Consider the following 110,215-nt stretch of genomic DNA (forward strand, 5'->3'; position numbering starts at 1 on the left):
GAGAGAAACTGTACTCGTAGCATGCAGCCACTCTCCGCATCTGCAGCGGTGAGAGACCGATATCTGAGTCATCGGTCGCCTCCCGCTTTGATCAGCTCTCTTTAGGCGATATTAGTTGGCTTAGCTACCGTCACCATCGCCATCGCCGTCACCGTCTCCGTCTCCGTCACCGTCTCCGTCGCCATCTCCGTCTCCGTCACCGTCGCCATCGCCGTCGCCGTCTCCGTCACCGTCACCGTCTCCATCGCCGTCACCGTCGCCATCGCCGTCTCCATCGCCGTCACCGTCGCCGTCACCGTCGCCGTCTCCATCGCCATCGCCATCGCCATCGCCGTCTCCATCGCCATCGCCGTCACCGTCACCATCTCCGTCGCATGGACCGATGGTATCACCGTGAGCAAGGTGCGCATCTAACGCGTTCTCGTTCACCGTGATGGTAACAGTCGGATTAGTTTCTGAGCCGGTCTGGTGGCAGATGGTTACCCTATTGCCGTCACCGTCACCGTCGCCGTCTCCATCTCCGTCTCCATCGCCGTCTCCGTCACCATCGCCGTCTCCGTCACCATCGCCGTCTCCGTCGCCATCGCCGTCGCCGTCTCCGTCACCGTCACCGTCGCCGTCTCCGTCTCCATCGCCGTCGCCGTCTCCGTCTCCATCGCCGTCTCCGTCACCATCGCCGTCTCCGTCGCCATCGCCGTCGCCGTCTCCGTCACCGTCACCGTCGCCGTCTCCGTCTCCATCGCCGTCGCCGTCTCCGTCACCGTCTCCATCGCCGTCACCGTCGCCGTCTCCGTCACCGTCGCCATCGCCGTCTCCGTCTCCATCGCCGTCACCGTCGCCGTCTCCATCGCCATCGCCATCGCCATCGCCATCGCCGTCTCCGTCTCCATCGCCGTCACCGTCGCCGTCTCCGTCTCCATCGCCGTCACCGTCGCCGTCTCCGTCGCCATCGCCGTCACCATCTCCGTCACCATCGCCGTCTCCGTCACCGGGCTGTTCCGGTTTCTCGGGCTCTTTCGGCTGTTCCGGTTTCTCGGGCTCTTTCGGCTGTTCCGGTTTCTCAGGCTCTTTCGGCTGTTCCGGTTTCTCGGGCTCTTTCGGCTGTTCCGGTTTCTCAGGCTCCCGAGGAGCGTCTGGCTGCTGATCGTCGTCCGGAGCAGGCTGCTGGTCGTCATCTATCTGCTTACCAGCTCCGTCTGCCGCCTGCTGTTGTGCAGTTCGGTCTTTACGATCTTTCGTAACGTCGCGCTTTTCGTCCTCAGTGACCTGCTTCTTGTCGCGCTTTTCGTCCGTAGAGACGGCATCTCCAGTCCCGTCAGCGGTGGCACTGACGCTGACTGCTTCGTCCGCGTCCTCACAATCGATCTCGATCAGCTCTTCACCATCATCCCCGATGGTGAGCACATCTTCGGGGATCTCGAGGGGAACCTCCGTTCCGTCTGCCGTCGCGGTGAGGTTGTACGTCCCATCCGAGAGCTCGATGAACGTGACGTTCTCGGTGGCCGCAACCGTGACGTTCTCGCTGACCGATTCGTCGCGCGTTTCGGTCGTGTCCTCGTCGACCGGCTCGAACGTGTTCTCGTCGACACGCTCGAGCAAGAGGAGTTGTGACTCCGTCCCGTCGACACGCTCAAGCGTCAACTCGACCGGCGCGTCGTTAGGATTCGAAACGTGGAGCTGTCCGCTTCCCAGTTGACACTCGACTGTGATATCGAGTGCCTCGTATTCGGATTGCTGATCGTCGTCCGATGTCGATGGCGCGTGCGTTGTATCGCCACTCGCCATGACGACCCCTGCTGCCCCGAACGTCATCCCGATGACCGTCATCAGAACGACCAATGCAGTTAGTGAGGTCCGTATGCTAGTATCCCAAGTCGACTCCGCACTGTCCGTTGGCTTGTCTCTCATGGTTATTCTGAAACCGCACACGGACTCGATGGTCATTACGTCCTTTGTTATGGATACCCGACGAACGTGCTCGCCCTTTGGTAATTACTATCGCTAGTATTCGGTTTATAAAATATTGATTTATCATCTATCAAAGTGATATTTATTGTTTCGAAACAAACGGCTATCAGGGGAAGAACTGTTACAATCCGACCGCAGTCATCGAAATATCGCCGCGTATGACTGCCCTCCTGAATCAAATATCGATCGGTATGGTACTCATGGTCGAACACCACGGTAACATCTGTCACAGATGGTTACCACCACTGGGACTCGAACTCGAGTTGCCGGCGAACCGACATCGTTCGAAGAGCGGCGCACGCAGTCGCTCGCCGTCAAACCGGTAGCCGACTCGAGGGTCGAGCGGCGAATTCGACGCTTTCCGACCGGTAATGACGAATGTTCGCCAACAGATAACCACTACTCCTGGCGTGTCCAAATAGGAGTGGAAGTGAACGTTTGTCACCCGTGTTCTCGTAACAAGATCACAAAGAAAGGATTCGGCACCTCAACTATCTCCATCGATGCTGTCGCATCAGCTTCGCTCGAGCTCTCATCGTGTCCCATCACCATCTTCGGCCTCCCCCGTTTCGTCAGTGCTGTCTGTTCCGGCGGTCCCACCGGTCGTTTCGTCCTCCGTGTCGGATTCGCCATCCCCGGTTTCGTTGCCGTCAGCGGTTTCGTTACTGCCGACGGTCTCGTTTCCGTTTTCGGTTTCGTTACCGCTTGCGGTCTCGTTGCTGGTATCTTCCTCCACATCACCATCGGTGACAGAACCGCCAGCAGTCTCGTTATCACCGCTCTCGTTGCCGCCTTCGCTGATCGAGTCTGCGTCCGACTCGTTGTCGGTACGGTTGCTCTCTTCGGCTCCGAATCTACCAGCGGAAGTCCCACCGCCGTCACCGCCGTTGGTCCCCAGCGACGACATTTCGCTATCGGAAACCGGTCCCGCACTCGAGTCGGCCTCGAACGCACCCGGGCCGACGGCGGCGACGGTCAGCCCGAACACCGCGAGGAGGAGCACGGTCGTCACGAGAACGTTGCCGGTCGGCGACGATTCGGTCGTGCGTTCCATCAGTCTGTCTCGCAACCGATATCGGCTTCGTTAAGCACGACCATCCCGATCGGCCTTCGAGGCGCACCGATTTCGGACTCGTCGTTCGCGCTCTCGAGAGAGTCCGGAAATGTAGTAACTATCGACTACCCGGCGCTGGCGGCCTCGCTCGGGATCGAACCCACCGACCGAAACGCCTACCCCCTCGAGCCCGTACGGCTGAGCCATGAGCAGCTACGACATCGAGCGCTATCTCAACATCCGCAGCGCCTACGGCGCGTCGTTCGGCCCCGACGGCGAACGGCTCTCCTTTCTGATGGACACGACCGGCACCTCGCAGGTCTGGACCCTCGAGGAGCCACGCGGCTGGCCCGAGCAGCGGACATTCTACGAGGAACGGGTGACCTTCGCCTCGTGGTCGCCCGAGCGCCCGGAGCTGATCTTCGGCATGGACGAGGGCGGCAACGAGCGTGCCCAGCTGTTCCGGCTCGACGCCGAGACCGGCGAGATCGAGAACCTGACCGCGATGCCCGACGCGAAGCACCGCTGGGGCGGCTGGAGTCACGACGGCGAGCGGTTCGCGTTCACCTCGAACCGGCGCGACGAGTCCGTCTTCGATATCTACGTGCAGGGACGCGACGAACGGGGAGCAGACGGACAAGGCCCGTCTGCTCGGGAGACGTCGTCTCCCGCTGACGCGGAGCTCGTCTACGAGGGCGACGGCTGGCTCTCGCTTTCCGGCTGGAGCCCCGACGATTCTCGACTACTGGTCTCGCAGGCCTACTCCAACTTCGATCAGGACCTGTACGTGCTCGACCTCGAGGCCGACGAGCCGGACCTCGAGCATCTCACGCCCCACGAGGGCGACGTCCGCTATCAGAGCGCCAGCTGGGCCCCCCACGGGGAGGGTATCTACCTCGTGACCGACGAGGGCGACGCCGATACGCTCTATCTGGCGTACCTCGATCTCGATGAAGGGGATCTCGAGACCGTCATCGACGGAGACGGGTGGAACGTCGACGGCATCGCGCTGGACGACGACACCGGCCGCTTCGTCTGTTCGCGGAACGTCGAGGGCTACACCGAACTGACCGTCGGCGAGTTCGACGCCGACGAGCCCACCTCCTACGAGACCTTTCCCCGTCCCGACCTGCCGGGCGGGATCTCCGGCGGCGTGAGCTTCGATCCCGACGCCGAGCGGTTCGCGCTGTCGACGACCGGCGATACCGTCAACACGAACGTCTTCGTCGTCGACGTGGAGACCGGCGAGGCCGAACGGTGGACGAGCGCCCCCACGGCGGGTATTCCGCCCGAATCGTTCGACGACTCCGACCTCGTCGACGTCGAGAGCTTCGACGGGCTCGAGGTGCCCGGCTTCCTCACGCTCCCCGACGACCACGAGGCAGGCAACGGCGGAGGCAACGCGGACGACGGTGACGGCGTTCCCGTCATCGTCGACATCCACGGCGGCCCCGAGAGCCAGCGCCGCCCCTCGTTCTCGAGCGTCAAGCAGTACTTTCTCGACCGGGGGTACGCCTACTTCGAGCCCAACGTCCGGGGCTCGTCGGGCTACGGCGCCGACTACGCGGCACTCGACGACGTGGAAAAGCGAATGGATTCGGTCGCCGACATCGAAGCCTGCGTCGAGTGGCTGCGGGACCACCCCGCGATCGATCCCGACCGGATCGCCGCCAAGGGCGGCTCCTACGGCGGCTTCATGGTGCTGGCCGCGCTGACCGAGTACCCCGACCTGTGGGCCGCCGGCATCGACGTCGTCGGCATCGCCAACTTCGTCACCTTCCTCGAGAACACGGGCGATTGGCGGCGCGAGCTCCGTGAGGCCGAATACGGCTCGCTTGCGGACGATCGCGAGTTCCTCGAGGAGATTTCGCCGACGAACAACATCGAGAACATCGAGGCGCCGCTGTTCGTCCTCCACGGCGAGAACGACCCCCGCGTCCCGGTCGGGGAGGCGGAACAGATCGCCGAGCAGGCCGCCGAGCAGGGCGTACCGGTTCGAAAGCTGATCTTCGAGGACGAGGGACACGGGTTCTCGAAGCTCGAGAACCGCATCGAAGCGTACTCGGAAATCGCCGATTTCCTCGACGAACACGTCTGAGCGACGCGTCCTCCAACGGGTCGACCGGAAGATAATTACAAAACATATACATGATAGCGGCGAAGAGAGTCGAACATGTCCGCTATCCAAACGTCCTCCCTCACCAAACGGTACGGTGAGACCGTCCTCGCTGTCGACGACCTCGATCTGACCGTCGAGGACGGCGAGGTGTTCGGCTTCCTCGGCCCCAACGGTGCGGGGAAGTCGACCACGATCAACATGTTGCTCGATTTCGTCCGCCCGACGGACGGCACCGCCACGGTCCTCGGTCTCGACGCGCAGGCCGACACCGACGAGATCCGCCACCGGATCGGCGTCCTCCCCGAAGGAGCCAGCGTCTACGACCGGCTCACCGCCCGCGAACACCTCGAGTGGGTCATCGATACGAAAGGGGCCGACGACGACCCCGACGCCGTCCTCGAGCGCGTCGGCCTCGCCGGCGCCGGCGATCGCCCCGCCGGCGGCTACTCGAAGGGGATGACCCAGCGACTCGGGTTCGGCATGGCGCTGGTCGGCGATCCCGACCTGCTGATTTTGGACGAGCCCTCCTCTGGACTCGACCCCGCCGGGATGCAAGAGATGCGCGAGATCATTCGCGATGAGGCCGAAAGCGGTACCACCGTCTTCTTCTCGAGCCACATCCTCGGGGAGGTCGAGGCGGTCTGCGACCGCATCGGCATCATGAACGAGGGTCGACTGGTCGCGACCGGCACGCTCGACGACCTGCAGGGCGAGCTCGACCTCGGCGCGCCGATTACCCTCGAGGTCGAGCGCGTCCCCGACTCGCTCGGACTGGAAGGACTCGCCGGCGTCCGTTCGGTCACGATCGAGGGGACGGAGATTACCGCCACCTGCGCCGACCCCTCAGTCAAGGTCGACGTGGTTCGCCACGTCGCCGACACGACCGCCGTCCGCGACATCGTTTCGGAAGACGTCTCGCTCGAGCAGTTGTTCAACACGTACACGAACGGCGGGCGGACGGACGAAGAGGCCGAAGCGACGGAGGTGGCGGCATGAGCACGCTCGCCGTCGCGAAGAAGGATTTCCTCGACGTTCGGCGAGCCAAGATCGTCTGGTTCGTCGGTGCGCTGTACGTCGCCTTCATGGCGCTGCTGGTGTACTTCGGGCAGAACGGGCGTCCGGATCCGACCGTTCTGAACGCGCTCTGGAACCTGACCGCCGTCGGTGCGATGTTCATCCCGCTGATCGCGCTCGTGACGGCGTATCTCGCGATCGCCGGCGAACGCGAGTCCGGCGGCATCAAGTACATGCTGTCGATTCCGAACAGCCGTCGTGACGTCGTCCTCGGAAAGTTCCTCACGCGAACGGCGATCGTCAGCGCGTCGATCGCCGTCGCGTTCCTGATCGGCGGCGCACTCACGCTGGCGTGGTATCCCTCGCCCGAGATGGATACCTTCGGAATCATGACGGCGCTGACTGTCCTGTACGCGCTGACCTACGTCGCTGTCGCGATCGGCATCTCTGCCGCGACCGCTTCTCGATCGCGCGCGATGGGCGGATCCATCGCGTTCTTCTTCATTACGAGCGTGCTAAACGTGTTCGGGCCGCTTCAGCTCGCTATCGACTACCTAGTCAACGACCTCGCCGGGCTCGACGTGTCCATGTATCAGATCATGTTCGTCCAGTCGCTCGTCAGTCCGACTGCGGCGTACGTCAACTCCACCGGACTCGCGTTCCCCGACGGATTCAGGACGATCCCGCCGGACCTGCCGTGGTTCCTCCAGGGCGAGGCGATGGTCGTCGTCATGATCGCCTGGCTCGTCGTGCCGCTCGCGCTGGGGATCTGGCAGTTCGAACGCGTCGATCTCGGCTGACGGTTCGTCGAGGATCAGTCGATAACGCCCGTTTTTCGCGCCACGTCTCGAGCCGCGCGCTCGTTCATCCCGTCGCCTAAAATCGTGTACCGATCGCGGATCTCGTGGCAGGTCGTCAACGCCTCGATGACGGTCTCGTCGTCGATTCCGAGTTCGGCGGCGGTCGTCGGCGCGTCGATGCTCGAGAGCGCGTCGCGGATGTCCCGCCAGATGCCGTCTTCGCCCTGGTGGAGGTAGGCCGTCATGATCGAGCCGACGCCGACCTGATGGCCGTGGAGAGCCACGCCGGGGGCCAGTCGGTCGAGTTGGTGCGAGAAGAGGTGTTCGGCCCCGCTGGCCGGCCGCGAGGAGCCGGCGATGCTCATCGCGACGCCCGAGGACATCAGCGCCTTGGTGACGACCCAGGCCGACTCCTCGAGCCCCGGCCGGATGAGATCGGCGTTACCCACGAGGATCTCGGCGGTCATCTCCGAGAGCGCGGCGGCGTACTCCGAATACTCGACGTCTTTGAGCCGCTTGGCGAGCCGCCAGTCCATGACGGCGGTGTAGTTCGAGATGATGTCGGCACAGCCAGCGGTCGTCAGCTCCCACGGTGCCTCGGCGAGGATGCCGGTGTCGGCGACGACCGCCAGCGGCGGCTCCGCGGCGACGCTGTGGCGTGAATCCCCGTCCGGGACCGAGCCTCGATTGCTGACGATCCCGTCGTGGCTCGCCGCCGTGGGAACGGAACAGAAGCCCATGTCGAGGTGGTAGCTGGCCAGTTTCGCGATGTCGATGGCCTTGCCCCCGCCGATGCCGACGAGGTAGGCGGCGTCCTCGGCCTCGGCGATCTCGATGACGCGCTCGACGGCATCGAACGTCGCCTTCTCGACGGTGACGATCGCGGGCTCGATTCCGGCGGCCTCGAAGTCGGCCGCAATCGGATCCGCGGCGACCTCGCGGGGCGTCGGACTCGTGACGAACAGCGGCCGCCCCTGTAGGTGGAGGTCGTCGATCACGTCGAGGACCTCGCTGCGAACGCCGTGGCCGACGACGACGTTCCGCGGGAGGCGGATCCACGTCGACTTATCGAACATACCAGTCCTGACACACCCCCGGGACATGTGTTTTTCCTCGTCGGCGCGGCCGTCGGACCGATCAGCGCTCTTATATAATTTCCAACTACAATGGCCGCATATGATCGCGGTGACCGCGCTCTGGCTCGGACTGCTTGGCGCGGGATATGCTAGCGGCAGACTGTACGGACGGTACAGGCTTCGACGCGCCGGTGACAGCGATGGCCGGTCACGCGGCACGTATCGACTGCTCGCCGTCGTGGGTCTCACGACCTTCGTCGTCCTCGGATTTGCCGGTCTCATCGACGCGACCGAGAGCGCTCTCTCGTCCGTCCATCCGGCGCTGGGAGGCGGGCTCGCCGCGCCGCTCGTCTGGCTCCCGTCGGCGGTCGGAACGATCGTCGCCGTTCTCGTCACGTACCTCGGCGTCTTTCCGTACGCCCGCGAGCGCCGCGACCTCGAGATCGACGCCGCGACGGCGATCGGACGCCTCGCACGGTATCTCGCGGCGATTTCGCTGTTCGTTCTGGGCGTCGTCGGCCTCTATACGGCGCTCCTCGAGGTCTCGAATCCGAATCCGGCGTTGATTCCGGTCGTGTTCCTCGTTCTCACTACCGGTATCTACGGCTGGATGACGTTCCGGATTCGCCTCTCACAGGACGTCGAGCCGCTGACGGCCGAGCAGCGACGCCGACTCGAGGCGGCAGCCGACCGAGCTGACCTGACGGCGACGGTCGCCGGCGCGATTCCGGGCCGCGAAACCGAAGTCGCCGTTGTCTACCTCGACGGTCCGTTCTGGAACCGGCGAGCCTACGCCACCGACTACGCGTTCGACGCGTTCGACGACGACGAGCTGTGGGCAGCGTGTGCACGTGCGAGCGCCGCCGACGAGGGTCGACTGCTGGAACGACAGGCGCTCGTGACGAGTGCGCTCCTCGGCCTTCTCGTCACGTGCTACGTCTGGAGGTCGTTCGCGCTCGCGCTGCTCGCCGTTGCGATAGGCTGGCCACTCGCCGTTCGGTACCTTCAGCGATGCGAGTTCGCCGCCGATCGTCGCGCTGCTCGAGCCGTCGGGGCCGACGCGCTCGAGAGCACCCTCGAGACGGGAGCCGATCTGTCCGACGACCGAGGGCGGCTGCAGGAGCGGCTCGCGTCGACGCCCTCCCGGTCTCGGCGACTCGAGCGGCTCCGCGACGCCTGATCAGAGCGTATCCAGAATGTCCAATACGCGCTCTTCGGCCGCCCGATCCGGCTCCTCCTCGACGCCGCCGCGGTCGTTCTCGAGGTGGTCCGCGACAGTGCGATCCATCGCCTCGGCGAGCGGCGTCGACTCCCAGCCCAGCGCGGCGAGTTTCGCCGTCGAGAGGACGTGGGGGTACGTCCGGTACATGGGGTAGTCGTCGAGCGCGAGGTCGCCAGCGGCGAGTTCGCGGGGACCGGCGTGGACGATCTCGACGGATGTATCGAGCGAGTCGGCGATCAGATCGACCATCTCCTCGAGCGTGACGAGCCGCCGGTCGCCGACGTTGTAGGCCTCGCCGGCCTCGCCGTGCTCGGCGACGACCCGCAGGGCGCTGGCGACGTCCTCGACGTAGACGCGGTGGCGGAGGTTCGTGCCGTCGCCGGGGACCACGACGCGGTCGAAGCGGTTGACGCGGTCGATCCACCAGTCCAGCCGTTCGGTGTAGTCGTGCGGACCGTAGACGATCGGCGGGCGGACGGTCATAGCGCGAACGCCGTCTTCGGCCGCCGCGACGACGGCGCGGTCGCCCTCTGCCTTCCGGTTACCGTAGGTCTCGAACCTGTCGTCGGTCGCTTGCTCGGCTGTACAGGACTCGAGCGGCGTCTCCCCCTCCCGTTTGGGGATCTCCTCGCGGCCGTAGGCCGCCCCGCTGGAGACGTAGACGTACGCCTCGCAGTCGGCGAAGAGACGGGTCGCGGCGCGAACGTCCTTCGGTTGGTAGGCGACGCAGTCGAAAACGGCGTCGGGGTCGACGGTCATCGCGGCCGATTCGAGCGCCGTGTCGTTCGTCCGGTCGCCCTCGACGTGGTCGACGCGGTCGTCGTCCGCGAACGGGTTCTCGCGGTTGCCGCGGGTGAAGATGGTGACGCCGTAGCCGTGCTCGAGCAGGTCGTCGACGAGGTGCCGACCGATAAAGCGCGTGCCGCCGATGACGAGTGCGCTGTCCATAGACGGCCGTCACCGCTCGCGGAGAAAACTGTGGCGGACCCGCGCGAACCGACCCGGGGCTGGACCGGTGTCTCCGACACGTAAGCCCGGTGACGGTCAGGGGAGGGTTCTATTTGCCCGTCGGTGGAAGCGGGTTTCAGTATGACAGAGCAGCTCAACACCGATCGCACAGCCGAGTATCCCCTCGAGTGCGACCACTGCCACTATCCGATCCCCGGCGAGGCCGAAGAGAGCGACGACGGCCGGTACTGTTCGAACGCCTGTCGCGAGGCCGCCGACGACGGCTCGACGATGGCCGAGCCCAGCGCCTACAAGCGGGTCGTGACGGGCGTCGAACCGATCGACTCGCTCGTCCCGAACGGCGTCCCCGCGGACTCGCTCCTGTTGCTCTCGGGCGACGAGGGAACCCGCCGAACCGAACTCGGTACCGAACTCGCCTGGCGCGCCCTCGAGCGGGGCGAACCCGCCGTCGTCGTCTCCTTCGCGAACCCCCCGACCGCGACGCTCGAGCGGTTCTACCAGAACGGCTGGAACGTCCTGCCGGCGCTGGAAAACGACCGGCTACGGATCATCGACTGTTTCACCTACCGGCTCGACGACCGCGACGAGTTCATCGAGCAACGCAACGCGTGGACCGAATTCGTCGGCGAGGCCGCCGAAGACGCGATCGTCGAGGTGCGCGACCCGAGCGACCGCCGTGAGGTGACCCACAGCGTTCAGGGCGCGCTCGACGACCTCGAGATGACCGAAACCGGGCTCGTGACGATCGACTCGCTCGACGAACTCGAATCGCTGCTCCAGCAGCAGATGGTCCACGGCTTCCTGAAGGACCTGCGTGGGATGGTCTGTAAGGCACGGTTCGTCCCGATCATCGCCAGTTCGGCGGCGATGGACGAAGCCGACGCACCCCACGCCGAGTACGCGTTCGATGGGATTATCGATCTGCGGCTAACGGATCGGCTCGCACCCGACGCGCGGCTCAAACAGCTCGCCGTGCGCAAGCTGGTCGGTGCCCAGTTCCTCCCGCAGTGGGTGACCTACGAGTACGAACCCGCGCGCGGACTGTTCGCGTTCGGCCCGAACACGGACGCACGACAGCTTTACGAGTCCGGCAACGGGGCGGTGCAGTCGAACCAGCATTCCCACCGGTGACGGTGCACGCCGGTGGCGCTCGACTCACCGCACGGCCTCACAGACGACTGTTCTCGAGCGGCCACGATCTCGGTCCGCACGGCGGATGCACGCGAAGTCACGCTCGGGTTTTATCCCCGTGTTCGGTTTAGCAGTCGCCGCAGTACCGCGACGGCGGGCGGCCAGCGAACCGATTGGGGCGAGTCATCGATCGACGACCGACCAGCCGACAATCCACCCAGACACACCATGAACGACCGATACGATAGCGATCGACGACGGACGGACGAACGGCACACCGACCGCTCGAGCGATAGCGAACACCGGGGCCAGGAACGGAGCGACCGAAACCGAGATGACGACGAGCGCGGCTGGCTCCACGGCATGTTCAGCCGTGGCGGCAGCGAGGACGCCGGCTCCCGAGGTCCCGACCGACGGGGTCGAGAGCGGACCGAAGGACAGCAAGGGGGAGCCACCGACGACATCGGCTGGGGCCGTTCCACCGGTTCGACCGATCAGAGCAGCCAGCGTGGCCGGACCGAACAGGACCGGGAAGAGTATTCACGGCGCGGACGGTCCTACCGCAGCAGCGAGCACCAGCAGGGACGTGAGCCCGAGCGAGCCGGCGAGTCCGGACAGCGATTCAGTCAGCAGAGCGGGCAATCCGACCAGCAAGGCACGGAGCGCCAGCAACGTCATCAGCAGGGCGGTCGGCAGCGACACGGCGGTAACCAGCAGCATCAGCAGGAGAGACAGCAGCAATACCAGCCGGGCGAACCCGGACAGCGGTTCAGTCAGCAAGGCGGGCGCTCGCAGCAACACGGCACGCAACGCCACCAGCAACAGCAGCAGGGCCGACAGCAGCACAGCGGACATCAGCAGGGCGGTCAGCAGCACAGCGGACATCAGCAGGGCGGTCAGCAGCACAGCGGCTTCGAAACCAACGCTCGAGAACAGAGCAACCTCGAGTACGGTGGCGAAGCCCGGCGCGAAGAGCAATACGGCGGTCAGCACAACCAGCAGGAGCAGTTCGGACGGCAGGGCCAGCGCGGCCAACAGTACCAGCAGGGTCGACAGCAGGACGTGCAGGGCCAACAGCACCGGACCCAACGACAGGGAAGCGACCGCTCCCAGAGCGGCCAGCAGGGCGAATCCCAGCAGCGCACTCGAGCGCACCGGCAGGGGAGCCGGGACAGTCAGCCCGACGCGATGCGCCGGGATCCCAGCGAGCAGTATCAGGGGAGCCAACGAGGTCAGCGAGAAGCCCGACGCGGGAGCAATCAGCAAGACCGGCAGGGAATCCAGTCCGAGAGCAACCGGGAAAGCCACCGAGGGAGTCGACACCAGGGCAGTACCGAGCAACACGGCAGCCAGTACCAGCAGGGTCAACCCGAGTACGGTCGCCACCAGCGCAGCGAGGGGTACCAGTCCAGCACGCAGCGCGACCGAAGCGACCAGTACGGCCAGCAGACGGACCGCGACTACGGCGACACCCAGCAGTTCGACCGACAGCAGGACCGAGGCGATACCGAACGCTCCGGCGGCCGCATGAACCGGGAGCAGTCGAACAGCGGCCTCCAGTACCGTCAGCAGGGACGGCGATCCGAGCAAAGCGACCGGACGGAAAACCGTGAGTCGAACCGCGGGTCGCGCTCGAGCGGGAGCGACCGAAACCAGCAGTTAGACGACGAGGAGATGAGCAATCGCCGGCACATCCACGAGCGAGATCCGACGGCCGACGAGGACCGCGCTCGCTACGAAGACTGGTCGAGCTAACGCCGCCGGTCGCCCGCTGCCGTTGCAACGCGATCCGAAATCACACTCGTTTTTGCCGCCGCTCGCTCGAAACCCGATATGAGCGGCACCTACGTTCTTATCGTCGCCGTCGACCGGCCGACCACCGTCGAGGTGGGCGCGCTGGGCGTCCACGAGTTCGCCGCCGGCGCGTACGCCTACGTCGGCAGCGCGTTCGGCCCCGGCGGCTTCGCTCGGATCGACCGGCATCTGGAACTCGCCGCCGGCGAGCGCGAGACGCGCCACTGGCACGTCGATTACCTGCTCGGCGATCCGGCGGCGAGCCTCGAGACTGCGATCACCTTCGCGGACGCCGACCGGGAGTGCGAATTAGCCGGTCAACTGCCGGGCGAGCCGGTCGCCGAGTTCGGCGCGTCGGACTGCGACTGCGAGGCGCACTTGCTCGACGCGCCCAGCGAGGAGGCCGTCCGCGGAGCAGCGGTCGACGCGGGCGGCCTCGTCAGGAAAGCGGACTGAAAGCCAGCCCCTCGAGTTATGGCGATCGAATGTGAATCGGTAGCCATGAGCGATACCAGCTCCGACGCCGAACGCGACACTCACCCGGAACTCCGCGACGACGCCATGGGGCAGTTCCCCGTACCGGCGTTCGACGACATTCCCGCGGACCTGCAGGACCGAATCGCCGAGGAAACCGAGCAGGCGGGCTTCACGCCGAACGTGTTCTCCGCGTTCGCGTACAAACCGTCGCACTTCCGGGCCTTCTTCGACTACCACGACGCGCTCGTCGAGGACACCGCCTTAGAGCGCGAGGAGATCGAGATGATCGTCGTCGCCGTCTCCGGCGTCAACCACTGCTACTACTGCAACGTCGCCCACGGCGCGCTCGTCCGCATCTACGCCGACGATCCGACGCTGGCCGACCAGTTGATCGCGAACTATCGGACCGCGGATATCGGCGAGGCTCACCGGACGATGCTCGACGTGGCCGTCAAACTCACCGAGCGCCCGGATGCGGTCGAACCCGCCGACCTCGAGCGGCTGCGCGAGGCCGGCTTCAGCGAGGAAGCGATCTGGGACATCGGTGCCGTCACCGCCTACTACAACATGAGCAATCGGATGGCCGCGTTCGCCGAGATGCGACCGAACGACGAGTTCCACACGCTCGGCAGGGAGTAGGCGGAACGAAACCGGGTCAGCCGACCGATCGAGCGTCGCCGTCGCGCCCTCTCCCGGCCGTCTCGCTCGAGCACGCCGGCGAGCGCGTGGGTCACGTTCGCACAGCGACCGAAGACACTTGTCGCTCACGCGAGACGGACGGCCATGGCCGACAGGGAGGACGTCCGCCGAGCGTACGACGAAATCACGGCGACGTATACGAGCGAACGGATCGCGACGCGCGACGAGACGGAGGCGGCGGCTCTCGAGGCGCTCTTCGATTCGCTACCGGCCGGCTGTCGCCTCCTCGACGCCGGCTGTGGGCAGGGAACACCGGCGCTCGAGTACGTCCTCGATCCGTCGAACGGGTGCGATCCGGAGCTGGCTGTGGGACTCGACCTCTCGCGGGGGCAACTCGAAACGGCGACGCAGCTCGTTCCCGACGCGGCGCTGTGTCAGGGTGCGATGAGTCGACTCCCTTTCGCTGCGGACGCGTTCGACGCCGTCACCGCACTGTACTCGCTGATTCACGTTCCGATCGACGACCACCCGACGGCGATCGAGGCGTTCGCACGCGTCCTCCGACCGGGCGGACGGCTCCTCCTCACGGAGGGGTGGACCGAGTGGACCGGTTCGAACCCGGACTGGCTCGAGACCGGCACCGAGATGCGCTGGAGCATGGCCGGCGCGGCGGCCACTCGAGACCAGCTCGAGTCGGCCGGGTTCGAACTGGTCGCAGCGGGGGAGTTCAGTGACGCGCTCGCCGACGAGGAGGACGCCCGGTTCCCCTACTTCCACGCGCGGCTAGCGGAGTGATCGAGTGTCGGAGAACGAGACCACCGGTCGACCGATCGATCCGGTCCGAAGCGAGCACAGAGACGCAGTGCGAGTCAATCGTCGCTCGCCGCGTAACTGGCCGATCCCGCCTCGAGGTCGGCCTCGGGCGCGCCGGGCAGTTCGTTGCGCACGTCGTCGCTGCCCTGCTCGGTGATCGCCTCGTAGTAGGCCTCGGGCATGATCTTCACGAAGGATTCGAGCGCGCGCTCCCAGTTCTCGAGGAGGCGCTGGCCGCGCTCGGAGCCGGTGTAGGCGACGTGGTTCTCGACGAGGCGGCGGAGCATCCGCTCGTCTTTCTCCTCGAGTTCGTCGTGCAGCGAGACCATGCCGGTGTTGGCCTTGGCTTCGAATTCCTCGTCGGGGTCGTAGACGTAGGCGACGCCGCCGGACATGCCGGCCGCGAAGTTCTTGCCGGTCTCGCCGAGGACGGCGACGACGCCACCGGTCATGTACTCACAGCCGTGGTCGCCGACGCCCTCGACGACGGCCTTCGCACCGGAGTTACGAACCGCGAAGCGCTCGCCGGCGACGCCGTTAACGTACAGCTGGCCGTCGGTCGCGCCGTAGAGCGCGACGTTGCCGATCGCGACGTTCTCGGTCGGCTCGTAGGCGGCGGTCTCGGGGGTCCGGACCGTCAGCTTGCCGCCCGAGAGCCCCTTGCCGACGTAGTCGTTGGCGCTGCCGTCGAGATGCATCGAAACGCCGCTGGCGAGGAACGCACCGAAGCTCTGGCCGGCGGTCCCCTCGAGGTCGAGGGTGATCGTGTCCTCGGGGAGGCCGGGCTCACCGTAGCGGCTGGTGATGCGGTTCGAGAGCATCGCGCCGACGGTGCGGTCGACGTTCGTCACCTGCCGCTCGAGACTGACGGGCTCCTGATTCTCGATCGCGTCGGCCGCGGCCTCGATGAGATCGCGGTCGAGCTGGTCCTCGAGTTCGTGGTCCTGCTCGCGGATCTTGCGGCGGACGTCGCTGCCTGGGTCGGCCAGCACTTCCGAGAGGTCGACGTTGCGGGCCTTCGGGTGGTCGACGTCGTCGCGCTGCTCCAGGACGCCGACCTGACCGATCATCTCGTCGACGGTCTCGAAGCCGAGTTCGGCCATGATCTCGCGCAGCTCCTGCGCGATGAACGTCATGTAGTTGATGACGTGTTCGGGCTCGCCGGGGAACCGTTTGCGCAGGTCTTCACGCTGGGTAGCGACGCCGACCGGGCAGGTGTTCTTGTGACACTGCCGGGCCATCACGCAGCCGCCGGTGACCAGCGACGCGGTGCCGAAGATGTACTCCTCGGCCCCGAGCAGGGCGGCGACGGCCACGTCGCGGCCGGTCTTCATGCCGCCGTCGGTCGAGACGCGGATACGGTCGCGCAGGCCGGTCGCACAGAGCATCTGGTTGGCCTCGGCGAGGCCGAGCTCCCACGGGAGGCCGGCGCTCTTGATCGAGGTTCGCGGCGAGGCGCCCGTCCCGCCGGAGTGGCCCGAGATGTGGACCACGTCGGCGTTGGCCTTCGCGACGCCGGCGGCGACCGTGCCGATGCCGGCCTCGGAGACGAGCTTGACGTTGATGTCGGCCGCCTCGTTCGCGGCTTTGAGGTCGAATATCAGCTGTTTGAGGTCCTCGATCGAGTAGATGTCGTGCAGCGGCGGCGGCGAGATGAGGCCGACGCCGGGCGTGGACTTCCGAACGTGGGCGATCATCTCGTTGACCTTCGAGCCGGGGAGGTGGCCGCCTTCGCCGGGCTTCGAGCCCTGGGCCATCTTGATCTGGAGTTCGTCGGCGTTCGAGAGGTAGGTCGACGTGACGCCGAATCGGCCGGACGCGACCTGCTTGACGTTGCACTCACGCTCGGTGTTGAACCGCTCCGGCGGCTCGCCGCCCTCACCGGAGTTGGACTTGCCGCCCAGCCGGTTCATCGCGATCGAGTTGTTCTCGTGGGCCTCCGGCGAGAGCGAGCCGAGGCTCATCGCAGCCGTCGAGAAGCGCTGGACGACGTCCTTGATCGGTTCGACGTCCTCGAGCGGAATCGGATCGCGGTCCGAATCGAACTCGAGCAGTCCGCGCAGGGTCTGGAGGTTCTGTTGCTGGTCGTTGATCAGTTCGGCGAAGTCCTGGTAGCGCTCGTAGTCGTTCGAGCGGACGGCCTGCTGGAGCGCGCCGACCGTTTGCGGGTTCCACTGGTGGTAGATCCCGTCCGAGCGGTGCTCGTACTCGCCGTGGCGATCGAGATCGGGTTCCTCCTCACCGCTGTCGAAGCCCGTCTCGTGGCGCTCGCGAACGTCCTCTTCGATTTCGGCGAGGCCGATCCCTCCCGTGCGGTTCTCCGTGCCCTCGAAGTACTCCGCGACGAGGTCCGAATCGAGGCCGACTGCCTCGAAGATCTGGGCGCCCTGATAGCTCTCGACCGTCGAGATGCCCATCTTGGCCATGATCTTCAGGAGGCCGTCCTCGACCGCGCCGACGTAGGCGTCGATCGCGACCTCCGTATCGGCACCGTCGGGGCCGGCGGTGATGTCCTCGATCGTCTGGTAGGCCAGGTACGGGTTGACCGCGCCAGCGCCGTAGCCGACCAGCGTCGCGAAGTGGTGAACCGTGCGCGGATCGGCGGACTCGACGACGAGGCCGACGTGGTTGCGCAGTCCGTTGCGCACGAGGTGGTGGTGGACGGCCCCCGTCGCCAGCAGGCTCGGGATCGCGACCCGATCCTCGTCGACGCCGCGGTCCGAGAGGACGATGACGTCGTTGCCCGCTTCGATCGCGTCGACGGTGTCCTCGCGGACGCGTTCGATCGCCGCCTCGAGATCGACGCCGAGTTCGTCGCTCTCGGGTTCGTAGGTGATGTCGATCGTCGCCGCGGTGATGTCGTTTGCCGAACAGTCGCGAACCGACTCGAGTTCGGCGTCGGTCAGGATCGGCGAGTCGAGCACGAGCTGGCGGGCGTGCTCGGGCGACTCGTCGAGCAGGTTACGCTGGAAGCCGAGTCGCGACTCCATCGAGGTGACGAGTTCCTCGCGGATGTAGTCAAGCGGCGGGTTAGTGACCTGCGCGAACAGCTGTTTGAAGTAGGAGAACAGCGGCCGGTTGAACTCGGTCAGCACCGACAGCGGCGTGTCGTCGCCCATCGAGCCGACGGGGTCTTTCCCCTTCTGGGTCATCGGCTCGATCATGTTCTCGAGTTCGTCGTGCGTGTAGCCGAAGGCGGCCTGGTAGTCGCGCAGACCGTCGACCGCTTCCTGCGGCGAGCGATCGTTCGTGGTCCGGATGTCGTCCAAGTGGACCTGCTCCTGAGCGACCCACTCGCCGTAACGGTCGTCGGTGAGGTCCTCGAAAACCTCCTCGTCGGGGATGACCCGACCCTCGTTGGGGTCAGCGAGGAACAGCTGGCCGGGCTGGAGGCGGCCGCGCTCCTCGATGTGTTCGGGCTCGGTCTCGAGCGCGCCGGCCTCGCTGGCCATGATCAGGCGGTTGTCGGTGGTTACGTCGTACCGGCAGGGGCGCAGCCCGTTGCGGTCGAGGACGGCACCGACGCGTTCGCCGTCGGTCGCAGCCACGAGCGCGGGGCCGTCCCACGGCTCGACGAGCGAGGCGTGGAAGTCGTACCAGTCCTTGCGGTCGGCGTCCATCGCGTCGTCGCCGCGCCAGGCCTCGGGGACGAGCATTCGGAGCGCGTGTTCGAGGTCCCGGCCGTCCTGCATCAGCAGTTCGAGCGCGTTGTCGACGCTCGCGGTGTCGGACTGGTCGGGGTCGTCGATGATCGGCTTGACCGCTTCGAGATCCTCGAGAACGTCGCTCTCGATGTCGGTCTCGCGGGCGCGCATCCAATTGATGTTGCCCTGAATGGTGTTGAACTCGCCGTTGTGGATGATGTTCCGGTAGGGGTGGGCGAGGTGCCAGGCGCCGAGGGTGTTCGTCGAGAACCGCTCGTGGACCATGACGAACGTCGACTCCATCCGCTCGTCGGTCAGATCGGGGTAGTAGGAGGGGACCTGTACGCCTTTGAGCAGTCCCTTGTAGACGACCGTCTTCGAGTCGAGCGAGCAGACGTAGAACCGCTCTTTGTTCTCGATATCGGCGTCCTCGACGGCGTTCTCGAGTGCCCGCCGGGCGACGTAGAGCCGGCGGTCGAAGTCGTCACCGGAGATATCGTCTTCGGGTGCGACGACGACCTGCCAGACGTCCGGTTCGGAGTCGACGGCCGTCTTCCCGAGGTCCTCGTTGTTCGTCGGCACGTCACGCCACTCGAGGACGTCGAGATCGTAGGTCTCGAAGGTCTCCTCGACGAGCGAGACGAGTTCGTTGCGTGCGGCGGTGTCCTGCGGGAGAAAGAGCGAACCGACGGCGTAGGTGTCCGGCAGATCGGCTTCGAGAACGTCCTGGAAGAACGAGTCGGGCGTCTGGAGCATGATGCCAGCCCCGTCGCCGGTGTCTCTTTCCGCCCCGGTCGTCCCGCGGTGCTCGAGGTTGACGAGTAGTTCGAGTCCGTCGGCGACGATGTCGTGGCCCCCATCCCCATCGAGGTCCATCACGACGCCGACGCCGCAGTTCGACCGTGCGTCCTCGGGGTCGGCGAGCCCCTGGGAACGCTCGGTGGATGACGCTATATGTGGCTGTGACATACACACTCGTAGCGGAAACAACTATAAGAGGCTAACCCATTATGACTAAGCGTATTATAAACACATATAACCGAATATAAGGTATAGGATAAAGCCTTAATCACCGCTGTCGAACCGCTACCGTACACTAGCGAGGGGAAGTTCAGTAGACACGTGAACCGGTACGACTGCCGGCCGAACCCCCCTCCGGAAAGGACGGCTTTCCGGCAGCGGGGAATGTCAGAGGCACGTAGTGTCCACCCACCAGAGTGAACACCACGGAAGAGTAGTCTTCTCTCGTGAACAAGATACCTCGGGTTAAAGGATTAGGTGAGGGAGAGAGTAACATACACTTCGTCTGCCATCGTCGCTCGCAGGGACTTGCGGGTAGGAGAGGGGCCCGAGCAGATGTGCTCCCCACCCTAGACCAACCGGTGATGAAAATTATATAGTATGTTCAATCTGCTTTTCAATAATGGATATTCGGTGCCGTCTCACGTATCGTGCCCGTCGTACGACCGCACTCGTTGTTCTCATCGTCGGGATCCTGAATCTCGTCTTCCCGTACGGTGGATACGTACTCGTCGGCGGTGAAAGCATGGCCCCGGCCGTTCCGGCGGGCTGCAGCCTCGCATCCGCTCACGACTGGGACGGGGAGTCCTCGCTAGAAGGGAAAGTCGTCGCGTACGAACCGCAGGCGATCGACGTAACGGGGCCGAAAGTACGACTCGGTGGGTCGACAGATGCAGACGTCGGCGGTTGGCTCGCACATCGCGTCATCGCCGAGTACGAGTCCTACAACAGTAGTGAAGCCGACCACTATCTGTATCAAGATGGCCTCCTCGCGCGCGAGGATCTTCCACAGCGTACGTTCGTCGCGACAGACATGACTATGGAGGAGGCGAAGGCGCTCGAGGGGAGACACGTCCTCGTCGTCAAAGGCGACAATCGGCGCCAGATCGACAGCGAACTCGTCCCCGCGGAGAACGTTCACGGCGTGGTCAGCACGGAGCGGCACGTGAAACTGCTGGATATGGAGACGTGGCCGTGCAGCGCCGTCGCGTCGTAACCGACGGATCGCAGAGATCGAGTCGCGTCCCCCGCTAGTACGACTTCGCGAAGTACGCGATCTCGTCGGCGGGCTCGCCGCAGACGGTACACTCGTCGTTCTCGGGTTCGGGTACCTCACCCGCGGTCTGCCCGCCCTCGTCGTCCAGAGGCTGCATGACGATCTCCGCGGCGACCTTCTCCTTGATGGCCTCCTCGCAGGCCTCGTCGCCGCACCACGCCGTCTTCACGTACCCGCCGTGCTGGCCGATCGTCCCCATGATCTCCTCGGGGCTGTCGGCCTCGCGGATGTTCGCTTCCAGGTTCTCCTCGGCCGCCTCGTAGAGTTTGTCGTAGATCTCCTCGAGGTGCTCGTCGACGACGTCGACGATCTCGTCGCGGTCCTCGACGGCTTCTTCGTTGTCCGGCCGGTGAACCAGCGTAACCTCCCCGTCTTCGACCTCGTAGGGGCCGATCTCGAGGCGGAGGGGAACGCCGTTGAGTTCGTGTTCGTTGAACTTGAAGCCGGGGTTGCGCTCGTCGCGGTCGTCGAGTTCGACGCGGAAGCCAGCCGTCTCGAGATCGTCGGCGATCTCCTGGGAGTACTCGAGGACGTCGTCCTTGGTGTCCTCCTGCCAGATCGGGACGATGACGACCTGCGTGGGTGCGATCGTCGGCGGGAGCACGAGGCCCTGATCGTCGGAGTGGGTCATGACGAGCGCCCCGAGAGCCCGCCAGGAGAGTCCCCACGAGGTGGTGTATGCCGTCTGTTCGTCCTCGTCTTCGTCGACGAAGGTGATGTCGAACGCCTCGGCGAAGCTCTGGCCGAGGTTGTGACTGGTCGCGCCCTGGACGGACTTGCCGTCCGGCATCAGCGCCTCGACGGTGGTCGTCGTGTCCGCGCCGGGGAACTTGTCGTGTTCGGGCTTTTTACCCCGCAGCACCGGGATCGCCAGCACGTCCTCGTAGACGCGCTCGTACTGGTCGAGTCGGGTCCAGACCTCCTCCCACGCGCCCTCGTTGCTCGCGTGGGCGGTGTGGCCCTCCTGCCACATGAACTCCTTCGTCCGGAAGAACGGCTTCGTCTCCGTGGCCTCCCAGCGGACGACCGAGCACCACTGATTGAGCCGCAGCGGCAAGTCGCGGTGGCTCCGCGTCCAGTCGGCCATAAAGGGCGCGATGATCGACTCGCTCGTGGGACGCACCGCGAGGCGCTCCTCGAGTTCCTCGTGGCCGCCCTGGGTCACCCACGCCACCTCGGGGTCGAACCCCTCGACGATGTCTTTCTCCCGCTCGAGGAAGCTCTCGGGGATGAACATCGGGAAGTAGACGTTGTCGACGCCGGTCTCTTTGAACCAGCCGTCGAGCGCGTCCTGGATGCCCTCCCAGAGCGCGTAGCCGCGGGGCTTCGTGACGATGAACCCGCCCATCGGGGCGTAGTCGGCGAGGCCGGCCTTCTGGACGACCTCGGCGTACCACTCGCCGGGCTTGTGCGATTTCGACTCGGTGATGCCGAGTTCCTGACTCTCGTCGCTCATTGGTTCGACTCTCAGGCAGCGCGGGCTTAAACCATGCGAAGGCCGGACGCCGTTCCGCGACTCGCCACGGATCGGACGGAGACGACACGTTCGAAACGCCTGACGGTCACCCTCCCTTTCGGTCGAGTCGCTCGCCGCGAGTGTACTTCCCGTGGAACGCGAGCATGTCGATCCCCATCGCCGCCAGCGAGAGCCCGCCGACGCCGGTCAGGAGGAGGAAAAAGAGACCGTCAGTCCCGGCGAACCCGAGCGGGAGCGACAGTCCGAGCAGGACGTTTCCGGCACCGCTCCACTGGTACCACGCCCAGCGATCGGTCAGTGGCGTCTCGGTCGCTGCGACGATATCGAATACGCCGGCCAGTCCGAGCAACGTTAGCTGGGCGAGAAACGCCGGTGCGTCGAGAGCGTCGGTACCGAGCAGGGCGACGCCGCCGCCGGTGACGAGGAGGAGGAACACGCCGACGACGGCACTGAGTCGACGGTTGCGGCGTTCGTTCATACGGGCTCCGGCGGCAGTCGAGAGGGATGATTCCGTGTGCGAGGGGACATAGACGCCGGTTCGTACTGTCAGCACTTAGTCATTGGTCGGACGCGTTCGCGCTCCCTGCTGTAGAAATTGTAAACTAAAGAATTGTTTTATCCGGTTCTCACAGCTTTATGCGAGCGACTGCCGTACGATGGATCGGTATGAAAGCAATCGAAGTCGACGCGTACGGCGACAGCGACGAGCTCTCGGTCGTCGACGCGGAGACGCCGGAGCCGGACGCCGGCGAGGTTCGAATCGACATCGAAGCGGCCGGGATCAACTTCGCGGACGTCATGCAGCGACGCGGCCACTACCCCGGTGGCCCCGAACCGCCGTACGTCCCCGGCATGGAGGCCGCAGGCACTGTCGACGCGGTCGGCGAGGGCGTCGACGACCTGAGCGAGGGCGACCGCGTCGTCGGGATGATCACCACCGGCGGCTACGCGGAGTACGTCACCGCCGACGCCCAGTCGCTGTTCCCGGTCCCCGAGGCGATGAGCTTCGCGGAAGCTGCCGGCTTCCCCGTCCAGTTTCTCACCGCCCACGCGTGTCTATTCGAGTGGGGAGGGCTCGAGGAAGGCGAGTCCGTCCTGATCCAGGCCGCCGCGGGCGGGGTCGGCACGGCCGCCGTCCAGCTGGCGTCGAACGCCGGCGCGACGGTCTTCGGCACCGCGAGCACGCGCGAAAAACTCGAGCTCGCGAACTCGCTGGGCTGCGATCACGCGATCAACTACACGAACACGGACTTCCGCGACATCGTCGACGAGGAGACCGACGGCGAGGGCGTCGACCTCGTCCTGGAGAGCGTCGGCGACGACGTCTTCGAGCGCAGCCTCGACGTGATGGCCCACTTCGGACGCATGGTCACCTACGGCGTCGCTAGCGGCGTCCCCGCCGAAGTGAGCAACCAGCGCCTGCTCTTCGAGAACAAGACCGTCAAAGGGTTCCACCTCGGCCAGGCCGCCATGCACGATCCGAGCCGGGTCATGAAAGCGGTCCCCGAACTCACCGACGGGCTCGCGAGCGGTGACCTCGAGATCGTTCTGGGCGAATCCTTCGCACTCGAGGACGCGGCCGAGGCCCACCAGTACCTCGAGGACCGGAAGAGTTCGGGGAAGCTCGTGCTCGAGCCCTAAAACGGTCTGATACGGGTTCCGATGCGAGCGAGGGCGGACTACCGTTGGATTTGTGTGAGTCTACCTCGAGCGACAGCGGGAATCCACGTCTCGTTCCGGATCGACTGACCGACGCGCGGTGGCGCGCGCTGTCGCCCGTCCGAGTGCCAACGAGGGCGGTCGACGACGTTGCGCGAGGGATGAGCGAACGAAGTGAGTGAATCGGCTGGGGAGGACGTGGCGATCCCCCGTTGCCACGATAGCAGGACGCTTCGATTCCCTGCGCCCTCTCTCGAGTCCGTCGGTCGGCAAACAACAGTATCCGCTTTGCACTCATAAAGCGGTCCCGATGAGGGAGAATGGGACTCCATACTACCGCATACGTAGCCCACGTTCCCGAGCCCACTCCCCGTTACTCGCGGCGATCGACCGCGAACGACACGCCCCACTCGAGGTCGTGGTCGACGAATTCGGCCTCGTCCAGCGGCTCACCGCCCTCGAAGCGGAATTCGGCGCTGACCGTTCGACCCTCGAGCACGCCGGGCAGCCACAGGTGGTCGTCGTCCCACATCCGGTCGTACGGCACGTCGTCGGTGGGGACCCACTCCGGGTGGGCCTCCGCCGAGGAGGTGGGTTCACCCTCGAACGAGTGCGTGCGATAGACGTGACAGAAGGTGTGTCCCCCGCCGTCGAGCAGGAAGGTGAGTTCGCCGGCCTTCTCGAGATCGGTGACCTCGAGGCCGACCTCCTCCCGGGTCTCCCGGATCGCACACTCTCGCGGGGTCTCGCCGGGTTCGCACTTGCCGCCGGGGCCGTTGTACCAGCCCTCGCCGAGCCCGCGGCGTTTCTCGATGAGCAGGACGTCGCGGTCGGCGCCGTCGGTGGCGCTGTCGCCGCCGCTCTCGGCGTCCCGGAGCGGGAAACACAGCGTCGTCTCGAGCATAGTCGGGAGTTCGCTCGGAGCGTAAAAAGGGTGTGTCGTCTCGCTCGAGTGCAGCGACCGCCGTTCGGGGCTAGCGTGGCCCGCCCGAACCGACCTCGTCGCGCACGATGGCGTAGAGGAGCCAGACGACGACCGCTCCGAAGAACGAGCCGAGCCCCCACGCGAGGGCGTGGCGACTGTTCCTCCGCTTCGCGTCCCTGTAGATGAAGTACGAGACGACGAGCGGGACGATAATCGAGCAAACGAACAGGAAGAGGAGGAGGACGATTTCGATCCCACCGACGGCAAACTGGAGGACGGCTGTGGACATGGTCTCTCCTATTTCCTCCGCCATGAAAAACATTCTCTACTGTCATTTCTGCCCTCGATCGTTGCGAGGAGGGTCCGCCGGCGATCGAGTCGATCGCGGTCTCCGATCGCCGAGTACCGACGACGAGGCGATCGGTTCAGCCGTCGGCGTGCGAAAAGACGAACTCCCGGACGAGTTTCGCGGCCAGCGCGGCCGCCTGCCCGTCGTCGCGGTCGTTGACCTCGACTACGTCGAGCCCGCTGGCCTGCGGTGCCACTTCGCGAATCACGTCGCGGAGTTCGCGCGGCTCGAGCCCGAACGGCTCCATCGTTCCGGTACCGGGCGCGTAGCCGGGGTCGGCAGCGTCGATGTCGACGCTCAGGTAGACCTCGCGGTCCGCGAGTCGGTCGCCGGGGTCCCAGTCGGCTACCTCCTCGGGCGGGACGACGGTCACGTCGTCCGCGGCAGCGCGTTCCCACTCCGCTTCGCTGCCCGTGCGAACGCCGAGGATGATCGCCTCGTCGACGGAGTCGACGTCCTCGAGAATGCGCCTGGTCACGGCGGCGTGCGAGAGGGGATTGCCGTCGTAGGCATCGTACAGGTCGAGGTGGGCGTCGAGACAGACGAACACCTCGGGTTCCGTCGCGCGGACGCCAGCGAGGGAGACGGTGTGTTCGCCCCCGAGCAACAGGGGGACGCCGTCGTTCCAGACGGCCTCGCGGAGCGTGCTCGTCAGGTACTCGAGATACTCGGAGACGTCGTCCCACGCGCGGACGTCGCCGCGGTCGACGACGCCGAGTTCGGAAAATCGCCGGTCCGTCCGGTGGTCGTAATCGTCGAACGGCTCGGCAAAAGAACGGATCCGTCGGGGGCCGAATCGGGTCCCCGGCTGAAAGGTCGTCGTGGCGTCCAGGGGCGCACCGACGACCACGAAGTTCGCGCCTCCACGGCCGTTACCCGCCGCGTCGGTCCCCTCGCGTTCGTCGGCCGCCCCGGGAAACATTAGACGATCTTTCGCTGGTCTTCCATCTCGAGGTACTCGATGTTCTCGTCGGGAGAGACGTCGACGTCGTCGGGGATACGCATCGTGATGGTCTCGTAGGTCTCTAAGTCCATGACCTGCATGTCGTCGCCGTCGACGGAGACGACCTGTCCGTTTTTGCGCTCGATGATCGGGACCCAGATCTTCGCGTCGACGGGCTGGGAGAGCGATCGCTTCTTTCCGTCGAAGACGCCCTCGGCTTCGACGCGGGCCTTGGCGCTGCCGTGTTTGCCCGGTTTCGCTGTCGAGTAGGCGTTGATCTTGCACGCCGCGTCGTCGATCATGACGTAGCTCCCTTCCTGGAGGTCGCGAACTTCGGTCTGCTGTTTCGCCATATCCCGGCGTAATCAACCGACGTGCATAAACCGTTTGGAATGGCCCCTCGAGCGCGTTCGGTGTGGTAACGGGCCCGATTCGGGCATCGGGGGCGGCGGAGGCTACCGATCGGTTCGAGTCGATGGCCGAATCCCATATATTTTCATGGGTGTGACCGAAACCCGGAACCGTCCGGGTGAAAAACTCACATCCAGGCTGGACCGAACCCACTCACAGCTCCAGTCCAACCCGGACGTCTTCGATTTGCGATACCGTCTCATAGAGGTACTGGCCAACGACGGACGTCGGCAGTTCGGCCACCTGTTCTACCGCCGTTATGTCCTCGAGTCCCACCGAAACCCGACAGCGTCGGCCGGCGGCTCGAGCGGGCTCGCCGGCAGTCCGTCTCCGACGTCGGGGTCGTTGTACGCCCGCGGAGCGACGTCGTTCGGGCCGTCGGGATAGCAAAGCGAGGCGAGCGTCTGTATCTGTCCGCGGCCGACGCCGAGTTCGAACTGACCGCCGCCGTACAGTCGGATGCCGTGCTCCTCGCAGTAGGCGATCGTCTCGGCGAGCGACTCGAGCGAGCCGAACCGCGACGGTTTGACGTTCAGCCACTCGGGTTCCCACGGCAGGGCCTCGAGGTCGTCGAGACCGTGAATCGGCGCGTCCCAGGAGACTCGAGACCGAACGTCGGGATCGTCGAACAGCGGCCCCGTCTCGTCGGTCAGCGCCGGATCCTCGAGGACGGCGCTGGGGAACGACTCGAGGACGAGTTCGTACAGCGCCGGGTCCCCAGGAGCGTCGACGTCGGTTCCCTCGTACTGGCCCTTCAGATCGAGGATGCGGACCGCGTCCGTCCCGACCGTCTCCTCGATGCCAGCGACGAGGCCGACGTCCCACTCGGTCGTCGGATCGAGTTTGAACGCGAGGTCGGGTATCCGCTCGCGAAGCGCCTCGAGCCGGTCGGTCGTCGGTGGCTCGCCGAGACGGGTGCTGGCGACGAAACGAACCGGCTCGAGCGAGCGACCGAGCGCCGTCGCGAGGTCCGTCTCCGCCTGCCGAAGCGCGAGATCCAGCGCGGCGCTCTCTACCCCCCAGCGCCGGTAGTTCCGGAAGACCTCGCGTTCGGGTGCACCACCCGGAAAGAGATCGAGCTCCGCGAGCCGGTCCGAAAACGAGTCGACGGTGTACTCGCCGGTAAGCTCCGGCAGCCCCGTCTCCGCCAGTCGGTCGTGGTCGTCGGCCTCGTAGGTAACGTCCTCGCCGCGTCCGGTGACCGCTCCGTCGCCCGACGGGGCCGGCCCCGAGAGCGCGAGTTCGGTCGTCACGCGGGTGAACTCGCTCGAGGTGTCGCGCTCGAGACGCTCGGTCGAAACCGACTCGATCGTCACCGGAAGATCGGCGATGAGATCGTACTCCATACCGTTCCTTGGGCCCCGGGGCAGAAAGAGGTACGTCGTCGGTCGGGCGGGCTCAGACCGTCTCGGCGCCGGGTCGCGGCGCGCTCGAGGGGATCGACACGACCCTGCTGTGGGGTGCCGGCTCGAGGGGCTCCGTCAGTTCGGTCCGCGGCGTCGTCTCGCCGGGCGACCACGTGAGCGTCTCGCCGTGGCCGAGCCGGTGGATCCGCTCGACGTAGGAGTCGATCGGCGTCGTCCGGTAGAGCAGGTGGGCGGCCTTGGCGCGATCCGGCACCCGACGGTCGGGGGCTCGAGGCGGGCGAGCGCGTTTCGGAACAGGTCGGAAAGCACGGGCTCGCCGCTCGAGTCGAAACAGTAGAAGACCTCGTAGGCCGACGTGATCCCGCGGTGAGCGCGGATCGTCGGCTCGTCCGAACGCTCGGAGAGGCGGACGATCGGCCCCTCGCCGGGCAGCGATTCGTGAAGTTCCCTGGCCGCCTCGAAGTCCGCGCCGTCTTCGATCGCGGCTCGAAGTTCGCGCGTGTGGGTTCCCCAGACGAACCACCGTCGTCCGTCTCGCGAGACACGACGTCGGCGTTCGGATTCGCGAGCAGTACCGTTGCCATTACCGGGCCCCACCGGTCGCGTCGACATTATTATGGGACGGATACTCCGCCCGCTGTGACCGTCAGCCGTCGATGAACGGTATAGCGGAGACGTCTACCGACGACCGCATTCGCTGCGCCGTCACTCCTCACCGCGGCGCTGGCGTAGGTTCTGACGGGTGAACTGCGGCCGCGCGCCGATCGATTTGGGCTTCCGGAACGATCGGTAGAGCTGGATCGTTACGAACACCGAGAAGACCGCCGCGACGATCGAACCGCGGGGGGCCTCGAGCGCGTACAGCACGCCGGTCGAGAACAGCGACATCGTCAATAGCATGCCGTAGACCAGCCGCTTCGCGAGTTTGTCGAAGACCTGTTCCTCGTCCTCGAGACCGATGCGAACGTAGAGATCGTCCCGATCGAGCCGGTCGAACGCGCGCTCGGCCTTGGGCGCGAGTCGGGTCAGAGACTCGCCCGATCGCCGAATCTGCTGTCCGGTTTGGTCGAGATACTGGCGGATGGACTCCTCGCGGTAGCCCTGCTCGGTGAGGTAGTCGGTCGCCGTCGAGATGAAGTCGAAGCCCTCGTCCAGGGTGACGCAGACTCCCTCGACGACGGTCGCCACGCGGAGGACGAGCGCGAGGTTCTTCGGCAATCGGAACGGGAAGGCGTAGATCGAGTCCTCGATCTGGCCGACGATCTGGTTGACCCGGTACTGCTCGACGTCCTCGCCGCGAGCGTCCTGAATGGCGATCTCCATCACCTCGGCCATGACGCCGCGGTCGGCGTCGGGCGACAGCGTTCCGATCTCGATCAACGCGTCGAGGATACCGTCGATGTCCTGATTGGCGACGGCGACGTAGAAATCGACGATCTTGTCCTGGACGAACGGATCGACCCGCCCCGACATGCCGAAGTCGTAGAAGACGATCTTCCCGTCGTCGGTCACCGCGAGGTTCCCCGGGTGCGGATCGGCGTGGAAGACGCCGTCCTCGATGATCATCTGCAGGTACGACCGTTCCAGATTCTCCGCGACCTTCGTCCGGTCGATCCCCTTGCGCTCGAGTTCCTCGAGGTCGTTGATCTTCGTCCCCGCGACGTACTCCATCGTCAGTACGCGCGGCCCGGAGTGGCTCTCGATCACGTCGGGAATGACGAAGCGATCGTCGCCCGCGAAGTTTTCGCGGATCTCGGTGAGCATCTCCGCCTCCCGTTCGTAGTCCATCTCCTCGCGGATCGTCTTCGAGAACTCCTCGGCGAGGTTCTCGAGCGAGAACGCGCGAGCGTCGTCGACGAAATAGAGGAGGATCGGCAGCGACCACTTGATCACCCGCAGGTCGGCCCGGACGAGGTCCTCGATGTTCGGCCGGCGGACCTTCACCGCGACCTCGCGGCCGCCCTCGCCGTCGGCGCGGGCCGGCGTCGCCTCGCCGGCCGTCGGTGGCGTCGCCGCGTCCGCCTCGCCGCGGCCCGTCTCGGCGGCCCCGCGCTCGAGGCGGGCCCGGTAGACCTGCCCGAGGCTCGCGCCGCTGATCGGCTCGTCGTCGAACGACGCGAAGCGCTCGTCGATAGGCCCGAGCTCGTCCTCGAGGACCGCACGCGCCTCGGGCCACGGTGCCGGCGGAACGTTGTCCTGCAGCGCCGAGAGGACGTCGATGTACGCCGGCGGGAGGACGTCGGGGCGAGTCGACAGCAGCTGGCCGAGCTTGATGAACGTCGGCCCGAGCGTCAGCAACGACTCGAGCAGCACCTCGGCGCGGTGCCGATGGGTCTCGGCGTCGACCCGTCGGCGGCGACCGAACAGGAGGAATCGCCGCCGGTCGCGGGCGTAGGCGAGCAACAGCGGGAGGAACTGCCACGCGACGAGAACGAACCGTTTGTACGCGCGGAGTGATGCCAGCCTCGGTCACCCCGTGTTAGTCGTCCTCGTCGACGATGTCGATCGTCGTCTCGCCGCTTGCCCCGCGTTTCGGCAGCGTGAGCTCGAGGACGCCGCGATCGATCGTCGCCTCGGCGTTGGCGTCGGAGGCGTCGTCGGGCAGCGGCAGATCGACGTCGAGAAAGAGCGACCGGTTCTCCTCGAGATACTGATAGTCGCCGGCAGGTGATTTCTCCCGGTGGGCGTCGATGGAGATCCGGCCGTCCTCGATCGCGATATCGAGCGACTCGGTGGAGACCCCGGGCACGTCGAGGACGAGCAGGTAGGCGTCCTCGCTCTCGAGCAGATCGAAGAAGACGTCCTCGGAGAGATCCCCCAACGCGTCGCGGAGCGCTGACATGGATACAGGTTCGAACGCCGATACGAAAAACCCCGCGGTCGCGGCGATCCGTCGGTCGGGCGGTTCGGTCCTCGAGGCCGTCTACTGCACTGTTTGCCCCTCGAGAGGCCGTTCCATTTACATTTATGATGATGTGACAGAATTGCGTCGCATGGATCGTGGTGTTCGTCGCCGGCTCGACGTCCTCATCGCTCTCGTCTCGGCCCTCCTCGGAACCGTCCTCACGCTTATCTACTTCAGCGAACGGACGGGGGTGTTCGTCCTCGTAGTCTCGTTTTTGGTCGCAACGGCGATCGGCGTCTCGGCCCTGTGGTATGCGGAGGGGTGACGCGTTCAAGACGATATTGAGAGCGGTACGCTCGGCAGTGATGAAGAAAAGAAGCGTCTGTTACCGTTTCGGCAGGACTTCGCCGCACCCTCTCCGGCCGAGTTCTCCCCACAGGTGCTTCCACCCGCTCGGATGGTCCGCGAAATAGTCAAATTCGCGCTACGCTCACGTTCGTTTGCTCGTCGACCGGAAGGCGCGTCGTATCTTTCGAGCCGCTCGCCCGCAGGCTCGCGAAGACCCCGCACGGTATCTGTAGCCGTCCCCGCTGGCGTTCGGCCAACCACCAGCGCGCGCCACTGCACGGCGGTTGACCGGTCCCGGAGGAGGACGGCTGTCTCTGTTACAGACCGGTTGTCCAACGAGCCGACCGCTCGAGCCACGGGTCCCCCACGCTTTTGCCGTCCCGCGACCCGAGTCAGGATATGGAAGGAGCCGACCGCGAGCGCACGGAGGCCGGGTTCAAAGTCCGGACGCCGGTCGACGAGGCGCGCCGGATACTGCGGGACGCAGTCGAAGGGAGCGGGGACGCCGACGCGGACTCTGACGTCCCCTGCGGGACCGAAACCGTCGACGTCGACCGGGCCGACGGCCGCGTTCTGGCCGCGCCCGTCGAATCGGCCCGCGACGTGCCCCACTACCGGCGGGCGGCGATGGACGGCTACGCCGTCCGGGCCGCGGACACCTTCGGGGCCAGCGACCGGTCGCCCGAGGTGCTGCGGCTCGCCGAGGGGACCGGCGGGGACGCAAGCGTCGGCCCCGACACCGCCGCTCGAGTCCACACCGGTAGCGCCCTCCCCGAGGGAGCCGACGCCGTCGTCATGATCGAGCAGGTCACCGAACTCGAGGCGGTCGGCGAACTCGAGGTCGCGGACGCGGTCGCGGAGGGGGAGAATGTCGCGCCCGTAGGCGAGGACGTCGAGGACGGCCAGCACCTCTACGACGCGGGTCACCGGCTCCGGCCGTCGGACCTCGGCCTGCTTCGGTCGGCGGGCTACGGCCGCGTCGCGGTCGCCGAGCAGCCCACCGTCGGCGTCGTGCCGACGGGCGAGGAACTCGTCGCTGGCGATCCCGGCCCCGGCGAGGTGATCGAGACCAACGGCCTCACCGTTTCGCGGCTGGCCCAGCGCTGGGGCGCTCGAGCCACCTACCGCGACGTGGTCACCGACGACCCCGAGTCGCTGCGCGTCGCGATCCAGCGAGACCTGACGAAGGACGTGATCGTCACGACCGGCGGCTCGAGCGTCGGCGAGCGCGACCTCATCCCGGAGGTGATCGACGATTTAGGCGAGGTGCTGGTCCACGGCGTCGGGCTCAAACCCGGCCACCCCGTCTGCCTCGGCATCGTTCAGGACACCCCTGTGCTCGCGCTGCCCGGCTACCCGGTCGCCTGTATCGTCAACGCCGTCCAGTTCCTCCGGCCGACCCTGCGCTGGCTCGAGGGGACGACGCCCGACCCCCACCCGACGACGCGGGCGGTCCTCGAGCGCAAGATCCCCAGCGAACCCGGCACGCGGACGTTCGCACGGGTAAAACTCGAGGAACGCGACGACGAGGACCCGGATCGCGACGAGCCGAACTATACGGCGGTCCCGACGCGAGCGAGCGGGTCGGGCGTCCTCTCGAGCGTCGCGCTGGCGGACGGCTGGGTCGTCGTCGACGACGACCGCGAGGGGATTCCGGCGGGCGAGACGGTCAGCGTAAAGAATTGGGAACCGAACGCCTGAGTCCTAGTGGCTTTCTCTACCCTGCCGAGAGTGCAGAACGATCCACAGGCCGACCGCGACCGCGGCGAATGCGACCACTGCAGTCGTGGCCGGCCGATCGGCAGCGGTAGACCAGACGGCCGCAAAGAGCGATTGCTGCCGGCCGTAGTAGACGACTGCGCCGACCGCCGCGTAGAACAGGACCGTTCCGGCGGCCGTGTAGACGCCGAACCGAAGGCGCGTCATGCCGGCCAGCGCCGCCGGGATGGAAACGACCGAGCGAAGCGCCGGCAGGAACCGGCCCCAGAAGACCGAGGACGCGCCCCAGCGGCGGAACCACCGCCGACCGCGGTCGATCGTATCCTCGGAGACGTTGATCCGGTCGCGCAGCCTGCCGAGTCCGCGCGAGCCGGGGCCGCGAAAGGCATAGTACGGGACATAGGCGCCGACAGTCCCGCCAACGGTCGCCGCCCCGACGAAGACGGCAAAGGAGAGGGGATCGCTGATCAGCAACGCGGCCGCGGCCGGAACGACGACCTCGCTCGGGAAGAACGGAAAGAGCATCGATGTCTCGAGGAAGACGAAGAGCAGGAGCGCGAACGGGCCGTAGAGTCGGATGAACCGCAGCGCAGTCGACCCGAGATCGAATCCGACGTTCACGACACCGACCTCTGCCATAGGCGGAGTAGGGAGAGACGACGTATCACTGTTCGGCCGGTACAAGTCGGCGAGGCTCGAGCCGTCTACTGATTTCGAAGCGCCTGCCGGACCGCATCCGCCAGCGCGTTCACGCGTGCGACGTGCTCGTAAGAGCCGTCGCGGACCCCGTTCGTGACGTAGGAGAAGGCGACGTTTTCCTCGGGATCCGCCCAGCCGACGCTGCTGCCTAGCCCGGCGTGGCCGAAGACGTGTTCGGGCGAGAGCGACCCGTAGGGCGCGACCGTCGTGCCGCCCTTCCAGAAGCCGAGCGCGAACCGCCCTTCGCGGCCGATCGTGCCGTCGGCCTCCGTCTCGGCCTGGACCTCCGCCATCCGTTCGACGGTCTCGGGCTCGAGAATGCGCGTCCCCTCGAGTTCGCCGCCGTTGGCGAGGCAGGCGTAAAAGCGAGCCATGTCGCCCGCGGTGCCGATGCCGTTTGCGGCGGGGATCACGGCGCGGTGGACCTCCTCGGAGTTGAACGGGGCCGCGACCTGCGTGTGGTCGCCCAGACCCTCGCCGGGATCGCGACAGCGGTCGAACTCCTCGAACCCGACGAGCGTCGCCACGTCGTCGTCCTCGTCCTCCCGGAGGCCGATGCCGGTGTCGTCCATGCCGAGCGGGTCGAACACGCGCTCTCGCGCGGCCTCCTCGATCGGCGTGCCTGACACCCGCCGGACGAGTTCCCCGACGAGCCAGCCGAACGTGAGCGCGTGGTAGGCGGGCGTCTCCCCCGGCGTGAAGTTCGGTTCCATCTCCTCGAGTTTCTCGACGACGGCGTCCCAGTCGCCCCAGAGGTCGGGCCGATCGTCGATCTCGCCGCGGTTCAGCCCCGACGTGTGGCTGAGCACCTGTCGCACCGTGATCTCGGCCTTCTCGGTCCCCTCGTCGGCGAACCCGGGCCAGTGGTCGACCACCCGATCGTCGTAGTCGAGTTCCCCCTCCTCGACGAGCGAGTGCAGGGTGACGCCGGCGTAGGGTTTCGTGCTCGAGAAGAGGACGTGACGCGTCTCGCGGGTCTCGTCGGGACCGTCCGGCGCTTCGACGCCGCCGGCGAGGTCGATGACGGGCTCGCCGTCGACGTAGACCGCTAGTTGCGCCCCGTGGTGGAGTCCCGCCTCGAGGTGGCGGTCGAAGAGGTCGGCGATTCGCTCCCGATCGGTCTCGGAGATCCGTGACATGGCTCGGTACACTGCGGGCTGGTTCTTAGTCGTTGTCGTACGAGAACATATGACAGGAAAGTGGGCAACCGCGGCGGCGTCCGGGCGACCGACGTTTTTACCCGCGGCGCGCGAAGGGCCGCTATGAACCGCAAGGAGTTTCGCGACCTCGCCTCCCCCGCGGAGGCCCGCGAGGCGATCGACTCGCTGGCCCTCGAGGGCGGCATCGAGCGCGTCTCGCTCGAGGAGGCGCGCGGACGAGTGCTCGTGGCGCGACTCGACGCCGAACTCGACGTGCCGGGGTTCGACCGGGCGACGCTGGACGGCTACGCGCTGCGAGCACGGGACACGTTCGGCGCTGACGAGGCCGATCCCGCCCGGCTCGAGCTGATCGGCGAAGTCCACGCCGGCGAGGAACCGGACGTGGCGCTCGAGGACGGGCAGGCCGTCGAGATATCGACCGGCGCGGTGATGCCCGACGGCGCGGACGCGATGGTTCCGGTGGAGCGGACGGATCGCGTCGAACCACGCTCGACGGAACGAGCGAGTAGCGCGGAACGAAGTTCCGCGAACAGTCGAGCGGCACCGCCGCGAGACGACGGCGACGCCGCGAGCGCGGATTCGGCGGGCGACGAGGTGCTGGTCCGCACGTCGGTCGCGCCCGGAGACAACGTCATGTTCGCCGGCGCGGACGTGGCCGCCGGCGAGCGCGCGCTCGGCCCGGGAACGACGATCACGCCCCGCGACATCGGCCTGCTGTCGGCGCTGGGGATCGACGAGGTGCCGGTCCGAGCCAAACCCCGCGTCGGCATCGTCTCGACGGGCGACGAACTCGTGCGGCCGGGCGAAGACCTCCACAGCGAGCGCGGGGAGATCTACGACGTGAACAGCTACACGATCGCCGCGGGGGTCGAAGACGCGGGCGGCGAAGCCGTACTGTACCCCCACGCCGGCGACGAGCAAGACGAGATGGAGGAGATCCTCCGGACCGCGGCCGACGAGTGCGACCTCGTGCTCTCCTCGGGGTCGACCAGCGCGAGCGCGGTCGACGTCATCTACCGTGTCATCGAGGAACAAGGGGAGTTGCTGCTCCACGGCGTGAGCGTCAAGCCGGGGAAGCCGATGCTGATCGGCCGGCTCGATAGCTCCGCGTACGTCGGACTGCCGGGCTACCCCGTCTCCGCGATGATGGTCTTCCGGACCTTCGTCGCACCGGCGATCCGCGAGGCGGCCGGCCTCTCCGAGCCCGCGTCCGCGACCGTCACCGGACGACTGGCCCGACAGGAGCGCTACGAGGAGGGTCGCCACCGGCTCATGCCCGTCGGTCTGGTGACGAACGGCGACGGCGAGACGCTCGTCTACCCCGTCGACAAGGGCAGCGGCGCGACGACCAGCCTCGCCGACGCCGACGGCGTCGTGGAAGTCGGTCCCGAAACCGACTACCTCGAGGAAGGCGAGCCCGTCACGGCCACCCTGTTCTCGCCGGACGTTCGACCCCCCACGCTGTTCGGCGTCGGCGAGGACGACCCGACGTTCTCGCGGCTCCTCGACGGCCTCGAGAACCCGCGCTATCTCTCGGTCGGCAGCCGGCCCGGCCTGCGGCGGCTCCGCGAGGGCGTTCCGGACGTGGCCGTCGCTGCGGGACCGCTCGAGTACGAGATCGACGCGACAGAACTCGGCGGCTGGGAGCGCGAGTGGGGGCTGGTCGTCCGGCCCGGCAACCCCGACGAGATCGAGGGGCTCGCCGATCTGGTCGATCGCGACCTGCGGTTCGTCAACCGGACGACCGACTCGGGGCTGCGCTCGAGTCTCGGCGCGGCGGTCGCGGATCTCGCCGAGGAGCGGAGCGTCGACCGACACGACGTCGTCGACGCGATCGACGGCTTCGATCTCGGGCTGCGCGCCCACGAGAGCCCCGCGCGGAAGGTCATTGCGGACGACGCCGACGCCGGCCTCGGCCTGCGCGAGACCGCCGACCGACTCGATCTGGGTTTCGTCCCCGTCGGCGACCAGCCGGTTCGGGTGCTGGCGAACCCCGATCGAACGGAGAAAGAGGGGGTTCGGGAACTCGAGGACGCGCTCGAGGAGCAGTAGCGGAAATCGCTACTCGTCGGAAGCGTCGCTCGAGGTCGCTTCTCGCCACGACGAGGCGTCGAAGAACGTCTGCAGTGCCATCAGGACCCCGAGGTACGTGCCGCCGGCGACGACGAGCAGCGGGACGACGATCGAGAGCACCAACCCACCCAGCGGATTCACGCCGAACAGTTGGAGGGGAGAGACCATACGGGCTGCAGAAACTGCCGGAGTAAATGTATTTCTGTGAGCCGGCGACCGAACCGACGGTTCGGTCGCGGACCAGTCCGACAGAGCGGTCCTTTTTGCTCGACCGGTTCCTACGAGCACCCATGCGAATCGTCACGACGCTCCCCTCGGCGACCGAGACCGTCGCCGCGCTGGGTCTCCAGCCGGTCGGCGTCTCCCACGAGTGCGACTATCCGCCGAGCGCCGCCTCGGCTCCCGCCATCACCCGGTCACGGATCGATGCCGCCGAATCGGCCTCGAGCGCCGAGATCGACCGTCAGGTGCAGGAAACCGCCGAGACAGAGAACGGCGTCTACGAGATCGACGTCGAGACGCTCGAGGGCCTCGAGCCGGACGCGATCGTTACCCAGGGGATGTGCGACGTCTGCGCGGTCGACGAGGCCGTCGTGGCCGACGCCGTCGACCGGATCTCGTCCGACCCCGAGATCGTCCCGACCGATCCGCACAGCGTCGGCGACGTGCTCGATGACCTCGAGCGTATCGGTCGGATAGCGGGCCGCGAGGAACGCGCCCGGGCGGTTCGAGCCGACCTCGAGTCACGTATCGACGCCGTCCGGAGCCGGACCGCCGACATCGGGGACGAGGACCGCCCGCGCGTGGCGATCTTCGACTGGACCGACCCCGCCATGATCGCGGGCCACTGGACGGCCGACCTCGTCGACTGGGCCGGCGGCGAATACGGGCTGGCCGATCCCGGCGAGCGCTCGCGGCCGCGCGAGTGGGAGGAAATTCTGGCGTACGACCCCGAGATCGTCGTCGTCGCCCCCTGCGGGTTCGGCCTCGAGCAGATCGCGCGAAACCGAGCCGATCTCACCGAACACGACGGCTGGGCGGACCTGACGGCAGTTCGGGAGGGTCGCGTCTGGGCGCTGGACGGCGACCACTACCTCAACCGGCCCGGCCCGCGGCTGGTGGACACGCTCGAGGCGCTCGCGCCGATCGTCCGGCCGGAGCTGTTCGACCCCGAGGAGACGCTCGCGGACGCGACCGCGTCCTTCGAGGAGATCGCGGTCCCGTTCGACGAACTCGAGGGGGTCGGGCCCGAGAGCGCCGGTTCCGACGCCGATCCCACGTCGCAGGCCGGGGCCGACTCACGAACGTGATCGTCATCCCGACCGCCGTCCGCGAGGCGATCCTCGAGCGCGCTCGGGACGGTCGTCCCGAGGAGGTCTGCGGGATCCTCGGCGGCGAGTACGATCCCGACGGACGGAGCCGCGTGCGGTCGCAGTACCCCGCGGAAAACGTCGCCGACGCGCCGCGGACGCGCTACGAGATCGATCCCGAACAGCAGCTAGCGGTCTTCGAGCGCCTCGAGGACCGCGGCGAGGAGATCGTCGGCTTCTATCACTCCCATCCCCGCGGGCCAGCGCGGCCGAGCGAGACCGACGCCGCGCTGGCGACGTGGCCCGATCGCTCGTACGTGATCGTCTCGCTGGAGCCGCTCGCGGTGGGCTCGTGGCGGTGGCGGACGGACGCCGGCGAGGGCGACGCGCCCGGCGGGCGGTTCGAGCGAGAAGAACTCGTCGCCGAGTGAGTGCCGGTGTTCGAAGCAAGCAGCGGAACCCTCACTCAGCGATCGACGGCGACGGACTGTCAGCCGAAACCTGACGGTACGCGAAAAAGACGCGCCGGGCCAGCCCCCGTCGGCCCGGTACGTCGACGATTCCCGGGAACCGTCACTCGAGGGTTAGCCCTAGTCGAATGTCATTCTTTCGCTGGTTGCGAGTGACAGTCGCGACAGGGAGATAGTAGTGTCCCGCTATCGTTCGTCGTTCGAACGGAGACCGAAGCGAGTCCCCTGCGGTCGGTCTCACTCGGCGTCGGCGCCCTCGAGGTCGTCCGCCTGCGCTCGCGCCTCGGCCGCCTGCTGCCGGAACTCTTCGATCCGCTGGCTCAGCTTCTTCCCCGCAGTGTACTTGAACTCGTCGGGCATCATCCCGTACTCTATCTCGAGGGTGATCATCGTGTCACAGCCCTCGACGATCTCGGGGGCCCAGCTGCCCTGGGCCAGCTTCGACTCGTCCGTGACGACGGCCTCGCCGTCTTCGACGTCGATGAACGCGCTCACGATGTTCCAGATGTTCGGATTGCTCGAGCTGACCTCGTCGAACAGCCCCTCGAGGCGCGAGTTCTTGATCTCCGCCTCGCGCAGTTCCTCGAGGAGGTCCTCGAGGGCGTCGGCGATCTCTTCGTCTCTCGCGGCCTGCTCGCGGAGTTCGGCCGGGTCCTCGGGGTCGTCGTCCCGTCGGCTCGTCATCGCTCACCCTCCCGTTCGTCGGCGGTGGCGTTCATGTACGGACGTATCCGCTTCGAGACCGTAAACGTACGCTTCCTTCCGTGGTGGCGTATAGGATCGGAATAGCGTTCGAGGCGGGTTTGACCGGACGATTGGCGGAACTGAGTGTCCTGCTCACGTGGACACGGGGGATTTCCACGGCCACCCCAACCGATTCGCTCGATCGCTCCGCTCTCTCGCTCATCCCTCGCGCAGAGTTGCGCCGTGCCTCGCGATTCGCTCGTCACGGCACAGCGCGCGCCACCGCAGATCGTTTGTCGGGTACCGTCACGACGCCGCTTCCAGCACGTCCGTCACCCAGATCCGGTTCGGGTCCTCCGTCTCGTCCATCCAGTCGGCCAGTCGAGAGCGCATCTCGCGTCGCACGTCGGCGTACTCGGGATGGTCGATCAGGTTCCGCAGTTCCGCCGGATCAGCCTCGAGGTCGTACAGCTCGTCGATGTCGGGCCCGTTGTAGACGTACTTGTACCGGTCAGTGCGGACCATTCGCTGGCTGTAGAGGCCGAACTCGTCGCCGTGGTACTGGGCGAACGTCGAGTCCCGCCACTCGAGATCCGCGGGCGGGTCGCCGCCGTTCTCGAGGAGCGGGACCAGACTCCGCGAGTCGAAGCTCTCGGGGACTGGAACGTCGGCCATCTCGAGGAACGTCGCCGCCAGATCGTGCAGGTGGACGGGGACGTCGCTGGTCGCACCCGAATCGGTCACGCCCGGCCAGCGGACCTGCAGCGGAATGCGGTAGGTGTCGTCGTACATCAGCGGCCCCTTATTGAACTGCCGGTGGCTCCCGGCGAAGTCGCCGTGGTCCGAGGCGTGGACGACGACCGTCTCCTCGGCCAGGCCGCGTTCCTCGAGCGCGTCGAGGACCCGCTCGAGCTGGTGGTCGATCATCGTGATGAAGCCCCAGTACTTCGCGATGGCTTCGGCCCAGAGATCCCAGTCGAAGTCTTCGACGCCGCGGTAGGAGAGGTAGTTCTCGTGGACCCGCGGTTTCCCGTCGTAGGTCTCGGCGTAGCTCGCGGGTGGCTCGATCTCGTCGGGATCGTACAGCGAGGCGTACGGTTCCGGGACCACCCAGGGATGGTGGGGGCCGTAGAAGTCCGCCCGGTGGAAGAAGGGGTCGCTCCGGTCGCCGTCCGCGTGGGCTTCGATCGCGTCGATGGTCCGCTCGGCGAGGAAGTACGCCCGCGTCTCCTCGACGTCGACCGGCGTCTTCGCGGCGACGAACGTCCCTTCGTCGGCGTTTCGGGGGTCCTCGCCGGTGTAGATCTCCTCCGTGAGCTCGACCTCGCCGATCGGCGCGTCGCGCTTCTCGCGATGTTCGCGGAACGCTTCGTCGATGTCGTCGTGGTGTGTGTCGCTGCCGCCCAGATACGAGAATCCGAAGTCAGCGGGGGTCTGGTCGCGGCCCGCGTGCCACTTCCCGGTGTAGGTCAGGTCGTAGCCGGCGGCATCGAGTTCCGCCGAGAACGTGGGCAGGTCGTCGGGCAGGTTCGCCCGGATCGCGTCCGGCTCGTGGCAGTTGTTCAGCATCCCGTGTCCGTGGGGGAACCGGCCGGTCAGCAGCGACGCACGGGCGCTCGAGCAGATGCTGATCGGCGTGAACGCGCGCTCGAAGCGGACGCCCTCGCTCGAGAGCCGATCGATCGCCGGCGTTTCGACCGGCGGTCCGTCGGGGGCGCTGGCGTCGTATCGCTCCTGGTCGGTCAAAACGAGCAGGACGTTCGGACGGCTGTCGGCGTCGGCATCAGCGTCTGCCATCGGGCGTCGTACATCGACGCCGTAGTTAATGGTGTGACCTGCGTACTGGCGGCTCCCACCGCCGCCGGTCATAAGGCAGCGTGGTGTGAACCCCACCGTTCATGAGCCCCCCGTTCGACGGTCCACGCGTGCCGAGCGCGTACTGTGGTGAATGCGACTGGCAGTACCGAGCCGACGGGGACGAGCCGGACGAACTCAGCCGGGCGATGATCGACCACTTCGTCGAGACCGGCCACTCGCCGGTCGAACGACGTGACGCCGACGAGCGCCTCGAGAAACACGGCGACGACGGAACGGCGGACGCCTCGAGCGACGGACCCGGCTCGGAAGCCGGAGCGAGTCCAAAGCGCGAATAACCGGGGCCCGACACGAGCAGGACCGCGACGGTCAGGTCGTTCGCGGGTCGGAAACCGGCTCCTCGAGGTCGAGGCGCAGCCAGGTCCCGCAGACGAACCCGAAGTAGGCCAGTCCGAATGCGAGGATGGCCGCACCAAAGTGAAACTCCGTCGAGAGCCCCTGTGCGATCGAGAGGACGCCAAAGACAGTCACGCCGGTGAAGACGGCGGCCGGAACGCTCCCCGACGTGTGGACGAACTGACGAACGTCCGATCGGAGAACGACCGCGACTCCGACGGCGTACACCTGCCAGATCCCGATCAGGAGAATCGCGGAGGAAGTCGCCGTCCGGGCGACCGCGGTCACCGCGGTCGCGACGACGAGTGCGAGTGCGTATCGAGTCGAGCGACGCATGGTCGATACGTCGTCGGACGTGTTAGTAAATATAGAGGAGCGGACGACTGCGAACGGGAGTGTCAGTTCACGCGAAGTCCTCGAGCGTCGGTCGCTCGAGGTCGCCCGGGAACTCGTCGACGGGAACCTGCGTCTGGTCGCCCGATTCCATATCCTTGATCGTCACTTCGTCGTTCGCCAAGTCCTGTTCGCCGGCGATGACGACCGTCTCGGCGTTGATCGAATCGGCGTAGTCGAGCTGTGCGCCGAAGGAGCGGCCGGCGACGTCGGTTTCGACGACGTGACCGCGCTCGCGCAGGTCCCGGGAGATTCGTGCCGCCTCCGTCCGCGTATCCCCGATCTGCAGGACGTAGTAGTCCGTAGTCACTTCCTCCTCGGGCCAGACGCCCGCGCGCTGCAACAGCAGTGGCAGCGTCGCGTGTCCCGGCGCGACGCCGACCGCGGGTGTGGGCTGGCCGCCGAAGCTCTCGATGAGGTCGTCGTAGCGGCCGCCGCCGAAGATCGACCGCGAGACCTCGCCGGCCGAGTCGAAGCACTCGAAGACGACGCCCGTGTAGTAGTCCAGCCCGCGGGCCGTCTCGAGCGAGATCGTGCAGTACTCGCGAGCGCCGAAGTCCTCGGCGGCCGCGAGCACGTTCTGCAGGTTCTCGACGGCCGCGTCGACGCGCTCGGTGTCCGCGAACGATTTGACCTCCTCGAGATCGCCGCCCGCGATGAGGTCGTCGAACTCGGCGGCCTGATCGGCCGAGAGGCCGGCTCCGACCAGCAGATCGTGGTACTCCGCCCGCGAGATCTTGTCGGACTTGTCGACCGCGCGGATCGCCGCCTCGGTGTCGACGGCAGCGTCGTAGCTCTCGAGGACGCCCCCGAGGATGTCGCGGTGGGAGATCCGGAACTCGAAGTGGTCGCCGGTCAGCCCCAGTCCGGTCAGCGCGTCGGCGGCCCACGCGAGGATCTCGGCGTCGGCCTCGGGCTCTGTGGAGCCGAAGATGTCGACGTTGGTCTGGTAGAACTCACGCTGGCGGCCCTGCTGGACCTGCTCGTAGCGCCAGAACGGGCGCGTGGAGAACCACTTGATCGGCTTCGAGAGTTCCTGCTGTTTCGCGACGACCATCCGGGCGACAGTCGGCGTCAGTTCGGGCGTCAGCGTCACGTGGCGACCGCCCTGGTCCTCGAACGAGTAGAGTTCGTCGACGATGTCGTCGCCGCTCTTGTCGGTCCACATCTCGGCGCGCTCCAGCGCCGGCGTCCCGATCTCGCGGAAGCCGTACTCGCGGGCGGTCCCCTCCAGGACGTCGATAGTCGCCCGCCTGGCGGCCATCTCGCCGGGGTAGAAGTCACGAAAGCCCTTGATCCGGTCGTACATGGAAACGGGTTCGGCCACGCCGAACTTCTATCCTTCCGTTCGGCGACGGCGGCCCGTCGCTCTCGTCGCTGGCCCCGTCGAACGTTTGGTTCAACGCTGATTACCGTTAGTTCGATCGTCGCGGGTTCGAGATAGTCCCGTAGGTTGATAGCGACCTGCTGCGAGAGTAGCGACCGTGCAACGCGTGGCCGACGACGACTGGGTCGCGGAGATCGGCGAGCAGCTGCCGGTCTCGCCGCTGTCGGTTCTCGGACTCTTTCTCGCCGCGGTCATCGGGACGCGACTCGCGCTCGAGCACCTGTCGACCCGGACGTTGCTCGAGAGCGTCTTTCCGCTGGCGGCCGCGACCGCGGTCGTCTTCGCCGACCGCTGGCTGGTCGCCCGGGACGTCTCCGCGCGGGATCGGCTCACCGTCTTCGGCTACGGGCTCGGCGGTTTCCTCGCGGCTGTCCTCGTGACCGCGCTCCACCTCTTCGTGCTCTATCTCGAGGGGACCGGCGCGCTGGCGCCGCTGTACTGCTCCTCGTGGGTGGGACAGTCGGCGTCGGCGCGGGGACGATTGCTGGCATCTACGAGATCCGACAGCGGGCCGCGGTCCGCGAAGCCGAGCGCCAGAGCGAACGGCTCGAGCAGTTCGCGAGCGTCGTCAGCCACGACCTGCGGAATCCGCTGAGTGTCGCTCAGGGGCGGCTTCGAGCGGCGTTTACGACGGGTGATGCGGAACACCTTCAGGAGGTCGACGCGGCGCTGACCCGAATGGACGAACTCATCGAGGAGACGCTGTCGGTCGCCCGCAGCGGCACTCAGGTCGAGGATCCCTACGAGGTGCCGCTGGTGGAACTCGCGAGCGAGGCGTGGACGGTCGTCGAAACGGGCGACGCGACCTACGAGACGGTCGGCGACCGGACCCTGCAGGTCGACCCCGCTCGAGCGAAACAGCTCTTCGAGAACCTCTACCGAAATGCGATCGAGCACGGCCGCGAGGACGTCCATATCCGCGTCGGCCCCTGCGACAGCGGGTTCTTCGTCGCGGACGACGGCCCCGGCATCCCCGAAGACGAGTGCGACGAGGTCTTAGAGCAGGGATACTCGGGCTCTGAGGACGGCTCTGGGCTGGGACTGGCGATCGTCCGGGCCATTGCGGATGCCCACGGCTGGCAGGTTGCGGTCACCGAGAGCGAAGACGGTGGCGCGCGGTTCGAGTTCACGCGCGGCGGCTGAAACGGCGAGTCAACCGAGCTACCGGACGTTCGTCACGTACGTCTGGTCGTGATCCGGGAAGTACTCGGCGACGGCTCGCGGTCCCTCTTCGTCCGCGATGGTCGCCCGAAGCTCCGCCTCGTAGTCGGCTCGATCGATCTCCTCGCTCGGGCCGACGATCACGTCCAGTCGGTTCTCGACGAGCCGATCGACGGCCGACCGACCGAAGCCCGACAGCGGCGCGATGTAATCGACATCGTGGCGGTCCTCGAGGCTCTGGGCCTGCGCCCGCGAGACCGTCGGGACGCGGTCGTCCCGGCGGGTGCCGTCGGCGACGGCGTCGAACTCGCGGGCCGCCAGTTGCTCGAGCGCGTGCTGGTGGACCAGCTGGATCCCGTTCCGGGGGAAACCGTCCTCGCGGATCCGGTCGACGGCCTCCCGGGCGACGTCGGGGTCGCACTCGAGGCGCTCGAAGTCGAAGCCGGCCCGTTCGGCCGTCTCCCGGGCGTGTTTCCAGTCGTCGCTGACGCCGAAGTGGGCCGTCAGCAGCGTTACGTCGTAAAACTCCTCGAGCAAGAGCGCGGCCAGCGTCGAGTCCTTGCCGCCGCTGTAGAGCAGTCCGAGCTCCATCAGCGCCGCTGGATGTCGAAGCTCTGCGAGTCGGGCTTGAGCTCCTTCAGGAGCTGTTTCATCTTCTCGTCGTCGATCTTGCCCTGAATGCGGCCGCTCCGGGCGAGACTGACGACCTGTCGCTCGACCTGCTCCCCGAACTGGGGCTTGCTCATCTTGACCGTGTTGAGCCGCTTGCGGGCGTCGTCGGTCAGATGCTGGCGGAGCACGGCCTTCTTCTGTGCCTCGGCCTGCTGCTGGGCCGCCTCCTGGCTCGCCTCGTCCCCCTGGGATTCGGCGCGGTCCTGGAGCTGCTCCATCTTCTTCTGTCGGAGCTCCTCGAGTCGCTCGTCGTCTGGTGAGCCGCTCATAGGTATCTCTGCGTTCTAATTCTCTCGCGGGCGGGAAAATGATTACGGACACGGACGCGTAGCGACGCCTCTCCGTGGCGAAACCGACGCGAAAACGATCTCGTGATCAGGCGTAGCGCTCGAGTTCCGGGCGGTCGAGGTCTTCGAGGACGGAGCCGGCCGTGTCGTCGAGCAGGCTGCGGCCCTCGGCGGTGATGCGGCGGCCTTCGCCCTCCGCGGTTTCGACGAGGTCCTCCTCCTCGAGCTGCTGGAGGATCGTCCGGATGAGGTTCTTCGAGCCGTCGGTTCGGTGGTCGGGTGCGACCTGGTAGCGGTTCGAGCCGCCCTTCGCGCCGCCGTACTCGGTCGAGAGGCGTTCGACGCCGATGGGGCCGCGATCGGCGACCTTGCGCAGGAGGCTCGCCGCGCGAGTCGCCCAGAAGTCGTCCTGTTCGGGCGGCAGTTCCCGGTCGACGCCGGTCTTGGCGAACGCGCCCCACTCCGGTTCCTCGAGTCGATCCGCGAGATCGTCGGCGAGCGCCTCGATGAGGTCGTCCGCCGGAACGTCGTACATCGTAGCCATTGGCGTGTGGTTCCCGTCGCCGGCATTTAAGAGCATCGTATCACCGCGAGCGCGGCCCGGACCGTTTTTCGCCCTCGAGTAGAAACGGAGGTGTATGGACGAACGCGCCGCCCTGCGGCTCCTGTCGGGCGAACTCGAGGCGGCCGGCGACGACGCGGCCGTCGTCGACGGGCTAGTCGTGACGACGGACATGCTCCACGAGCGGACGGATTTTCCGGCGGGAACGACCCGCTACACGGCCGGCTGGCGCGCCGTCGGCGCGTCGCTGTCGGACGTGGCGGCGATGGGTGCCGAGGCCACGGCCGCCGTCGCCGCCTACGCCGCCCCCGAGTTCGACCGCGACGAACTGCTCGCCTTCGTCCGCGGCGCGAGCGACGTCTGCGAGCGCGTCGGGACCGAGTACGTCGGCGGCGATCTGGACGGCCACGACGAGTTCACCGTGTCGACGACCGCGATCGGACGCACCGACGACCCCGTCCGCCGAAGCGGCGCTCTAGCCGGCGACCTCGTCTGCGTGACCGGCACGCTCGGCCGGAGCGCCGCTGCGCTCGAGTACTTCGGGCGCGCTCGTGACCGCCCCGACGACGATCGGATCCGCGAACGCGCGAACGACCTGTTCCGGTTCGACCCCCGAATCGCGGCCGGACAGGCGCTGGCCCCACACGCGACCGCGATGATGGACTCGAGCGACGGGCTCGCCCGGTCGCTCCACCAGCTCGCCGAGGCCGGCGACTGCGGCTTCGCGATCGACTCCGGGCGACTGCCGATCGACGACGCCGTCCGCGATGTCGCCGACGGCGAGGACGACGCGCTCGACCTCGCGACGACCTTCGGCGAGGACTTCGAACTCGTCGCGACGCTCCCCGAGGACGCGGTGTCGACCGTTCGAGGCGAGATCGACGTGCCGCTCTCGGTGGTCGGTTCGGTGCTCGAGGCGAGCGGCGAGATCACGATGGACGGCGAACCCCTCCCGGATCGCGGCTACACGCACGGCTGAGGGCGAAGACGAGCCGAAAGACGAGACGAGCGGTCGAACGCGTCAGGTGACGATCTCGACCGGCACCGGCATGAAACAGAGCAGGCCGATCCCGAAGGTGACGACCCCGAGGACGAACCGGCCGCGTCCCAGCGACTCGTCGCGAATCGGCGTCGCCGGTCCCATCGACGCGAACAGCGTCGTCAGCAGCCCCCAGAGGATCCAGACGAAGACCGTGTTCAGGCTGTGGTCCTGTACGTAGTAGAGGAAGCCAGCGAGTGCGAACAGAACGCCCGGAACGATCGCTGCGATCGTCTCCTGCAGTTCGCCGGTCATCGCCCGGAGGATGTGGCCGCCGTCGAGCTGGCCGACCGGAATCAGGTTGAGGAAGGTGACGAACATGCCGACCCACGCCCCGATGACGACCGGGTTCACGCCCCTCGTGGGGTCGTTACGGTACAGCGGCTGGTCGAAGCCGGCCGCGAGCAACTCGAGCAGTGGGGGATAGCCCAATCGGATCGTGATCGCGTCGGGGTCCTGCAACACCGCTTCGGGAACGGTCACCGGCGGCAAGTGAAGCCCGATCACCGTCACGACGACCGTCGCGACGAAGCCGGCCAGCGGGCCGGCGACGCCGATATCGAACAGCGCCTTGCGGTCGGGCATCCGTCCCTTCATCTTGATGACCGCCCCCATCGTTCCGATGAGCGTCGGGACCGGGATGAAGTAGGGCAGCGAGGCGTCGACCTGATGGTAGCGGCTCATCACGTAGTGGCCCATCTCGTGAACGCCGAGGACGCCGAGAATCGCGGCCGTGAACGGCCAAGCGTGCCAGATCGTGGTCGGATCGGCGAACGGATCGATCTGGTACCACATCGCGCCGGCGAACAGCGTCGAGCCGACCGTCAGGAGGAGCAACACGATGTTCGTCCACGGGATACCGTCGATCCCGACGTCCGTCGGCTCGGCGACGAGGGCGTACTCGCCGTGGCGCAGCTCGAGATCGGCGTCGTAGCCGCGTTCGCGAAACGCCGGCCAGAGTTCGTCCATGACCCGCTCCGGATGCGCGAGCGGGTCGCCGTAGTACACGAGCCGCTCGCCCTCTCGCTCGACGTCGTAGACGGCAAACACCGATTCGATCCGATCGATCGGGGGGCCGTCCTCGAGGGACCGGCCGCCGCGTCTTGCGGTGCCGAATCCGGACCGATCGACATCTTCCATCATCAGTGGTTCAGGATCTGTCGGTATAAATCGACTGCCGTCGGCAGGGCCGACCGTCTTTCTCGAGCGCGGACCGTCGGCATCGCCTCGCAGTGCGCAGCGATGCTGCCGATCGAACTCGAGGTGTGGGTGCGGCGAAGCGACGACCGAAAGACGGCGTCAGCGGGGGTGAGGGACCGAGATGATCGTGCCGGAGTGGCGTCGGTGACGCGCCGGCACGGGTGCGTGAGGGAGTGTGGTACGGGTGTGCAGCACAGGTGCGTGAGGGAGTGCTGCACGGATGCGTGAGGGTGTTGCGGGGATGTTCGTCGGGCGGATCGGGCCGTCGAGAGGCGGATCGACAGTCAGGCGGGTGCGACGCGCCAGGTCGTCGCGCTCGTGTAGGACCATTTCTCGATCTCGAGGTCGCTGACCGAGTCAGAGAGCTTGACCATCAGTGCGCCGATCTCTTTGGGGGACATGCCGACATCGTCCGCGATGAACTTGCCTTTGAAGTACAGCTCGCCGTCTTCGGCGCGTTCGCGCAGGTAGCGTTTCAGGCGGCGTTCCTTGCTTTCCGTGGAGGGTTGGGCTGTCGTGCTCATCGACATCTCCCCTTTCCGACGGCAATTTGTTATAAAGGGAGGATGGTTAGCCGCGTTTCGATTGTGTTCAGCGATCTGGGGGGTAAGAGATCTTTTACAGGCGATTATTACAGTCTTAATAATCGTCTTAGATCTCTCGAGACGTTTTAAAACAGCTGCTAACTCATTATCGCCGACAAAATAATCACGATCGATAGACTCTCGTATTCCCTGACCGTTCCGCTGTTTTAGCCCGCTCGATGAACGAACGTAACGGTCAGGATCGGTCGTGGACCCAGAACTCATCCTCGACCGTCACTTCCTTCTTGAACAGCGGGACTTCGTCTTTCAGACGGTTGATTCCGTCTTCGACAGCCTGAAACGCCTCTGCGCGGTGGCCCGCGAGGACGACGACGAAGACGATGTCCTCGCCGTCCGCCACGGCGCCCGTCCGGTGGTAGAGTTCTACGTCGAAGACGCCGTCCCGTGCCTCGAGATCCGATTCGAGGGCAGTCATCCGCTCGTCGGCGACGCCCTCGTACTTCTCGAACTCGAGGTATTCGGTCCGCGCGTCGTCTTCACTGTCTTTCGCGCGGACGCGGCCGGTGAACGTCGCGATCGCACCCGCGCGGTCGGCGCTGGGCGAGCGCTTGACGCGGGCGACCAGCGATTCGAGGCTCTCGTGGGGTTCGGCGGACTCGAGACGCGCGACGAGATCGTCGAGTTCGAGATCGGCGGGGCCGTCGACGGTCGCGAGAACCGGACCCTCGGGCTCGTGCTCGTCTGCGTCGGCGCCGACGACGATCGACGGATGACGGAGCGTCCGCACGCCGACGACCACCGCGTACTCGCAGTCGGTCGACAGACTATCGAGCGCGTCGCCGACCGACATTCCCGTCCCGGACGCGGCCCAGTCGCCGTCGACGCCGAGATCGTAGATGACGTCACCGCCGAACGTGATCGCCTCGCTGGCGTGCGTGCCGTCGGCGATCGTCGCGTCGTATCTGACCACGCCGACGCGCCCCCGCTCGGAGAGTCGATCGACGATCCGGTCGACGACGCGCTCGAGCGCGTCGCCGCCGGCACCCCCATCGCGAACACCGAGTACGTGCATGTTCGAACGATGGACGGGTCCGGCTTTGTAGCTGTCGGCGAGAAAGCCCTGCGCTGAGCGGCCGCGGCCGCTCAGCGCACCCCTTTCAGTCCCACCCCACCGCACTCCTTTCAGTCCCACCCGGCGGCTCCGCAACCGGCCGGCCATCACACGGCGACAAATCGGCACCGCAGCGGTGGCTCGAAATTTTGCACCTACGGAACGAACGCCCAGTATGTCCCTTCGAATCGGCTTCACGGGCGACGTAATGCTCGGCCGGCTCGTCGACGACCGCCAGCATGATCGCTCCGTCGACGCGGTCTGGGGGAACACGCTCGAGCGCCTGCGCGGACTCGACGGGCTGGTGAGCAACCTCGAGTGCGTGCTCTCGACGCGCGGGCGGGAGTGGACGCGAACGCACAGACCGTTTCACTTCCGAGCCGATCCCGACTGGGCCGTCCCCGCGCTCGAGCGCGCCGGCGTCGACGCCTGCGCGCTGGCGAACAACCACGTCCTCGACTACGAGGCGGCGGCGCTGCGGGACACCCTCGCAGCGCTCGACGAAGCGGGGATCGCCCGCGCGGGCGCCGGCGAGACGATCGACGAGGCGCTCGAGCCAGCGGCGTTCACGATCGGTGGTTCAGACACCGAACTCGACGTGGCGATGATCTCGCTCACCGACAACACGCCGGAGTACGCCGCCGACGAAAATTCGCCCGGAACGGCCCGGGTCGAGTTCGACGTCGAAACGACGGAGACGCGTCAGCGGGTCGCGGCGGCCCTCGAGCGCGCCCGCGGGACGGATCCCGACCTGCTGGTCGCCTCGCTGCACTGGGGGCCGAACATGGTGACGGAGCCGCCGGAGTCGTTCCGCGAGTTCGGGCGCTGGCTCGTCGAACACGGCGTCGACATCGTCCACGGCCACAGCGCCCACGTCTTCCAGGGGATCGAGATTCACGACGGGAGTCCGATCGTCTACGACGCGGGCGACTTCGTCGACGACTACGCTGTCGATGACGACCTGCGGAACGATCGGAGCTTCCTGTTCGTACTCGCGGTGACGGCCGACGGACGGCCGACCGAACTCCGACTCCATCCGACGCAGATCGACGATTACGCCGTCCACGAGGCGAGGCCGGGGGCGGCCGCGTGGTCCCGCGACCGGATGCGCGAGCTATCGGAGCCGTTCGGGACCGAGTTCGATCGAGACGGGGAGACGCTCGTTCTGCCGCTCGATGACGGTGAGCCGGACGGTAACGATTGACCGATCGCTCGGACCCGGCTCGAGCGGTGTGTCACCACGTCGTCCGGGCAGTTGACAACCCTTAAGATAGCAACTCCGCTACACCGGGGTAGTATGAAAGTGGTCGTCTCTATCGGCGGGAGCGTCCTCGTACCCGAGCCCGGCGGGGATCGGGTCGCCGAACACGCTGCCGTCATCGAAGACCTCGCGGCGGACGGCTGTCGAATCGGTGCCGTCGTCGGGGGCGGCGGCGTCGCTCGCGAGTACATCTCGGCCGCACGGGACCTCGGAGCGAACGAGATCGAACTCGATCAGCTCGGGATCGACGTGACGCGGCTGAACGCCCGGCTGCTCATCGCCGCGCTCGGCGAAGGATCCGTGACTGCGCCCGCGAAGGACTACGAAGAGGCCAGCGAGGCGCTGCGCCGCGACGACATCTGCGTCATGGGCGGGGTCGCGCCGGCCCAAACGACCGACGCCGTCGGGGCCGCCCTCGCGGAGTACATCGACGCCGACCTGCTGGTCTACGCGACGAGCGTTCCCGGCGTCTACAGCGCCGACCCCAACGAGGACGACGACGCGATCAAGTACGACGACCTCTCCGCGGCGGAGCTGGTCGACGCCATCGCCGGCCTCGAGATGAACGCCGGCGCGTCGGCCCCGGTCGACCTGCTGGCGGCGAAGATCATCGAGCGCTCGGGGATGCGCACCATCGTCCTCGACGGCACCGACCCCGATCGGATCGCGCGGGCGGTCCGCCACGGCGACCACGAGGGGACGGACATCGTCCCCGACGGCGTCGGCTCGGAACCGACCTACTGGGCGAGCGACGAGCGATGAGCGACGAGAGCCCCTACACCCTGCAGCGCGAGGACGGCGCGGACGCGCGCCACGCCTTCTGGGCCGACACCGTGGCGGATCGAATCGAAGAACGAAACCCGTCGGAGCCGATCGTCGTCAAGGGCGGCATCTCTCCCTCGGGCGTCCCCCACCTCGGCAACGTCAACGAGATCATGCGCGGCTACTTCGTCGCCGAAGTCCTGCGCGACCGGGGCCACGAGGTCCGGCAGGTCTTCACCGCCGACGACCGCGACCCGCTCCGGAAGCTGCCGCGAACCCTCTGCGATCTCGAGGGGAATCTCGTCGACCTCGGCGAGGTCGACGCCGGCGCGCTCGGCCGGAACCTCGGCGCGCCGTACACCGACATCCCCGACCCCTTCGGCTGCTGTGACTCCTACGGCGACCACTTCGCGACCATCATCGGGGACAGCGCCGACGCCGTCGACGTGCCGATCGATCTCGTCTCGAACACGGAACTGTACGAATCCGGCGAGTTCGAGGACGTGACGCGGTTCGTCCTCGAGCACCGGGACCGAGCGCGGGAGGTCCTCTCGGAGTACCAGGACAAGGTCGACGAGGACTACGTCCCGTTCAATCCGATCTGCGAGGAGTGTGGCAAGATCACCGAGACGGTGACGAGCGTCGACCTGGACGCCGGTGACGCGGGGACCGTCGACTACGAGTGTACCGACATGGACGCCGGCGATCAGACCATCGACGGCTGTGGCCACGAGGGAACCGCGACGCTGCGAGAGGGCAAACTCCCCTGGCGCTTCGAGTGGCCGGCCCAGTGGCAGCTGCTAGGCGTCGACTTCGAGCCGTTCGGGAAGGACCACGCCGAGGGGTCCTGGCCCAGCGGCCAGGACGTCGCCCGCAACGTCCTCGAGATCGAACCGCCGGTGCCGATGGTCTACGAGTGGTTCACGCTCGAGAACGAACCCTTCTCCTCCTCCGAGGGGAACGTCATCCTCGTCTCCGACGTGCTCGAGTTGCTCGAGCCGGAGGTCCTGCGCTACTTCTTCGCGAAGGACCCCTCGAAAGCGCGGGACTTCAGCATCGAGCGCCTCGACCAGCTGGTCGACGAGTTCGACCGACTCGAGGCGATCTACTTCGGCGAGATCGAGGGAAGCGAGGACGAGGAGGCGTTCGCCGAGCGCGTCTACCCCTTCGTAGTCGAAGAGCCTCGAGAAGAACGGATCCGACTGCCCTACACCTTCGCCGCGGTGCTGGGAATGACCGACGACCCCGACCTGCGCGAGGAGATCGCCCGCCGCGAGGGGCACATTCCCGACGACGCGCCCGAATGGGCCGTCGAGGGCGCCTTAGAGCGCGTCGAACAGGCCCGGAACTGGGCGCGCCGCACCGGAAACGAGTTCGATTACGAACTCAAGCGCACCGAGCTCCCCGCCCACGACTTCGATTCGGACACCGAAGCCGCGCTCGCGGAGCTGGCAGACTTCATCGAGGAGGGCCACGACCCCGACGAGATTCAGGGAGAGATCTACGAGACGGCCAAGCGCCACGACGTCGACGTCGGCGACTTCTTCGGCGCCGGCTACCGGTTGTTCTTCGACGAAGAGCAGGGGCCGAAGCTCGGCCCGTTCCTCGCGAAAGTCGACCGCGAGTTCGTCGTCGGTCGGCTCCGGCGAGAACGGTGACGCCGATCCGGCGGGTAGACCCGTAGACAAAAGCCATTTGAGAACGCCGCACGGAGGTAGTATCAATGGACTACGGTTCCTTCGCCCTCGTCTCACCCCCCGCGATTTACGGCTCGGAACTCCTCACCTGGGTGTTGCTCGGACTCGCGCTCTACTGGGGGGCGGTCGTCGCACTCCAGAACGCGGGTCGACTACCCGACTACATCGGCACGCAGGGCCCGATCCTCACCTTCCACACGAAACGCGGCCGAGAGTTGCTCGACAGGCTCGCCCGTCCGAAACGGTTCTGGCGAGCGTGGTCGAACCTCGGCGTCGGCATCGCCCTGGTCGTGATGGTCGGCATGTTCGTGTTTCTCCTCCAGGCGTCGATGAGCGCTCTTTCGTCGCCCCAGCCGGCGACATCGGCCGTGCGCCAACCGCGGAACATTCTCGTCATCCCTGGCGTCAACGACTTCCTGCCGCTGTCGGCCACGCCCGGCATCGTCTTCGGGCTGCTCGTCGGACTCGTCGTCCACGAGGGCGGCCACGGACTGCTCTGTCGCGTCGAGGACATCGAGATCGACTCGATGGGGATCGCGATGCTGGCGATCCTCCCCGTCGGCGCGTTCGTCGAACCCGATCAGGAGAGCAGCAAGGCAGCCTCCCGCGGCGGCCAGACGCGGATGTTCGCCGCCGGCGTCACGAACAACTTCGCGGTGACGATCCTCGCGTTCGCCCTGCTGTTCGGGCCTATCGTCGGCGCGATCGGTGTCGCGCCCGGAGCCGCCGTCGGCGGCGTCGCACCGGACTCGCCCGCCGCCGAAGCCGGTATCCAACCCAACGACCGTATCACGGCGGTCGACGGTACCCCGGTCGAGGGCAACGAGGAACTCGCGGAACGAGTCGAGGCCAGTCAGGGCGAGCAGATGACCGTCGAACTCAACGGCGAGGAGACGGTGACCGTCGACCGGGCGTTGTCCGTGACTGCGGCGATGGACGACGGGCCGACGGGACTCTCGACCGGTGACAAGATCCTCGCGGTCGACGGCCAGTCCATCGCGACCGAACGCGGCTTCTTCGACGCCGTCGGCGACGACGGCCGGGTCACGCTGACGATCGAGCCCGCAGACGGCGGGGAGCGCGTCGAGCGAACGGTCCCGATCGGCGCCGCGGTCTCGGTCGTCGATGGCGAACCGCTCGCGGCCGAAACCGGTCCGACCGACGAGACCTTCGTCATCACTCGGTTCGACGGCGAGCGGGTCCACAACTACGAACAGCTCGGCTCGCTGCTCGAGGAGACCGAGCCCGGTCAGGAGGCCACCGTGACGGGCTATTTCGGCGAGGAGCAGCGGACGTACACCGTGACGCTCGACAACAATCCGCGGACCGGCAGCGGTTTCCTCGGAATTCAGGCGAACCCGGGAACATCCGGCGTCACTGTCAGCGACATCGGCGTGCAGCTCTACCCGGCCGGGGAGTATCTGGCGCTGCTGGGTGGGAACGGGGACTCGCCGTTCGGCCCCATCACCGACACGTTCCTCGGACAGATCGGGATCGCGCTCTTCCTCCCGATCTTCGGCGTCATCGGCCTGATGCCGTTTAACTTCGCCGGCTTCACCGGCGGAATCCAGAGCTTCTACGAAGTCCAGGGCGCCCTCGGGGCGTTCGGGGACGGGACGGTCTTCCTGCTGGCGAACCTGCTGTTCTGGACCGGCTGGATCAACGTCCAGCTCGGCTTCTTCAACTGCATCCCGGCGTTCCCCCTCGACGGTGGCCACATTCTCCGGACCAGCACCGAGGCGGTCGTCTCCCGGCTCCCGATCGACGCGACGCGCGGCATGGTCCGCGTGGTGACGACGACGGTCGGGGTGACGATGCTCGTGAGCTTCCTCCTGATGCTGTTCGGCCCGCAACTGTTCGGTGGCTGAGCGAGCCGGTCACGAGCGCCGATCCGGCGGGCTACGACTCCCCGGGGTCGATGCCGTGCCGGTCGTAGAACTCTTCGGGCGTCTCCTCGAGGCGCTCGAACTCGGTATCGAAGTAGTGTTCGTGGTGGCGGACGACCTGTTCGACTACCCAGCGACTGAACTCCTCGTCGAACCGCCACTCGCCTTCGGTTTCGGGGATCTCGAATCGGTCGTCCGTCGAGAACGCCGCGTACACGTGGAAGAAACCGAGGATGACGTCGGCGAAGTCGCTGGCCTTCTCGCAGCCGGTTTCGCGGCGCTCCTCGAGTTCGGCGTGACCCACCTCGGTGAGCTCGAAGTACTTCCGATCGGGCTCGTCCGCGCGCTCGATGCGCTCGGCCCAGCCTTTCTCCTCGAACTTGTAGAGGATCGGATACACGGAGCCGTACGACGGCTCCCAGTGACCACCGCTGAGATCTCGGATCTCTTTCAGTATCTCGTAGCCGTACCGCGGTTTCTCCTCGAGCAGCTCGAGGACGAGGTAGGCGATGAGTCCTTTCGGCGGCCCACTTTTCCGCATGTACCTCGTGGATTAAACGGACGGACGTAAAGGGTTTCGGTCAGATCCGGCGACAGTCGGCAGACGACCGGACGGCGGCCCCGTAACGACGGGGCGAATGACTGGGAGACGGAGGAACGCGGGACAAAACCCGGCCCTTCTTGGCCTCGCCGCTCCAACCGCCGCGCATGGAACGACGGCAGCCGCCACAGACCGAGGAGGGCTGGTACGTCCTGCACGATTTCCGGTCGATCGACTGGGACGCCTGGCGAGACGCCCCCGAGCGTCGGCGCTCGCGGGCGATCGAGGAGGGGATCGACTACCTCGCGTCCTGCGAGGGCGTCGACGACGCCGACGAGGGCGAGTCCGCGACGTTCGCGGTGCTCGGCCACAAGGCCGACCTGCTCGTGCTCCACCTGCGGCCGACGCTCGGCGACATCGACACGCTCGAGCGGCGGTTCGAACACACCGCCCTCGCCGAGTTCACCGAACGGGCCGACTCCTACCTCTCGGTGACCGAGGTTTCGGGCTACATGTCCCAGGACTACTTCGAGGACGGGGAAACCGCCGATACCGGAATGGCACAGTACATCGAGTCGCGGCTCAAACCCGAACTGCCCGACAGCGAGTTTCTGAGCTTCTACCCGATGAGCAAGCGCCGCGGGCCCGACCACAACTGGTACGAACTGCCCTTCGACGAGCGCGCGGACTACCTCTCGAACCACGGCGAGATCGGCAAGGACTACGCCGGCCGCGTCACCCAGATCATCTCCGGCAGCGTCGGCCTCGACGACTTCGAGTGGGGAATCACCCTGTTCGGCGACGACCCCACCGACGTGAAGGAACTGCTCTACGAGATGCGCTTCGACCCCTCGAGTTCGCGCTTCGCCGAGTTCGGCCGATTCCTCTCGGCGCGCCGGTTCCCGCCAGAAGACCTCGGCGCGTTCCTCGCGGGCGAACGGGTCCCACAGGAGGGCGAGGACGGTAACCATCCCCACGCCCACGCCGGCGGCGAGTCCGAGGGGCACCATCACGGCTCCGAGAGACACCACGGCGGTGACTCGAGTTCCGGTGACCACCACCACGGTGACGACGGCGACGAGGACGACGACGTTCGCAGCGAACTCGAAGAGATGGGCGTCTACGCCGGCCAGCCTCACGGGGAAGACGTTCACGCGGTCGTCCTCTATTCGGCGGCCGACGCCGACGAACTGTTCGAGGAGGTCGAGGGGCTGCGTGGGAACTTCGACCACTACGATACACACGTGAAGACGGCCGTCTACGAATCTCGAGACGACGACGCCGAGACGGCGATCGTCAGCCTCTGGGACACCGACCGCGCCGCGAACACGGCCGCCGGGTTCCTCGCGGATCTCCCCGAGATCGTTCGGCAAGCGGGAGACGAGGAGGGCGACTCGTGGGGGACGATGGGAATGTTCTACACGGTCAAGCCCGAGCACCGCAGCGACTTCACCGGCACGTTCGAGGACGCTGCCGACCTGCTAGCGGAGATGGACGGCCACCGGAAGACCGACCTACTGGTCAACCGCGAGGACGAAAACGACATGTTCATCGCCAGCCGCTGGGACTCCCGCGAGGACGCGATGCAGTTCTTCCGGAGCGACGCCTTCTCGGAGGCCGTCGAGTTCGGCCGCGACGTCCTCGCCGACCGACCGCGACACGTCTTCCTCGCCTGAGCGCTCGGAACCGATTTTTCGCGCCGGCTCGAGACCGAGACCGATCAGCGTCGACCGGAGTCCGACGTCTCGTCGTAGAACAAGTAGGCGGCGATCCCGGCTAACCCGAACGCCAGCGTCACGAGCGGCCACTTGCCGGCGTCGCGATCGGTCGCGACGGCGTGGACGGTGACGAAGCTCGCGAACCCGAGGTGGGCGACGAACGTCGCGACGAGAAACGACTGTACTTCCATTACTCGAGGGTTCGACGCGGCGGCGAAAACCGTTACGGAGCCGACGGACGAGTGTGCGGCGCGAAGCGCCGCGAACGGCAAACGGCGGAGCCGTGAGCCAGTGAGTAAGCGGGCTGACAAGCGATAGAGAGAACGCTATGCGTTCGGAGCGGCGGGAGAAGCGTTTTCGATCGACGGTTTACCGAAGGCCATCGCGAACGCGGCGCTACGCGTCTCGCTCGCTGGAGAACGGCGTGTGAAGGGTCGCTAGTCGATGTCGTGGTCCGGGTCGTCCTCGACCTTCCGCTTCATCGAGTCGCGACGGGACTTGGCGTCGCGGCCGGTCGCCTCGAGCAGGAAGTCGTTTTTCGCGTCGACGGCCTCGCCGGCGGCCTCGAGTTCGTCGGGGCCGAGTTCGGTGGGGTCGCGTTCGTGGAACTCGACGCCGAGTTTGTCCTTCTTCCCGGAGTACTCGACGGCCCCGACGACGATCTTCTCGAAGACGGGGTTGTCGGGCTCCTCGATGAGGTAGAGGTCGCTGCCCTTGTACTCCTGGGTCCCCGTGATGGGACCGAAGTAGTCCTCGACGGTCGCCTCCATGTCGGGGATTCGTTCCTCGAGATATTCACCGCGACGCATCTTGTACTCCTTCATGGCTCGAAGAAACACGGGGGAGTGTTTACCTCTTTTCATAGCCGATGTTTCGGGTGTCTGATGCGTTAGCGAGGCCGGAAACCGGTGGCTGCGGCGAGACGGGCTACCGACCGGTAGTCCCGGCGGAGGCGAGCCGGGCGTGGACGGTCTCGAAAAGCGGGAGAGCACACGCCACGGACCGTGAGAGACGGAGAGCTGTTCTTCGAGGGCGCGACTACTGCTGCTCGCGCTCGCTGAGATAGCCTTTCCGGCAGTCGGGACAGATATCGCCGGCGCGAAGCGAGCTCCGGTCGCCGGCGGCGACGTACTCACACCGCGGACAGTAGAACTCGGTCGGGACGTCGTCGGTGGACGAGCCGCTGCTCTCGGCCGGGGCCGGAGCCGACTGGGCGCGTTCGATGCCGATCCCCGAGTCGGACGCCCCGTTCCGGTCGGCGCCGACGGTATTCGCCTCGGGGGCTTCGGTCGTCACCGATCGGGCGTCGGCGTCGGCCGCATCGTCCGTAACGCTCGCACCGCCGAGGCCGTCGGCGGGCGCGTCGTTCTCGAGGAGGACGGCGTCGTCGTCGATCTCCTCCGGATCGATCTCGTCGGGGTCGTCGGCGACTGCCGTCTCGGTGTCGGACTCGTCGTCCGGCCACGCGGCCGGTTCGGACTCCGCGCCGACCGGCGGCCCGACGTCGTCGGAATCGGGCCACTCGCCGTGGTCGCGGTCCCGGTCCCGATCGGGTTCCGGGCCGTCGTCTTCCAGGATTTCGCCGTCATCGGTGACGGGGTCGCCGTTTTCGTCGGTCGGCACCTCGATGTCATCGGCACCGTCGTCGGGGGCGGAACCCGCAGACGGAGCCGCTTCGGAGGTGCCGACGTCGCCGGTCGCCGCATCGTCGGCATCCGCGGCCGCGTCGGCGTCGATGAACTCGGCGTCCGTCCCGGTTTCGGCGGCAGCTGCGTCGGATTCGGGCGTATCTTCTATCAGCTCTTCATCAGGATCGTCGGAGAGCGTGTCGGCGTCCGTCTCGGCGGAGAGACTCGTTACTTCGGTGTTCTCGCTGATGACGTTTCGCTCGCCACAGCGGGAACACTCCTCGTACTCCTGGACGGTTACGACGACTTCACTGCCCCGTTCTTCGCGCTCGCGTTCGACATCGGACTCGCCGAAGTCGTGCCCGAGCAGCGAACATCGCAGGACCATTGTCCCACCGTACCGAGCCATCCCATAAAAAACGTGCTGCCTGTTTGTCCCAGATTGGTGACAGTCGCTCGCGACGACGGGTGCGTCTCGGATCGCACTCGAGTTCCCACCCGCGGCCGGTCGCCGCGTGGCGACACCCGCCCCGATGAACCGTCGGTCGTCGTCGGAACGACAAACGTCAAATCCCAGGTTGTCGAATGGACATACGGATGAGAGCAAAGCGGGAGTACCGGAATCGGGAGGGGACCGAGGTGGCCGTACTCGACGAACTGGTCAACCGCGCCGACGACGGGATGACGATTTTCGAACTCCGAGCCGCCGTCGAGGTCGATATCGACGAACTCGAGGACGCCCTGTCGACGCTCAAGGAGGACGATCTGATCGTCGTCGAATCGGGCAACGAGATGGTCATCAAGCCCGACGAGCGGGTGGTGCCCGACGAGCCGGCCGACGAGGACGACGACCAGTCGCTGGGGGAGTGGCTGCGCGAGCGGATTCCTTTTTGAATCGAAACGCCTGAGGGCCTCAGGCACCAGAAGGTACGCATGACCGTCATCGAGTCCATCCACGAGGACCACGGGGCCACGTTCGGCGAGCGCGGCGATCGGACGATCGTCGAACACTTCGGGCGGCCGGAACGGACCCATCGCGCGGTCCGCAACGGCGTCGGCCTGCTCGAGTTGGTCTACGGCGTGATCGTCGTCGAGGGCGAGGACCGCGTCGAGTACGTCGACAACGTCGTCTCGAACCGGGTTCCCGCCGAGGACGGGCAGGGGTGTTACGCGCTCGTCCTCGACCCGCAGGGCGGAATCGAGGTCGAACTCTACGTCTACAACGCGGGCGAGCGCCTGCTGCTGTTCACCCAGCCCGAGACCGCCGAGCCGCTCGCCGAGGAGTGGTCCGAGAAGGTGTTTATCCAGGACGTCGACATCCGCGTCGCGACCGACGACTTCGCCGTGTTCGGGATCCACGGCCCGCAGGCCACCGAGAAAGTCGCGAGCGTGCTCAACGGGGCGGGTTCGCCCGACGAGCGCTACTCGTTCGTCCGCGGGACGATGGGCGACGAGGGCGTCACCGTCATCCGTACCGACGCGCTCACCGGCGAGGAGAGCTACGAAATCGTCTGCGCGGCCGACGACGCCGCCGCCGTCTACGATACGCTCTTGAATCAGGGACTGAACGCCGCGCCGTTCGGGTATCGGACGTTCGAGAGCCTCGCGCTCGAGGCCGGTTCGCCGCTCTTTCACACCGAACTCGAGGGAACGCTCCCGAACGTGCTAGGCCTGCGAAGCGCCCTGGACTTCGAGAAGGGGTGTTACGTCGGTCAGGAGGTCGTCTCCCGGGTCGAGAACCGCGGTCAGCCCAGCCGGAAGCTCGTCGGACTGGTCCTCGAGGGAGAGCGGAGAGACGAGGACCGGCCGGTTGAGGACCGGCCGGTTCCCGACGCCGGCGCGGCCGTCTTCGACGGCGACGCGTCGGTCGGTGAGGTGACTCGCGGGGGCGAGAGCCCGATACGCGACGAGGTCGTCGCGCTCGCGCTCGTCGACTACGGCCTCGAGAGCGACGACCTGACGGTCAGGGTCGGCGGCGAGGAGGTCCCCGCTGCGCTGGCCGACCTGCCGTTCGTCGCGGGCTCGGACCGGTCGGGTCGGCTGCCGGACTATCGATAGCGGTTCACAGCCGGTGCGGCCGGTTCGTTCCGCGTCGGTGAAAACGGAGTCAGACCCCCGGATCTTCGATCGGCGGTAAGCCGGCCGTCACCAGCCGGCGAAGGAGTACCACGATCCCGTTCTCGAGGCCCCGAGCGAAGACCGCCTGCTCTTTCCCCTTGCCCTCTGCGGCGGTCGGATAGTACGACCCGATCAGCAGCGTCTCGCGGTCGATGAGCAGGATGCGACTGATCGCGACTTCGTTGTCGCTTTCGCGGCCGGTGAGCCAGTCGAGGCCGGTTTCGAACACGTGCGTCGTGGCGACCTCGCCGCCGAGCGTCGCCATGATCTCGTTCGTCTGACCGCCCAGAACGATCGAGAGGTCGCGGTCGGCCGCCGCTCGCAACCCGTCGAACAGCGCCTCGGAGAGGATGTTTTCGTCGACGACGAGGAGTGCGACCTCGGAGTTCGCTTCGTCGATGAGATCGAGCGTTCTCGACTCGATCGCTTCGTGCCCGGACAACGACCAGACCTCCTGGACCTGCTCGTCGTCCTCGGCCTCCTGAGTGTCCGTGTTCTCGAGGTGCGATTGAAGCGTATCGATCCGAGTGTCGTACTTCTGGCGCAAGGTCTGTGTCGCCTCGGCGACGCTGACGGCACGGTACACCTGCGGACTCGCGTGTTGCACCTCGACCAGTCCCTGTGATTCCAGCACCCGAATGGCGTCGTAGACCCTCGTCCGGGGCACCTCGGAGATTTCGTGTATCTCCTTCGCCGTGCCGGTCGGCAACTTGTTCAACGCCATAAAACAACGTGCTTCGTACTCCTGAAGCCCGAGATCCTGCAGCAGGCTAATCGCCTGTCTAGTAGTTTCGTTCTCTGTCATGGCCCAACCACGAGTTCGGCTACCCGAACATGCAGAGTAGAGTGCGTGGATGGAAAAGGTTTCGCGTATTGACTGGCAAGGGCTGATAGAATTTTCGAACGCCACCTCCCGCAGGCGATTTCACCCAAATAATCACACAAGCTACTTGACGGTACGGTCAGTACGTGGAAGTGGCGGGCCCCGTTACGGCCCAACCACAACGGGGTTCGCCGTTCCTACGTCCACGATTATCGGGCAGGCGTCTGCGAACAGAGTGGGATTCGATCGATACCGACCGGTACCGGACTCGAGTGCGATCGGAAAAGACGCGAAGACCACTGAGACGGCTCTGTTGAAATCCTCCGATGCCATCGTCGACCGTCGAGTGACGACGACCAGAAAACACGACTCGCAGCTCGCACCGTCGCTCAGCGAGCGGAATACCGGTGAAGTAGCGATTCTCCTCTCGGCGACGAGGGATGCGAGGACCAGAAGATTCGCGCGTTAGCCCGTGAAGATGGTGTTCGTCCGTTCACGGCATCGACAAGACACTCTGAACGGTAGAGATAGGTGAGGTAGTTACTGAACCGGAGGGAGTTGTACCTGCTGGAACCAGAACTGGCCGACTGAGGCTGCGAGTGACTCGAACTCGTCCGGAGCGGTCGGCTTCGTCACGTAAGCGTTGGCGTGAGCATCGTAGCATCGGTCGATGTCGTCCCTATCCGCAGAACTCGTGAGTATAATCACAGGAAGCGGTCTGAGCCGTGGATCATCTCTGATCGCATCGAGAACTGCACACCCGTCTCGCCCCGGAAGGTTCAAATCTACGAGAGCGAGGTCGGGGAACGGTCGCGTCTCGTCGTCGGTTCGCTCGGTCAAGAACGCAACCGCATCGTCCCCGTTAGATATTGGATGGAGCGTTGTCTCAGCACCGACGTTTGCCGTTTCGAACGCTTCTCGTATCAGACGAATATCGCCGGGGTTGTCCTCAACGAGGAGAATCGTAAGCCCGTTCTCAGATGAGTTGTGGAGGGACTGGTCTGTCATTGGCGGTTAGAACGAGTGTGGACTCTGTGATGCGTCCGTGACCGTTACACGACCGTTCTGCCGACAGTCCCTTTCGCTGTGGAGGGAAACGCACAGTGCAAAATCTCTCGTTATAGACGAATGGAACTGAACGTCTATAAAGAATACTTTCACTCAGAACATCAAAATGAGCGATGGCGGCACATTCACACCTGTAGTTATGCATTAGTACGGGGAAGAAAGACAACGAGTTCTACCGCGAGAGAGAATTCGATGAGGTCACGCTTAGAGTTTCCCGTGATGTCTCGCCAGAAGTTCAAGCGTGGGCCTGATTTCGTCAAATCGGGACCCCCTTTCGACGCGACTCCTGCTTGGTATCCATTCGACAAATCCGTAATCGTCTAACTTGGGAAGATGAACGTGCCTCTGTTCGAGTCTATCCGTCCTCCCAACTGCGACATCGTCAGGTGGTGTATCGAGGTCGATTGGAGTGTCCGTCCGAGGATTCCCATCTAACAAGCTGAATAGCAGCTGTCGGCGTTGCTCGTTCGCCATCACTTCGTATAATCGGTCGTGAGTATCGTTCATTACAACGCCGAGTACGTGCTCCTACGTCTTAAGCTAATGACAAATTCACCCAGATCTGAGTTTTGATTAACTGAGTGAACCGGCTGGCGTTCAGTTCGACCACCAACCTACCGGCTGGTTCAGCGGAGATTTGTACATGCGCGTATGGCAGGACTGAAGATAACACCGCAGTATTTTTCACATTTCTATTAGTTTGATTAACCGAGTGAACGAGGTTGTACCCGAGCGAGACGCGGTCGCGATCCACCGTCGAGCAGCGGGACGCGCGGAGCTACCGTTATATGGGCCGCGGTCAACGGTACGTCTATGTCAGGAGACGTCCGCGAACGGGACCTCCTCGAGCGGGAGCCGGACGACCGGGTTCGCGTGCTCGATCCAGACGGGACCGTCGTCGACTCCGAACTCGAGCCCGATCTCGCGGCGGAGACCCTGCGGTCGATGTACCGGGATATGCGCTTTTCTCGGCGGTTCGACGAGCGGATGATCAGTCTCCAGCGCCAGGGTCGGCTCGGGACCTACGCCTCGCTGGCCGGTCAGGAAGGGTCCCAGATCGGCTCGACGTACGCGCTGGCCGACGACGACATGCTCTCGTTCCAGTACCGGGAACACGGCGCGATCGCCGCGCGGGGAATGCCGTGGGAGTACCTGCTGTACTGGATGGGCCACGAGGACGGCAACGCCGCGCTGGCCGAGATCGACGTCTTCCCGCTGAACATCTCGATCGGCGGCCACCTCCCCCACGCGGTCGGCTGGGCGTGGGCCGCGAAACTGAACGGCGACCAGCGGGCGAGCGTCGTCCACTTCGGCGACGGGGCGACCTCCGAGGGGGACTTCCACGAGGCGATGAACTTCGCCGGCGTCTTCGACGCGCCGACGATCTTCTTCTGTAACAACAATCAGTGGGCGATTTCGGTCCCGCGGGAGCGCCAGACGGCGAGCGCGACTATCGCGGAGAAAGCCAGGGCCTACGGCTTCGAGGGCGTGCAGGTCGACGGCATGGACCCGCTCGCGACCTACGTCGTTACGCGGGCGGCGCGCGAGAAGGCGCTCGAGGGAGACGGCGACCGGCTGCGCCCGACGCTGATCGAGGCGATCCAGTACCGGTACGGCGCGCACACGACGGCCGACGATCCCTCCGTCTACCGGGACGACGCGGAAGTCGAGCGCTGGCGCGAGCGCGATCCGATCGATCGGTTCGAGGCGTATCTCCGAACCGACGGCGTCCTCGACGACGATCGAATCGACGCGATCGAGACCGAAATCGAGGACACCGTCGCGACGCTGGTCGAGCGCGCCGAGGCCGTCGAAGGCGACCCCACCGATATCTTCGAGTACACGTACGCGGAGCCGACCCCGCGGCTCGAGGAGCAACGCGAGGACCTCGAGAACCTGCGGGACGCCCACGGCGACAGCGAATTACTCGAAGACGAGTAATCCTTCCACTCGTCGGTATAAAGCCACCACTGGGACAGGCCAACGGCTATCGGAGCGACGGACAGAGAGACGGTCGATATGCAACTCGAGCAGCCGAACCAGGGGGCAGCGCCGACCTGGAGCGGCACGGTGCCGAGCGCGGTCGACGGTCGGGTCCTCGGCCTGATCGTCGTCACGGCCGGCCTCGCGGCGTCGATGAACCTCCCCTACGGTGGGCTGCCGATGGCGGCCGCCGCGTTCGCACTGCTTTCCGTGGGCGGTGTCACCCTCCACCTGCTCGGCGAACGCAAACTCCGTCGGATCACCGACGGCCTCGTCGAGCGGTGGGTCGCGGCCGGGGCCGAGATCGACGCCGTCACTCGATCCTCGAGCGGCACGCGGACGGAGTGGCGGATCCACACCCCCGACGGCGAGGTCGTCGTCGGCGGGGTCGCGCTGGTCCCGATCGCCCGACTCTCCGTCGAGTGGCGCGGCATCGGCGATACGATGGCCGCCAGCGAGGCCGAGGCGGACCTCGATGGGCTCGCCGAGGGGCTCTACCGCGAAATATTCGAGTTCGACGCGAACCGGTAGCCCGGGCCGGCTCGAGCCCAAACCGGCGTGAGGAGGGCGCTCGTCCGCCTACGTGCGCTCACTCGAACAATTCCTCGTGACGCCCCGCCAGATCCGTGTACTCACCGGAGGAATATTCTTCGAACGTTTCTCGAGCGTCGATGCCCGTCTCGGAGAGCGGCGTGACTCGAGCGGGAACACCGCGAACGAACGACTCCGGCGGAATCTCGTAGCCGTCCGGAACGACCGTTCCCGCGGCGACGATGCTCCCGCTTCCGATCGTGACGTCGGTGTTGATCGTCGCGTTGAATCCGACCAGCGCCCGTTCTTCGACGACCGTTTCGTTGAGGACGGCCCCGTGTCCGACCATCACCTCGTCAGCGAGTTGCGAGGCGTGAATCGTCGCGTTGTCCCCGACGTGGGTCTCGCGGCCGACGCGGACGGGACCGATATCGCCGCGGAGCACGACGCCCGGCCAGACGCTCGCGTCTGCGCGGACCTCGACGTCGCCCACGAGCGTCGCCGCTCTGCTCACTCGCGCCGTGTCATCGATCGTCGGTCGATTCCCCTCGAACGCGTAGGTTCGACTATCGGCCATACGCGAATCGACGACGAACACGCCCATAATACCGAACCACGACGACCGTGACAGTCGCCGGCGGGCGAAGGTCGTCATCTACTCAGACAGTGCGATCGTCAGAACGATTTGACCAATTAATGCCATTCAAGACCATCAAATGGTTTGCAAGCCCACAGCTTATCTACGGCCAACGCGGAGTGGTGATCACACATGAGCCAGTCAGACTCACCGATTCGAGCGATGTTCGACGCCCAGCGAGCCGCAGTCAAACAGAGCCAGCAGCTCCTCAAGCAGGGGATGGCGACGCAACGAAACGCCGACACGATGGCGCTCACCGGCCTCAAAGGCCAGGAGTCGCTCCAGCGCCAGCAACTCGAGCTCGCACAGGCCGCGACCCACGGCTACCTCAGCGCGACGGCCGCGTTCCTGCCGAGCGACGACGCCCCAGAGGCCCACCGGAACGTCGACGAGACCTTCGGCCAGCTGAAACAGACCCACGCCGAGTTCTACGACGCGCTCGAGCGCGAACTCGAGCGGGACGTCGACTCCGCCACCGAACTCTCCGAGGAGTTCGTCGACGCCCTCGACGAGCAGACCGATCAGTTCCTCGAGATGACGCAGTCGGTCGAGGACCAGACGATCCAGAACGTCGACGAGCTGTCCGGGCAACTCCGCGATCAGCTCGAGCGGACCCAGGAGCTACAGGATCAGCTCGAAGACCAGCTCGAGCGCCAGACCGGCGACGTCGAGGAACTCCTCGAACGGCAGTCCGAACAGATCGAACAGTTCCGGCAGCAGCTCGAAGAGCAGGACGAAGACGGTGCCCGGCAGATCCCGGTGCAGGGGAAAGACGAGCCGCACACGAAGATCGAAACCGACCCGGAACACACGCTCGAGGACATCGACGGAATCGACGCGGACGTCCGCGAGCAGCTCTCGGACGCCGGCATCGCGACGGTCGACGACCTCACGCGCGCCGGCCCCGACGCCGTCGCTGAAGCGGCCGACGTCTCGGAAGATCGGGCCGAGGAGTGGATCGGGCAGGCCGAGGCCTGAGCGAGTACTCACGACCCCGCCGGCGGTTCGATACGCACCGGTACAGATCCGTTCGCGTCCCGCCTAGGATTCGATCTTGTCGACGATCTCTTTCGCCTGCTCCTCCGCTTTGTCCTCGCCGACGTGTTTGTCGATCAGGACGCTCGTGACCTCCCAGTCGTCCTCGCCCTCGACCTTCCCGGTCCGGACCTCGCTGCCCTCGGAGACCGATTCGGCCGGCTGCTCCGCCCAGTCGGGCGTCCGGATCTCGTCGTACCGATCCGGATCGCGAAACCGGACGTGGATGAAGTCGTCGTCCGTCTCGACCGTGTTGACGTCTGGGGTGTCGGCCATACGCGAACGTCCGCCGTCATTGCGTCTAAATGATGCCCTTGAATGTGCTTCGTTCGGCGACAGTCAGCCAGCGCCAGTGATACGCTCGAGCCACTGCAGACCGGCAGTTTTCGGCACCGCCGCTATCCGGCTCGCGTCCGTAGCACCGCTATGCTCGTCCTCGGTGACGCCCACGCTTCCGAGCCGGCCCGGGAGGAAACACTGCTCGCGCTCTATCGGACCCTCGAGCCCGACCGCGTCCTCCAACTCGGCGACCTCGAGCGGTACGACCTCCCGGCACCGACGTGGTTCGTCGCGGGCAACAACGAGGACTTCGACGTGATCGACGCGCTTCGGACGGGCGAAGAGCCGCCGGGGACCGAAAACGTCCACCTGCTGGCGAGCACTGCGGCAACGATCGACGGACTTCGCGTCGCCGGCCTCTCGGGTAACTTCGCGCCGACGAAGTACGAGCGCTCTCGTGACGAACTCGAGGGAGACCGTCGCCGTCACTTCACGCACGAAGACGTAGAGCGGGCCACCGCACTCGAGGATATCGACGTCTTCCTCACCCACGAGGCACCGACCGACCTGCTGTCCTACGGTTACGATCCCGGCTGCGAGCATATCGACGACCTCCTCGCGGAGCTCTCGCCGGACCTCTGTCTGGTCGGTCACCACCACCGCCACCGCGAGAGCGAGATTGGTGAAACGAGGGTCGTGAGCCTCGCTCCCGCGTGGGAGCGATACTACACGCTCGAGCCCGAAACGCTGGCGCTCGAGGCACACGATCACGAGCTGTCTGCAGCCGACGACTGACGGGCTCGGCGGGCGTCGAATCCGAGGTGAGAAACGAGTCGAAAGTCGAGTCAGAGCGACGGTACTGCGCCGTTCAGAAGGTCTCGAGGTAGCGGTCGAGTTCCCACTGGGAGACGTCGACGAGGTAGTCCTCGAACTCCTGGCGCTTCGCTTCGACGAACTTGGAGCTGACGTGGTCGCCCAGCGCGCTATAGATCGCCTCGTCCTCCTCCAAGGCGTCGACGGCCTCGCCGAGGTTGGTCGGCAGCGTGTCGATGCCGTACTCTTCGCGCTTCTCCTCGTCGAACTCGTAGATGTTCTCGCGGACCGGGTCGGGGCAGTCGAGGTCGTTCTCGATCCCGTTGAGACCCGCGTGGATCATGACGGCGAGCGCGAGGTAGGGGTTACAGGACGGGTCGGGCGAGCGCAGTTCGACGCGGGAGGCCGCGGGCGTCCGCGCTGCCGGCTTGCGGATCAGTGCCGAGCGGTTGCGGTCCGACCAGGCGACGTAGACCGGCGCCTCGTAGCCGGGCACCAGGCGCTTGTAGCTGTTCACGGTGGGGTTCGCGATCGCCGTGATCGCCGGCGCGTGCTCCAAGATCCCCGCGGTGAAGGCGTGGGCCTCGTCGCTCAGGTTGAACTCGTCGTCCTCGTCGTGGAACGCGTTCTCGCCGTCCTCGGTGAACAGGGAGAGGTGCGTGTGCATCCCCGAGCCGTTGATCCGCGGGATCGGCTTGGGCATGAACGTCGCGTGCAGGTCGTGCTGGGCGGCGATCGCGCGGACGACCGTGCGGAAGGTGCCGACGTTGTCGGCCGTCGTCAGGGCGTCGTCGTAGGTGAAGTTGATCTCGTGTTGGCCTTCGGCGACCTCGTGGTGGCTCGCTTCGACCTCGAAGCCCATGCTCTCGAGGCCGTAGATGATGTCGCGGCGCACGTCGCTGGCGAGGTCCTTCGGCGCGAGGTCGAAGTAGCCGCCGGCGTCGTTGGTCTTGGTCGTCGCGCGACCCTCCTCGTCCTCTTCGAAGAGGAAGAATTCCGGCTCGGGCGCGGCGTTGACCGTGTAGCCCATCTCGTTGGCGCGGTCGAGCGCGTTCTTGAGAACGCGACGCGGGTCGCCCTCGAAGGGTTCGCCCGTCGAGGTGTCGTAGACGTCACAGATCATTCGGGCGGCCGCGCTTTCCTCCTTCTGGCGCCACGGGAGGATGGCGAAGGTCTCGGGGTCGGGCTTGAGTCGCATGTCCGACTCCTGAATGCGAACGAAGCCTTCGATTGAAGATCCGTCGAAATAGATGCCTTCGGTGAACGCCTTCTCGGCCTGTCGGGCCGGGACGGAGACGTTCTTGACCGTCCCCAGAATGTCCGTAAACTGCAGTCGCAGGAAGTCAACGTCCTGTTCCTCGATTTCGTCGAGCACCGCCTGTTCGGTCTCAGAGAGGTTTCCGCTTGTCATCTTTCTCGTCGTATCCTCGTAACCAGTATACTAAAACACTACTGTTCCGTGCAAATCTTCGCTCTCCCTCAGGAAACTGCATATTCGTAAAGTTCTAAAGGCTTCAGTGAGAGGGTAGATGTGATGACGTACGAAAATCTCGATGCAAAACTAGTGAATGCACTTCTCGGCGACGGCCGAGCGAGCCTCCGGAGCCTCGCCGAGGAGCTCGACGTCTCCGTCACCACCGTCTCGAACCACCTCTCCGATCTCGAGGAAGACGGCGTGATCGAGGGCTACACACCGAAGGTCGACTACGATGCCGTCGGCTACGACGTGACCGCGGTCATCCAGCTCCAGGTCGAAGGCAACGCGCTGCCCGACGTCACGGAGACGCTGCGCGATCACCGCCAGATGACCAGCGTCTACGAGGTCACCGGCGACTACGACGTGATCGCCATCGGCAAGTTCGAGGACACCGACGGCATGAACGACCAGATCAAGCAGTTGCTGACCGACCCCGACATCAAGGCCTCGAACACGAGCGTCGTCCTCAACGCCGCCTCCGAGAACGAACAGTTCGAACTCGAGGTCGACGACGAGGAGTAATCGGACGGTTCTTTTCTGGCGGAACGCTTCCTCGGGTAGCGACCTCGTCACGAGATTCACCGCGAGCAGCCGTCAGGCTGCGAGCGGGCCGACGACTGATGTGGAGCGAACGCAGTGAGCGGAACGGAAGGAGGAGTGTTTTTATACTAAATTTCGCCGAGGGCCGCCTTCGGCGGCCCGCAGAGCAAAATTTAGTCTTACATCATGCCGCCCATGCCGCCGCCCATGCCGCCCATGCCGCCGGCACCGCCGGGTGCGCCTTCCTCGTCGTCGCCCTTGTCGGTCGACAGATCGCCGGCGGAGATGATGTCGTCGATTTTGAGCACGAGGTTCGCGGCCTCGGCTGCGGAGGTGACGGCCTGTTCCTTGGCGTGGGCCGGTTCGACGACGCCGGCCTCGAAGGTGTCCTCGACGTCGCCCGAGAAGACGTTCAGCCCGGCCGTGACGTCGCCGTCGTCGTGGGCCGCGCGGAGGTCGACCAGCGTGTCGATCGAGTCGAGGCCGGCGTTCTCGGCGAGGACGCGCGGAACGAGCTCGAGCGAGTCGGCGAAGGCCTCGACGGCGAGCTGCTCGCGGCCGGAGACGGAGTCGGCGTAGTCGCGCAGGCGCGAGGCGAGTTCGACCTCGATCGCGCCGCCGCCGGCGAGGACGCGACCGTCAGAGACGGTCTGGGCGACGACGTCGAGCGCGTCGTTGACGCCGCGCTCGAGTTCGTCGACGACGTGGTCGGTCGAGCCGCGCAGCAGGAGGGTGACGCCGTGGGCGTCCTCGCCCTCGACGTAGAACAGCTCGCCTTCCTCGTCGCGGGTGATGTCACCGAAGCCGAGGTCCTCGGCGGTCGCGCTCTCGAGGTCGGAGACGATCGACGCGCCGACGACCTCCTGGAGGAACTCGAGGTCGGACTTCTTGGCGCGGCGCACGGCGAGGATGCCCTCTTTGGCGAGGTAGTGCTGGGCGAGGTCGTCGATGCCCTTCTGGCAGAAGACGACGTCGGCGCCGAGGTCGGCGATGTGGTCGACCTTCTCGCGGAGCTGTTTCTCCTCGCGGTCGAGGAACTTCTGGAGCTGGTCGGGGTCGGTCACGGAGACCTCGGTGTCGACGTCGGTCTCCTCGACCTCGATGGCCTCGTCGAGCAGCAGGATGTCCGCGTCCGTCGCCTCGGTGGGCATGTTGTCGTGGACGGGGTCCTTGTCGATGATACCGCCCTCGAGCAGGTCGGATTCGCCGGCGCTGCGGCCGGTCTGGGTCTCGATGTTGAGGAACTCGAGGTCGACGACGTTGTCGCCGTTCTCGTCCTCGACGGTGACCTGGCGGATGGCCTCGACGATGAGGTCGGCGAGGTACTCCTTGTTGACCTCGGTGCCCTTGCCGGTCATCGAGGTTTCGGCGGTCTTTCGGAGGAGTTCTTCGTCGTCGGTGTCGATCTCGGTCGCGATGTCGTCGATCTCCTCACGGGCCTGCTCGCTGGCGAGGTGGAAGCCCTTGATGATCGCCGTCGGGTGGATGTCCTGCTCGAGGAGGTCTTCGGCGTTCTTGAGGAGTTCGCCCGCGATCGCGACGGCCGTCGTGGTGCCGTCGCCGGCCTCGTCTTCCTGCGTTTCGGCGACCTCGATGATCATCTCGGCCGTGGGGTTGTCGATGTCCATCTCTTTGAGGATGGTGACGCCGTCGTTGGTGATCGTCACCGATCCCATCGAGTCGACGAGCATCTTGTCCATCCCCTTCGGGCCGAGGGTCGAGCGGACGGCTTCAGCGACCGCACGGGCGGCGCTGATGTTGTAATCCTGCGCGTCCTTGTCCTTGACGCGCTGGGAGTCCTCGCTCATTACGATCATCGGCTGACCCTGCTGCATTCGCTGACTCATAGTCGAGCGGATGATTGATTGTGATTCTATATAAACCTTGCTGTCTTTCGTCGAGTCACGGACTCGGTACGCCCCGTCGGTGAGAGAGAAAAACCGTGCCAGTGCGGGACGATAACTAGCGATTCCGACGATGAGATGTGATCGTCAATCGTTCCCAGACAGCTGACGACGAGGTGTTTTTATATCAGAAGAGGGGATCCGGTCGCCCGGACTTCGACCGAGCGCCGAGATGTGACGAACGGGAGGGAGGAAGCAACGGACGGAAACGCTGATACGGTTCGAAAGCGCCTACTTAGCGAATAGCCATTGCTTCGGCGCTCGGGGAACGGGGCTCACTGCCGTTCAATCGGATCTTTCCGCCGACGAAACGGTTCCCACCTCGGCGCAGCGAGAACGGTAGTGATCCTGACTCGGTTCCGAGTCAACACAGCAGAAGGGTTATACCGGTAGTACCGTATTACCACTCGAGCAATGGACGAGTCCCCGTCCTTCACCGAATCGTTCGACGACCCGCGGATCACCCCGCAGTTCTGTCGCCGTTACCCCGAGACGACCGGCGATCTCGTACTCGTCGGCGTCGTTCACGACCACCCCGCGAGCGTCGCCCGCGTCGAACGCGTCCTCGAGCGGGTCGACCCGGACACGCTCGCGCTCGAACTACCACCGGCGGCGCTGCCGCTGTACAAGATCTACGCCCGTGGCGATGCCGATGATCCGACCCCGCCGCGTTTCGGCGGCGAGATGAGCGCAGCGATCCGCGCCGCCCCCGACGCCGACCACGTCGGAATCGACGCGCCGAACTGGTCGTTCCTCCGCGAACTCGTCGCGCGGCTGGTCGCCGACCGCGTCTCGCCCGCGACGGCGCGGCGCGTTCTCTCGAGTCTCGGCGGCGCGACTCGCGAGGCGGTGGCCAGTCGGGTCGCCGCGACGCTGACCCACGCGACGTCGATGACCGTCGCCCCAGACGATCCGATCGAGTACGATTGCGACCCCGACGACCCGCCGGAACAGCAGGCCGACCACGAGCGCTCACACGTCGCCGGCGTGCAGGCACTGCTGGGCAGCGTGGATACCGACGGGAGCGCACTCGCGTACCGGGACGAGACGCGCGAACGGTGTATGATCGACCGACTCGAGACGATCCGCTCGGAGCCGGGCGACGTCGTCGCCGTCGTCGGCGTCGATCACCTGGAGCGGCTCGAGGAAGGACTCTCGGCGTAACGCAGCCGTTTTCGACTGGAAGAGAAACCGAGTTACTAGCGGTGCACGGGTGGTTCGATCAGGATCTCGCCGTCACCGCTGACCCGGACGTGGTGGCCGTTAACGACGAACGAGAGCGTGCCGCCGGTCCGCGGCGTGCCGTCGTAGCGCGGCCGGAAGAGGTCGTCGAGCGCGTCGGGGTCGACAGCGTCGTACAGCGAGACGCGACTGTCGGTCACGTCGACGCCCATGCAGTCGGCCAGCGCGTGGATCACGGTCGTACTGAGCGCGGCCGGTCCGTCGGGGTCGTGCGAGGCGCGATACAGGGAGGGAGGGGACTTCGAGGCGGGGGGTGCGTGTCCGTTCATGACGGCTCGTCTCCTACCACTCTCTGTTTGAAGGTCAAAAGCGTAATCGTTTGTTACCAGCCCAATTCGTCAGATCGAACGGGTATTATTAATCACCTATGGAGGAATTCACTATAAAGAGGAGTTCTCGCTAGCCTGTATGAGTCTCGAACGTGACGAGGTACAGCGGCTCGGCTCGACGGTTCGTCTCTCCGACAGCCTGCTCGTTTCGCGGCTCGAGTCGATCCAACCCCGAGCGACGATCACTGACGGATGGCAGAGACGCAGTTCCAGCAGTACGTAAACGTCTGATCGGCCGCGTTTGGCGCGCCGCAGTGGGGACACCGAACCGTCGTCTCGTCGTGGTCGGTGTCAGCGGCGTCCGCAGGGTGGTCGGCTTCCGGGAGTTCGTCCGCTGCACGCGGATACCGTTCGGGGCCGGGGGAAGAGCGCATACTCGCGCGGTTCGGATCGGCGAGCGACGGTGTATGCTCGCTCTCGTCGTCGTCACGGCGGGCGTACAGGTAGTACAGTAGCAGGTGAAGCAGGGCGAACAACGCGATGTAGCCGACGAGCCAGCCCCAGAGCTCCATCGGTGTGTGATACGTTCTCGAGGCACTTGGATATTCCCCGCGTTTCGGCTCGGTGAAAGTCAGGAAACGGTGACGATCCGGAGGGCGGTCGGACGGCTATCGCGAGGGCTGCAGATCGCGCTGGAACTCGTCGAAGACCTCGAAGTCGTCGGGGAGGTCGTACGCGAGATGGCGCTCTTCCTGGCGGGTGACGCCGGCGTCCTCGACCGGGGTGGCGACGTCCTCCCAGCCGGGTTTGATCTTGACGCTCTGAGCAGGCATGCCGACGGCGATGTGGTGGGCTGGGATGTCGTGCTGGACGACGCCGCGCGCGCCGACGATGGCGTTTTCGCCGACTTTGTTGCCCGCACGGACCATCGAGTCGTAGGTGAGGCGGACGTCGTCCTCGACGATCGTGTGGAAGTTGCGGACCTCGGTCTGGTCGACGACGTCGTGATCGTGGCTGTAGATGTGGACGCCGTCGGAGATCGAAACGCGGTCGCCGATAGTCAGTTTGCCCCGGTCGTCGAGGTGGACGTCGTCGTGGACGACGGTGTTGTCGCCGACCGTGATGTTGTGACCGTAGGTAAACGAGATGCCCTTGAAGAAGCGACAGCCGTCGCCGCAGTCCTCGAAGAGGTGGTCGGCGAGCATTCGCCGGAAGCGCAGCGCGAACTCGACGTTGTCCGCGATCGGCAGGCTGTCGAACTGGCGCCAGAGCCACTGGAGGTGCTTGGAGGTGCGGAACTTCTCTTCGTCCTTCTCGGCGTAGTACTCGCTCTCGAGGGTCGTGTTGCAGGGATCGTAGCTCTGCAGGCGGACGCGCTCGGCCGGCGAGACGGACTCGCCGTTCTGCCAGCGCTCGTACGCCTCGCGGTCCCCCGAGAGGTCGATCAGGACGTCTTCGACGACCGAACAGGTGTCCTCGTCGCTCGAGAGCCGTCGATCGACCTCGTCGATGAACTCGCGCATCCCCGCTTCCGCCTCGTCGGGGAGCGACACGTACCGCTTTGTCATACTCCGAGATATTGCCCGCCGAGTTGATAGTGGTTCGGTTGTGTGTGCCCGGTTGCCGGACCTACTTACACGCGGGTTACCGGTCGGCAGCGAAGGGGGCTGCACGTGACTCGTATAATCGTACTGGCCGTATTCACTCCGTCTGAGACCGCCAGCCGGCGAGTATCAGGGCTGGCAACGCGAGCGCGCCGACGAACAGCGACGCGCCGACCACGAGCGCACCGACCGTGATCCGATCGCGCGGAAACTCGAGCGACAGCGCGGCGACGACGACGACCGTCGCGACGGCGACGACGACCAGCAGGAGGAGCCTGACGAGCCGTGAACGAGAGGCGGCCATTATCGATACGTGTGCGGGAACTCCCAAGATCGATTCGACTCGCCGGACCACCGACCGGGGACCGGCGCTATTCGCGAGTCCTCGTGCGCGGGTCTCCCGAACGGGTTCGGATCGTGTACTCGGGCGTTCCGTTCACCCTAAGTTCCCCCACTCCGAAGGGGCGCGTATGCAACACAGCGAACTCGGCGACTCCGGAGTCGAGGTCAGCGAGATCGGTTTCGGAGCGTGGGTCGTCGGCACCGACTGGTGGGGCGACCGCTCGGAGGAGGACGCCCTCGAGATGATCCAGTACGCCGTCGATCAGGGGATCACCTACTTCGACACGGGCGACGTGTACGGTCACGGCCGCAGCGAGGAACTGGTCGGCGAGGCGCTGTCCGAGGTTCGCGACGAGGTCACCGTCGCCACCAAGGTCGGCTACGACTTCTACAACAACCCGCAGGCCGGCCACGGCGAACTCCCCAAGGAGATGGATCCGGAGTACCTCCGGGACGCCGTCGAGAAGAGCCTCGATCGCCTCGGCATGGACTCCGTCGACGTGCTCCAGCTCCACAACGCCAACGTCGACGAAATAACGCCCGACGTGCTCGAGCTATTCGACGAACTCGAGGAGGAGGGGCTGATCGACGCTACCGGGCTCGCGCTCGGACCCTCGATCGGCTGGCTCGCCGAAGGGGATCTCGCCATCGAGGAGGAGTTCGACTCCGTCCAGCTCGTCTGGAACGTCCTCGAACAGGAGGTCGGCAATCACTTCCTCGAGACGATCGGGCGAACGGACTCGTCGACCAGCCTCATTCCGCGGGTCCCCCACTCCTCGGGCATCCTGAACGAGCAGGTCACCCCCGACACCGAACTCGGCGAGGGCGACCACCGCGGATTCCGCCCCGACGAGTGGTACGAAACCGGCTGGGAGAAACTCGAGCAACTGCGCTTCTTAGAGCGCGACGGCGTCCGCACGATGGGCCAGGCCGCGATCATCTGGCTGCTCTCGCACGACCCCGTCGCGACCGTGACGCCGACGTTCCGCACCAGAGACGACATCGACGAGTGGGCGGCCGCCAGCGACCTGCCGCGGCTCACCAACGAGGAGATGGCCCGCGTCGACGACCTCTACGCGAACGATTTCGACATCGACCGCGACGACGGGATGGACGCGCTGCGCTCGTCGGTCGACGGCGAGGACATCGAATCGGCCGGACTGGACAAGCTCGCAGCCGACTGACTCGCGACGGACTCGAGTTCCGACCGTCTGCTCGAGCCGGACCTGGCGGGCGGCCCTCCAAACGGCACCGGCCGCTCAGTCGGCGTCCGAGTTCACGAGTCTAAACTCGAACTCCAGTCTGCCGTCCGTCTTTACGTTCACGCCCCCGAGTTCCTCCGAGAGCTGGTCTCGCGCTCGCGAACTCGGTTCGACGGTGACCGAGACGCTGTTGCTGTTCGCGTTGTAGGTGATGTTACCGACGGCGACGTCGAACTCGAAGAACTCGGGAACGTCCTCCCGAAGCTGTGTTCGTACGCCGTCGACGTCCGACCGCACGTCGGCCATCTCTTCGTTTAGCGTGCCCATCGGCAGTGGTAGATGCTAGCACACCTTAATCATTGAGCCTGAACTGTACGGACCCGTGCGAACCTACGCCGGCATCCGGAGCGCGTACAGGATCGCGACCAGTCCCGTGAGCTGGCTGCACTGGCCGAGGATCGCCGCGACCGATTCCGAGACGAACGGGAGCGCGACGTAGGCCAACAGCAACAGGAACGGGACGGCGAGCGCCAGCGCGAACCCGACGGCGATGAACAGCATGGGGCGGCTATCGTTTCGCCGGTAGCCGCGATAGGCCTGATAGGCGATGAACAGGCCGACCAGCGCGCTCAGAACGTCGGTCGCCTGGACGAACGTCGCGACCCACTCCGGGGGAAGCGACACCTCCCAGAGCTGGAGCGGCGTCATCATCTAGATCCCCTCGATGAGTTTCGTGAACCGGTCGGCCATGTCCTCGCGGCGGTCGATCTGTAGCGTCAGTCCCCCGTCGTCGAGGTCGACCGTAATCCGCTCGAGGTTCGTCGCGTAGACCGTCCGGTGGTGGCCTCGGTCGGGGTCGGGTTTCGTCCGCTCGACGAGGAGTCCGCACTCGCGGAGGTCTTCCAGCCGCCGATACACCGTGGGTTTGGACGCGTCGCAGTGGTCGCTCAACGTGGTGGCTGTCATGGGTTCCTGGCTCGTCTGGGTGAGGATGGTGCGTACCGTCGGGTCCTCGAGCAGGGCCCCGATCGTTTCGACGTCCGGCTCCTCACTCACGGTTTCGGAGTCTACAGAGAAAGAACATAAAGTGGTTTTCGCCACTGCAGCCGCTGCAGTCGCGCACGCCGGTCTTTCATCCCGCGTCCCGTTGGTCGGCGTGTGATGTCATCGACTCACCCGTCGAATTCGCTCGAACGGCTCGTCGAACGAACGCAGCGCGTCGCGGGCGGAATAGCAGCGTCGGTCTCGAGCGCTGCCGGCGGACGGCTCCGGCCGACGGCCGGCGGCGGACTCCTTGCCGTCCTCGTCAGCGCCACGATAAGCGTCGCCGCAGCCTTGGCGCTCGGCGAAACCGTCAGAATCCGCTGGAGCGTCGGCACCTACTACGGTCCCGAACACGCGCCGGCGACCCTCGCGTTGGCTTCGTTTCCGGTGCTCGTCGCACTGACCTTCCTCGGACTGCGGGCGCTCGGACGGGGGCTCGAGCGCGCCGCAGACGGCGAGTTCGACCGCGTCCGCGGAATCTACGAGCTGTGCGTGCTGGCGACGCTGACGACGCTCGTGCTCTCGCAGGTCGCGTTCGTCGCGGCGAACCTCCTGTGGGGCTGATCTGCGCCCGCGAGACCGACGATCAGTCGAACTGCCCCGCGAGCCACTCGTTCCACGTCACCGTGCCGACGGTCCGATCGGGGCAGAGCCCGTCGCCGGCGCGGAACGCGGCGGCGGTTTCGCCGGGGAGCGGTAGACGGACGATCAGCCGTCGGAGGGCTCGAGCGTCCCGATACGCCCGCGCGAGATCGCCGACGGTTCGTATCTCGGGGCCGCCGATATCCGGCACGCGGCCGGCCGGGTCCGTCGTTGCGCGGTCGACGATCGCGTCCGCGGCCTCCCCCACGTCGATCGGTTGCAGTCGAATCGCGGTCGGGAGCGGCCAGATCGGCGACCGCGAGACCATCCCGAGCAGCTCGGCGACGAACGAGTGAAACTGCGTCGCGCGAACGATGGTCGACGGCACCGCACTGGCTTCGACCGCCCGCTCGGCCGCGAACTTGTGCTCGTAGTACGAGTACGGAATCTCGTCGACGCCGACGATCGAGACGTAGACGAAGTTCGAGACGCCCGCGTCGGCGGCCGCCTCGAGCAGTCGTTCGGTGCCGCGAACGTCGACGGCCTCGCTATCGCCTTGCGGTGCGCTGGCCGCGTGGACGACGACGTCGACGTCCGCGACGGCTTCGCGAATCCCCGTCCCGTCGACGAGATCCATCGCGATCCACTCGAGGTCGTCCCCGTGATCGGGCGGCGAGCGACTCGCCGCCAGCAGGTCGTGGCCCGCATCGATCAGTCGCGGTTGCAGCGCCGTCCCGAGCGTCCCGGTGGCCCCCGTCAGTAGCGTCCGGCAGGTCATATCGACGATGTCGTCCCGACGGGTGGAATCCCCACTGCCGGATCCGTCTGTGGGATTTAAGTCACCGACGCGAACAGCCATTCTATGAAACATGTTCGGATCACGCTCGATGCAGGTGGCAGCGAGGCCGAAATCCACCCGATGTACGACGTCATGGCGAACGCACCGTACGTCGACCGGGCGACCGCGATGCACTGGAACGTCGCGGAAGACGAATTCGGGATCATGCACTACGTCGAGGGCGACCGCGAACCGTTCGTCGCGGCGTTGGAAGCGATCCCCGAGGTGCTGGCGTACGAACTCACCCCTGCTAGCCCGGACGCGTTCTACGTGTTTATCCGGGACGCGACCACTGAATCGGCTCGAGACCTGTTCGAGACGATCACGCGAACGCCGGTCGTCGTGATCCCGCCCATCGAGTACGCGGGCGACGGGACGGTGTCGTACTCGGCGTTCGGCCCGTCCGACGCGATTCAGGCAGCCATCGACGAGATTCCGGATCTGATCACCGTCACGATCGACGAAATCGGCGGTCTGGCGGCCGCTCCCGGCGTCCTCGAGTCGCTGTTGAGCGACCGCCAGCGCGAGGCGATCGACGCCGCGCTCGATCTGGGCTACTACGAAATACCGCGCGAAGCCGATCACCGAGACGTCGCGAGCGCATTGGACTGTGCGCCGAGTACGGCCGCCGAACACCTGCGCAAGGCCGAGGCGAAGCTCGTCGAATCGATCCTCGACGGCTGAGCCATCGTCGACCCGGACCGACACCGAAGCGGCGCTCCCGAGCCCACGGGGCGGCGTCCGACGGCGCTCGAGCGAGGCGCCATATATATGTCCCTCTATATCTGGGTTGCCGCCCTATCGGGGACGAGAACGACGTTCTAGACGGAGCACGCACCATCTACCCATGAAACCGTACGAATTCACCTGCCCGGATTGCGGCCGAGAGATCCCCGTCACGGGGCCGATGCGCGAGGCGACGCTGTCGAACGGCTGTCCGGTCTGCGGGCGGTCGGTGAGCGCAGACCACTTCGCGACGTGACTGCGAACTGAACGGCGGCTATCCGCACGCGACTTCCGACACGACGGCTTCGGTCTAGAGGCCGGATACGAGGTCGGCCACGCGACCGCACACTTCGATTCGACCGCAGCGCCGATCTCGACGCTCGTAATTCGGGCCACCTATTTCGACGGTGAGCGAGTGGACATCTCCCACTGATCCGGGGGGCCGACCGGGTTTTCAAAGCGCCCGTACAACACCCTTAGTGTCTTTTAATCTCCCTCAGGATACGCTTTTACACCCTGATGGTGTGGTAACTAGCAACATGGAAGAGATTACGTACGTCCAGAAGGCGTGCGCGTACATCACTCGCAGGACGGGCGAGCTGTTGGTCTTCGACGGCCCGGGACACGAGGGACTGCAGATCCCGAAGGGCACGCTCGAGGCCGGCGAATCGCCGCGGGAAGCGCTGTTCAGAGAAGTCCGCGAGGAGAGCGGACTCGGAACGCTGAGCGATACCAGCCACCTGACGACCGACATCTGGACGCGGCGCGAGGGGAAGCGATACGTGCGCCACTTCTTCCACTCGACCGTGTACGAGCCCCGCGACCGATGGACGCACACCGTCAGTGACGGCGGCGAGGAGCACGGTGCCGAGTTCGACTTCCGCTGGGTTCGCCCGACGACCGCCCGGGAGTTCGCGCTCGACCTCGACGAGTACGTCGATCTGCTCCCGACTGTCTCCGTTTCCAACGACGCGGTAAGTGCGTCGGACTGATACTCCCCGGCTACGTCGGAGCGATCGGTCCGGATTGTGACCGCTCGAGCGTCGATCCAAACCCGCGCTCCGACACGGATAGTTCCGTTCCCGCGTGCCACAAGAGCTATGCCGACGTCCTCGCGTTCCCGGGTATGTCCCTCCATCGTCGGCAGTACCTTCGCATCACGTCGGACGCGCTCCATCCGGGCACGACCGTTCGTTACTACTACCGAACCGGCAGTTCGCTGGCGACCGTCGTCGAACGAACCGACGGCGTCGTCACCTTCGTCGGCGAGGACTGCGACGGCCGCTTCACGCGGAGTCAGATCGACCGCCTGTTCGACGAGGGCCGACTCGAGGTCGTCCTCGACGACGAGGACCACGCCCGGACGGCCGAGTGAACTGAACGCTTACTTCGAAAGCGCACGCTCGACGGCTTCGGCCACGTTCATCGCTTTCTCCCCGAGGTCCTCGGACACGAGTCCGCCGGCGACGGCCGCCTCGAGTTCGTCGGCGTCGACGACCTCCACCGTCCCGTCGGCCCGCCGGATCACGTCGACGTGGAGGTCGACGTAGCGAACGCAGTCGGGGAACAGTTCGACCGGCGTACAGACGTTGACGTAGGTCCCCTTCGACGTACCATCGGCGGCTTTGTACGTCGTCGGATACCACCAGCGGCCCTCGCGGAACTTCGTCACGGCCACGTCGCCCGCCTCTTTGGGCGCGCCGAGGGCGTCGTAGCTGCCGCCGCCGCTCATCGAGCGCTCGAGGGTGACGTTCCCGTCGGGGCTCCAGTCGGTGACCTCGCCGCGGCCCAGCGAGAGCAGTCGGCCGTCGGGCTTGCCGTGGCCGATCTCGAGGCGGTCGCCCGCGGTCGGGCCGAACTGGCGGGCGACCGCGGCGAACGGGAACTCGCCGTCCCCGGTACCGGCGTCCCCTGCTCCGGCCGAGCCACAGACCGCCTCGGCGAAGTCGACCGCCGCGCTCGCGGCCCGGTCGGCCGCCTTCGTCCGGTGGTGGCCCGGCATCGTCGTCTCGACGCGCCGTCGCACGTCGTCTAACGCGAATCTGGACTCGCGGCCGAACCAACACCACTCCGTCCGTCGGGGTGTAGCGAGGACCCCCGTCCCGCCGGGATCGTCCGGCGCATCGGCGAGCACGTCCTCGAGTTCCCGCGCCCGGTCCGCAGCGTCTTCGAGAGCGGTCCCCATCGCCTCGAGGTCGGCGTCGGCCGCGGCGTGCTGCCAGCGGATTCCCCACCCGTCGGGTACCTCGACGGAGAGCAGGTCGGTCATGCCGACGATTTCCTCGGCGCGCTCGCCCCGCAGCGCCGCCGAGACGCCGCTCCGATCGCGCGAGAGGGTGCAAAGGCCGCCCTGCACCTCGAGTGCGGGGGCGACGAGCGGCCGATCGTCGTCCCACGGCGGCGCGGGCTCGCGGACCTGGACCCGGTAGCGGTTCCCCTCGTCCACGTAGCCGTCGACGTCGTCGTACTTGAGAAAGCCGCGGCGGCCGTCGCCGAGATCGACGACGGCACCGCTGCCGCCGCCGGCCTCGAGCACCTCGGCGTCGAAGATCGCTCCCTGCGGAGCGTCGGTCGCCCAGCGGAACGTATCGATCGCGAGGGCCTCCAGTTCGCTCGCGGCCCTCTCGACCGCGTCGGGCGCGCCCGAGATCCCGACGCCCTGACGGTCGCGAGTCGTCTCGATCGACACGTCGGCCGGCGCGGCGTCGAAGGATCGGTCGAACCGCTCCCGGATCGGCTCGGAGGCCTGCACGACCTCGTAGCCGGCCTCGCTCAGGAGCCGGGTGACGGCGGTCGTGTAGATACCGCGAACGCGAGCCGACGTCATCGCTGCCACCTCTCGGACTGCGGTTCGGCGCTGCTCGCCCGCGACTCTCGCTCGAGCCGTCCGCCGTCTGCATCACACACGGTGATCACCGCAGCGTCTCGCGGTCGGCGGCGAACCGAACCCGATCGTTGATCGTCGGCCCGAGCGTGAGTTCGACCGATCCGTCGTCCAGAATTCGGCCGTCCTCGACGTAGACGCCCCACGTGTCGAACCGGAGCCAGCCGCGCATCTCGTCGCCGTGGGTCGTGATGTCGGCGTCGTCGACTGCGTGCTCGGGGCAGTCCGAACTCGAGTGGGCCATGTCCATGTCGGAGTAGACCGTCTCGTGCTCGTCGAAGAACTCTTCGAGCGCCGCCGCATCCCGCTCGACGGCCTCGACGACCGCCTCGGAGGCGGCCCGAAGATCGTCGGTCTCGAGGCCGACGTCGCGAAGCGCCTGTTGGGTTCGCTGGTCGAAGTGCATGCGCGTCGGTTAGGGTGGCGGGCCTTTGTGGATTCCGAGTCCGCCCGGCCCGCCGAGACCGGTCGTCCGTCGAGTGCGTTCCGCCGGCCGAGAGCGACCGGAATCGGCGTCTCTGCCGCGTTTCAGGAGCGACGGGAGTAGGCGAAACGCTTGATACTGGAAAACGCCAACGTATCACATGATACACGAACAGAACAGAACGGGGATCGACGACGACCTGGCTACCGGCATCGTAAGCGCCGCACGCACCGGTCTCGGAGACACGCTTCGGAGCGTGGTGTATTTCACCCCGTCGGCGTTCGACGTCCTCTACCTCCGGCAGGGCCTCTACGACTCGGCGGCGGACGCTCGCAGTGCCAAAGGGCGACTGGTCGAACTGGAACGAGTAGGGTTCGCCGAGGTGCCCGTCCGGACGGCGATCGGTCACGGGGACGGCGAATCCGACATCGGCGAGTACGAGTTCACCGTTCGGTTCCACGAGGACGGGTTCGTCGTTCGAGTGGTTCAGGGCGACGCGGGCGCCCTCCTGACGACAGACAGTATGGACGTCAACGCCTTCGAAGACGCGGCCACCGCCGTCCGACGGCTGCTCGGCGGTGAGTAGTCTCGGGACCGGCGATCGATCGCTCGAGGGCGGCCGGCCTATCGGCCGTTTCCAACGGCGGTCCGGTGCCGGGCCCGACGGAGGCCCGCTCTCGGCCGAATCGGACCGTGAGCCGCGACGCTCGAGTCGCCGCTTGCCGAACCTATACCGGTCAGGCGAACGTACGAACGTCCATGCAGCGTAGGCGCGATCCGATAGAGCGAGCCGAGGATCGAAACGGCGACGAGTCGACGGACCTCTACGACGTCTCGACGTGGGAGGCGCGGTCGACCGTCGATCTGCTCGCGTACACGCTCTACAACGCCGTCAGCTACGGGTTTCGGGCGCTCGTCTTGCTGATCGCGCTCGCGATCACGCTCGTCCTGCTTATTTCGCCGGCCGCAGTCGTCCTCGAGGATCCGTTCGTCGCCCTCTTCTTCGGGCTCTCGATCGTGCCCGCGGGACTGCTCGCGGGGTATATCTGGTACGCCGATATCACCACGAGCGAGCCGCTCTCGCTGCTCGTCGTGACGTTCCTGCTCTCGGTGCTGTTCGCGACGTTCGCGGCGGTCGTCAACTCGGTCAGCTCGGCACTGCTCGGCATCGGCGGTACCGCGCTCTTCTTTTACCTGATCGTCGGCCCCGTCGAGGAGACGGTGAAACTGCTCGCCGTCTACGTCTTCGCCTACCAGAAGAAGAGCTTCGACGCCGTCATCGACGGCGCGGTCTACGGAGCCGTCGCAGGGCTGGGCTTCGCGGCCATCGAGAACGCGCTCTACATCAGCCGCGTCATCGGCGAGGCGAGCCCCGAGGCGAACATCCTCGTCACGGCCAGCGGGATCGCGACGGTCCGCGCGCTGGCCGGCCCCGGTCACGTCATCTACTCCGCGATCGCGGGCTACTACCTTGGACTGGCGAAGTTCAATCCGGACAACGCCGGACCGATCGTGCTTAAAGGACTGCTCGTCGCGGCGTTCGTCCACGGGACGTACAACGTCACGGTCGGTATCGTACCAGGCGTCATCGCGGACGCGTTCCCGGTGATCGGCTACGGTATCGCGTTCGTCGGCTACGTGATCGTCTACGACGCCGCGATCGGCTACTACCTCTACAGGAAGATCTCGCGGTACCGACGCACGTACCGCGCCGTCAGGGGCGACACCGAAAGCGTCTCGCGACCGGAGCTGACGGAATTCGATCCGCCGCGGCGGTGACCGCGTCCCGGCGACGGTCGCCTCGCACCTCGAGCGGACGCGTGGCTCCGCAATCGGCTGAACGAACGCGCTGGTGCAGGCAGCAGGGACTTCCTCCGAGCACTGCAGCCTCAATCATGAGCACGACGTTTACGCACGACGAGATCGAGAAGACCGTCGAGAACGCCGACGGCGAGACGATCGGCACCATCGCGGCGGTCGAGGGCAACACCGCACGCATCGAGCCCCGCGCCGGAATCGTGAACTCCATCAAGGCCAGACTCGGCTGGAAGCGCGGAGGCGAAGAGACCGTCGTGATCCACGAAGACGCCGTCGACGAGATCACGGGCGAGGCGATCCGACTCGAGGCGGAGTCCGTCGACGCGCTCGAGTCCGACCGGCAGACTGGAGCGAATCCGACCGAACGCGCCGGCACCGAGTCGACTGAGGGCGGTGGTACCGTGCCGGAACGGGAGACCGGGATCGACGAGCAAGGACGGGAGACCGGCGTCGACGAATCGGCCGACGCCGCTCACGGAGCGGACGTCGAACCCGAGCACCTCGCGACGCGTGACCGCGGGAACCAACTCGCCGAAGAGATGAGCGAGGCTGCAAAACGCGACACAGGGGACGTGACGGACGAACCGCTGCGGGGGGACGCAGCCGAGCGAGCCGACGAGTCGAGCGCGTCCGACGACCTCGAGGAGGCGGACGGACGGGACGGGACAGCCGAGACGGGCGAGGCTGAAACGGAGGCCTCGCCCGACGCGCGGAGCGAACTCCGATCGACGGAGTCGCACGAGCCCGCGGACAGGGCCAGCGATCGGGACGCGCCAACGCGCGCCAACGCGAAGACGGAACCGACCGACGAAACGTCCCTCGTCGACGAACTGGATCGCGGCCCCGACATCGAATCGGCCGTCGATCCGACCGACTCCGGCGGGCCGGACGAGGACGACGAGGAACGGACCGCAACCGAGGGCGCTCGTATCGCCGCCGAGATCGATCCCGGGGTAGATATCGAGTCGGCCGCGGAACCGAGCGAACCCGCCGGCAGTTCGAACGAAACCGAATCGATGGCTCTCGCCGACGAACTGGATCGCGGCCCCGACATCGAATCGGCGGTGGAGTCGGACCGGCAGTCGGAACTCACGATCGATCCCGACACGGTCGCCGGCGGGCGAAACGACGCCGAAACGGGGGCCGGAGCGGCCGCCCGAGAGATCGTTCGGGAAGACATCGCAGCGACGGAACGGACGAGCGACGAGACGACTGACGGCGACGAACCGTCGACAGACGCTGGCGAAGAAACCGGGAAGGAATACGGTCGGGAACGGCGCCGCTCGAGGTCTCCGCTGGGGGCGATGATCTCCGCCCAGACGGCGATGATTCGGGGGCAGGAAGCGTTCCAGCGGGACGTCGCTCGAGGTGCGATCGAGGCCCCGCTGCTCGTCCAGCGGACGAGTCTGGCGGCCGCTCGCGTGGCTACCCAGCGCTACGTCGACGCGGTCACGGCGGGCACGGGAACCGGCGAGTCGCGCGAGCGGCGCCGGTCGCTGGACGAGGCGGTCGCCAGACTCGAGGACGTCGACGCCGAACTGGACGAGGAGCCCGACGAAGGACTCACGGCGCGTATCGAGCGAATCCAGGAGTTACAGGCCCGCCTCGACGAAACGGCCGAATTCGGGTCCGAGCCCGCCGCGACGATCGTCGAGCGACAGGTCGAGTTACTCGAGGAGTGTCAGCGGCGACTGAACGCCAGTCACGAGTGAACCGGCTTACGACTCGAACCGCGCCTCGAGCAGCCGCTCGACGTACTTCGCGAGCACGTCGACCTCGAGGTGAACGGGGTCGCCGGGCTCCTTCCCGGAGAGCGTGGTCAACTGGTAGGTGGTCGGGATGATCGCGACGGTCACTCGGCCGCGTTCGGTATCGAGATCGGCGACGGTCAGACTGATCCCGTCGAGCGTGATCGATCCCTTCTCGACGACGTAGCGGTCGTACCCCGCGGGGAGTTCGAACTCGAAGAACCAGTCTTCGTCGACGGACTCGATATCCGTGACGGTCGCGACCGCGTCGACGTGACCCTGCACGACGTGGCCGTCGAAGCGGCCGTCGGCCGGCATCGCCCGCTCGACGTTGACCGCGTCGCCCTCGGCGAGGTCACCCAGATAGGTCCGGTCGACGGTCTCGCTCGCCAGAAAGACCTCGAACCACTCGCCCTCCGAAAACCGTTCGACCGTGAGACACGCGCCGCTGACGCTGATGCTCTGCCCGTGCTCGAGCCCCGTCGCGACCTCGTCGGCGCCGATCCGCAGGCGCAGGCCGTCGTCGGTCCGTTCTCGAGCGACGATCTCGCCGATCTCCTCGACGATACCCGTGAACATATCTACAGGTGACGGGCGACGGGGGAAAGCCGTTCCGGGTCCGGTCGGGCTACGTCTCGACCGCGAACGACTCGTCGTAAGCGGCGGTACGAACACCGGTGAACTCGAACCGCGCACCGCCGGCCTCGCTCTCGCCGACGTCGACGTCCCACCCGTGGGCCTGTGCGATCTCGAGGACGATATTCAGCCCGAGCCCCGTCCCGGTCTCGTCGGTCGTCCACCCCGGTTCCAGTACCCGATCGCGATCGGCGGGCGGGATCCCCGGCCCGTCGTCGGCGACGTAGAACCCGTCGCCGGTGACGCCGACGGAGACGGTGACCGACTCCCCGCCGTGTTCGACAGCGTCCTGCTGAGCCTGCGAAGCAGGGCTTGTCGAACCGTGTTCGACAGCGTTGCGAAAGAGGTTCTCGAACAGGTTCCGAATTCGGCTCGAGTCGGCGTAGAAGAGGCCAGCCGACTCGATGCGGATCGATGCGTCCGCGCTCGCGACGTTGGCCCAGCACTCCTCGGCGACGGCGTCGAACTCGAGGGGCTCGACCGCGTCGACCTCGTAGCCGCTCCGGACCATCGTCAGCACGTCGTCGATGATCCCCCTCATTCGATCGAGGGTGCGCTCGATCTCGTCGGCGGTTTCGGCTCCGCTCCCCTCGAGCAGAGCGTAGGCAACGTTGAGCGGGTTCCGCAGGTCGTGTGCCAGGATGCTCGCGAACTCGTCCAGCCGCTCGTTCTGTCGCTCGAGTTCGCGTTCGTACGCGAGCCGATTGAGCGCGGTTTCGGCGTTCAGCGACAGGATCGACGCGAGTTCGTCGTCCGACCGGTCGAACGCACCGACCGTCGGATCGACGATGCTGATTACCCCGTGGTCGCCCATCGGGAGGTAGAGCGCGGACCGCGCGTCGCCGCGGTCGTGGCCGTCCTCGAGTTCGCGGACGTCGTCGTATCGGAGAAGTTCGCCGCTCTCGTAAGCGCGACTCACCGGGCACTCACCGGTAATCGGGTAGTCCGGTCGACCGCCCATCGTCGCCTGGGCCCGCTCGGTGACGGCGACCGGTCGCAGCCGCGTTTCGTCGGCGACGAGTCGGACGACGTTGCATCGGTAGCCGAGGATGGTGTTCGCCGCGTCGGCGACGAGCCGCGCGATCTCCTCGCGGTCGTCCGCTCGCATCAACTGGCGCGTCGCCTCGTGAAGCGCGTGAAGCTGTCGCTCGTACTCTTTTCGGGCCGTCACGTCGCGGAAGACACCCGCGATCAGCCGTCGTTCCTGCAGGTCGAACACGTGCGCGTTGATCTCGACAGGAATCCGCTCGCCCTCCCTGGTTTCGACGTAAATGTCGGAGCCGTCGGGGTGCTGTGTGAGGATCGTCTGCTCGGCGTCGATGTGATGTTCGAAGAGATCACGGTAGCGCACCTCCTCGTCCGACGGATGGAGGGCGGTCTGGTGCTGCCCAGCGAGCTCGCCCGGCTCGTAGCCAGTGAGATCGGCCACCTGTTCGTTCGCTTCGACGATCCTGCCAGTCGTCGCATCCGCGACGACGACCGCGTCGGGAACCGCCTCGAGGATCGTCTGGTACTTCGTCCGTAGCGCCTGCTGCTCGCTGACGTCTCGAACCACAGCCATGACCTCGAGTCCGTGCTCGCCCTCGATCGGGCTCAGACTGATATCGATCAGAAGCAGCGAACCGTCCTTGCAGCGCCCGGAGAGGTCGAGGTTCGCGCCCATCGGCCGAGTTTCGGGGTCGTCGATGTAGGCATCTCGCTGGGCGACGTGACCGCTCCGGGACGGTTTCGGGACGAGGAGCTCGATCGGCTCGCCGACGAGTTCGTCAGGGTGGTAGCCGAACAGATCCGTGACTCGCGCGTTCGCGTAGGTGATCCGGCCGTCGCTATCGACGAGGACGATCGCATCGGGCGACGCTTCGCAGATCGCTTCGTATCGGTGTCGGGGTTGCTCAGGCATGTGGTCCGGTACTCGGTGGTCGCTACCGAATCACGGTGCGCGATCGATTTCAAGCTTTGAGTAATAGATCCGTGATGTCCGCTGGAAACGAACACTTCACAAATCATTTGACGGGAAGGACGCCCCGAGGGCTACCCTCGAGCGATCGGCGACACCGACGCGCCGCCCGCCGTCCTTTTGACGGTACCCGCCCTATCCCAGCCCGATGGCCGGTATCATCGACACGATCAAGCTCGCGGGAACCCTCGTCCTCGCGCTTCCCGCCGCACTCGCCGGAGTGCAACTCCTGCTCGACGGGCAAACGAATTTCGGCGTCGCACTCGTCGCGCTCGCGGTCGGGCTCGTCGTCGTCCAGCACTGGCTCACGCTCCCGACCGATATCCCCGAGCTCCTTGCCAAGCGGGTCGTCGGAACGGTCGCGAAAGAGCCGGAAACCGATCCCGACGACGAGCGATAGCGACTGGAGCAGTCGTCGACCGGTTGCGTTTGAGTCGGCTCGAGCGGCCCTGAGTTACACCGACGGAGATGGGCGTATGCGCCGCGAACGAGACGCCTGTGCCCGATATCGCCCGCGAACTGAACCCCCGAACCGTCGTTCGGTAGTAGCTATTTATCCGTCGGCGCTGTCGGCCATCTACCGATGGTCGATGGCGAGTCACTGCTCCGATCCGCCCGCGAACGTATCGGGCACTCGAGGAGGCGAATCGATCGCTCGAGCGAGAACAGGGTCAAGCGGTGGCTGTTGTTCGACGGGAACCGCGAACGGGTCGCGACCGCGTTGCTCGCCGCCGTCTTCTCCGTCTTGCTCGTGATGGGCGGGATCTGGCCGATCGAGTACCAGAGCCTGCTCGAGGAGACGACGATGGTCCAGACGGTGTTCAACACCCTGCTCAGCGGGACGATCCTGCTGGTCTCGATAGTCGTCTCGATCGCTGCCGTCGGCATCTCACAGGAACTCACCTCGCTCGGGGATCAGTCCGAGCGCGTCGAGACGACGATCGACTTTCAGAGCCAGCTCGAGGAGCAGGACATCGTCGACGTGAGTCCCGCGCGACCCGGGCAGTTCACCGCGGTCGTCCTCCGATCGATCAAGGCGCGCGCCGACGAGCTGCAGCGCCTCGACGGTGCCGGGAACAGGGAGTACCGCGACGAAGTCGACCGCCTGCAGGCCGACATCCACGCGAACACCGAGGAGGTGCTGACGACGCTCGCCCGGGTCCCGAACGGCTCGACGGACGAACTCCTGACCGGACTGAACTACGACTCGTCGTGGCAACTGTACCAGTCGCGGCGGATCCTCACGAAGTACGGCGATCAGCTCACGACCGCCGAGAAACGGGTCATCGAGGACATCATGGACACGCTCCGGACGCTCATGGTCTGTCGGGAGTACTTCAAAACGCTCTACTACAAACTCGAGCTCTCAGATCTCTCGACGACGCTGCTGACCGTCTCGCTTCCCGCGATCATCTTCATCACTTACGTGCTGCTCGCGCTCGATTCGGGGCTGTTCCCGGACGTCACCGTCTTCGGCTACACGCCGCTGACCGTCTTCATCAGTTTCGCGTACACCATCGCGCTCGCGCCCTACGCCGTCCTCACGTCGTACGTCCTCCGGGCTGCGAACGTCACGAACCGAACACCGGAGGAAGGGCCGTTCGTACTGGATACGGAGCGCGAGACGGCCTACGACGCTGGAGCGAACGACGACTAAACGATATAGCGACGCGCGACGGACCGGTTGCACTATATCGGGCCTCAGATCGGATTGGCGACCACGGCGGTCGCCGTATCCGGTTCAACTCACTCGAGCAGCGCTGCCGGCTCGAGCGACTGCGACGGTGCCGCGAGCCACTCCGGGCGCTCGCCCTCGTCGTTGACCGCGACGACGTCGGCGATCCGGAGCCAGTCGTCGCCGTCGACGCGCGCGGCCACGTCGAGGCGCGCGACGGTCCCGGCATCGAGCGCGTCGCCGCCGTCGCTCGGTCGCTCGCTCGGCTCGAGGCCGACGCCGGTGATCCGCGTCTCGATCGCGTCGCCGTCGCCGAAGCCGAACGAGCGAACCTCTGCCTCGAGGTCGGCCGCGACGGCGGTCACCGACTCCGGGCCGGCGGTCAGCATCGACCGCGCGGAGCGAAACGACTGAGTGACGGCGACGTGGACCCGTCGCTCCCGGCCGCCGTCGGCGTCGACGACGAGCGTCCGGACGAGGCCACCGTAGTAGCCCGCCGGTTCCCGCGGTGCCGTCTCGAGGACGATCGGGTCGCCGGGACGGAGCGCGGTATCGTCGCCCGGAGCACCGGACCCGGGGTTGACGGCCGTGTTGCCGTCGGGGAACGCGCCCGCGGCGACGACGGCCTCGTCGATGGCGGTTCGCAACCGAGCCGGCGTCAACCGTTCGGGAGCGGCGTCGCTGCCGTCAGTGGCGACGGTGAGTTCTCCGTCGACGACCGTTGTATCGGCCAGGATAGACGCCGCCCGCCGAATCCCGGCGCTGGCGGCCCGCTGGGCGGCCGCGACGCGTTCGCGCTCGCCGTCCGTCTTCACCGCGCGCGCCCGTTCGAGGGCGTCCGTCGACGCGAGGTCGAACCCCGCGTTCTCGAGGTAGAGCGCCGCGTCGTGTGGAATCCGTGCGGGAGTCAGAAGAGTCCCGTCGCGGCCGCGCTCACGGAGGTCGGCGGCGAGTCGATCGGCGGGGTGCCCTCCCGAGTCGTCGGCCGCCGACCGGACGAGCCACTCGCGGTCGACGCCGTCGTAGGCGACGGCGGTGGGCACCGCCGAGGATAGCGGCTCGTTCGGGAGCGGCGAACGACAGTACCGAATCCCCGGGTCGCGGTCGGTGCCGACGTGAACGAACGCGGTCGCCTCGCGGTCCGCGAGGACGTCGGAGAGAACGCTGGCTGCGCGGTCACGGCGCTCGAGGGAGACGTCGCCGTCGGTATCGACGGCCGCGCGACCGCGGTCTGTCCGACCGGTCACGGCGCTTCGGCTTCGGCCTCGACCTCGTCGGCGTCGGCGTCCGCGTCGGGTTCCTGGGCCTGCTCGATCAGTTCCTCGAGCGTCGAGTCTGTCAGGCGGTTTTTGAGCAGGACGTCGATCGGGAGCGTCGGCGCGCCGTCGACGAGGTTCTCGAGCAGGAAGAGTCGCTCGCGGGCACGGGACATACCGACGTAGAAGACGCGGCGCTCGTTGTCGGTCAGGACGGGGACGGGCGAGGTGGTCTTGGTGAACTCCTCGCAGCCGGGGATGTCCGTCGGGTCGTCGACGGTGGCGACCATCTGCTCGACGACCTTCTCGGTGAGGTCGGTGCCGACGAAGACGTGGTCGGCCTCGCGCCCCTTCGCGGAGTGGATGGTGCCGACGCGGACGCGGTCGGTGTCCATTCCCTGGTACTCGCCGATCGCGAAGTACGACCGAACGCTCTTCTTCTGGAAATTGGTGACCTTTCGGAGCATGTCCGACGCCGAGGCGGGGCCGGGCATGAAGGGGGCGTGCTCCTCGACGACCGCCGCGGGAATCATGAGATCCTCGAGGTCGTCGATGCCGGTCTCCTCCTGGCGCTCGTCGATCTCGTCGAAGAGCGCGTCGCGCTCGTTGGTGCCGAAGGCGGAGTCCTGGAGCATGTCGGCGAGCCGGCGGGCCTGCAGGCCGGTGACGTCGTCGCCCGCGTCGATCGCCTCGACCGCGCGGACGTACTGGGTGAGCCGGTCGGTCCACATCCGCTGGTCGGTCAGCGAGGTGAAGGGGACGCCCTCGGTGATGAACTCGTCGATGAACTGGAACATCTGGTAGCGGGCCCGGAACAGTACCATGATGGTACCGTCGCCCTCGACGAGCGTGCGCCGAACCATCCGGACCACGTCGAGCATCGAGGCGTTCGCCCGCGCCTCGACGGCACCCCCCTCTTTCCGGGGCTTGAGGTCCTTGTCTTGGCGCTGGTCGATGTGACGGATTTCCTTGTTCACTGCATTGAGAACGTTCGACGGCAGGCGATAGGAGTTGGGGAGAATGACGTCCTCGTCGACCTCCTCCTCGAGCAGGAGCGCGGGATCGGCCCCCTGCCAGGAGTAGACGACCTGGTCGTCGTCGCCGGCGATCAGGACCTGCTCCATGTGGGGTTTCCACTCCTCGTAGACGTCGTACTGGAGGGTGGTGATGTCCTGAAACTCGTCGATCACCAGATAGTCGACGTTCGGCAGCAGCGAGCGCTGTTTGACCCGCTCTAACATGTCGGCGAAGCCGATCTTGCCCTGTTCACCCTTGTAGGTGCGCCAGGCGCGAATCGCTTCCGGAACGTCGATCCGGTCGTCGTCGCTGGGCCAGGTCGGCGTGTACTTGTTGCCCTCCTGTGCGTTGGGGTCGATTTCGGGCGGGAGCCGGACCTCCTCTTCGTCCCACTGGAAGGGGACGTCGTACCAGTCGGAGACGTCGCGGCTGGTCCGCTGGAGCCACTGGCTGGTCGCGATGATCTTGTTACCGATCGTCGTCGACCGGGCGGTTCGCCGACCGGCACCGCTGTATTCGTCCTCGTACTCGATGCCGTACTCCTCGCAGAACTCCTCCTTGTCGGATTCGCCGATGACGTCGCTCCGAGAGAGATCGAGCAGTTCGTACGCCTTGGCGTGCATCGTACAGACGTTTCCTTGCAGTGCACGCGGGCTCTCGTCGAGGCGGTCAGCGAGTCGTTCCCGAACCTCCTGCGCTGCCGCTCGCGTGTACGAGACAACGAGAATGTCCCGGAAGGTGACGCCGTCCTGCTCGAGGATATCCTCGACGTGGTCGAGAAGGGCGGTCGTCTTGCCGCTTCCCGGACCACCGAACAGGCGGGTGACCTTCGTGTCCGTCGTAGCCATTGTACCTGTACAGGAGCGCGACACCCATAAGTGACGTGGGTTTTCGTCGACAGAAGGCGGAGGGCTACGGATCGCGGGGAGAACGGGCTTCTCGGACGTCAGCACCGTCGCGGATTTTGTCCTGACAGTCCGGACAGACGCGCGGGTCGTCGACGCCTCGAGGCGTAAATACTCGGGCGTACGCGTCGGTGACGAATCCGCCGCAGTTCTGGCATTCCGGCATATATCTTCTCGTGAAGAGCTACTCGATAATACATCATAATCGTGTCGAATTGTCAGTGAGAAAAACGGTGCGAGCGCGAACGGATCCGCAACAGTCGCTAGCGACGAGCGAACGGAAACGGATCGCGAGAGGGGTCGAGCCCCGGAAAATCAGGCGCTACGACGCTGGTTCCCAGCCACAGACCGTACAGGAGTTGGCCGACGTGTCGTGAAGGCCGCCGCAGTCGGGACACTGCTTCTTGTTATACTCCTGTTCCCACCCTACTTGCTCGACCGAGTGACCGCGGTCGGACAGGAATTGATCGATGACGTCGTCACCGGCATCCGTGGGTGAGGTTGCCATAGGTGTGTGAAAAGGTGCCACGGTATTAAATCGTTGGGTCCGTGAAGATACTGCCTCCACATCGTCGGGGTGGTCGCCTCGTCGAGGACACCACCCGCGGACTTTTGCCGATCTCGGCCCAACAACAGCGTATGAGTGACCTTCGCCTCGACGCGACCCAGCTCGATCGCTACTCGAGACACGTGATCATGGACGAGATCGGTCCCGAGGGACAACAGCGACTGCTCGACGGATCGGTCCTGATCGTCGGCGCGGGCGGGCTGGGATCGCCGGCGATCCAGTACCTCGCCGCGGCCGGCATCGGTCGGCTCGGAATCGCCGACGACGACGTCGTCGAGCGCTCGAACCTGCAACGACAGATCGTCCACGGCGATGCCGACGTCGGCCGGCCGAAAGTCGAGAGCGCGGCCGACTACGTCGAGCGGCTGAACCCCGACATCGAGGTCGAGACCCACGAGACCCGCGTCACCGCGGACACCGTCGCGGATCTCGTCGCGGGCTACGACGTGGTCCTCGACGCCAGCGACAACTTCGCCACCCGGTACCTGCTCAACGACCACTGCGTGCTCACCGAGACGCCGCTCTCCCACGGCGCGATCTACCGGTTCGAAGGGCAGGTGACGACGTTCACGAACGAGCGCGGCGGGGACGAATCGCCGCCGTGTTACCGCTGCATCTTCCCCGAAGCGCCCGAACCCGGTACCGTTCCCGACTGCGCCACGACGGGCGTCCTCGGGGTCCTTCCGGGTACCGTCGGCTGCATCCAGGCCACCGAGGTCGTCAAGTATCTGCTCGAGAAAGGCGACCTGCTCGAGGGTCGCCTGCTGATGTACGACGCGATGGACATGAGTTTCGAGGAGGTTCCGATACAGTCGAATCCGGCGTGTCCGGTCTGCGGGGACGACCCCGAAATCGAGTCCGTCGGGGACGTGGCCTACGAGGGGACCTGCGAGATTTCGGCGGACTGAGGTCACCGAGCCGGATCGAAGCGACGGAGACTCGAGCGGGCGGCGGTACGCAGTTCCAGCGCCCCAGTGACGGCGAGACAGGAGGCGAACGCGGTCGTGCCGAGTTTGCCGCCCGCGCCGGCAAGCGCAGGAGAGACAGCGAGAAAGACGACGCCGCAGAGGAAACCGGCACCAGCGATCTGCCACACCGATTCCAGCCGTTCGGCGCTCGACATTCCGACGAACGAAGCGCAGAAGGCGACAGCGGCTAGCGTCGACCCCAGCGCCGGCAGGGCGAGGGGGAACGCGACGCCGGCGACGACGCCGACCGCCGCGGAGGCGACGACCGAACTCGCGCCGGCGCGGCGGAGGGCGACCGTCGCGACTGCAGCGACGGTCGCCGTCAGAACGATTTCGGGGGCGAGGACCCACCTGAGTGCGCTCCCGGCGGCGTAGTCAGCACCAGTCAGCGCCACCGTCGCAGCGCAGCCGAACAGCGCGAGCGTGCCGTACTTGCCGCCGAAGCCGCCGAACGACTCCGCCGTCGCGACGAACGCGAGCCCGGCGATCAGTCCCGCCAGCGCGACAGGCTCGAGCGACGAGAATACGGCCGGCGAGGCCATTCCGACGAACGAGCCGCAGTAGACCGGGCCGTCGACCCGCGGCACGGCGAACCCGGCGACTAACCCGACGAACGCAGAGGCGAGCACCGGACCGAGCCCGGCGTCGATGCTCAGCGCGTACGTACCGACAGCACCGGCCGCGACTGCCAGGGCGTCGACGGCGTCCGTCCGATCGAAGCCGGGCGCGTCGAACGGCGCGAGCCGCCGGCGCTCCGTCGCGGCGACGACGGTTCCGGCGAGGACGATTCCGAGCGGGACGCTACCCGTTCCGAGCAGTTGGTTCGCCGGCGCACGAACGGCACCGAAGAGCAACGCAGCCGGCGTCAGCAGCAATGCGACGTAGCCAGCGAATTGCACCCGACCGTACACAGCCCCACTCGCCGGAGGGGAACGGAGAGGGTTACGGTTCGAAACTCGTCAACTCCGCATGAGTCCGCCGTCGATCGGTACCTCGACCCCGTTGACGAAACTCGAGCGCGGACTCGAGAGGAAGGCGACGACGTCGCCGAGTTCGCGGGGCTCGCCGATGCGTTCCATCGGGATGTCGCTCGCCATCGCTGCCAGCCCCCCCTCGTAGTCGTCGTACGTGCCGCGTTCGACGCCGGCCTCGACGAGTTCCTCGATTCGAGCCGTCTCGATGGTCCCCGGCAGAACCGCGTTGGCACGGATTTCGGGGGCGAACTCCCGCGAGACCGTCTTGACGAGCCCGATCACGCCCCGGCGCACGGAGTTCGAGAGCAGGAGGCCGTCCACGACTTCCCGAACCGATCGCGAGGTGATGCAGGTGATCGTTCCGTATTCGGAGTCGAGCAGGTGCTCGTAACTTTCCTCGATCGTCCAGACGACGCTCATCACCAGCAGGTCGTAGGCCTGATACCAGTCCTGCTCGTCGGTCTCGAGGAATGTCGTGCTCGGCGGCCCGCCCGAGGAAGTGACGACGTGATCGAGCCCGCCGAAGGCGTCGACCGTCTGGCGCACGAGGTGCGAGACGTCGTCGGGATCCGTCAGGTCCGCCTGTACGGCGAGGACGTCGCCCGGTCCCGTCTCGGCGAGATCCTCGCGGGCCGACTCGAGCCGATCCTCGTCGCGGCCGCAAATCGCGACGTTCGCGCCTTCTTCGGCGAGCGCCTGCGCGCTCGCGAACCCGAGGCCGCTCGAGGCGGCGGTCACCAGTGCCGAATTGCCGTCGAGATCGAACTCCATACGTGAGACGACACCGGGAGCGTACAAATCTCTCGGGGAGTCGGCAGACGATCGACGGAAAACAGGACGACCGGTCGGTTCGCCGAGGCGGTGACGATCCAAACGTTGATTCGCGATCGGTATCCATCTAGACGGAGATGAGCAAAACGGACGACTCACGCCGGTCGAGAGCGATCGGCGCCGGAATCGGCGTCGGCGTCGCCATCGGTTCCGGGTGGGGGATCGTTATGGCGTCCGTCATGGGTGGCGACGTCGGGACGGGCCTCTCTATCGGCGCGGGTGCGGGGCTGGTCATCGCACTCGTCGCGGGGAGCGCCGTCTACCACACGGCAACGTCGGACTGAGCGCCACGGACGGCGGCGGGACGAGACGCGGCAGACGACGGAAACGCGTTCGCCGGTCAGTCCTGATGACGAACGCGAACCATTCCCTCCGACGTCACACCGACGATCAGCGGCGTCGACACCTGTCGACCCGAGACCGCGGCCCCGGCGGCGTCGCTGACGACTTTCATCAGATCCGGTGCGGTGTGATCGACCTTGACGCCGGCCTCGTCGCAGGCGTCGTAGACCATCTGGGGAACGTCGTAGAGGTCGGTCCCGGCGGGGACGCGGACCCGAACCGGCGCGCGAAGCGCCTCCGCGAACGCGACCGTCTCGCGGGCTTTGGCGACGTTCTCGCGGGCGCTGGACTCGACCGAGGAGACGTTCGCTCGCGAGGTACCGAGCGCCTGCGCGATGTCAGCCTGCGAGACACCGCGTTCGCGCAACGCGAGGACCTGCGCCTGACGGTGGGTCAACACGCTGGTCTCGGCCTCGAAACCGATCTCCTCGAGGAGTTCCTCGACGTCGTCGATCACGCCTCCCCCACCCCCACACCGCAGACTCGCACGCGCATAGTAACAGCTAGAACTGGCGGGATGAAAGCTTCCACGGTCCCGGCACCGAACGATACCGGAACGAGCCAGCGGTGGGCTTCGGCTCGGTCGCTGTAGACGGTCAGCGAGCGAGAGAAGAGGGCAGTCGTCGATCAGTCGGCCGGCTGGCCGGTCGCGACCGATTCGGGGTCGGATTCGGTGGGTCTCTCGAGGACGGACTCGCGGAGTTGCCGAACCGACGCGCGGACGAATCGAACGGTGTTCGCGGGACCGTCGTGGGGACCGGGCGAGCGGTAGCAGACGATCAGCGACCACATGGCCGCGACGCCGAGCGAGCCGACCGCCGAGAAGGTCAATCCCATCGTCGCGTACGTGAACGCGTAAATCGCGCCGATGCTCATCGACGGCACGCTCGAGCCGAGCGGGATCCGGGCTGTCGCGTCGCGCGCCGTCGGCGCGAGGAAGACGATCGAAAGAGTGCTGCCGGCGAGGAAGACGATATCTTGCCACATCATACTCATCACTAACTCGGGTTCGAGTAAATACTTCTCGGTATTGAACGGGCGTCGATCGGCACGTTCGTCCCGTCGTTGAGATCGTCAGTACTCGAGCGGCCAGCGCTCTCCGTCGGTCGCGGCGAGTTCGTCGGCGACGCCGTCGGCCAGCCGATACTCGGTGCCGTCGCGAACGACGGTCCCCTCGCGCTCCAGGTGCTCGAGGTGCGCGTAGGATTCGCCGGGACCGTGGAGGATGTGGATGCCGTCGAGGTCGCCGAACAGATCCGCACTGACCGTCCACGTGTCGCACGGCCCCTTCCGATCGAGAGCGTCGAGGACCCGCCAGGAACGCTCCTCGTGGTGGTCGATGATGTGCTGGGCGCGGTCGGCCGGGTCGTCGATCGGATCGCGGTGGCCGGGCCACGCGCGGTCGTAGTCTGCCTCGACGATCCCTGCCAGCGCCCGGAGGTACTTCTCGAGCGGCCGGTCGACCCGGACGTCCGCACCGCCGACGTTGGGCGTGTAGACCGGCAGCAGCGTATCACCGGAGAAGACCAGTCGTTCACCGTCGATCGTCGCCTCGTACATCGTGAGGCCGGCCGCGTGGCCGGGGGTGTGGACGACCGTCAGTTCGGTATCGCCGACCGAGAACGTCTCGCCGTCCTCGAAAGTCGTGACGGTCGGCGTTTCGACCGTCGTGTCGCCGTCGGCCATCCGCTCGAGTAGCACCTCCTGTTGGTCTTCGGGCATCCCCCACTCTTCGAAGTAGCGCTTCTGTCGGTCGTGCATGGCGTCCCAGGCGTCCTCGCCACCTTCGATCAGCGCTGCGTCGTCGGCGTGGGCGTACACGTCGGCCCCGCTTTCAGCCTGAATCTCGCCCGCCAGCCCGCAGTGATCGTGGTGCCAGTGGGTGAGGAAGATACGGTCGACGTCGGCAAATTCCAGACCGCGATCGGAAAGCGCCGCCTCGAGCTGCTCGCGAGTCGTGGCCATCCAGTCGCCGGTGTCGATCAGGATCGTCTCCGCACCGTCTGCGAAAAGGTAGGCATTGTTGTCACCCTCGAACGCCGAATTCGATAGCGAGATGCGTTCCATGCACCCACGTCTCATGGGGAGCGAGAAAACGTTGTCTGAAGCGGAACGTTACGAACGACGTGAACTGAACACGCAAAGACGGCGCGAGAGCTTGGAAAACCGGTCGCAAAGCGCGAGGCGAGAACGACGCACGTACGAACGCTCCCGCCGACTGTCCACTGCAAGCGCCGGGTTCAGGAGCCCCAGAAATTCTCCCGGCTGCCGAGGCGCTCGCGCGCCGGGCTGCCGCCATCGCTCGAGTCAGTGTCGTCCTCGGCGTCGACGGCTTCCGCTGTCTCGTCCGACTCCTCCGAGTCCTCCGGCTCGTCCTCGTCGGGGTCCATCGGCAGGAGCTCCAGTTCTTCTGCCCGCGCGTGGTTACTGTGAACCCGCGTGATTTTGACTCGAGCGCGGGCCTCCGGTAGAACGCCGTCGACCATCACGATGAACCCGTCCTCGGTCCGGCCGACGCCGGCACCGCTTTCGTGCATATCGACGACGTCGATGACGACTTCCTCGCCGGGTTTGACCGGTTGCGTCTTGAGGTCGTCGATCGGCTGGTTGTAGTGGTTACACCACTCCTTTCCACCCCGGTCACCGTAGTGTTGACACCCCATCCCCGAGATCCGTTCGGAGAAGCTCGGACAGTCGTCAGCGAGTGGACAGTCTGCCATGCTCCGTACTACTAGCGGTGGCGTTAAACCGTTTCCGTCTTCCGTATTCTGCACGAATGCCGTGAAACGCTGGTAGCGAAAGCCGACCGGACAGACACCAGCCGTAACGCCGGTAAAATAACGGCTGAAATATGGTAACTGAACGACTTCTACAGGACGGGCCGTTTCGAAAAGGTTTACGGTATGGGCATCGCAGTGGGACCTGATGAAAATTCTCGTTACGGTCAAAGAGGTTGCGACCGTCGAAGACGAGTTCGAAATCCAGGGTACAGAGATCGCAGACCAGTACCTCGGTGCCGATCTCAACGAGTGGGACGACTACGCAATCGAAGAAGCCGTCCAGCTTCAGGAAGACGGCATCGCTGACGAGGTCGTCACCGTCACGATCGGTCCCGAGGACTGCGAACAGACAATCCGCCAGGCCCTCGCGAAGGGTGCCGACCGCGCCGTCCGCGTCTGGGACGACTCCCTCGAGGGCGTCGATCTCCTCGACGTCGGCGCAAAGACCGAGATCCTGAGCGCTGTCGTCGAGGCCGAGGACCCCGACCTCGTGCTCAGCGGCGTCCAGGCCGGCGACGACAGCTTCGCCGCGACCGGTGTCTCCGTCGCCGAGAACGTCGGCTTCCAGTGGGGTGCCGTCGTCAACCACCTCGACCACGACCTCGACGACGGGACCGCCTCCGTCCGGCGCGAGCTCGAGGGCGGCGTCGAGGAGCTGACCGAGATCGAACTCCCCGCGGTGCTGACGATCCAGACCGGGATCAACGAGCCCCGCTACGCCAGCCTCCGGGGTATCCGCCAGGCCCAGCGCAAGGAACTCGACGTGCAGAGCCTCGCCGACATCGGCGTCGACGAAAGCGCGATCGAGGCCGACCTCGAGCTGACTGACATGTACGAGCCCGAAAGCGAGAGCGACGTCACCGTCTGGGAGGGCAGTGCCGACGAGACCGCGTCGGAGCTCGGTGAACTGCTTCGCGACAAGGGGGTGGCACAATGAGCGACGTCCTCGCAGTCGCGGACCACCGCCGCGGCGAACTGCGCGACGTGAGTTACGAGCTCGTCACCGCTGGCCGCGAACTCGCCGACGAGACCGGCGGCGACCTCCACATCGCGGTCGTCAGCGGCACCGTCGACGACTTCGCCGAGAAACTCAACCGCGAGGGCGTCGACGCAGTCCACACCGTTTCCCACAGTGAGGAGTTCAACCACGACGTCTACTCGCAGGCGGTCACCCAGCTCTACGACGAGCTCGCCCCGCAGTACGTGGTGACCCCAAACAGCGTCAACGGCCTCGACTACGCTCCCGCCATCGCCAACGAGCTCGACCTCCCGATCGTCACCGACACGGTCGGCCTCGAGACCGACGGCGAGACGCTCATCGCGACCCGCGAGATGTACGGTGGCAAGGTCGAGACCACCAACGAACTCGAGGGCGACGCGGTCGTCACGATCCGCGGTGCCGAGTGGCCCGCCGCCGAGGGCACCGGTGACGCCGCTATCGAAGCGTTCGACGCCGACATCGATGAGGACGCGATCGGCACCACCGTGACCGGCTTCGAGGAAGTCGGCGGCGGCGACGTCGACATCAGCGAAGCGGACCTGCTGGTCTCCATCGGCCGCGGGATCGAGGAAGAGGAGAACCTCGACCTCATTCGGGATCTGGCCGACGCGCTCGGCGCGACGCTATCCTCGTCCCGACCGATCGTCGACAACGGCTGGCTGCCCAAGAACCGGCAGGTCGGCCAGTCCGGGAAGGTCGTCACGCCCGACGTCTACATCGCGATCGGTATCTCCGGCGCGGTCCAGCACGTCGCCGGGATGAAGGGCTCCGACACGATCGTCGCGATCAACACGGACCCCAACGCACCGATCATGGACATCGCCGACTACGCGATCCACGACGACCTCTTCGACGTCGTCCCCGAACTCATCGAAGAGTTCCAGTAACCGTCCCGCGAGCGAGCAACGCGAGCGGCCTTTTTGATCTAACTTTTTTCGCGAGCGTGAGACCGGCGGTCCCGTGAGCCCTGCGAACGTGGCGCTTCGGGCCGCGAGCAGGAACGGTCGTAACCCCCCCGAGCGGCGCGGCGAGAGCAGGCTCGGCCCAGCGTGACCGGCCACCGTCGCTGCTGGCTCCGCGGACACGACCGGAACGTGCTCGAGCCAGCACCGTCGATCTAATACGTTGATAACTATACGTAAAATCCAAATAACTGCACGTTAATTATGATGAGAATGCGAATTGGTACCGACATGAAAGTGGTGAGGCGTATCACGTTCGGGGGGAACAGGGGCCGTCGCCAACTCGTCGTCGTGCGATGTACTCGCGGGGCGACCGTCGATGCTGGACACGCGCCGGATCCGATGGCGTGCGAACACGAAACGGGACGCGGAGGGGCGTGGGCGGACGAGACCTCGACGGGGAGCTCCGATGCGCGACGAGTGATGACCGACGGCGGAACCGTTTCGGATCCGACGGAAGAGCCGGGCGACGAAGCCGTCGCGGATTCAGGCGGCGAAACCGTTGGAGAGCCCACGGCGGAGCAGCCGATCGGAGACCGGATCGACGACCTCGAGGACCGGATCACCGAACGGGCGAAGCGGGAGTACGTCGACGCCCAGCTGGACGCGCTCACGGCCGTGGTCGACGACGTCGATACCACGGTCCAGGAACTCGAGACGGCACTCGAGGGGACGGACGACGACGCAGTCGCCGTCGACGCGGCGACCGTCGAGGAACTCGAAGCCGACGTCGAGTCGCTGTCCGCGGAGCTCGAATCGCTCGAGGCGGACCGAGCGGAGAGGGCGTCCCGGGAGAGCTCGGTCGACGACGAACTGGACAGCTTCGAAGCGCGCTTCGAGAGCCTGACCGATTCGATCGAGGACCTCGAGGCGCGCGTCTCCGAACGGGCGACGCGGGAGTCCGTCGACGAGCTGGAGACCGAACTGCGATCGCTCTCGGAGACCGTGTCGTCGATCGACGCATCGGCGGCCGAGGACGACCTCGAGTCGCTGGCGGCCGACGTCGAATCGCTGTCCGAGGACCTCGAGTCGCTCTCCGAGGCTGCGGTCGACGAATCGGAACTGGACGCGGCGACCGCGGGGCTGGCCGACGCGGACCGGCTGCGGGAACTCGAGGAAGCGGTCCCGATGATCATCAAGACGGTCGAGGACCTCGAGACCGCCGTTTCCGCCCGACTCGAACGGCTCGACCAGTACGACGCCCAGAGCCAGGCATCGGACGAGACCCTCGCTGCACTCGAGGACCGCCTCGAGACGCGCCTCGACGAGGTCCGCGCCGACCTGTCGACGCTCGACGCCGGGCTGACGGAGGTTCGCGGGACCATTCCCGAGCTGGAACGGTCGGTCGAATCGACGGACGAAACGGTCCGTTCTGTCCGCGAGGAACTCCGAGAAGAGACGGGAGAGATTCACGACGAGGTCGAGGCAGTGCGGGAACGGATCGACGCGGTCGAAACGCGGATCGCTGCGAAGCCCGACGACGCGGCGGACCCGGACAGACTGGACGAGGTCGCGGAGACGGTGACGGAACTTCGAACGATCATCGAGGCGCTCGAAGGGGAGGCCGCCACCGCGGAATCGGTGAGAGCGCTCCGGTCGGAGCTGACCCAAACTCGTCGCCAGCTCGAGGCCGTCGAAGCGACAGCCGAGGCCCTGGAACCGTCCGTCGCGGAACTTCGCTCGGACGTCGATGCCCAGCAGCAGCGACTGGAAACGCTCTCGACGAGCCTCGAGACGGTCGAGACGGCCGTCGATTCGGATTCCGATCTCGAGTCGACCGTCGCCGACGTCGAATCGAGCGTCGACGAGATCGAAGCACGAGTCGACGGGATCAACGGCAAGCTCGAGTCGGATCTCAAGACCCTCCACCTCGAGATCGAGGATCTCCACGAGCAGGTCGAGACGGACGAGCGGAGTCTCCTCGAACGGATGGTAAAAGACGACGTCTTCGGGCTGGTGACGGTCGCGTTCGTGGCCATCAGTGCGATCGGCGCGTCGATGGCGTTCTTCGACGGCCAGTTCGCGTTCGCCGCCGTGTTCGCTGCCATCCCGATCGTGACCGTAGCGGGCGCGCACCTGCTCTCCCGGCGGACGTAACGAACCGGGACGGGAGTTCGCTCGGCGTCGGCTTCTCGCGTCATCGAACGCAGCCCCGCCGCCGTTCTCGCGTGTCCCGTGAACGATCCGTTAGCTACTTTTCTACCCCATCCTAAGCCCGGGTGATGGAACTGCTGGAGCGCCGACGGGCGCTGATCGAGGAGCGTCTCGTCGAAGTCGTCGAGGGAGTCGAACCCGAGACGCTCTCCGAGGAAGTTCGTCACGCCGCGCTCTCCGGGGGGAAGCGCGTTCGGCCGATGGTGACGCTGTTGGCCTGCGAGACGGTCGGTGGGCGGGCCGAGGACGCGGTCGAATTCGGCGTCGGGATCGAACTCGTTCACACCGCGTCGCTGGTCGTCGACGACATCATCGATCGCTCGGAACTCCGCCGCGGGACGACCAGCGCCTGGGCCGAGTTCGGCTACGGGCCGGCGATCATCACCAGCGACGGCCTTCTGGGAGAAGCGTTCGCACTCTTTTCTGCCGATCCGGACGCCACCCGCGTCGTCGCCGACGCGATGGTCGAACTCGGCGTCGGCGAAGCGACCGAACTCTCGGCCGAACCCGCAAACGAAGCGGAGTACATGACGCTGGCTCGCCGCAAGACCGGCGCACTGTTTCGCGCCGCGGCCGAACTCGGCGCGATCGCCGCCGACTCCGATCCCACCACCGTCGACGCGCTGGGGGAGTACGCCGAACGCGTCGGTATCGCCTTCCAGATCAGAGACGACGTGTTAGATGCCGTCGCAGATCCCGAGGAACTCGGCAAGCCGACCGGCCACGACGCCGCCCTCGAGCGCCCGTCGGTCGTCCAGGTGACCGATCTCTCACCCGAGGAAGCGAACGCCCACGCCAGAGCAGAGGCCGACCGGGCCATCGATGCCCTCGATCGGGTCGACGTCGCCGATGCCGAGGCCCGGAATTATCTGCTCGAGCTGGCGGAGTTCGTCGTCGAGCGCGATCGGTAGGTCGGTCAGACTCGTTCGGCCCCTCGCGTCCCGTCCTCCCGATCCGCATCGGAAAATCGAGACTCCGCGACGGCGAAGGTGAGCGTGCTCACGATGCCGAGCAGCGTCCCCGCCGTCAGCGCCGCCGCGAGGTAGGTGATGCCGACCTCGTCCAGGAAAAAGGCGCTCACCGCGTGAAGAACGGCCGCGATCGAGAGCACGTAGAAGGGCGCGTTGAGGTAGCGCCACTCGAGCGAGCCGGCGATGTACTCGTCGGTGATCTGGCCGAGGCTGGTCGTGAGGCCGGCGGCGGCGAACCAGTGGACCGAGCCGTAGACGAGAGCGGCGAGCATAACGGGAACCCCCACATCGCCGGCTGTCGATCGCTGCACTCCCTCGAGGGTGTCGACTCCGCTGACGCCGCCGAGGACGAACAGGGCGGCGGCGACGACGTACGCGAGCAGCGTCGTCCGGCCGGCGTACAGCGAGCGGCGACTGCGTTCGACGGCTGCGTCCAGCCGGTCGCCGAGGCCGAGTCCGCGCGAGATGAGATAGAAGCCGAGCAGCGCGGACGTCGTCCCGAGGACGATTCCCGGCATGTTCAACACGGTCCCGATCAGCGCGAGCGGGTAGATCAACAGGAGGATACCAAGCGGGATGAGCACCGTTCCGCGCGTTTCGGGGTCGTCCAGTACTTGCTTGATCGTGTAGTACATCGACTCCAGGTTCTGGGCCTGCCGGACGACGACTCGTCGGACGCCGTCGATGGGGACCCGCGAGCGGATGATGGGGATGACGGATTCGTCCTGTGCGCCGTCGGTGACGACCAGCGCAGTGACGTCTTCCGCGGTCGAGAGGCTCGCGAGGACGGTGTCGACCTCGTCGCCGACCTCGCGGTTGGCGCTCACGTCGCCCTCGTCGTTCCCGGTGACGACGGCAACCTCGACGCTCTCATCGCGTTCGGCGAGGTCGTCGTAGATGTGTAACCCTTGAAAGATGACGTTGAGGTCCGAGTCCTCCGGATCCGCGGTCGCGAGGGCGACGGCCGCCTCCTCGACGGGGGCGCGACCGATGACCGGCGTCGAAAACCCGGTCTTCCGGCCGAGGTCGTCGTCGAGGTCGACACAGAGGACCAGCAGCATCGGTCGAACGTTCGACCGCGAGGTATTTCCGTCTTCTGGGGGAGAAAGAACGCCGCGAACGGTCTCGAGAGAGCCGACGGGAATAGGTCCGACGCAGACGAGCCGACGCTGGATCGAATTCCCGGGCCACCGTTAGCCGGTCGGTTGTTCCCCGTCGAGGATGGTGACGCCGCGGATCTCGAAGCGGGCACCACCGTCGTCTCCGCTGTACGCGCTAATACCCCAGCCGTGTGCGTCGGCGATCTCGGTCACGATGCCCAGCCCGAGTCCGGTACCGTCGTCGGCCGTCGTGTGGCCGAACTCGAAGATATCGTCGCTGTCCGGTAGCCCCGAGCCGTCGTCCTCGACGAAGAATCCGGCCTGTTCGGACTCGAGATCGAACTGACCGACCGTGACGGTGACGTCCTCACCACCGTGATCGATTGCGTTTCGAAAGAGGTTCTCGAGGAGTTCCCGGACGCGTCCCTTGTGGGCGGTGATCGTCCCCTCGAGGTTCGCTATCATGGTCGCGTCTGCTGTGTCGACCCCGGCCCAGGCCACTTCGGCGAGCTCCGCGAGTTCGATCTGTTCGCGGTCGGCGACCGTCCGCCCGTACCGAGCGAGCGCGAGGAGGTCGTCGATGAGTTCCTCCATGCGGTTGACCGCCCACCGCGTCTCGTCGATCGACTCGTCGTCACACTTCGTTTCGAGCAGGTCGAGATGCCCCTGCGCGACGTTCAGCGGATTACGCAGATCGTGGCTAACGAGGCTGGCGAATTTCTCGAGGCGCTCGTTCTGGCGCTCGAGTTCCTCCCGGTACGTGATCCGGTCGGTTACGTTTCGGAACGCGTAGACGGTGCCAGCGAACTCGCCGTCCTCGAGGGGCAACAGCCCCATGTTGACCTCGGTAATGCCGCGTTCGCCGTCGTCGCCGACCCACTCCTCCTCGTAGGCGACCTGATCGTCGTCGTTTTCCGAGGAGAGCAGGTGTCGCACCCGCTCGAGATAGTTCTCGAGAGTGGCGTTCGGGAAGTATCCCTCCGTCTGGAGGTTCGCGAAATCCGTTCCGACGAGGACCCTGTCGGTGATACCGAGATCGTCCGTGAACTCCTCGTTGTGCCAGATGATATGGCCGTCCTCGTCGACGACGAGGAGGCCGATCGGCGCAATCTCGACGATCGCCTTGTACTGGCCGAGCTCTCGAAGGCGTTCCTTGCGTTCGGTGATGTCTCGAATGACGCCGACGGAACCGGCGTAGTCGCCCGAATCGGTCGTGATAACCGTGATGTGGGCTTCGCCGATCCGCGTCTCACCGTCGGCCGCTCGGATCGGCACCTCGAATGCGTCTCGGCTGCTGTCGTTCTGTTCGTAGAGACGCTCGATCGTCGTCGTCGCGGTCTCGTATGCGGGATCGCTAATGAACTCGCCGACCTGTCGCCCCTCGATCTGGTCCCGTTCGTAGCCGGTGTACTCGAGGAGCGCGTCGTTGACGACGATACAGCGTCCCTGCTCGTCGAGCACGTACATCGGATCGGCGACCCGATCGACGAACGACCGGTAGCGGTCGAGTTCGGTGACGGAGGTGAGTTCGGTCTCGACGAGCGATGACTCTCGCGCATCGACCGCAGCGCCGTCATCGGACCGATCAGCCGTCGCATCGGCTGCATCTCGATTGCCTTCCGTCTCGGCTCGGTCGCGGCAGACGGCGAGTTCGATGCGACTGGCCAGTAGTTCGGCTCCCTCGCTCCCGCTCGAGAGCGTATGGAGGTCGGTCGCGCCGGCTTCGATCGCTTCCTCGGCGCCGTCGCCGGCCTCATCGACGCAGACGATCAGCGGCAAGGACGGCGCGCGATCGCGGACGGTCCGACAAAACTCGACGCCGTCCATCTCGGCCGCGCCGCTCGATTCGATCCCGGTGATGACGCAATCGATCTCGTCCTGCTCGAGACGGGATATCGCCTCGGCCGGCGTAGAGAGAGAGACGTTACGGTGACCCCATCGGACCCGCGGTCGAGCGCCCGCAGGGTCGGTTCCTGACTGTCACCGACCCAGAGGACTCGAAATGAGTCTACCATCGATACGGGAGATATGTAGGAGTCGGACCAATTAAGTCTATAGGCCAATGTGGGCCGGCGGCGTTGCACCGTCGATAGCCTCGTTGAACACTGAACTGCGTCGCTACGCCGAGTCTCGAGATTGTGAAACGTCTCGCGGAACGGTCACGCCACGCACCTCGAATCGGGTACCGCTTTCGTCGCTGTAAGCGGTGACGGTCCAGCCGTGTGCCTCGGCGACCCCCTCGACGATCGCCAAGCCGAACCCGGTGCCGTCTGCCGCGGTCGTCCGGCCAAACTCGAATATTTCGTCGGCGTCGGCCTCGAGTCCCGGGCCGTCGTCGGCGACGTAAAACCCGGTCTTCGACGGATGGTCCTCGACGCCGGCCTCGAGTGGTCCGACAGTGACGGTGACATCCGAGCCACCGTGTTCGATCGCGTTCCGGAAGAGGTTCTCGAACAGCGCCTTCACACGGCCCGCGTCGGCGCTGATCGTTCCGTCGACCGAACAGTCGAGGGTCGCATCGGCAGTGTCGACGACGTCCCAGGCCTCGCGGACGAGCGACGGAAGGTCGACCGGTTCGGGGTCGTCGACGGATCGGCCGTGGCGAGCGAGCGAGAGGAGGTCCTCGATCAGTTCGTCCATTCGCTCGAACGCGCGGCGAAGCGGCCCGACGGACGCCCGAAGTACACCCTCGGCGTCGCCATCGTATCCGTCCCCGCTCCCGTCGGACGACTGCTCGGACAGGGAGCTCTCGAGCCGCTCGAGGTGGCCCTGCGCGACGTTCAGTGGATTACGGAGATCGTGCGAAACGACGGTTGCGAACTCTTCTAACCGCTCGTTCTGGCGCTCGAGTTCGCGCCGGTAGCGACGCCGGCGGGTAACATCACGGATGG

Annotated in this window: 116 protein-coding genes and 1 pseudogene (2 of these 117 running past the window's edge); 52 read left to right on the forward strand and 65 right to left on the reverse strand. The window is 66.2% G+C overall.

Translation table 11 applies throughout. The features are described from left to right. Both NDO75_RS16365 and NDO75_RS16370 read right to left on the reverse strand, forming a co-directional pair. On the reverse strand, window positions 1-23 hold the beginning of the coding sequence (locus NDO75_RS16365) for a PQQ-binding-like beta-propeller repeat protein (protein ID WP_310907681.1). Its footprint begins 1,309 nt before the window's first position; only the first 23 of its 1,332 coding nucleotides appear in the window; it begins with the start codon at window positions 21-23; its stop codon lies off the left edge, out of view. 78 nt (window positions 24-101) lie between these two features. Then, window positions 102-410: a hypothetical protein gene (locus tag NDO75_RS16370; RefSeq protein ID WP_310907682.1), complete on the reverse strand. Its 309-nt coding sequence runs from the start codon at window positions 408-410 to the stop codon at window positions 102-104. 58 nt (window positions 411-468) lie between these two features. Here NDO75_RS16370 and NDO75_RS16375 point away from each other — a divergent pair, with 58 nt between their 5' ends. Then, entirely contained in the window at window positions 469-1,611 is a 1,143-nt protein-coding gene (locus NDO75_RS16375) for a hypothetical protein (RefSeq protein WP_310907683.1), read from the forward strand. 889 nt (window positions 1,612-2,500) lie between these two features. On the opposite strand, the gene NDO75_RS16380 is transcribed toward NDO75_RS16375, so the two are convergent. Continuing rightward, window positions 2,501-3,022, reverse strand: coding sequence for a hypothetical protein (locus NDO75_RS16380; RefSeq protein WP_310907684.1), 522 nt, complete (start codon window positions 3,020-3,022; stop codon window positions 2,501-2,503). 205 nt (window positions 3,023-3,227) lie between these two features. Between NDO75_RS16380 and NDO75_RS16385 the strand changes: the two genes are divergently transcribed. The 3 genes from NDO75_RS16385 to NDO75_RS16395 all read left to right on the forward strand — a co-directional run bounded on the left by NDO75_RS16385 (window position 3,228) and on the right by NDO75_RS16395 (window position 6,955). After that, window positions 3,228-5,120 (forward strand): S9 family peptidase, encoded by a 1,893-nt coding sequence (locus NDO75_RS16385; protein ID WP_310907685.1) that lies wholly within the window; start codon window positions 3,228-3,230, stop codon window positions 5,118-5,120. Window positions 5,121-5,195: 75 nt separating this feature from the next. Continuing rightward, window positions 5,196-6,137 (forward strand): ABC transporter ATP-binding protein, encoded by a 942-nt coding sequence (locus tag NDO75_RS16390; RefSeq protein WP_310907686.1) that lies wholly within the window; start codon window positions 5,196-5,198, stop codon window positions 6,135-6,137. Next, complete coding sequence (locus NDO75_RS16395; RefSeq protein ID WP_310907687.1) at window positions 6,134-6,955, forward strand: ABC transporter permease subunit; 822 nt, start codon at window positions 6,134-6,136, stop codon at window positions 6,953-6,955. Before NDO75_RS16390 ends, NDO75_RS16395 begins: the two co-directional genes overlap by 4 nt. A 14-nt stretch (window positions 6,956-6,969) precedes the next feature. Here NDO75_RS16395 and NDO75_RS16400 read toward each other — a convergent pair whose 3' ends face one another. Beyond that, window positions 6,970-8,031: an NAD(P)-dependent glycerol-1-phosphate dehydrogenase gene (locus tag NDO75_RS16400; RefSeq protein WP_310907688.1), complete on the reverse strand. Its 1,062-nt coding sequence runs from the start codon at window positions 8,029-8,031 to the stop codon at window positions 6,970-6,972. A gap of 100 nt (window positions 8,032-8,131) precedes the next feature. Between NDO75_RS16400 and NDO75_RS16405 the strand changes: the two genes are divergently transcribed. After that, entirely contained in the window at window positions 8,132-9,211 is a 1,080-nt protein-coding gene (locus tag NDO75_RS16405; RefSeq protein ID WP_310907689.1) for a peptidase, read from the forward strand. Here NDO75_RS16405 and NDO75_RS16410 read toward each other — a convergent pair whose 3' ends face one another. Further along, window positions 9,212-10,201, reverse strand: a complete 990-nt coding sequence (locus tag NDO75_RS16410; protein ID WP_310907690.1) for an NAD-dependent epimerase/dehydratase family protein — start codon at window positions 10,199-10,201, stop codon at window positions 9,212-9,214. 141 nt (window positions 10,202-10,342) lie between these two features. Here NDO75_RS16410 and NDO75_RS16415 point away from each other — a divergent pair, with 141 nt between their 5' ends. Then, the gene (locus NDO75_RS16415; protein WP_310907691.1) at window positions 10,343-11,353 is read left to right on the forward strand and encodes an ATPase domain-containing protein; all 1,011 of its coding nucleotides are present in this window, start codon (window positions 10,343-10,345) and stop codon (window positions 11,351-11,353) included. Between the two features lie 540 nt (window positions 11,354-11,893). On the opposite strand, the gene NDO75_RS16420 is transcribed toward NDO75_RS16415, so the two are convergent. Beyond that, window positions 11,894-12,427: a hypothetical protein gene (locus NDO75_RS16420; protein ID WP_310907692.1), complete on the reverse strand. Its 534-nt coding sequence runs from the start codon at window positions 12,425-12,427 to the stop codon at window positions 11,894-11,896. Here NDO75_RS16420 and NDO75_RS16425 point away from each other — a divergent pair. The 4 genes from NDO75_RS16425 to NDO75_RS16440 all read left to right on the forward strand — a co-directional run bounded on the left by NDO75_RS16425 (window position 12,416) and on the right by NDO75_RS16440 (window position 15,058). Next, window positions 12,416-13,108: a hypothetical protein gene (locus NDO75_RS16425; RefSeq protein ID WP_310907693.1), complete on the forward strand. Its 693-nt coding sequence runs from the start codon at window positions 12,416-12,418 to the stop codon at window positions 13,106-13,108. The genes NDO75_RS16420 and NDO75_RS16425 overlap by 12 nt on opposite strands. A gap of 78 nt (window positions 13,109-13,186) precedes the next feature. Next, window positions 13,187-13,603 (forward strand): GIY-YIG nuclease family protein, encoded by a 417-nt coding sequence (locus NDO75_RS16430; RefSeq protein ID WP_310907694.1) that lies wholly within the window; start codon window positions 13,187-13,189, stop codon window positions 13,601-13,603. 45 nt (window positions 13,604-13,648) lie between these two features. Beyond that, window positions 13,649-14,263: a peroxidase-related enzyme gene (locus tag NDO75_RS16435; RefSeq protein WP_310907695.1), complete on the forward strand. Its 615-nt coding sequence runs from the start codon at window positions 13,649-13,651 to the stop codon at window positions 14,261-14,263. Between the two features lie 144 nt (window positions 14,264-14,407). Then, on the forward strand, window positions 14,408-15,058 hold the full coding sequence (locus NDO75_RS16440) for a class I SAM-dependent methyltransferase (RefSeq protein WP_310907696.1): 651 nt from the start codon (window positions 14,408-14,410) through the stop codon (window positions 15,056-15,058). A 74-nt stretch (window positions 15,059-15,132) separates the two neighbouring features. Here NDO75_RS16440 and gltB read toward each other — a convergent pair whose 3' ends face one another. Then, window positions 15,133-19,689 carry a glutamate synthase large subunit gene (gene gltB / locus NDO75_RS16445; RefSeq protein ID WP_310907697.1) on the reverse strand — a complete coding sequence of 1,519 codons (4,557 nt, stop codon included), beginning with the start codon at window positions 19,687-19,689 and terminating at the stop codon, window positions 15,133-15,135. A gap of 454 nt (window positions 19,690-20,143) precedes the next feature. Here gltB and NDO75_RS16450 point away from each other — a divergent pair, with 454 nt between their 5' ends. After that, a complete protein-coding gene (locus NDO75_RS16450; RefSeq protein ID WP_310907698.1) occupies window positions 20,144-20,737 on the forward strand; it encodes a hypothetical protein in 594 nt (197 codons plus the stop codon). A gap of 34 nt (window positions 20,738-20,771) precedes the next feature. On the opposite strand, the gene proS is transcribed toward NDO75_RS16450, so the two are convergent. Continuing rightward, window positions 20,772-22,253 carry a proline--tRNA ligase gene (gene proS / locus NDO75_RS16455; protein ID WP_310907699.1) on the reverse strand — a complete coding sequence of 494 codons (1,482 nt, stop codon included), beginning with the start codon at window positions 22,251-22,253 and terminating at the stop codon, window positions 20,772-20,774. A gap of 106 nt (window positions 22,254-22,359) precedes the next feature. After that, complete coding sequence (locus NDO75_RS16460) at window positions 22,360-22,752, reverse strand: hypothetical protein (RefSeq protein ID WP_310907700.1); 393 nt, start codon at window positions 22,750-22,752, stop codon at window positions 22,360-22,362. Between the two features lie 188 nt (window positions 22,753-22,940). Between NDO75_RS16460 and NDO75_RS16465 the strand changes: the two genes are divergently transcribed. Next, on the forward strand, window positions 22,941-23,915 hold the full coding sequence (locus tag NDO75_RS16465; protein ID WP_310907701.1) for an NADPH:quinone oxidoreductase family protein: 975 nt from the start codon (window positions 22,941-22,943) through the stop codon (window positions 23,913-23,915). 391 nt (window positions 23,916-24,306) lie between these two features. Here NDO75_RS16465 and NDO75_RS16470 read toward each other — a convergent pair whose 3' ends face one another. The 8 genes from NDO75_RS16470 to NDO75_RS16505 form a co-directional block, all read right to left on the reverse strand. Continuing rightward, complete coding sequence (locus NDO75_RS16470; RefSeq protein WP_310907702.1) at window positions 24,307-24,837, reverse strand: 8-oxo-dGTP diphosphatase; 531 nt, start codon at window positions 24,835-24,837, stop codon at window positions 24,307-24,309. A 70-nt stretch (window positions 24,838-24,907) separates the two neighbouring features. After that, a complete protein-coding gene (locus NDO75_RS16475; protein ID WP_310907703.1) occupies window positions 24,908-25,147 on the reverse strand; it encodes a hypothetical protein in 240 nt (79 codons plus the stop codon). 136 nt (window positions 25,148-25,283) lie between these two features. Further along, window positions 25,284-26,129, reverse strand: a complete 846-nt coding sequence (gene speB, locus NDO75_RS16480) for an agmatinase (RefSeq protein WP_310907704.1) — start codon at window positions 26,127-26,129, stop codon at window positions 25,284-25,286. Next, window positions 26,129-26,503 (reverse strand): translation initiation factor IF-5A, encoded by a 375-nt coding sequence (locus tag NDO75_RS16485; RefSeq protein WP_310907705.1) that lies wholly within the window; start codon window positions 26,501-26,503, stop codon window positions 26,129-26,131. Before NDO75_RS16485 ends, speB begins: the two co-directional genes overlap by 1 nt. Before the next feature lie 315 nt (window positions 26,504-26,818). After that, a complete protein-coding gene (locus NDO75_RS16490; protein WP_310907706.1) occupies window positions 26,819-27,907 on the reverse strand; it encodes a hypothetical protein in 1,089 nt (362 codons plus the stop codon). A 52-nt stretch (window positions 27,908-27,959) separates the two neighbouring features. Then, window positions 27,960-28,181 (reverse strand): hypothetical protein, encoded by a 222-nt coding sequence (locus NDO75_RS16495; RefSeq protein ID WP_310907707.1) that lies wholly within the window; start codon window positions 28,179-28,181, stop codon window positions 27,960-27,962. Window positions 28,182-28,633: 452 nt separating this feature from the next. Next, a complete protein-coding gene (locus NDO75_RS16500; protein ID WP_310907708.1) occupies window positions 28,634-30,331 on the reverse strand; it encodes an AarF/ABC1/UbiB kinase family protein in 1,698 nt (565 codons plus the stop codon). 76 nt (window positions 30,332-30,407) lie between these two features. Continuing rightward, window positions 30,408-30,770 (reverse strand): Hsp20/alpha crystallin family protein, encoded by a 363-nt coding sequence (locus tag NDO75_RS16505; RefSeq protein WP_310907709.1) that lies wholly within the window; start codon window positions 30,768-30,770, stop codon window positions 30,408-30,410. 151 nt (window positions 30,771-30,921) lie between these two features. Here NDO75_RS16505 and NDO75_RS16510 point away from each other — a divergent pair, with 151 nt between their 5' ends. Both NDO75_RS16510 and glp read left to right on the forward strand, forming a co-directional pair. Further along, a complete protein-coding gene (locus NDO75_RS16510; protein ID WP_310907710.1) occupies window positions 30,922-31,098 on the forward strand; it encodes a hypothetical protein in 177 nt (58 codons plus the stop codon). A gap of 422 nt (window positions 31,099-31,520) precedes the next feature. Further along, window positions 31,521-32,822: a gephyrin-like molybdotransferase Glp gene (gene glp / locus NDO75_RS16515; protein ID WP_310907711.1), complete on the forward strand. Its 1,302-nt coding sequence runs from the start codon at window positions 31,521-31,523 to the stop codon at window positions 32,820-32,822. Window positions 32,823-32,825: 3 nt separating this feature from the next. On the opposite strand, the gene NDO75_RS16520 is transcribed toward glp, so the two are convergent. Together NDO75_RS16520 and NDO75_RS16525 are read right to left on the reverse strand one after the other, a co-directional pair. Then, window positions 32,826-33,479 carry a VTT domain-containing protein gene (locus tag NDO75_RS16520; RefSeq protein ID WP_310907712.1) on the reverse strand — a complete coding sequence of 218 codons (654 nt, stop codon included), beginning with the start codon at window positions 33,477-33,479 and terminating at the stop codon, window positions 32,826-32,828. A 65-nt stretch (window positions 33,480-33,544) separates the two neighbouring features. Beyond that, window positions 33,545-34,678, reverse strand: coding sequence for a serine hydrolase domain-containing protein (locus NDO75_RS16525; protein ID WP_310907713.1), 1,134 nt, complete (start codon window positions 34,676-34,678; stop codon window positions 33,545-33,547). Window positions 34,679-34,801: 123 nt separating this feature from the next. Here NDO75_RS16525 and NDO75_RS16530 point away from each other — a divergent pair, with 123 nt between their 5' ends. Then, the gene (locus tag NDO75_RS16530; RefSeq protein WP_310907714.1) at window positions 34,802-36,751 is read left to right on the forward strand and encodes a molybdopterin biosynthesis protein; all 1,950 of its coding nucleotides are present in this window, start codon (window positions 34,802-34,804) and stop codon (window positions 36,749-36,751) included. 9 nt (window positions 36,752-36,760) lie between these two features. On the opposite strand, the gene NDO75_RS16535 is transcribed toward NDO75_RS16530, so the two are convergent. Continuing rightward, window positions 36,761-36,940: a hypothetical protein gene (locus NDO75_RS16535; RefSeq protein WP_310907715.1), complete on the reverse strand. Its 180-nt coding sequence runs from the start codon at window positions 36,938-36,940 to the stop codon at window positions 36,761-36,763. Between the two features lie 122 nt (window positions 36,941-37,062). On the opposite strand from NDO75_RS16535, the gene NDO75_RS16540 reads away from it, so the two are divergent. Both NDO75_RS16540 and NDO75_RS16545 read left to right on the forward strand, forming a co-directional pair. Beyond that, entirely contained in the window at window positions 37,063-38,082 is a 1,020-nt protein-coding gene (locus tag NDO75_RS16540) for an ABC transporter substrate-binding protein (RefSeq protein WP_310907716.1), read from the forward strand. After that, a complete protein-coding gene (locus NDO75_RS16545; RefSeq protein WP_310907717.1) occupies window positions 38,079-38,513 on the forward strand; it encodes a desampylase in 435 nt (144 codons plus the stop codon). Before NDO75_RS16540 ends, NDO75_RS16545 begins: the two co-directional genes overlap by 4 nt. Window positions 38,514-38,789: 276 nt before the next feature. Here NDO75_RS16545 and NDO75_RS16550 read toward each other — a convergent pair whose 3' ends face one another. After that, window positions 38,790-39,236: a hypothetical protein gene (locus NDO75_RS16550; RefSeq protein WP_310907718.1), complete on the reverse strand. Its 447-nt coding sequence runs from the start codon at window positions 39,234-39,236 to the stop codon at window positions 38,790-38,792. Window positions 39,237-39,542: 306 nt separating this feature from the next. Beyond that, on the reverse strand, window positions 39,543-41,033 hold the full coding sequence (locus tag NDO75_RS16555; protein WP_310907719.1) for a sulfatase-like hydrolase/transferase: 1,491 nt from the start codon (window positions 41,031-41,033) through the stop codon (window positions 39,543-39,545). A gap of 101 nt (window positions 41,034-41,134) precedes the next feature. Here NDO75_RS16555 and NDO75_RS16560 point away from each other — a divergent pair, with 101 nt between their 5' ends. Beyond that, the gene (locus NDO75_RS16560; RefSeq protein ID WP_310907720.1) at window positions 41,135-41,389 is read left to right on the forward strand and encodes a hypothetical protein; all 255 of its coding nucleotides are present in this window, start codon (window positions 41,135-41,137) and stop codon (window positions 41,387-41,389) included. Between the two features lie 31 nt (window positions 41,390-41,420). On the opposite strand, the gene NDO75_RS16565 is transcribed toward NDO75_RS16560, so the two are convergent. Then, window positions 41,421-41,783: a hypothetical protein gene (locus NDO75_RS16565; RefSeq protein WP_310907721.1), complete on the reverse strand. Its 363-nt coding sequence runs from the start codon at window positions 41,781-41,783 to the stop codon at window positions 41,421-41,423. Window positions 41,784-41,850: 67 nt separating this feature from the next. Next, complete coding sequence (gene hisS, locus NDO75_RS16570) at window positions 41,851-43,149, reverse strand: histidine--tRNA ligase (RefSeq protein ID WP_310907722.1); 1,299 nt, start codon at window positions 43,147-43,149, stop codon at window positions 41,851-41,853. 175 nt (window positions 43,150-43,324) lie between these two features. Here hisS and NDO75_RS16575 point away from each other — a divergent pair, with 175 nt between their 5' ends. Then, window positions 43,325-43,822 (forward strand): integral membrane sensor signal transduction histidine kinase, encoded by a 498-nt coding sequence (locus tag NDO75_RS16575; protein ID WP_310907723.1) that lies wholly within the window; start codon window positions 43,325-43,327, stop codon window positions 43,820-43,822. Then, window positions 43,819-44,370, forward strand: coding sequence for a HAMP domain-containing sensor histidine kinase (locus NDO75_RS16580; protein ID WP_310908076.1), 552 nt, complete (start codon window positions 43,819-43,821; stop codon window positions 44,368-44,370). Before NDO75_RS16575 ends, NDO75_RS16580 begins: the two co-directional genes overlap by 4 nt. A gap of 18 nt (window positions 44,371-44,388) precedes the next feature. Here NDO75_RS16580 and NDO75_RS16585 read toward each other — a convergent pair whose 3' ends face one another. From NDO75_RS16585 to NDO75_RS16595, 3 genes are all read right to left on the reverse strand, one after another. Then, a complete protein-coding gene (locus NDO75_RS16585) occupies window positions 44,389-44,979 on the reverse strand; it encodes an asparagine synthase-related protein (RefSeq protein ID WP_310907724.1) in 591 nt (196 codons plus the stop codon). Next, entirely contained in the window at window positions 44,979-45,329 is a 351-nt protein-coding gene (locus tag NDO75_RS16590) for a DNA-binding protein (protein WP_310907725.1), read from the reverse strand. The genes NDO75_RS16585 and NDO75_RS16590 overlap by 1 nt, the downstream gene beginning before the upstream one ends. A 106-nt stretch (window positions 45,330-45,435) precedes the next feature. Then, entirely contained in the window at window positions 45,436-45,891 is a 456-nt protein-coding gene (locus tag NDO75_RS16595; protein ID WP_310907726.1) for a 30S ribosomal protein S19e, read from the reverse strand. A gap of 94 nt (window positions 45,892-45,985) precedes the next feature. On the opposite strand from NDO75_RS16595, the gene thiL reads away from it, so the two are divergent. Further along, window positions 45,986-46,888, forward strand: coding sequence for a thiamine-phosphate kinase (thiL, locus tag NDO75_RS16600; RefSeq protein WP_310907727.1), 903 nt, complete (start codon window positions 45,986-45,988; stop codon window positions 46,886-46,888). 42 nt (window positions 46,889-46,930) lie between these two features. Here thiL and NDO75_RS16605 read toward each other — a convergent pair whose 3' ends face one another. From NDO75_RS16605 to NDO75_RS16615, 3 genes are all read right to left on the reverse strand, one after another. Then, a complete protein-coding gene (locus NDO75_RS16605; RefSeq protein WP_310907728.1) occupies window positions 46,931-48,088 on the reverse strand; it encodes a site-2 protease family protein in 1,158 nt (385 codons plus the stop codon). Between the two features lie 344 nt (window positions 48,089-48,432). After that, window positions 48,433-48,678 carry a hypothetical protein gene (locus tag NDO75_RS16610; protein WP_090619353.1) on the reverse strand — a complete coding sequence of 82 codons (246 nt, stop codon included), beginning with the start codon at window positions 48,676-48,678 and terminating at the stop codon, window positions 48,433-48,435. A 250-nt stretch (window positions 48,679-48,928) separates the two neighbouring features. After that, window positions 48,929-49,765, reverse strand: coding sequence for a molybdopterin synthase (locus tag NDO75_RS16615; RefSeq protein WP_310907729.1), 837 nt, complete (start codon window positions 49,763-49,765; stop codon window positions 48,929-48,931). Between the two features lie 214 nt (window positions 49,766-49,979). Between NDO75_RS16615 and NDO75_RS16620 the strand changes: the two genes are divergently transcribed. From NDO75_RS16620 to NDO75_RS16635, 4 genes are all read left to right on the forward strand, one after another. Further along, window positions 49,980-51,008 carry a CapA family protein gene (locus NDO75_RS16620; RefSeq protein ID WP_310907730.1) on the forward strand — a complete coding sequence of 343 codons (1,029 nt, stop codon included), beginning with the start codon at window positions 49,980-49,982 and terminating at the stop codon, window positions 51,006-51,008. Between the two features lie 93 nt (window positions 51,009-51,101). Next, window positions 51,102-51,827, forward strand: a complete 726-nt coding sequence (gene pyrH, locus NDO75_RS16625; protein ID WP_310907731.1) for a UMP kinase — start codon at window positions 51,102-51,104, stop codon at window positions 51,825-51,827. Then, window positions 51,824-53,485, forward strand: a complete 1,662-nt coding sequence (lysS, locus tag NDO75_RS16630) for a lysine--tRNA ligase (RefSeq protein WP_310907732.1) — start codon at window positions 51,824-51,826, stop codon at window positions 53,483-53,485. Before pyrH ends, lysS begins: the two co-directional genes overlap by 4 nt. Window positions 53,486-53,550: 65 nt before the next feature. Then, the gene (locus NDO75_RS16635; protein WP_310907733.1) at window positions 53,551-55,392 is read left to right on the forward strand and encodes a site-2 protease family protein; all 1,842 of its coding nucleotides are present in this window, start codon (window positions 53,551-53,553) and stop codon (window positions 55,390-55,392) included. Between the two features lie 31 nt (window positions 55,393-55,423). Here NDO75_RS16635 and NDO75_RS16640 read toward each other — a convergent pair whose 3' ends face one another. Continuing rightward, on the reverse strand, window positions 55,424-55,951 hold the full coding sequence (locus NDO75_RS16640) for a PadR family transcriptional regulator (RefSeq protein WP_310907734.1): 528 nt from the start codon (window positions 55,949-55,951) through the stop codon (window positions 55,424-55,426). Between the two features lie 167 nt (window positions 55,952-56,118). Here NDO75_RS16640 and NDO75_RS16645 point away from each other — a divergent pair, with 167 nt between their 5' ends. Continuing rightward, window positions 56,119-57,627, forward strand: a complete 1,509-nt coding sequence (locus NDO75_RS16645) for a heme-binding protein (protein WP_310907735.1) — start codon at window positions 56,119-56,121, stop codon at window positions 57,625-57,627. 44 nt (window positions 57,628-57,671) lie between these two features. On the opposite strand, the gene NDO75_RS16650 is transcribed toward NDO75_RS16645, so the two are convergent. The 3 genes from NDO75_RS16650 to NDO75_RS16660 all read right to left on the reverse strand — a co-directional run bounded on the left by NDO75_RS16650 (window position 57,672) and on the right by NDO75_RS16660 (window position 59,685). Then, on the reverse strand, window positions 57,672-57,860 hold the full coding sequence (locus NDO75_RS16650; protein ID WP_310907736.1) for a hypothetical protein: 189 nt from the start codon (window positions 57,858-57,860) through the stop codon (window positions 57,672-57,674). A gap of 246 nt (window positions 57,861-58,106) precedes the next feature. Further along, a complete protein-coding gene (locus NDO75_RS16655) occupies window positions 58,107-58,493 on the reverse strand; it encodes a DUF5611 family protein (RefSeq protein WP_310907737.1) in 387 nt (128 codons plus the stop codon). Between the two features lie 214 nt (window positions 58,494-58,707). Then, window positions 58,708-59,685: a hypothetical protein gene (locus NDO75_RS16660; protein ID WP_310907738.1), complete on the reverse strand. Its 978-nt coding sequence runs from the start codon at window positions 59,683-59,685 to the stop codon at window positions 58,708-58,710. 209 nt (window positions 59,686-59,894) lie between these two features. Between NDO75_RS16660 and NDO75_RS16665 the strand changes: the two genes are divergently transcribed. Together NDO75_RS16665 and NDO75_RS16670 are read left to right on the forward strand one after the other, a co-directional pair. After that, window positions 59,895-60,191, forward strand: coding sequence for a DUF6432 family protein (locus tag NDO75_RS16665; protein ID WP_310907739.1), 297 nt, complete (start codon window positions 59,895-59,897; stop codon window positions 60,189-60,191). A gap of 39 nt (window positions 60,192-60,230) precedes the next feature. Continuing rightward, complete coding sequence (locus NDO75_RS16670) at window positions 60,231-61,355, forward strand: aminomethyltransferase family protein (RefSeq protein WP_310907740.1); 1,125 nt, start codon at window positions 60,231-60,233, stop codon at window positions 61,353-61,355. Window positions 61,356-61,404: 49 nt separating this feature from the next. On the opposite strand, the gene NDO75_RS16675 is transcribed toward NDO75_RS16670, so the two are convergent. Beyond that, a complete protein-coding gene (locus tag NDO75_RS16675; protein ID WP_310907741.1) occupies window positions 61,405-62,220 on the reverse strand; it encodes a helix-turn-helix domain-containing protein in 816 nt (271 codons plus the stop codon). 343 nt (window positions 62,221-62,563) lie between these two features. Here NDO75_RS16675 and NDO75_RS16680 point away from each other — a divergent pair. Then, window positions 62,564-62,730 (forward strand): annotated as a pseudogene (locus NDO75_RS16680) (IS5/IS1182 family transposase); the annotation flags it as partial. A gap of 48 nt (window positions 62,731-62,778) precedes the next feature. On the opposite strand, the gene NDO75_RS16685 reads toward NDO75_RS16680, so the two are convergent. Next, window positions 62,779-63,246 carry a response regulator gene (locus NDO75_RS16685; RefSeq protein WP_310907742.1) on the reverse strand — a complete coding sequence of 156 codons (468 nt, stop codon included), beginning with the start codon at window positions 63,244-63,246 and terminating at the stop codon, window positions 62,779-62,781. Between the two features lie 873 nt (window positions 63,247-64,119). Here NDO75_RS16685 and pdhA point away from each other — a divergent pair. Both pdhA and NDO75_RS16695 read left to right on the forward strand, forming a co-directional pair. Then, complete coding sequence (gene pdhA, locus NDO75_RS16690) at window positions 64,120-65,247, forward strand: pyruvate dehydrogenase (acetyl-transferring) E1 component subunit alpha (RefSeq protein ID WP_310907743.1); 1,128 nt, start codon at window positions 64,120-64,122, stop codon at window positions 65,245-65,247. Between the two features lie 78 nt (window positions 65,248-65,325). After that, window positions 65,326-65,820, forward strand: a complete 495-nt coding sequence (locus NDO75_RS16695) for a hypothetical protein (RefSeq protein ID WP_310907744.1) — start codon at window positions 65,326-65,328, stop codon at window positions 65,818-65,820. 58 nt (window positions 65,821-65,878) lie between these two features. Here the strand turns inward: NDO75_RS16695 and NDO75_RS16700 are convergent, their stop codons facing one another. Further along, entirely contained in the window at window positions 65,879-66,397 is a 519-nt protein-coding gene (locus NDO75_RS16700) for a gamma carbonic anhydrase family protein (protein WP_310907745.1), read from the reverse strand. A 192-nt stretch (window positions 66,398-66,589) separates the two neighbouring features. Between NDO75_RS16700 and NDO75_RS16705 the strand changes: the two genes are divergently transcribed. Beyond that, window positions 66,590-67,435, forward strand: coding sequence for a helix-hairpin-helix domain-containing protein (locus NDO75_RS16705; RefSeq protein ID WP_310907746.1), 846 nt, complete (start codon window positions 66,590-66,592; stop codon window positions 67,433-67,435). A 63-nt stretch (window positions 67,436-67,498) separates the two neighbouring features. On the opposite strand, the gene NDO75_RS16710 is transcribed toward NDO75_RS16705, so the two are convergent. Continuing rightward, window positions 67,499-67,768 (reverse strand): hypothetical protein, encoded by a 270-nt coding sequence (locus tag NDO75_RS16710; protein ID WP_310907747.1) that lies wholly within the window; start codon window positions 67,766-67,768, stop codon window positions 67,499-67,501. 150 nt (window positions 67,769-67,918) lie between these two features. Between NDO75_RS16710 and NDO75_RS16715 the strand changes: the two genes are divergently transcribed. Further along, entirely contained in the window at window positions 67,919-68,566 is a 648-nt protein-coding gene (locus tag NDO75_RS16715; RefSeq protein WP_310907748.1) for a metallophosphoesterase, read from the forward strand. A gap of 73 nt (window positions 68,567-68,639) precedes the next feature. On the opposite strand, the gene glnA is transcribed toward NDO75_RS16715, so the two are convergent. Beyond that, window positions 68,640-69,995, reverse strand: a complete 1,356-nt coding sequence (glnA, locus tag NDO75_RS16720; protein WP_310907749.1) for a type I glutamate--ammonia ligase — start codon at window positions 69,993-69,995, stop codon at window positions 68,640-68,642. A 123-nt stretch (window positions 69,996-70,118) separates the two neighbouring features. Between glnA and lrp the strand changes: the two genes are divergently transcribed. Beyond that, entirely contained in the window at window positions 70,119-70,583 is a 465-nt protein-coding gene (lrp, locus tag NDO75_RS16725) for an HTH-type transcriptional regulator Lrp (RefSeq protein ID WP_310907750.1), read from the forward strand. 197 nt (window positions 70,584-70,780) lie between these two features. Here the strand turns inward: lrp and thsB are convergent, their stop codons facing one another. Next, complete coding sequence (gene thsB, locus NDO75_RS16730; RefSeq protein WP_310907751.1) at window positions 70,781-72,448, reverse strand: thermosome subunit beta; 1,668 nt, start codon at window positions 72,446-72,448, stop codon at window positions 70,781-70,783. Window positions 72,449-72,919: 471 nt separating this feature from the next. Here thsB and NDO75_RS16735 point away from each other — a divergent pair, with 471 nt between their 5' ends. Next, complete coding sequence (locus NDO75_RS16735) at window positions 72,920-73,669, forward strand: hypothetical protein (RefSeq protein ID WP_310907752.1); 750 nt, start codon at window positions 72,920-72,922, stop codon at window positions 73,667-73,669. A 35-nt stretch (window positions 73,670-73,704) separates the two neighbouring features. On the opposite strand, the gene NDO75_RS16740 is transcribed toward NDO75_RS16735, so the two are convergent. The 4 genes from NDO75_RS16740 to NDO75_RS16755 form a co-directional block, all read right to left on the reverse strand. Next, window positions 73,705-74,016, reverse strand: a complete 312-nt coding sequence (locus NDO75_RS16740; RefSeq protein ID WP_310907753.1) for a HalOD1 output domain-containing protein — start codon at window positions 74,014-74,016, stop codon at window positions 73,705-73,707. Window positions 74,017-74,258: 242 nt separating this feature from the next. Then, window positions 74,259-74,588: a hypothetical protein gene (locus tag NDO75_RS16745; protein WP_310907754.1), complete on the reverse strand. Its 330-nt coding sequence runs from the start codon at window positions 74,586-74,588 to the stop codon at window positions 74,259-74,261. A 96-nt stretch (window positions 74,589-74,684) separates the two neighbouring features. Further along, window positions 74,685-75,584, reverse strand: coding sequence for an acyltransferase (locus NDO75_RS16750; protein WP_310907755.1), 900 nt, complete (start codon window positions 75,582-75,584; stop codon window positions 74,685-74,687). 133 nt (window positions 75,585-75,717) lie between these two features. After that, window positions 75,718-75,924, reverse strand: coding sequence for a hypothetical protein (locus NDO75_RS16755; RefSeq protein ID WP_310907756.1), 207 nt, complete (start codon window positions 75,922-75,924; stop codon window positions 75,718-75,720). Between the two features lie 166 nt (window positions 75,925-76,090). Here NDO75_RS16755 and NDO75_RS16760 point away from each other — a divergent pair, with 166 nt between their 5' ends. Continuing rightward, window positions 76,091-77,146, forward strand: coding sequence for an aldo/keto reductase (locus NDO75_RS16760; RefSeq protein WP_310907757.1), 1,056 nt, complete (start codon window positions 76,091-76,093; stop codon window positions 77,144-77,146). Window positions 77,147-77,221: 75 nt separating this feature from the next. Here the strand turns inward: NDO75_RS16760 and NDO75_RS16765 are convergent, their stop codons facing one another. The 3 genes from NDO75_RS16765 to NDO75_RS16775 form a co-directional block, all read right to left on the reverse strand. Further along, a complete protein-coding gene (locus NDO75_RS16765) occupies window positions 77,222-77,491 on the reverse strand; it encodes a hypothetical protein (RefSeq protein ID WP_310907758.1) in 270 nt (89 codons plus the stop codon). 63 nt (window positions 77,492-77,554) lie between these two features. Next, window positions 77,555-77,875: a hypothetical protein gene (locus NDO75_RS16770; RefSeq protein ID WP_310907759.1), complete on the reverse strand. Its 321-nt coding sequence runs from the start codon at window positions 77,873-77,875 to the stop codon at window positions 77,555-77,557. Then, the gene (locus tag NDO75_RS16775) at window positions 77,876-78,220 is read right to left on the reverse strand and encodes a winged helix-turn-helix domain-containing protein (RefSeq protein WP_310907760.1); all 345 of its coding nucleotides are present in this window, start codon (window positions 78,218-78,220) and stop codon (window positions 77,876-77,878) included. 105 nt (window positions 78,221-78,325) lie between these two features. Here NDO75_RS16775 and NDO75_RS16780 point away from each other — a divergent pair, with 105 nt between their 5' ends. After that, complete coding sequence (locus NDO75_RS16780; RefSeq protein WP_310907761.1) at window positions 78,326-78,772, forward strand: hypothetical protein; 447 nt, start codon at window positions 78,326-78,328, stop codon at window positions 78,770-78,772. 22 nt (window positions 78,773-78,794) lie between these two features. On the opposite strand, the gene NDO75_RS16785 is transcribed toward NDO75_RS16780, so the two are convergent. Then, entirely contained in the window at window positions 78,795-79,568 is a 774-nt protein-coding gene (locus NDO75_RS16785; RefSeq protein WP_310907762.1) for an NAD(P)H-binding protein, read from the reverse strand. A gap of 84 nt (window positions 79,569-79,652) precedes the next feature. On the opposite strand from NDO75_RS16785, the gene NDO75_RS16790 reads away from it, so the two are divergent. From NDO75_RS16790 to NDO75_RS16805, 4 genes are all read left to right on the forward strand, one after another. Next, window positions 79,653-80,312 (forward strand): helix-turn-helix domain-containing protein, encoded by a 660-nt coding sequence (locus NDO75_RS16790; protein ID WP_310907763.1) that lies wholly within the window; start codon window positions 79,653-79,655, stop codon window positions 80,310-80,312. A gap of 163 nt (window positions 80,313-80,475) precedes the next feature. Continuing rightward, window positions 80,476-80,610 (forward strand): zinc ribbon domain-containing protein, encoded by a 135-nt coding sequence (locus tag NDO75_RS16795; RefSeq protein WP_310907764.1) that lies wholly within the window; start codon window positions 80,476-80,478, stop codon window positions 80,608-80,610. A gap of 283 nt (window positions 80,611-80,893) precedes the next feature. Beyond that, complete coding sequence (locus NDO75_RS16800; RefSeq protein ID WP_310907765.1) at window positions 80,894-81,346, forward strand: NUDIX domain-containing protein; 453 nt, start codon at window positions 80,894-80,896, stop codon at window positions 81,344-81,346. A gap of 134 nt (window positions 81,347-81,480) precedes the next feature. Next, window positions 81,481-81,729 carry a hypothetical protein gene (locus NDO75_RS16805; RefSeq protein ID WP_310907766.1) on the forward strand — a complete coding sequence of 83 codons (249 nt, stop codon included), beginning with the start codon at window positions 81,481-81,483 and terminating at the stop codon, window positions 81,727-81,729. A gap of 9 nt (window positions 81,730-81,738) precedes the next feature. Here NDO75_RS16805 and NDO75_RS16810 read toward each other — a convergent pair whose 3' ends face one another. Further along, complete coding sequence (locus tag NDO75_RS16810) at window positions 81,739-83,181, reverse strand: DUF402 domain-containing protein (RefSeq protein ID WP_310907767.1); 1,443 nt, start codon at window positions 83,179-83,181, stop codon at window positions 81,739-81,741. A gap of 85 nt (window positions 83,182-83,266) precedes the next feature. Next, window positions 83,267-83,644: a hypothetical protein gene (locus NDO75_RS16815; RefSeq protein ID WP_310907768.1), complete on the reverse strand. Its 378-nt coding sequence runs from the start codon at window positions 83,642-83,644 to the stop codon at window positions 83,267-83,269. Between the two features lie 178 nt (window positions 83,645-83,822). On the opposite strand from NDO75_RS16815, the gene NDO75_RS16820 reads away from it, so the two are divergent. The 3 genes from NDO75_RS16820 to NDO75_RS16830 all read left to right on the forward strand — a co-directional run bounded on the left by NDO75_RS16820 (window position 83,823) and on the right by NDO75_RS16830 (window position 87,192). Further along, window positions 83,823-84,248 (forward strand): hypothetical protein, encoded by a 426-nt coding sequence (locus NDO75_RS16820; RefSeq protein ID WP_310907769.1) that lies wholly within the window; start codon window positions 83,823-83,825, stop codon window positions 84,246-84,248. 173 nt (window positions 84,249-84,421) lie between these two features. Then, window positions 84,422-85,441, forward strand: coding sequence for a PrsW family glutamic-type intramembrane protease (locus NDO75_RS16825; protein ID WP_310907770.1), 1,020 nt, complete (start codon window positions 84,422-84,424; stop codon window positions 85,439-85,441). 116 nt (window positions 85,442-85,557) lie between these two features. Continuing rightward, the gene (locus NDO75_RS16830; RefSeq protein WP_310907771.1) at window positions 85,558-87,192 is read left to right on the forward strand and encodes a hypothetical protein; all 1,635 of its coding nucleotides are present in this window, start codon (window positions 85,558-85,560) and stop codon (window positions 87,190-87,192) included. Between the two features lie 6 nt (window positions 87,193-87,198). On the opposite strand, the gene NDO75_RS16835 is transcribed toward NDO75_RS16830, so the two are convergent. Continuing rightward, window positions 87,199-87,807 carry a riboflavin synthase gene (locus tag NDO75_RS16835; protein ID WP_310907772.1) on the reverse strand — a complete coding sequence of 203 codons (609 nt, stop codon included), beginning with the start codon at window positions 87,805-87,807 and terminating at the stop codon, window positions 87,199-87,201. A 49-nt stretch (window positions 87,808-87,856) separates the two neighbouring features. Then, window positions 87,857-89,764 (reverse strand): PAS domain S-box protein, encoded by a 1,908-nt coding sequence (locus NDO75_RS16840; protein WP_310907773.1) that lies wholly within the window; start codon window positions 89,762-89,764, stop codon window positions 87,857-87,859. A 205-nt stretch (window positions 89,765-89,969) separates the two neighbouring features. On the opposite strand from NDO75_RS16840, the gene NDO75_RS16845 reads away from it, so the two are divergent. Together NDO75_RS16845 and NDO75_RS16850 are read left to right on the forward strand one after the other, a co-directional pair. Next, on the forward strand, window positions 89,970-90,221 hold the full coding sequence (locus tag NDO75_RS16845) for a hypothetical protein (RefSeq protein ID WP_310907774.1): 252 nt from the start codon (window positions 89,970-89,972) through the stop codon (window positions 90,219-90,221). A 183-nt stretch (window positions 90,222-90,404) separates the two neighbouring features. Further along, window positions 90,405-91,478 carry a hypothetical protein gene (locus NDO75_RS16850; protein ID WP_310907775.1) on the forward strand — a complete coding sequence of 358 codons (1,074 nt, stop codon included), beginning with the start codon at window positions 90,405-90,407 and terminating at the stop codon, window positions 91,476-91,478. Between the two features lie 89 nt (window positions 91,479-91,567). Here NDO75_RS16850 and NDO75_RS16855 read toward each other — a convergent pair whose 3' ends face one another. The 4 genes from NDO75_RS16855 to NDO75_RS16870 all read right to left on the reverse strand — a co-directional run bounded on the left by NDO75_RS16855 (window position 91,568) and on the right by NDO75_RS16870 (window position 95,182). Next, window positions 91,568-92,743 (reverse strand): M24 family metallopeptidase, encoded by a 1,176-nt coding sequence (locus NDO75_RS16855; RefSeq protein WP_310907776.1) that lies wholly within the window; start codon window positions 92,741-92,743, stop codon window positions 91,568-91,570. Next, entirely contained in the window at window positions 92,740-94,617 is a 1,878-nt protein-coding gene (locus NDO75_RS16860; protein WP_310907777.1) for an ATP-dependent helicase, read from the reverse strand. Before NDO75_RS16860 ends, NDO75_RS16855 begins: the two co-directional genes overlap by 4 nt. 64 nt (window positions 94,618-94,681) lie before the next feature. Further along, a complete protein-coding gene (locus NDO75_RS16865) occupies window positions 94,682-94,840 on the reverse strand; it encodes a hypothetical protein (protein WP_310907778.1) in 159 nt (52 codons plus the stop codon). Between the two features lie 156 nt (window positions 94,841-94,996). Then, window positions 94,997-95,182: an HVO_0416 family zinc finger protein gene (locus NDO75_RS16870; protein ID WP_310907779.1), complete on the reverse strand. Its 186-nt coding sequence runs from the start codon at window positions 95,180-95,182 to the stop codon at window positions 94,997-94,999. Between the two features lie 131 nt (window positions 95,183-95,313). Between NDO75_RS16870 and moeB the strand changes: the two genes are divergently transcribed. Then, window positions 95,314-96,150, forward strand: a complete 837-nt coding sequence (gene moeB, locus NDO75_RS16875; RefSeq protein ID WP_310907780.1) for a molybdopterin-synthase adenylyltransferase MoeB — start codon at window positions 95,314-95,316, stop codon at window positions 96,148-96,150. Window positions 96,151-96,152: 2 nt separating this feature from the next. Here the strand turns inward: moeB and NDO75_RS16880 are convergent, their stop codons facing one another. Next, complete coding sequence (locus NDO75_RS16880) at window positions 96,153-97,121, reverse strand: hypothetical protein (RefSeq protein WP_310907781.1); 969 nt, start codon at window positions 97,119-97,121, stop codon at window positions 96,153-96,155. A gap of 48 nt (window positions 97,122-97,169) precedes the next feature. Then, window positions 97,170-97,955, reverse strand: a complete 786-nt coding sequence (locus tag NDO75_RS16885) for an SDR family oxidoreductase (RefSeq protein ID WP_310907782.1) — start codon at window positions 97,953-97,955, stop codon at window positions 97,170-97,172. A 137-nt stretch (window positions 97,956-98,092) separates the two neighbouring features. Here NDO75_RS16885 and NDO75_RS16890 point away from each other — a divergent pair, with 137 nt between their 5' ends. After that, a complete protein-coding gene (locus tag NDO75_RS16890; RefSeq protein WP_310907783.1) occupies window positions 98,093-98,299 on the forward strand; it encodes a hypothetical protein in 207 nt (68 codons plus the stop codon). A gap of 56 nt (window positions 98,300-98,355) precedes the next feature. On the opposite strand, the gene NDO75_RS16895 is transcribed toward NDO75_RS16890, so the two are convergent. The 4 genes from NDO75_RS16895 to NDO75_RS16910 all read right to left on the reverse strand — a co-directional run bounded on the left by NDO75_RS16895 (window position 98,356) and on the right by NDO75_RS16910 (window position 101,077). Beyond that, complete coding sequence (locus tag NDO75_RS16895) at window positions 98,356-98,814, reverse strand: Tfx family DNA-binding protein (protein ID WP_310907784.1); 459 nt, start codon at window positions 98,812-98,814, stop codon at window positions 98,356-98,358. Between the two features lie 170 nt (window positions 98,815-98,984). Beyond that, window positions 98,985-99,353 carry a hypothetical protein gene (locus NDO75_RS16900; RefSeq protein ID WP_310907785.1) on the reverse strand — a complete coding sequence of 123 codons (369 nt, stop codon included), beginning with the start codon at window positions 99,351-99,353 and terminating at the stop codon, window positions 98,985-98,987. Between the two features lie 78 nt (window positions 99,354-99,431). Next, the gene (locus NDO75_RS16905; RefSeq protein ID WP_310907786.1) at window positions 99,432-100,424 is read right to left on the reverse strand and encodes an MBL fold metallo-hydrolase; all 993 of its coding nucleotides are present in this window, start codon (window positions 100,422-100,424) and stop codon (window positions 99,432-99,434) included. Between the two features lie 173 nt (window positions 100,425-100,597). Continuing rightward, window positions 100,598-101,077: a TRAM domain-containing protein gene (locus NDO75_RS16910; RefSeq protein ID WP_310907787.1), complete on the reverse strand. Its 480-nt coding sequence runs from the start codon at window positions 101,075-101,077 to the stop codon at window positions 100,598-100,600. A 205-nt stretch (window positions 101,078-101,282) separates the two neighbouring features. Here NDO75_RS16910 and NDO75_RS16915 point away from each other — a divergent pair, with 205 nt between their 5' ends. From NDO75_RS16915 to NDO75_RS16930, 4 genes are all read left to right on the forward strand, one after another. Then, complete coding sequence (locus tag NDO75_RS16915; protein ID WP_310907788.1) at window positions 101,283-102,074, forward strand: electron transfer flavoprotein subunit beta/FixA family protein; 792 nt, start codon at window positions 101,283-101,285, stop codon at window positions 102,072-102,074. Beyond that, complete coding sequence (locus tag NDO75_RS16920; protein WP_310907789.1) at window positions 102,071-103,024, forward strand: electron transfer flavoprotein subunit alpha/FixB family protein; 954 nt, start codon at window positions 102,071-102,073, stop codon at window positions 103,022-103,024. Before NDO75_RS16915 ends, NDO75_RS16920 begins: the two co-directional genes overlap by 4 nt. 282 nt (window positions 103,025-103,306) lie before the next feature. After that, window positions 103,307-105,196: a hypothetical protein gene (locus NDO75_RS16925; protein ID WP_310907790.1), complete on the forward strand. Its 1,890-nt coding sequence runs from the start codon at window positions 103,307-103,309 to the stop codon at window positions 105,194-105,196. Window positions 105,197-105,321: 125 nt separating this feature from the next. Beyond that, window positions 105,322-106,164 (forward strand): polyprenyl synthetase family protein, encoded by an 843-nt coding sequence (locus tag NDO75_RS16930; RefSeq protein WP_310907791.1) that lies wholly within the window; start codon window positions 105,322-105,324, stop codon window positions 106,162-106,164. Window positions 106,165-106,169: 5 nt separating this feature from the next. Here NDO75_RS16930 and NDO75_RS16935 read toward each other — a convergent pair whose 3' ends face one another. The 3 genes from NDO75_RS16935 to NDO75_RS16945 form a co-directional block, all read right to left on the reverse strand. Then, window positions 106,170-107,285, reverse strand: coding sequence for a DUF373 family protein (locus NDO75_RS16935; RefSeq protein WP_310907792.1), 1,116 nt, complete (start codon window positions 107,283-107,285; stop codon window positions 106,170-106,172). Between the two features lie 132 nt (window positions 107,286-107,417). Beyond that, window positions 107,418-109,151, reverse strand: coding sequence for a PAS domain S-box protein (locus tag NDO75_RS16940; protein WP_310907793.1), 1,734 nt, complete (start codon window positions 109,149-109,151; stop codon window positions 107,418-107,420). Between the two features lie 291 nt (window positions 109,152-109,442). After that, window positions 109,443-110,215, reverse strand: partial view of a response regulator gene (locus NDO75_RS16945; protein ID WP_310907794.1) — the 3' portion only. The gene runs 769 nt beyond the window's last position; only the last 773 of its 1,542 coding nucleotides appear in the window; its start codon lies beyond the right edge, outside the window — the gene reads right to left on this strand; the stop codon is at window positions 109,443-109,445.

It is taken from the genome of Natrinema sp. 1APR25-10V2 (assembly GCF_031626495.1).
Taxonomy (GTDB): domain Archaea; phylum Halobacteriota; class Halobacteria; order Halobacteriales; family Natrialbaceae; genus Natrinema.

Coding starts and splice junctions, on each gene's coding strand:
- NDO75_RS16400 (WP_310907688.1), bottom strand. CDS start 8,031: ATGTTCGATAAGTCGACGTGGATCCGCCTCCCGCGGAACGTCGTCGTC.
- NDO75_RS16535 (WP_310907715.1), bottom strand. CDS start 36,940: ATGGTCTCTCCCCTCCAACTGTTCGGCGTGAATCCGCTGGGTGGGTTG.
- lrp (WP_310907750.1), top strand. CDS start 70,119: ATGACGTACGAAAATCTCGATGCAAAACTAGTGAATGCACTTCTCGGC.
- speB (WP_310907704.1), bottom strand. CDS start 26,129: ATGTTTCCCGGGGCGGCCGACGAACGCGAGGGGACCGACGCGGCGGGT.
- NDO75_RS16935 (WP_310907792.1), bottom strand. CDS start 107,285: ATGCTGCTGGTCCTCTGTGTCGACCTCGACGACGACCTCGGCCGGAAG.
- glnA (WP_310907749.1), bottom strand. CDS start 69,995: ATGACAAGCGGAAACCTCTCTGAGACCGAACAGGCGGTGCTCGACGAA.
- NDO75_RS16410 (WP_310907690.1), bottom strand. CDS start 10,201: ATGGACAGCGCACTCGTCATCGGCGGCACGCGCTTTATCGGTCGGCAC.
- NDO75_RS16635 (WP_310907733.1), top strand. CDS start 53,551: ATGGACTACGGTTCCTTCGCCCTCGTCTCACCCCCCGCGATTTACGGC.
- NDO75_RS16530 (WP_310907714.1), top strand. CDS start 34,802: ATGAACCGCAAGGAGTTTCGCGACCTCGCCTCCCCCGCGGAGGCCCGC.
- NDO75_RS16665 (WP_310907739.1), top strand. CDS start 59,895: ATGAGAGCAAAGCGGGAGTACCGGAATCGGGAGGGGACCGAGGTGGCC.
- NDO75_RS16370 (WP_310907682.1), bottom strand. CDS start 410: ATGCGCACCTTGCTCACGGTGATACCATCGGTCCATGCGACGGAGATG.
- NDO75_RS16750 (WP_310907755.1), bottom strand. CDS start 75,584: ATGACAAAGCGGTACGTGTCGCTCCCCGACGAGGCGGAAGCGGGGATG.
- NDO75_RS16450 (WP_310907698.1), top strand. CDS start 20,144: ATGGATATTCGGTGCCGTCTCACGTATCGTGCCCGTCGTACGACCGCA.
- NDO75_RS16405 (WP_310907689.1), top strand. CDS start 8,132: ATGATCGCGGTGACCGCGCTCTGGCTCGGACTGCTTGGCGCGGGATAT.
- NDO75_RS16470 (WP_310907702.1), bottom strand. CDS start 24,837: ATGCTCGAGACGACGCTGTGTTTCCCGCTCCGGGACGCCGAGAGCGGC.
- NDO75_RS16760 (WP_310907757.1), top strand. CDS start 76,091: ATGCAACACAGCGAACTCGGCGACTCCGGAGTCGAGGTCAGCGAGATC.
- NDO75_RS16885 (WP_310907782.1), bottom strand. CDS start 97,955: ATGGAGTTCGATCTCGACGGCAATTCGGCACTGGTGACCGCCGCCTCG.
- NDO75_RS16710 (WP_310907747.1), bottom strand. CDS start 67,768: ATGGCCGACACCCCAGACGTCAACACGGTCGAGACGGACGACGACTTC.
- NDO75_RS16685 (WP_310907742.1), bottom strand. CDS start 63,246: ATGACAGACCAGTCCCTCCACAACTCATCTGAGAACGGGCTTACGATT.
- NDO75_RS16525 (WP_310907713.1), bottom strand. CDS start 34,678: ATGTCACGGATCTCCGAGACCGATCGGGAGCGAATCGCCGACCTCTTC.
- NDO75_RS16555 (WP_310907719.1), bottom strand. CDS start 41,033: ATGGCAGACGCTGATGCCGACGCCGACAGCCGTCCGAACGTCCTGCTC.
- moeB (WP_310907780.1), top strand. CDS start 95,314: ATGAGTGACCTTCGCCTCGACGCGACCCAGCTCGATCGCTACTCGAGA.
- NDO75_RS16520 (WP_310907712.1), bottom strand. CDS start 33,479: ATGGCAGAGGTCGGTGTCGTGAACGTCGGATTCGATCTCGGGTCGACT.
- thsB (WP_310907751.1), bottom strand. CDS start 72,448: ATGAGTCAGCGAATGCAGCAGGGTCAGCCGATGATCGTAATGAGCGAG.
- NDO75_RS16890 (WP_310907783.1), top strand. CDS start 98,093: ATGAGCAAAACGGACGACTCACGCCGGTCGAGAGCGATCGGCGCCGGA.
- NDO75_RS16930 (WP_310907791.1), top strand. CDS start 105,322: ATGGAACTGCTGGAGCGCCGACGGGCGCTGATCGAGGAGCGTCTCGTC.
- NDO75_RS16585 (WP_310907724.1), bottom strand. CDS start 44,979: ATGGAGCTCGGACTGCTCTACAGCGGCGGCAAGGACTCGACGCTGGCC.
- NDO75_RS16905 (WP_310907786.1), bottom strand. CDS start 100,424: ATGGAACGCATCTCGCTATCGAATTCGGCGTTCGAGGGTGACAACAAT.
- NDO75_RS16440 (WP_310907696.1), top strand. CDS start 14,408: ATGGCCGACAGGGAGGACGTCCGCCGAGCGTACGACGAAATCACGGCG.
- NDO75_RS16920 (WP_310907789.1), top strand. CDS start 102,071: ATGAGCGACGTCCTCGCAGTCGCGGACCACCGCCGCGGCGAACTGCGC.
- NDO75_RS16700 (WP_310907745.1), bottom strand. CDS start 66,397: ATGGCCGATAGTCGAACCTACGCGTTCGAGGGGAATCGACCGACGATC.
- NDO75_RS16460 (WP_310907700.1), bottom strand. CDS start 22,752: ATGAACGAACGCCGCAACCGTCGACTCAGTGCCGTCGTCGGCGTGTTC.
- NDO75_RS16815 (WP_310907768.1), bottom strand. CDS start 83,644: ATGCACTTCGACCAGCGAACCCAACAGGCGCTTCGCGACGTCGGCCTC.
- NDO75_RS16820 (WP_310907769.1), top strand. CDS start 83,823: ATGATACACGAACAGAACAGAACGGGGATCGACGACGACCTGGCTACC.
- NDO75_RS16735 (WP_310907752.1), top strand. CDS start 72,920: ATGGACGAGTCCCCGTCCTTCACCGAATCGTTCGACGACCCGCGGATC.
- NDO75_RS16660 (WP_310907738.1), bottom strand. CDS start 59,685: ATGGTCCTGCGATGTTCGCTGCTCGGGCACGACTTCGGCGAGTCCGAT.
- NDO75_RS16620 (WP_310907730.1), top strand. CDS start 49,980: ATGTCCCTTCGAATCGGCTTCACGGGCGACGTAATGCTCGGCCGGCTC.
- glp (WP_310907711.1), top strand. CDS start 31,521: ATGGAAGGAGCCGACCGCGAGCGCACGGAGGCCGGGTTCAAAGTCCGG.
- NDO75_RS16765 (WP_310907758.1), bottom strand. CDS start 77,491: ATGGGCACGCTAAACGAAGAGATGGCCGACGTGCGGTCGGACGTCGAC.
- NDO75_RS16435 (WP_310907695.1), top strand. CDS start 13,649: ATGAGCGATACCAGCTCCGACGCCGAACGCGACACTCACCCGGAACTC.
- NDO75_RS16870 (WP_310907779.1), bottom strand. CDS start 95,182: ATGGCAACCTCACCCACGGATGCCGGTGACGACGTCATCGATCAATTC.
- NDO75_RS16390 (WP_310907686.1), top strand. CDS start 5,196: ATGTCCGCTATCCAAACGTCCTCCCTCACCAAACGGTACGGTGAGACC.
- thiL (WP_310907727.1), top strand. CDS start 45,986: ATGGACGAACGCGCCGCCCTGCGGCTCCTGTCGGGCGAACTCGAGGCG.
- NDO75_RS16790 (WP_310907763.1), top strand. CDS start 79,653: ATGAAACATGTTCGGATCACGCTCGATGCAGGTGGCAGCGAGGCCGAA.
- NDO75_RS16845 (WP_310907774.1), top strand. CDS start 89,970: ATGGCCGGTATCATCGACACGATCAAGCTCGCGGGAACCCTCGTCCTC.
- gltB (WP_310907697.1), bottom strand. CDS start 19,689: ATGTCACAGCCACATATAGCGTCATCCACCGAGCGTTCCCAGGGGCTC.
- NDO75_RS16505 (WP_310907709.1), bottom strand. CDS start 30,770: ATGTCAGCGCTCCGCGACGCGTTGGGGGATCTCTCCGAGGACGTCTTC.
- NDO75_RS16465 (WP_310907701.1), top strand. CDS start 22,941: ATGAAAGCAATCGAAGTCGACGCGTACGGCGACAGCGACGAGCTCTCG.
- NDO75_RS16865 (WP_310907778.1), bottom strand. CDS start 94,840: ATGCCGGAATGCCAGAACTGCGGCGGATTCGTCACCGACGCGTACGCC.
- NDO75_RS16850 (WP_310907775.1), top strand. CDS start 90,405: ATGGTCGATGGCGAGTCACTGCTCCGATCCGCCCGCGAACGTATCGGG.
- proS (WP_310907699.1), bottom strand. CDS start 22,253: ATGAGCGACGAGAGTCAGGAACTCGGCATCACCGAGTCGAAATCGCAC.
- NDO75_RS16540 (WP_310907716.1), top strand. CDS start 37,063: ATGCGAATCGTCACGACGCTCCCCTCGGCGACCGAGACCGTCGCCGCG.
- NDO75_RS16805 (WP_310907766.1), top strand. CDS start 81,481: ATGTCCCTCCATCGTCGGCAGTACCTTCGCATCACGTCGGACGCGCTC.
- NDO75_RS16910 (WP_310907787.1), bottom strand. CDS start 101,077: ATGGCAGACTGTCCACTCGCTGACGACTGTCCGAGCTTCTCCGAACGG.
- NDO75_RS16485 (WP_310907705.1), bottom strand. CDS start 26,503: ATGGCGAAACAGCAGACCGAAGTTCGCGACCTCCAGGAAGGGAGCTAC.
- NDO75_RS16835 (WP_310907772.1), bottom strand. CDS start 87,807: ATGTTCACGGGTATCGTCGAGGAGATCGGCGAGATCGTCGCTCGAGAA.
- NDO75_RS16785 (WP_310907762.1), bottom strand. CDS start 79,568: ATGACCTGCCGGACGCTACTGACGGGGGCCACCGGGACGCTCGGGACG.
- NDO75_RS16610 (WP_090619353.1), bottom strand. CDS start 48,678: ATGTCGATGAGCACGACAGCCCAACCCTCCACGGAAAGCAAGGAACGC.
- NDO75_RS16715 (WP_310907748.1), top strand. CDS start 67,919: ATGCTCGTCCTCGGTGACGCCCACGCTTCCGAGCCGGCCCGGGAGGAA.
- NDO75_RS16900 (WP_310907785.1), bottom strand. CDS start 99,353: ATGAGTATGATGTGGCAAGATATCGTCTTCCTCGCCGGCAGCACTCTT.
- NDO75_RS16605 (WP_310907728.1), bottom strand. CDS start 48,088: ATGGAAGATGTCGATCGGTCCGGATTCGGCACCGCAAGACGCGGCGGC.
- NDO75_RS16510 (WP_310907710.1), top strand. CDS start 30,922: ATGGATCGTGGTGTTCGTCGCCGGCTCGACGTCCTCATCGCTCTCGTC.
- NDO75_RS16770 (WP_310907759.1), bottom strand. CDS start 77,875: ATGATGACGCCGCTCCAGCTCTGGGAGGTGTCGCTTCCCCCGGAGTGG.
- NDO75_RS16840 (WP_310907773.1), bottom strand. CDS start 89,764: ATGCCTGAGCAACCCCGACACCGATACGAAGCGATCTGCGAAGCGTCG.
- NDO75_RS16615 (WP_310907729.1), bottom strand. CDS start 49,765: ATGCACGTACTCGGTGTTCGCGATGGGGGTGCCGGCGGCGACGCGCTC.
- NDO75_RS16780 (WP_310907761.1), top strand. CDS start 78,326: ATGTCATCGACTCACCCGTCGAATTCGCTCGAACGGCTCGTCGAACGA.
- NDO75_RS16550 (WP_310907718.1), bottom strand. CDS start 39,236: ATGACGAGCCGACGGGACGACGACCCCGAGGACCCGGCCGAACTCCGC.
- NDO75_RS16740 (WP_310907753.1), bottom strand. CDS start 74,016: ATGAACGGACACGCACCCCCCGCCTCGAAGTCCCCTCCCTCCCTGTAT.
- NDO75_RS16395 (WP_310907687.1), top strand. CDS start 6,134: ATGAGCACGCTCGCCGTCGCGAAGAAGGATTTCCTCGACGTTCGGCGA.
- NDO75_RS16380 (WP_310907684.1), bottom strand. CDS start 3,022: ATGGAACGCACGACCGAATCGTCGCCGACCGGCAACGTTCTCGTGACG.
- NDO75_RS16705 (WP_310907746.1), top strand. CDS start 66,590: ATGAGCCAGTCAGACTCACCGATTCGAGCGATGTTCGACGCCCAGCGA.
- NDO75_RS16940 (WP_310907793.1), bottom strand. CDS start 109,151: ATGGACGGCGTCGAGTTTTGTCGGACCGTCCGCGATCGCGCGCCGTCC.
- NDO75_RS16650 (WP_310907736.1), bottom strand. CDS start 57,860: ATGGAAGTACAGTCGTTTCTCGTCGCGACGTTCGTCGCCCACCTCGGG.
- NDO75_RS16640 (WP_310907734.1), bottom strand. CDS start 55,951: ATGCGGAAAAGTGGGCCGCCGAAAGGACTCATCGCCTACCTCGTCCTC.
- NDO75_RS16745 (WP_310907754.1), bottom strand. CDS start 74,588: ATGGAGCTCTGGGGCTGGCTCGTCGGCTACATCGCGTTGTTCGCCCTG.
- NDO75_RS16795 (WP_310907764.1), top strand. CDS start 80,476: ATGAAACCGTACGAATTCACCTGCCCGGATTGCGGCCGAGAGATCCCC.
- NDO75_RS16860 (WP_310907777.1), bottom strand. CDS start 94,617: ATGGCTACGACGGACACGAAGGTCACCCGCCTGTTCGGTGGTCCGGGA.
- NDO75_RS16645 (WP_310907735.1), top strand. CDS start 56,119: ATGGAACGACGGCAGCCGCCACAGACCGAGGAGGGCTGGTACGTCCTG.
- NDO75_RS16810 (WP_310907767.1), bottom strand. CDS start 83,181: ATGACGTCGGCTCGCGTTCGCGGTATCTACACGACCGCCGTCACCCGG.
- NDO75_RS16675 (WP_310907741.1), bottom strand. CDS start 62,220: ATGACAGAGAACGAAACTACTAGACAGGCGATTAGCCTGCTGCAGGAT.
- pdhA (WP_310907743.1), top strand. CDS start 64,120: ATGTCAGGAGACGTCCGCGAACGGGACCTCCTCGAGCGGGAGCCGGAC.
- NDO75_RS16385 (WP_310907685.1), top strand. CDS start 3,228: ATGAGCAGCTACGACATCGAGCGCTATCTCAACATCCGCAGCGCCTAC.
- NDO75_RS16755 (WP_310907756.1), bottom strand. CDS start 75,924: ATGGCCGCCTCTCGTTCACGGCTCGTCAGGCTCCTCCTGCTGGTCGTC.
- NDO75_RS16670 (WP_310907740.1), top strand. CDS start 60,231: ATGACCGTCATCGAGTCCATCCACGAGGACCACGGGGCCACGTTCGGC.
- NDO75_RS16430 (WP_310907694.1), top strand. CDS start 13,187: ATGAGCGGCACCTACGTTCTTATCGTCGCCGTCGACCGGCCGACCACC.
- NDO75_RS16475 (WP_310907703.1), bottom strand. CDS start 25,147: ATGTCCACAGCCGTCCTCCAGTTTGCCGTCGGTGGGATCGAAATCGTC.
- lysS (WP_310907732.1), top strand. CDS start 51,824: ATGAGCGACGAGAGCCCCTACACCCTGCAGCGCGAGGACGGCGCGGAC.
- NDO75_RS16915 (WP_310907788.1), top strand. CDS start 101,283: ATGAAAATTCTCGTTACGGTCAAAGAGGTTGCGACCGTCGAAGACGAG.
- NDO75_RS16595 (WP_310907726.1), bottom strand. CDS start 45,891: ATGGCTACGATGTACGACGTTCCGGCGGACGACCTCATCGAGGCGCTC.
- NDO75_RS16415 (WP_310907691.1), top strand. CDS start 10,343: ATGACAGAGCAGCTCAACACCGATCGCACAGCCGAGTATCCCCTCGAG.
- NDO75_RS16590 (WP_310907725.1), bottom strand. CDS start 45,329: ATGAGCGGCTCACCAGACGACGAGCGACTCGAGGAGCTCCGACAGAAG.
- NDO75_RS16655 (WP_310907737.1), bottom strand. CDS start 58,493: ATGAAGGAGTACAAGATGCGTCGCGGTGAATATCTCGAGGAACGAATC.
- NDO75_RS16565 (WP_310907721.1), bottom strand. CDS start 41,783: ATGCGTCGCTCGACTCGATACGCACTCGCACTCGTCGTCGCGACCGCG.
- NDO75_RS16830 (WP_310907771.1), top strand. CDS start 85,558: ATGAGCACGACGTTTACGCACGACGAGATCGAGAAGACCGTCGAGAAC.
- NDO75_RS16490 (WP_310907706.1), bottom strand. CDS start 27,907: ATGGAGTACGATCTCATCGCCGATCTTCCGGTGACGATCGAGTCGGTT.
- hisS (WP_310907722.1), bottom strand. CDS start 43,149: ATGTACGACCGGATCAAGGGCTTTCGTGACTTCTACCCCGGCGAGATG.
- NDO75_RS16825 (WP_310907770.1), top strand. CDS start 84,422: ATGCAGCGTAGGCGCGATCCGATAGAGCGAGCCGAGGATCGAAACGGC.
- NDO75_RS16925 (WP_310907790.1), top strand. CDS start 103,307: ATGAGAATGCGAATTGGTACCGACATGAAAGTGGTGAGGCGTATCACG.
- pyrH (WP_310907731.1), top strand. CDS start 51,102: ATGAAAGTGGTCGTCTCTATCGGCGGGAGCGTCCTCGTACCCGAGCCC.
- NDO75_RS16800 (WP_310907765.1), top strand. CDS start 80,894: ATGGAAGAGATTACGTACGTCCAGAAGGCGTGCGCGTACATCACTCGC.
- NDO75_RS16695 (WP_310907744.1), top strand. CDS start 65,326: ATGCAACTCGAGCAGCCGAACCAGGGGGCAGCGCCGACCTGGAGCGGC.
- NDO75_RS16560 (WP_310907720.1), top strand. CDS start 41,135: ATGAGCCCCCCGTTCGACGGTCCACGCGTGCCGAGCGCGTACTGTGGT.